Origin of the sequence: Chloracidobacterium sp., from assembly GCA_016711345.1 — a bacterium.
GTDB lineage: Bacteria > Acidobacteriota > Blastocatellia > Pyrinomonadales > Pyrinomonadaceae > OLB17.
This window is the reverse complement of record JADJTD010000001.1, coordinates 1-115,343: the sequence shown is the minus strand read 5'-3', so window position 1 is coordinate 115,343 and position 115,343 is coordinate 1. Positions and strand designations below refer to the sequence as shown.

The following is a 115,343-nucleotide window of genomic DNA, read 5'->3' as shown; positions in this document are numbered from 1 at the left end:
GGCAAATGGCGGATCGTTCACTGGCACTCAAGTGCTCCTCGCCGTGCCCCGGCTCCTGCTGCGTCTCCGACTCCTAAAGCGTAATGCAATTTTTGCTCGACACTGTATAAGGACATGTTAGAAGGGAGTCCAGAAGTTTATACGGTCAATGAGCAAAAAGGCGTCGGGTGGTGCCTATTGTGCCCGACGTCATCTTTTTCGGCCACGTGGTAATGGAACTCGAAATACTCCACATTTCGTCTTGAGTTAATAACCGTATGAATTTGGAATAGGAGGATTGAGAAATATGAAAGACATGAATCATACAGAAAGCATGAGAAACATGAAAAGCATGTACGTGAACCTAGCGATAATGGCGGTTCTGTCGTTTATCTCAATGTTTGTGTTCATGTATATGATGGTCGATTCATTCGCCAACGTATATCCAAACATAAACCAGCTTTACATGGCCGGGCTCATGACAGCTCCGATGATTGTGATCGAGATCTTTGTAATGTGGTCCATGTACAACAACAAAAAGGCCAATCTTATCATCGCTGGTGTGAGCGTCCTGCTGCTAATTCTGTTTACGGCCTTTATCAGATATCAAACGGTAGTTGGAGATAAGCAATTTCTCAAATCGATGATACCGCACCACGCCGGAGCGATCCTCATGTGTGATAACCCGAATCTTCGAGACCAGGAGGTCAAGGATCTGTGCAAATCGATAACGATCGACCAACAAAAGGAAATCGACTGGATGAAGAATAAACTCGACGAGTTGGAACGTAAATAATGAGGAGTCGATCAAGCTAATGATGACTGCAACAGTTCTGGCAAACCAAGCGGATGTATCGCTTTACACGGTTAGGCACTATACGCGCATAGGTCTACTAAAACCCGCCCGCAATACGCAAAACAACTACAAGGTCTATCAGACATCGGATGCCGTGCGTGTGCGTTTTATCAAAGCGGCCGGCAATCTGGGATTTTCGCTCGCCGAGATCGCGGATATTTTGAAAGAGGCGAAAGAAGGGAATACGCCGTGTCCGATGGTTCGGGAAATTATTGTCCGACGCATTGCGGAGAATCAACGAAAAATAAGAGAGATGCAGAAACTCCAACGGAAAATGGAGAAAGCCCTTCAGGACTGGTCAAAAATGAGGAATTCAATGCCGACGGGCGATTCAGTTTGCCATTTGATCGAGTCGGTAAGCGAGGCAGAAAAAAAGAGCTTGACCTGACCCCTGCTGACAGGTTGTAGAATATATTCTGTCGTTACTTTTTAATGACAGGAGTGATAAAAATATGTTGGAAAACAAAACAACCACGGCTGATACATTCATCGACCCAGTTTGCGGAATGCAAGTCACACCGGTAACCGCCGTTGGCACCTATAACCAGGACGGAGAAACCCATTATTTCTGTTCGACTGGCTGTCTACAGAAATTCTTATCTCCGATCAGTAGCCCAGCAAGCTGTTGCAGCGGTAATTGAGCAAGTGTGAAAAGGTTTTTTTCCCACCAGGAGGGGCTATGACAGGAACTGAGAAACAGATCGCTACGGCAGACGAATTTATTGATCCGATATGTGGAATGACGGTCGATCCAATCGCGGCAGCAGGAACTTTTAATCATGAGGACAAGACTTACTATTTTTGCTCTAAGGGCTGCTTGCAGAAATTTATTGCCCAAACACAAGGCGTACCCGCGAGCGGTCATGTCGAGATCGGACGCGAACAAAAAGAAACCGTCCCGCACGGCGACATGAAGGCGACAGCGGGCGGGGATTTTGTTGACCCGGTGTGCGGCATGACGGTCGCGCCCGAAACGTCAGCGGGAAAATACGATTTTGAAGGCGAAGCCTATTATTTCTGCTCGACGGGCTGTATGAATAAGTTCAAACAGAATCCGGCGAGCTTTCTCCACGAGAAAAAAGAAAAAATACTAGAGGCCGAGAGCCTCGGCGTTGAATATACATGCCCGATGCACCCAGAAATCGTGCAGATCGGCCCTGGAAGCTGTCCTAAATGCGGGATGGCTCTTGAACCGAAGGTGATGACCCTCGACGATGGGCCCGATCCGGAATATGTCGATATGAAGCGGAGGTTTTGGATCTCGGCCGTTCTTACACTCCCCGTTTTTGCTTTGGCGATGGGTGAGATGCTGCCGAATTATCACGAATACGTCTCACCGAAGATCGCACTATGGATCCAATTTGCTTTAGCAACACCCGTTATTCTCTGGGGCGGATTTCCTTTCTTCCAGCGTGCTTGGGCTTCCGTCAAGAATGTCAGCCCGAACATGTTCACGCTGATCGCCATCGGCACGGGGGCCGCATATCTTTTCAGTCTTTTTGCTCTGTTCCTCCCCGATTTGTTCCCGGCATCGATGAGAAATGAGCACACCGGATTGATCTCCGCATACTTCGAAGCGGCGGCCGTTATCACGACGCTTGTTCTGCTCGGACAGGTGCTGGAATTGAGGGCAAGGAGCCAAACCTCGAGCGCGATCAAGGAACTCCTCGGACTCGCACCTGAAACTGCTATCGTGGTTTTTGACGACGGAACTGAAGCCGAGATCGCACTTAAGGATGTGCAGATCGACGCTAGTTTGAGGGTTAAAGCAAACGAGAAGATTCCGACCGATGGCTCAATCTTGGAAGGCGATACTTCGGTTGATGAGTCGATGGTGACGGGTGAATCGATCCCGGTCGAAAAGACAGTCGGCGATAAAGTTATCGGCGGAACAATCAATGGCCGACGCGGCTTTGTAATGAAAGCGGAAAAGGTCGGCAGCGACACGCTGCTCGCACAAATCGTTCGAATGGTTGGCGAGGCTCAGCGTTCACGGGCTCCGATCCAGCGTCTGGTGGACGTCGTGTCGGCATATTTTGTCCCGGCGGTGATTGTCGTTGCGATTGTCGCGTTCGCCGTCTGGCTGATCTTCGGCAGTTTTGCTTACGCAATGGTAGCGGCGGTTTCGGTTTTAATTATTGCCTGCCCGTGTGCCCTGGGCTTGGCAACTCCGATGTCGATCATGGTTGGGACCGGACATGGTGCTCGGCATGGCGTGTTAGTTAAGAAGGCCGAAGCATTGGAAATTCTGGAGAAGGTGAATTCGATTGTCGTTGATAAGACCGGCACTTTGACCGAGGGCAAACCTCGGCTTCAAAAGGTTGTCGCGTTGAATGGATCTGGCGAAATCGAGATCTTGCGGTTAGCAGCCAGTCTTGAGAGATCGAGCGAGCATCCGCTTGCGGAAGCGATTATCAAAGGCGCCGAAGAGAAAGCTATCGAGCTTGCTAAGGTGGAAGATTTTGAATCCATCACAGGTAAAGGGATAACGGGATCGATCGACGGAAAAAAGGTGTTACTCGGTAATGCGAAGCTGATGACAGAAAACAATATTGATTTCCCGGCGGATGGAAAAGCCGATGAGCTTCGAGGCGAAGGGCAAACAGTAATGCTTGTAGCCGTTGACGGGAAAGCCGCGGGCCTGGTCGGCGTTGCAGACACAATTAAAGAGTCTGCGAAGGATGCGATCAGTGAATTGCATTGGCAAAAGATCGAAGTCGTCATGATGACCGGTGACAATGCTATTACGGCCGACGCCGTAGCAAAAAAGCTCGGGATCGACAAGGTCTTCGCTGACGTGTTGCCCGAACAAAAGGCGGAAAAGATCAAAGAGCTGCAGGCGAGCGGGAAAATCGTCGCTATGGCCGGCGACGGCGTGAATGATGCACCGGCACTTGCGCAAGCCCAAGTCGGGATCGCGATGGGGACCGGAACCGACGTGGCAATGGAAAGCGCTGATATTACGCTCTTAAAAGGTGATCTGCGGGGAATTCTGCGGGCGAAAAAACTGAGCGAAGCGACAATGAAGAACATCCGGCAGAACTTGTTCTTCGCATTCATTTACAACCTCGTCGGTGTTCCGATCGCGGCGGGTGTTCTGTATCCGGTTTTCGGTTTGCTACTAAGCCCAATGATCGCCAGCGCGGCAATGACCCTCAGTTCTGTGTCCGTAATAGTCAACGCGCTCCGATTGAGAAATCTAAAACTTTGAAATTGGTTCTTAACAGGACCCGTCTATGATGAATCGAAATGTCTTTGTTTTGGCTCTCCTCGCGGCTGTTCTGGTCGTTTTCGCTGTCCACTTTATGGACTTTCCAGGAAGCGTGCCGAATTTTGTGAGGGCCAGCGGAGGAGGTGTATTGCTAGAAGTTAGGCCATCCTTTTCAGAAGAAGAGATATATCAGAGCCTCGCGGGTTACGGAGAGGAAGGGCGTCAGAACTAAGCTTTTAGAAACTTGACGGTTGACCTGGTTTTACCGCTCAGCGTACTGCCATTTCTCTTGCTGTTTATGTTGAGAGCCGTCAATCGCCTCTCTCTTGGCGGTGTCATCCGAACGCTTTTACTTTTTCTGCCTTTTGTTTATGTGATTTTACCGACAGGCGTCATTTGAAATAGTTGGTTACGAATTCTAAGAAGGTCCGTGAGCAAAATATTGAAACCAGAAAATTACATTCCGGCTCTAAGTTTTGATTGGCTTACACCTTTCTACGACCCGGTTGTCCGTTTGACCACGCGTGAGGAGATTTTCAAAAGGGCTTTAGTAGAACAAACCGGGATTGAAGCTGAACATCGCGTCCTCGATCTCGCTTGCGGCACTGCGACGCTTTCTATTTTGCTGAAAGAAAAACAACCGCAGGCCCAGGTTGTCGGAATTGATGGTGATGCAAAGATCTTGGAAATCGCAAAAACGAAGGTGCGTAAGGCCCGTCTTGAGATTCAGTTCGACGAGGGCATTTCGTTTGAGTTGCCATACAAGGACGAATCGTTCAGCCGGGTTACTTCCAGCCTTTTCTTTCATCACTTAACGCGGGAAAATAAGGCGAAAACACTAAGCGAAGTAAGACGTGTGCTCAAGCCAAATGGCGAGTTTCACGTCGCGGACTGGGGACTCCCCTCTGGTTGGCTAATGCGCGGGTCGTCGTATTTGATCCAGCTTCTGGACGGTTTTGAAACGACCGCAGATAGTTTCGATGGTCTATTGCCGCAGTTGATGGCAGAGGCCGGGTTTGCTTCGATAGAAGAAACGGCTCATTTCAACAGCTTGTTCGGGACAATCAGATTGCACAAATGCAATAGGCAAGTCATCCTGGAGGATAAATGAAAACAAAGATCACCTTTTTTGCCATGGCCGTGGTTTTGACGGCCCTCTCCGTTTTTGCTCATGACCTTTTCTTAAAACCTACCAGCTATTTTGTAAAGGTTAACGAGAAAATCACGATCAGCGTTATGAACGGAACGTTTCAGAAAAGCGAAGGCGCGGTTACATTTGCGCGTTTGACCGATGTGAGCGTCATTGCACCTTCGGGCAAGCGTTCGAATCCGGTGGAGACCGATTTTACTAAAAATGAAACAACTGCCTTCCTAAATCTTGTGCCGACTGAGGCCGGGACTCAGGTAGTGGGTGTCTCTACCAGTTGGCGTGAGAACGCTCTTGCGGCAAAAGAATTCAATGAGTACCTGCCCGCCGAAGGCATTCCCGATATTTTGGAAAACCGAACACGTGACGGAGAGCTCGGTAAGGACGCACGTTACCGTTATTCGAAATATGTCAAAACGATCTTCCAGGTGGGCGATAAAACAACCGATAGTTTCAAGACCATTCTTGGGTATGCCGTCGAAATGGTGCCTCAGCAAAATCCTTATATGCTAAAGAAAGGAAGTGCGCTGGATATTTTGTGTCTCAAGGACGGCAAACCGCTCGCCGGCCAGATCGTTACAACCGGTTATGAGATAGCGGGCAGAATGCTGGGCGAAACCAGTGCCCGTACCGACAAGGACGGCATGCTCAAAGTCAAATTATCCGGCTCCGGCAAGTGGTACGCCAAGTTTATAAACATGGTAAAGATCGACGATCCGAAACTAAATTACGAATCCAAATGGGCGACCCTGACTTTTGAAATCAAGTAGAGAGGAAATCAAAATGAAAAAACAAACAATCTTTGCATCTATTTTATCGCTGTCGCTGGTCGCGTCGATCTTTGCACACGATCTGTTTCTTAAAACAGATAGCTATTTCCTGAAGCCTAACTCGAACTTTACCGTCAAGGTGATGAACGGAACGTTTCTAGCAAGCGAGGGAGCGGTTACGTTCGCCCGGCTAAACGACGTGAGCGTCGTTTCAGGTGGAAATCGTGTGCATCCGAAGGAAGCCGACATTACCAAAGACGAGACGACCGCGTTTCTGAACCTGACAACCGGAGCGGCGGGAACCTATGTCGTCGGGCTTTCAACTAAGTCCCGCGAAATCGCTCTAAAAGCGGCAGAATTCAACGAGTATCTCCGTGAAGACGGTCTACCCGACACTCTGGAAGAACGCCGCAAGACGGGAGAACTCGAAAAGGATGCAAAAGAGCGTTACGCAAAGCATGTCAAGGCGATTTTGCAGGTTGGCAAAGCTCAGACTGATGATTACAAAGCTATTCTTGGCTATCCCGTCGAACTCGTCCCTCAGCAGAATCCTTACAAGCTTAAAAAGGGTGACACGATGGAGGTCCTGTGCTTGAAGGACGGGAAGCCGCTCGCTGACCAAGTCGTTCTCGCTGGTCGCGAGGAAAGCGATAAAATCAAAACGTCACCAGAACTCAGAAGCGACGCGAAGGGCATTGTGAAGTTGAAACTGGACGGTTCAGGGAAGTGGTATGTCAAGTTTATCAACATGAGCAAACTCGACGATCCAAACCTAAACTACGAATCAAAATGGACAACGCTTACTTTTGAGATGAAATGATCAAAAAATGAAAGAAGCGAACGCCAAAATTTTGCTAGTCGATGATGATGATTCGCTGCGCCGTGTCCTTGAATTCCAGCTTTCGGAGGCCGGGCATTCTGTCGTAAGCGAGAGTGACGGCAGGGAAGCGTTGAAGTCGTATTCCGCAGAAGACTTTGACTGCGTGATAACCGATTGGCGAATGCCGAAAATAACAGGGTCGCAATTGGTTCAGCAGGCGACGGCGATCAACAGCGAAGTGCCCATCATTGTTATTACCGCGTTCGGAGATGTCGATACAGCGGTCGAAGCTATGCGCGGTGGGGCTTTTGATTTTATTACCAAGCCCTTTAACCGTCAGGAAATTCTGCTTACAGTCGAGAAAGCATTAAAATACGGCCGAGCCTTAGCGGAAAATAGACGGCTGAGACGTCAGATCCACGAAGACTTTCGGATCGAGAACGTTATCGGAACATCTGACAGGATGCTTCAAGTTTTTGATCTGGTTGAGCGGGTGTCAAAGACAAGCGTAACGGTTTTGATCGAAGGCGAGTCGGGGACCGGAAAGGAATTGATCGCGAAAGGTATACACTTTTCCGGCACGCGCAAAAGTAATCGGTTTATTGCCATCAACTGTGCCGCCATACCGGAAACACTAATCGAAGCTGAGCTATTCGGATATAAAAAGGGAGCTTTCACCGGTGCGGTTGGAGAATCGAAGGGTAAATTTGAGGAAGCTAACGGCGGCACCTTATTCCTTGATGAGATAAGCGCGATGCCTCTCCAGTCGCAAACAAGGCTTTTGAGGGTTCTACAGGAGCAGGAAGTGACACGCCTGGGCGAAAATACCCCGCGAAAGATAGATGCTCGAATAATTGCTGCCACCAACGAAAACCTGCCCGATCTTATAAAAGAAAACGCTTTCCGCGAGGATCTTTACTACCGGCTCGCGGTAGTTCCGATCACGATTCCGCCGCTGCGTGAACGCCGCGAGGATCTACCGGTCTTGACCGAACATTTTGTCACGCGATCCGCCTCGAAACATGGTATGAGGCCGCCAAAGATTGCGCGCGACGTTTTCAAGGTATTTTTCGATTACCCTTGGATGGGAAATGTTCGCGAGCTTGAGAATCTGGTCGAAAGAATGGTGGTACTTTCCGACGGCGATACTCTAACTCTCAACGACGTCCCCGAAAGCGTGAAAAACCCTTTTTCAACAAAAGGGGAGTTGTGGTTTGACCTGCCTTTCGAGCCGATAAATCTAGAAGCCCTAGAACGGGAAATTATACGTAGCTCGCTTCTCAGGCATGACGGAAATCAGTCACAAACATCAAAATATTTAGGTATTACTCGAAGCGCCCTTATATATCGGATACAGAAGTACGATTTAGACGAGTCGGGTTCCAGCATTTCGGACGACTAAATGGATACGCAGACCTTCAATATCATCTCCTCTCGAAACCGCCTGTATGTATGGATCGTCATTGCCGTGGTGATCATCCTCATTACCGTCCTTCACTTTCTTACGCCTACTGATCAGATCGTTTGGCACGAGATATATCAGCGGATCTACTACGTACCGATCATAGCTGCCGCTTTGATATTTGGTCTCAGAGGTGGGCTCGCGGCATCTCTTTTTACAACCATCATTTACTCGCCACATGTTTATTTACATTGGCAACACGGACATTTTGATTACTCTATTAACCAATATGCCGAAATCGTGATCTTCAATCTCGTTGGCGGAATAATGGGAGCTCTGGGCGACCGTTTAAGAAAGGCCAGAGAACGGGCTGAAAGAAATGCTGAGGAGAAACGAAAGGCGTACGATGAACTGCAAACAACGTTCCAACAGCTACTTCAGGCAGAGAAACTAACCTCGCTCGGAGAACTTTCTGCGGGAATCGTTCACGAGGTTCGAAACCCACTAGCGTCTATCAAAGGGGCTATAGAAATATTGGAGGATGAACTGACTGTTGACAGTCCTCGGCGTGAGTTTGTGGGACTGGCAAAAGGTGAAATAGATCGGTTAGACCGGCTAGTGGGCGAGTTTCTTCGATTCGCACGACCGACCGAACCGTCCAAGACGCCGACTGATCTTAACGAGATTGTGGACTCAATCACAGGTTTGATCGAGAATCAGGCTGCATTACAGTCCGTTGCAGTGGTTAGAGATCTCCAGAAGAATCTTCCGCTGATTCTTGTCGATGCCGAGCAGATCAAGCAGGTGTTACTAAATTTAGCAATCAATGCTCTGCAGGCCATGTCCGAGTCGAACGGTGCCGACAAGACCCTTTCGTTTACAACTTTTCAGCTAGACAATAATTTTGTTGTCGAGGTCGCCGATTCGGGTTCCGGCATTGACCCATCAAATCTCTCAAAGATCTTCGACCCGTTCTACACGACAAAGGATAAAGGGGTAGGACTTGGCCTTTCAGTTGCCCATAAAATCGCGTCCCAACACGGCGGGAAACTAATTGCCCAAAACACCTCTAGTGGAACTCTATTTTCCCTAATCCTTCCAACCACGACAATTGCGCAATGAGTGCGGCAGTTCCTACTATGCGTTGTTGAGATTAGCCTATTACAACGACGTCAATAGCCCACCCTGAATAGCGGGCGGTTAAGATTCATGCGGCTATTGATTATATGAACTAGACAGACTAGTTAAAAATTTGAGAACATCAAGTCGTGAGAATCGTGACTTACATCTTTGTAGCGTATTTGCTTTTCCTTTCGGTACAGCCGTGTAAGGACAGCCTATTGCCACGAGACAACCAAGGTCATCCGGTTCAGAAGGTCGCCCACTTAGATCCGCTTTCGCAGGATACCGACAGTGATTCGAATGATGATTGTTCGCCTTTCTGTGTTTGCTCGTGTTGCGGAAGCAACCCTGCTCAAACGATTGTCTACTCGGTGGCTGTGACCTCTCCCAAAACCGTTGAGCACGCGAGTTCTGATTTTTCTCACTATAAAGCCCCTTACGAATCTACCCGCTCCTTCTCAATTTGGCAGCCGCCAAAAGCCTAACTCAAAACACCATTCATGCGCCTTTTTTGGCTAGCGTGCGAATCTTCGCGCCTAGCGGGCTAGCGGATTGTTTTTGAGATAGGTTTATAAATGTTTAGAAAATTAATGTATGTCGTCATTGCGACGGCTGCTACTGCGTATTCGCAGGATACTACCAGTGCAAACGCAATCGGTGTCGGCTCAGCCAACATCGTTTCAAGACCGGCCGTCGCTCCGGCAGAAAGACGATTGGTTATCCCGTTTGCCGAACGCTACTACAGTCAGGCGGACGGCATGTCCCTTGCCGAGATCGTGCGGCTTGCCATCGCCAATAATGGAAATATCAAGATCGCCCAACTTGAGATCGAAAAGGCCAGAGCTCGGCTTACCCAGGCTGGGTTGCGATCGAATCCGACGCTCGAAGTTGAGCAGTCAACCGGAAGAATCGTAGGTTCGCCCGGAGATCGTCTGTTGAGTGTTGGTTTTTCTCTGCCGGTTGATGTTTACGGGCAGAGGCAAAAGCGGATCGATCTCGCACGAGCGGAGATCACATTACGCGAAGCGGAACTTATAACTCGACAGCGTGAGGTCACAGGTCAGGTTTTTAATACCTATGCCGAAGCACTTGCCTCTCTTAAAGAATTACAGGTTTTGGACGACCTTCTGGAACTGGACACACAAACGGTTCGCTTTGTACAGACTCGGGTTAACGAGGGCGAAACCGCACCGCTTGAATTGAGTCTCCTGCAAACCGAGGTCGAGCGGCTTCGGGCACGACGAGAGATTGCAGACGGCAGCATCCAAACGGCGTTGACCAAACTGAAATTCTATGCCGGAATTGCTTACGACCAGCCCCTAAAACTCATCGAGGAAATTTCCGCAGCTCAGATTCCACAACTGCCAACAACAATCGAAACAGGCATCTCGGTTGCACAAAGGTCAAGGCCCGAATTGCGAGTTGCAGAGCTCGAAGAACAACTCGCGAGTGCTGGGTTTCGGCTCGTTCGTTCACAGAGTAAGCCCGATGTCACTGCGTATACGCGTTATACGCAAGGGCGGTCGAGTATCGATCTGCCAATTGGATCATTCCCGCAGAGTACGGATCGCAGTCTTACATTTGGCGTGTCAATCGGATTGCCGGTCTTTGACAAAAAACAAGGGGCCAAAGCTGAGGCCGAAATAGCAATACGCCAAGCACAGGAGAGGCGTTTATTTGCCGACGCGATAATTCGGAACGAGGTTGTTACTGCTTTTCAACGGATCGAGGCAGCAAAACGGGCATTGCGAACGCTTGAAACGGCAGTTATTCCGCGTTCTTTAGAAAATGTCGAAACCATTCGAAAGGTATATGAGCTAGGACAAATAAAGATCACCGACCTCATTGCCGAGCAGCGAAAATTGCTCGAAGCAAATCGAGATCTAACCGAAGCACTCACCTTACGATACCGCTCGCAGGCCGAGCTTTTCATCGCTATCGGAGCCAACTTGGAGAACTAAAATATTATGTCGGAATTAAATATAAATGAGCAGAATGAGCATCATGTCGGCGACGAAGCGGAACTAGACCGTCTCGAATCGAACCTTGAGAATGGCGGAGATCGTAACCCTGAAAGCCCGGCGGCTAAAGGATCAGTCGTAGCGTGGATAATAACCGCGGCGGTAGTCGGGCTCATAGCGATCATTGGAGTTGCGTGGATCGTTAACAAAAACTCCGCCAGCGGCGATAAAGCTGCCGCCGAGGAACATAAGGAAGAGTCGGGACATTCTGAGGACGAGAAGGGCAAAGAAGTGAAACTCGATCCGGAAATGCTCGCTTCTGCGGGAATCGTTACGGAAGCCGTCACCCAGCGACCTGCAATAGCAAGATTGATGGTTACGGGTGCGGTCGAATTGAATCCCGAGACAACCGAAATGGCGACGGCACTGGTTGGCGGCAGGATCGAAAAAGTTTTCTACGGTGTTGGTGACAATGTGCAGAAGGGAGCCGTGCTTGCCGTTATCTCGAGTCCGCAACTCGCGCAAATGCACGGCAAAATGCACGAAGCTAAGACGAAGTATGAGCTGGCCCAACGAAACCTTTCACGTGTACAAAAGGCCGAGAACCGCGTCGCAGTATTGCAGGCGAAAGCTCGACTGGACGAAGCCGACGCTACTTTGAAAAGGACAAAGCGGCTGGTCGAGCTCGGAGCAGGAGCGGGAAAAGATCTAATGACAGCCGAGACAGCGCAGAGAACCGCCAAAGCGGATTACGATTTTCAATCCAATATTGCTCTAAACAAAGAATTGCAGGAAGCACAGGCTGAGGTTGAAACCGCCAGGGTTGATCTTAAACATATAGAGGACGAGTTACGCTCGCTCGGCGTTCCTGTCGAATCGAACAAACCCGACGATCATCGTAGCGATACATCGCTCGTTTCCTTAAGATCCCCACTTTCCGGTGTCGTCACCGAAAGAAAATTCAATTCCGGTGCAGGTATCGAGGCGGCAGTTCCGATCTTTTCTATTTCAAATCTCGGCACTGTTTATGTCATCGCAAATGTTCCAGAGGCGAACATGGCGAGGCTTCGGGTTGGTTCCGTTGCGGAGATCACGTCGCCTGCTATCGGCACGGTCAGCGGACGTGTTTCATACATTGATCCGCAATTAGACGAGACAACCAGAACCGGACGTGTTCGGCTTGAGGTTCCAAATGCTCAGGGCAAATTACGGGCTGGAATGTTCGCGGAGGTTGGATTCTACTCGGGAACAAATGAAGCGACAGGCGAGGAACTCGTTGTGCCTTCGGGCGCAGTACAGCGAACGGCCGACAAAACGATAGTATTTGTTCCACGAGACGATGAACCGGGAGCGTTTAAGGTCCGAGAGATCGAGGCCGGAGCCGATATCAACGGCTATACAAAAATCATCGAGGGTTTGAAACTCGGAGAAAAGGTTGTCACAAAAGGCAGCTTTACGCTAAAGACACAGCTTGAAAAGGGTGCGATGGGGGACGATCACTAACGCGCAGGACGACAAATGGAAAAAACGATCTTTCAGATAAATGGGATGGATTGCCCCTCGGAGGAGAATTTGGTGCGCGTGAAGCTCGACGGAGTGGCGGAAATCAGACATCTCGACTTCGACATTCCCAATCGGCAGTTGACGGTTTTTCATGACGGACAGCTTGATCAGATCGAGTTTCGGATAGACGAGCTTGATCTGGACAGCAAGGCAATTCGAACCGAGGAAGCGGTCGACGCTTCTTTTGTAGACGACCACCGAAGCCAGCGGAATTTGTTATGGATCGTGCTGGCGATCAATTTTGGCTTCTTCGCGATTGAAATTACTACCGGCCTTATTTCCGGCTCGATGGGACTAATCGCCGATAGCCTCGACATGCTTGCCGACGCATTCGTTTACGCCATCAGTCTTTTCGCGGTAGGTGGAACAGTTGCGAGAAAGCGGAATGTCGCAAGGCTCGCCGGATATTTCCAGATCAGCTTAGCCGTGATCGGTTTCATCGAGGTCATTCGAAGATTTATCGGTGTCGAGGAAGTCCCTGATTTCCTCACCATGATAATTGTTTCGACGCTGGCCTTGGCGGCGAATGGCTTTTGCCTCTATTTGCTTCAAAGGTCGAAAAGCAAAGAAGCCCACATGCAGGCGAGTACAATCTTTACCTCAAACGACGTGATCATCAATTTAGGCGTCATCACGGCAGGCATTTTGGTCAGCCTGTTGGGATCGAACAAGCCTGACTTGATCATCGGGACAATTGTTTTTGTTGTGGTCGTCAGGGGTGCGCTTAAGATCTTGAAGCTCGGAAGATGATTTGCAACTGACCTAAGTTGCTACAAGAATTATGATCAACGCACTTATAAGATTCTCCATTGCTCAAAAGCTGATCGTTCTTTTGCTAGTCGCGATCATGGCGGCGGCGGGAGCGTACAGCCTCATAAATTTACCGATCGATGCCGTGCCTGATGTCACCAATGTTCAGGTTCAGGTGTTGACCAATGCGCCAAGTCTTGCGCCGCTGGAGATCGAACGGCAGATCACCTTTCCGATTGAAGTTGCGATGTCGGGCATACCGGGCGTCGAAGAAATTCGTTCGGTTTCCAAGTTCGGCATATCGAACGTAACTATCGTTTTTGAAGAGTCGACCGATATCTATTTCGCACGCCAGCTAATTCTCGAACGCATGGCGACCGCTCGCGAGAATATTCCGCCTAGCATCGGTTCTCCCGAAATGGGGCCAATAGCTACCGGCTTGGGCGAGATCTACCAGTACGAAGTTCGTGCGGAACCGGGAAGCAATTATACGGCGACGGATCTCAGGACGATTCACGACTGGAATATTCGCCGACAATTGATGGGCGTTCCGGGTGTGACGGAAGTCAATTCGCACGGCGGCTACGGCAAACAGTTCGAAGTCCGACTGTCTCCCGAAAAGCTGCAATCATATGGATTGACGCTAAGAGATGTTCACGATGCGGTCATGGCAAATAATGGCACGGTCGGCGGTGGTTATATCCAGAAAGGAGCGGAGCAATATCTGTTACGAGGCGTCGGTCTTGTCGAAAAGATGGACGACATCACGAATATTGTAGTCAAAACTGGAAAAGAGGGAGTTCCGGTCTTCGTCCGCGATCTTGGAGAAGTCGTCGAAGGGCAGAGCATCAGACAGGGTGCGGTTTCAACGAATGGCGAAGGCGAGATCGTGTCAGGTATGGCGATCATGCTAAAAGGCGAGAACTCCCGAGTTGTAGCCGAAAGGGTTAAAGCAAAGATCGAAGAGATCAAGATGACCCTACCCAAGGGCGTCACCATCGAACCATTTTATGACCGAACGTCGTTAGTAAAACGTGCGATCTGGACAGTCGAAAAGAATCTGCTGGAAGGAGCGGCACTCGTGATCTTCGTTTTGTTATTGCTGCTTGGCAACTGGCGCGGTGCCTTGCTGGTTGCGACCATAATTCCACTTTCGATGCTCTTTGCGGCGATCCTGATGAGAATATTCAACGTATCGGGAAACCTGATGAGTCTCGGCGCGTTGGATTTCGGATTGATCGTTGACGGAGCGGTCGTGATGGTCGAGAACGTGGTTCGTCGCCGTGCCGAAGCTCAGCATGAAAAATCTCGCGAGCCGCCCGAACGTACGATTCTCGAAGCATGTCTCGAAGTCGCCCGACCTGTGGTTTTCGCCGTGGCGATCATCGGCATCGTTTATCTGCCGATCCTCAGTCTTCGCGGTATCGAGGGCAAGATGTTCGTTCCGATGGCTTTGACGGTGATCTTTGCTCTTCTCGGTTCGCTTATTCTTTCTCTGACATACGTTCCAGCGATGCTTGCATTGATACTCAAGGGCAATGTTTCGGAATCGGAAAGTTTTCTCATCCGTTGGGCGAAGCAGATCTACCGACCGTCACTTGCGTTTGTAATGAAGTTCCGTGCACAGGTACTCGCGATCGCGGTTACTGTGGTCGTAATTTCGGGAATTATCTTTCCGTACCTCGGCGGCGAATTTATACCGCGTCTCGATGAAGGCGATATTTTGGTCGAAGCAATAAGTTTGCCGAGCGTCTCTCTCGATCAATCAATGGTAATGACGACTGCCGTTGAAAAGTCACTTAAGGTCTACCCAGAGGTTAAGACGATAGTATCGAAGTGCGGGGCTCCGGCAGTCGCGACGGATTCGATGAGTTTGAATCAGTGCGATGTATTCGTGATGCTCAATCCGATCGATGAATGGAAGTCTGGTTGGTCCAAAGAAAAATTGATCGAGGAAATGTCTAAAAAGCTCGAAGCGGAAGTTCCAGGTGCAGCGTCTTTCGGTTTCATGCAGCCGATTGAGATGCGTGTCAACGAACTTATCGCCGGAACGCGTGGCGATGTTGCGGTAAAGCTTTTTGGCGACGATCTTCAAATACTCGCGGACAAGGGCGAAGATATCGAAAAGGTCCTGGCCGCGATAAATGGTGCAGAAGAAACAAAGGCCGAGGTAACTACCGGTTTGCCGCAATTGCAGATCAAGCCGGACCGGGCGGCGATAGCGCGATACGGGATCAATGTCGAAGATGTTAATGAACTTGTCGAAGCGATCTTTGCTGGGAAGAAGGCGGGCGAGGTCTTTGAAGGCGAGCAACGTTTTGACATTGTTCTGCGTTTGAACGAAGACGCAAGTAAGTCTGTCGAGTCAGTTCGAGGATTGATCCTAACTGCTCCGAACGGTCAGCGTGTACCGCTCGCACAGGTTGCCGATATTGCACTGGTCGAAGGAGCGGCGCAAATATCGCGTGAAGCCACTCGGCGCCGGATCGTTGTCTCCACGAATGTCCGTCAACGCGACATTGCCAGTTTCGTAACTGAGGCAAAGGAAAAGATCGGTAAGGAAGTGACACTTCCGCCCGGATATTATTTGCAATGGGGCGGAGCCTTCGAAAATCTGGAAAGGGCAACCAGTCGCTTGTTGATCGTGGTGCCGATAGCGTTGTTCCTGATCTTTGTGATGCTATTTTCGACGTTTGGTTCGGCGAAGCAAGCATTGATGATATACACCGGAATTCCGTTTGCAATCGTCGGAGGAGTAGTGGCTCTGGCTTTGCGGGGTATGCCATTCTCGATTTCTGCAGGCGTCGGCTTTATCGCACTATTTGGCGTTGCCGTTCTAAACGGTGTTGTGATGGTCAGTTTTATCAACCATCTCCGCGAAGAAGGCAAGTCCGTCCTTGACGCCGTGAAAGAAGGCTCGATGACGCGTTTGCGTCCGGTTTTGATGACGGCGTTGGTTGCCAGTCTCGGCTTTATCCCGATGGCATTGGCAACGTCTGCGGGTGCCGAAGTTCAACGTCCGCTTGCGACGGTTGTGATCGGCGGACTGATAACGTCAACGTTGTTGACACTTTTAATACTGCCAACGCTTTACGCATGGTTCGAGAAGGATGTCGAGGGCGAATTTACGGAGGAATAACAGTGAAACTGATAATCGCAATAGTGCGGCCTTTTACGGTGGAGAAGATCGTGACAGCCTTCGAGAACATCGAAGGCTTTCCCGGAATGACCTTGATAGATTCCGAAGGATTTGGCCAACGAATGCGTACCGGAGCATACGACGCACTTGATCCATTCAAGGCGAACAAACGAATTGAGATCGCGGTGAATGACCAAATGGCCGACGATATCGTTGCGGCAATCAAGAACAACGCTCACACAGGCAAAAAGGGCGACGGCATAATCATGGTCGTTCCGATTGAAGCCGCAACGTTGATTTGAGTTGGAGAAAAATGTATCTGGACCCGCCATTTCGAATACTAGCTGGAGCCGTGATCGGAACCGGGATGATTCTGCTCATCGCTTGGTTACTGCCATTTTTGACGAGGCGAGGAATCCGAACATATCCAAACGAGAAGATAGAGCGTCGATAGAGGCGTAAAGGGCGGCTAAAGGCTGAAAAAAGGCGCACGACTCGAAGGTACAGATTCTGAATTGAAAATATGGGACACGGACACACACACGAAATATCGGCGGCAGGGCGGAATAAGAAACCGCTAATGATCGTCTTTTGCCTAACGTTCTTTTATTTGATCGTCGAGGTAATTGGCGGATTTTGGACGGGCAGTTTGGCGTTGCTTGCAGATGCCGGGCATATGCTGACAGATGTTGCGGGCGTCGGTTTAGCCTTGCTCGCCATACGGTTTGCTGAAAAGCCAGCATCACCCGAACGTACCTACGGCTACTATCGCGTCGAGATCCTCGCGGCGATGACGAATGCGATCATCCTGATCTTTATTTCGATCTACATCCTTTACGAAGCATACGAACGCTTCAAAAACCCGCCCGAAGTGCAGAGTGCGGCGATGATCGGCGTCGCATCGATTGGGTTGGTGGTCAATATTGTCGGTATGGTTATTCTGCGTTCCGGCTCCAAAGAAAGCCTGAACATGAAAGGCGCTTATTATGAGGTTCTTTCAGACACGCTTACGTCTGTCGGAGTAATAATCGCCGGAATAATCATGCTCACGACCGGCTGGTATTATGCCGATCCGTTAATTTCGGCGGGAATCGGCCTGTTTATCTTGCCGCGAACGTGGGCTTTACTAAAGGATGCAGTCGCTGTCTTGCTCGAAGGTACGCCGTCTGACGTAAACATAGCCAACGTGCGAGACAAACTTTCAAAGATCGAAGGCGTTGCCGAGATTCACGACCTTCACGTATGGTCGCTTACATCGGGCGTAAATGCCTTGAGCGTCCACGCCGTGCTTGCCGAGGGAGCCGAACACGACGACGTTCTGCAACGTGTCCACGATTCATGCACGAGCGAGTTTAAGATCTCACACCTAACCGCCCAAACCGAACGCGAGGGCTTTGCGTGTCACGAGACACATATCTAATAACGAAAATGGAGCAAGAAACAGACTTCTTTCATCTTTTTACTCAACATCAGTTCATAATTTTCTTAGTTGTAAGCCTGCTGATCATTTCCTTCTTAGTAGGAATAAGCGTTTTCATCGGAAGGCATGCCGAGAGAAGGAGCAAAAAGGGAGGACAATATGAACCCCGAAAATAATCAGGTATTGTCTTACGACATTACCAACGAGCTAATTATAGCCGATTCGTTCGTTGTTAGCGGCAAGTTCAATTTGGCCTTCTATCACTTCGGACGAGCCCACGCTGTCAGTACGGCCTCACAACTCACGAATCGGTAGAATACATCTGGACTTTTCGTGACGAAACCACACCTGAAGGGCTACACGCTCTTCGGCTAATGCTTGTAGAAACAAAATATTTGACTTTTTGTTTTGTTCATCGACCCGCTGAATGGTGCATTTCAGTCTGACCACCTCGTCACCTCGCTTCATACTACCCATTGTTTTTCCAAAGTAAGTCATCGCAACTTTTCGAATTACAATAAACGGCGTCGTATTTATGTCGACCCTATAAATCTGATACATCCCTTTTTCGACTATCCGATCGCCAATTCTTATTGGCGACGAAACGTGAAATTCTCCTTCTTTGTCGATACCGATTGTTTTTTCCTTTTGGGCAAAACCTGGAATTGAGAACAAGATGACGACGGCGATGGAAACAGCAAATCCTAGAAACAATTTTACATTCATGTACCTCACCTCTTTATTGGATGAAACTACTTCTAAAATACTCGAGCTACATCCACACCAAACATTTTTATCAAAACGTAAAAATAAGCCTTCCTCTTATCTAGAGACAATACCTGTGCCACGCAGATAGTCTTGTGCGCACCGTTTGTACTTGGACCAGCACTACCGAATGCTTCGTCAGAGCCCTGAAAAAACTTTACGATGTGCGTAAAACCTCGCGCTTAGTTCCAATGCCAAATTTGTTCACCACCAAATAGTGATTGTGACCAACATCTGGTTACTTGCAATTTGTGACGTATATCACTGATCATCCAGAAAAAGTGGAGTATACTGTTTTCAATGATCACTCGGGTCTTGATTCTTTTCGTACTTTTCACCGTCGTCGGTGGCGTCGTGGCGGGGACACCCCTCCACGCGCCGAGCGGCAAGATGATGAAATGTTGCGATAAAGCCAAAAGCAAGGACAGATCACCTTCAGCCGAGGCTGCGCGCCTTTGTTGCGCGACAAACTGCTCAAATGCGGCGCCAATCTCGTTCGGCGGCTCGTTTAACTTCAGTCCTTCCACCATAACGGTCTACAAATCCATCGCCGATCAGATCGCAGCTTTGTTCCCAAATACAAAAATCGAGTCGTCTGTATCGCCTCAGTATTTGCGTAAGCCGTTGACGAGCACTTTCCAGCCCAAATACCTCCAATATAAATCGTTCCTGATCTAGTTTCGATGGTGAAGTGCGCCCTTTTTGGGGTGTATTGCGCCGTTGCGACTATTTCATTGTGGTTCTGCGAACTACTTTGTAGGCGTCGGAACTCTCAAGATATTTTCAACACAGGAGACTAAAAAATGAGAAAGACAGTTTTATTCATCTGCTTATTGACCATCATCGGGGTGGTCACCTTATTCACGTCCTGCAGTTCCGGCGCGCAGCCCACGGCCGAAAACCCGGTGCAGGGAAAAGTCATCAAAAGCGGTTCGATCAACAATTTGACGGTTTCGGTATCAAGCGACACCGGCAAAGTCAAAAACGGCGAGCAGGAACTAATGCTTGCTTTTACGGATGCTTCGGGCAAAGCGGTTGATGTGGGAGCGGCTTCGCTAAACTTCTACATGCCTGCGATGGGTTCGATGGGGGCGATGAACAACGCAGCGGCTTTGACCACAACTGGCACGCCCGGCGTTTATCGCGGCAAAGTCAAGATTGAGATGACCGGCGGATGGGAGATGCAAATCACATTCGAAGGTCCGGCGGGAAAAGGAAAAACGTCGATCCCCGTAACGGCGCAATAATGGGGACCCGGGACATGGGGCTCGGTTATATGTCCGCCGAAAATATTAAAACAAGGGTGTTGCTAAATGATTAATTGGCTTATCGACTGGTCGCTTAAGAACCGCGTTATCGTAATTGCAATTTATATTGCCCTGGCGATCGCGGGTTATTACGCGCTTGTAAAGACCCCGATTGATGCCATCCCTGACCTTTCGGACAATCAGGTCATAGTTTTTACCGACTGGGCGGGCCGTTCCCCGCGAGAGGTCGAGGACCAGGTTACTTATCCGCTTGTGACGAGTCTTCAGGGGCTGCCGGGAGTTCGGACCGTCAGGGCTAGTTCCGCCTTCAGCTTCTCGATGGTCAATATTATCTTTGAGGATAATGTCGATCTTTATTGGGCCCGGACACGAGTGCTGGAGCGCTTAAATCTCGTCACGAAACAATTGCCTCAGGGCGTAGTGCCAACGCTCGGCCCGGACGCGACCGGTCTTGGCCAGGTATTTTGGTACACGCTCGAATCGGACGAGATGAGCCTCCGCGATCTGCGCACGCTGCAAGACTGGTTCGTACGCTATCAGCTTAATTCAACGCCGGGGATCGCGGAGGTCGCGACGGTCGGCGGCTTTGTCCAGCAGTATCAGGTGGACATAGACCCGAATAAGCTCCGCGCTTACAACATGCCGTTATCCACCGTGGTCGAAGCGGTTGAAAGGTCGAATAACAATGTCGGCGGAAACGTCGTCGAACAGGGCGGCGAATGGGCCATTGTCCGCGGTATCGGGCTTGTCGAATCGGTCGCAGATGTCGAAAATATCGTCGTCGGCTCTCAGAACGGAACTCCGATCTATGTCCGAAACCTCGGCGAGGTCAAACTCGGCAACGCCTTTCGGACAGGCTCGCTTGATAAAAACGGAAAGGAAGCGGTCGGGGGCGTCGTCATCATGCGCTACGGCATTAGCGCGCTCGAAGCGATCGAGAACGTCAAGAAGAAGATCGAGGAGATCAAACCCGGTCTCCCTCCGGGCGTTCGGCTGGTTCCATTTTATGACCGCACCGATCTGATCAACCGCACGGCCAATACGCTCACGTGGGCGCTGACCGAGGAGTTCATCCTCGTAACAATCGTAAATCTGCTGTTCCTCGCTCATTTTCGTTCGACCCTGATAGTTACGATACCTCTTTTGCTTGCCGCGCTTGCCGCTTTCCTCCTGATGTATATCTTTGGGATCACGTCAAACATCATGTCGCTTGCCGGTATCGCGATCGCGGTTTCAGACCTCGTGGATGCTGGAATTGTTGTGACTGAAAATGCGTATCGGGCGATCGAGAAAGAGGGAGTGAGCTTTTCCGACAGAAAGCGTGTTTGGGAGATAGTGCTGGAAGCGACGAAGATGGTCGGACGCCCGATCGTCGCGTCTATAGCGATCATTGTGATCGCGTTTATCCCCGTCTTTGCATTAACAGGACAAGAAGGGAAGCTTTTTCATCCGCTGGCGTTTACGAAAACTTTCGCGATGATCGCGGCGGCGATAATCGCGGTCACGCTCATCCCTGTTCTGTGCGGCTATCTGCTCGGCGGGAAGCTGCGTCCCGAAGAGTGGAATCCGATCATGCGCTTTTTGCGTCGAGTGTACAAGCCACTGCTGATCACTGCGCTACGGAACCGGCTCGCGACGGTTTTGCTCGCTCTGGCGTTCTTCTCGGGCGCGATGTTTGTCGCGACTCAGATCGGCAGCGAGTTTATGCCGCCCCTGAATGAAGGCGACCTAATGTACATGCCCGTAACCGATCCCGCAATTTCACTGGACGAGGCAACCAGAATTCTGAGCAAACAAGACGAGATCCTGAAAGCCTTTCCAGAGGTTGAATGGGCGGTCGGAAAGGCCGGCCGCGCCGAAACTTCAACCGATCCCTCGCCGATAAACATGAACGAAACCATCGTTCATTTGAAGCCCGAAGATCAGTGGCGTGATGGGATGACGCGGGAGAAACTGATTGCCGAAATGGACGAAGCTACACGGCTGCCGGGCGTTACAAACATCTGGACGCAGCCGATCATCAATCGCATCGAAATGCTTGCCACCGGTATCCGCTCGCAGGTCGGCATCAAGATCTTCGGCAACAACCTCGATACTTTGGAAGAAACGGCGAGGGAAATTGCGACGGTGGTAAAAGATGTGCCCGGCGCAGCGGACGTTTATCCCGAGAGGATCGGCGGAGCGCCGTACGTCGATATTGATATTGACCGCACGGCGGCGGCCCGGTATGGAATTGACGTCGGAACAATTCAGGACGTGATCGAAAAAGGAATCGGCGAAACGAATCTGACCGTGACGATCGAAGGACGACGACGGTTTCCCATCCGAGTTCGCTACGCAACCGAGTTTCGCTCATCACCAACGGCGATCGGCCAGATCCCGATAACCTCTCCAGCTGGAGGGTCGATCCCTCTTTCGCAGCTTGCCGATATTCGCAGCCTCGAAGGGCCATCGATGATTCAAAGCGAGAACGGCCTGCTTCGCGGCACGGTTCTGCTCAACATTCGCGGCCGCGATATCGGAAGTTTCGTGGAGCAAGCTAAGGATGCTATTCGCGACAAAGTTGAGATGCCGGCGGGTTACTACATTACATGGAGCGGCCAATACGAAAATCAGGAGCGCGCCCGCCAGCGGCTGTTGATCGTGGTCCCGATCGTCCTGCTTATCATCTTTGCCACGCTCTATATTACATATCACTCCTTTCTCGAGGCGGCCCATATTCTGCTTGCCGTGCCGTTTGCCTTGACCGGCGGCTTTTACCTGCTCTGGATGCTGCAGTACAACTTTTCGGTCGCTGTGTGGGTTGGCTTTATTGCTCTTTTTGGAGCGGCTGTGCAGACGACAATTGTAATGGTCGTTTATCTTGAAGAGGCGGTAAAACGTAAATCGGACGAAGTCGGCCAGCTTGATAGGGAATCTTTGCTCGAAGCAGTCACCGAAGGTGCTCTTCTTCGACTTCGTCCTAAAGTCATGACCGTAATGACTATTGTTGTCGGGCTCTTGCCGATCATGTGGAGCACCGGCGCGGGGTCAGAAGTAATGAGGCCACTGGCGACACCGGTGTTTGGCGGCATGGTTTCGAGCCTCCTGCACGTGCTGATCGTAACGCCGGTCATTTTTTATTGGCTTAGGGTACGCGAATTGAAACGAAATGAAAATTTGTAAGATCACAGGCAGTCTCTTGATGACCGACTGGACCGCAAGCGTCCCGCTTGCAGTGCCATCGCGAGACGCCAACAAGTTTTTCACGTGTTCGAGCTCGTGGCAAGCTAGGAGGCTTGCTCTCAAGTCCGTTGTTAAATTATTCGCGTTCGGGTTTATATTTGCGCTGGCGGCGACGGCTCAGACAGTCCAGAGCGACCAGCCGGTTTCGCTCCTATATTTGAATCCGCAAGGCGGAATGACGGCTGACGCAGCCGTGGCCTTAGCTCTCGAAAACAATGGCGAAATACAAGCTTTGCGCAAGGAGGTCGACGCAGCGAGGGCATTGGTCAAACAAGCGGGTTTGCGAGCGAATCCAAAGCTGACCGCGAGCGGAGCAAAGCAGATTGGCGCCGCTGATAATAATCAAATGGCCGAGGCCATGCTGCCGCTTGAGCTTGGCGGACGTCGAGCAGCCCGAGTTGCCGTCGCACAACGAGAGTTAGAAATTCGCGAGTTTGCGCTTGAGAATCAGGAACGTCTGCTTGCGTCAGAAGTGAGACTCAAATTCGGTGAAGCTCTGGCGGCGATCACAAAGTTGGAGGTTACCGAAAAGACCTTGGCAGCGGCAAAGCAGGGTTTCGAGCTTGTTGCGGCTAGAGTTACTGAAGGAAAGATCGCACCGCTCGAACAGAATATTTTTCTTGTCGAGGTGAATCGGCTGCAATCGATCCGCGAAACCGCAGAAGGAAAGGCCGAGACGGCAATGTTCGAGCTTCGCAATATGATTGGGATGAAGCCGGAAGAACCGCTGCGTCTTCGCGGCGATTTCAATAACCTAATCGCAACGCCGCCTTCAGTCTCCGGATCAACCGATTACGCTTTGCGTGAGCGTCCCGATCTGCAAGGTGCAAGGACAATGGACCAACTGGCTGTCGCACAAATAGAAAAGGCAAAGTCTGAAGGGCGGATCGACGCAAGCGTCAAGGCGGGTTACCAGCGCATGAACACCGGCTTTATGCTCAGCGGTTTTGATGACCGCGGCCTTTTGCGGCCCATTCAGGATGTATTTCACTTTTTCACCTTTGGGGTTGAAATCGATCTTCCGCTGCTCAACCGAAATCAAGGAGCGGTCGAAGCCGCCAAATTCGAGCGAGAAGCGGCTCAGAGGCGAATTGAGTTTGGCGAACTTACTATCCGGCGCGAAGTTGCCGTGGCCTTCGCTCGATATAACCGTTCGGCGCGGTCATTGTCGATCTTTCAAAACGGCGTTCGCGATCAGGCAAATTCTAATTTGCAGGTAATTTGGCAAACCTACGAACTTGGTTCGAGAAGTTTGCTTGACTACATTGCCGAGCAACGGCGTTTTCTCGATGTCGAGAACGAATTGATCGATGCCGGACTCGAAACATACATAGCAAACATTGAGATCATGCGGGCGACCAATGCACCGGAGTTAAAAAGGAAATGACCGAAGAGAATAACGAAGAGTTCAATAAAGAAACAGAAATGGGCGAAAACTCGAAGGCAACACCGAATCGAAAGCCGCTGTATATCGCATTATCGGTCATCGGCGTTGTCCTAGTGGGAGTGTTACTTTTTTGGTATTTGGGCTCGCGTGAGGGTGGAAATGCCGTCCCGGCTCCACGGACGGTCACATTCGACGACAACAGCACCGGACAAACAACAGAAACTACGGCCGAACAAACTGTCACCATTCTGCCCGATCAGGTTGAAAAGATCGGCTTGAAGATCGAAACGGTTGGCGAAACGTTATCGAGTGAAGCAATGGATGTGGCCTCGACCGGCGTCGTCCAGTCAAATGCCTACAAAGAAACGCCGGTGATCTCACTTCTCGGTGGGGTACTCCGATCCGTTAGTGGCGAACTAGGCCAGTATGTTGGCAAAGGCCAAACGCTTGCCGTTATCTTCAGCGATGAACTTGCAGCGTCTCAATCGCGCTATCTGGCCTTGCAATCCGACGCTCAGGCCGCACGGCAAAACTACGACCGGACGGCAAAACTCGTTAAGATCAGCCCCGTGAGCAATACAGACGTTGACCAAATGTTGGCGCGGTTAAAAACCGTTCAGGCTGAGCTGGAAGAAAACCGTAAGAGACATGACCGTACGCTTAAGTTACTTGAAATAGGGGCTGTCAGCCGCGAGGAATTTGAGCAGGCCACGACAAAAGTACGAGCGTCGGAGGCGGACGTTGAAGAAGCGAAAAAAAGATTTGACCGTGCCGTCAAGGTCGCCGAGATCAATCCTGTCAGCCGAAACGAATTTGAGCAGGCCGCCGTCAAACGCCAAACGGCCGAATCCGACCTTGCGACCGCCAAGCAAAGACTCTTGTTGCTAGGTTTGTCACCGCAAAAAGTAAATTCGCTCCGCTCCCCATCGCAAATAACGTCGGAAATCGCATTGATTGCGCCTATATCAGGCACGATCACAAAGCGAGACGTAAACGCGGGTGAAGTTGTCGAGGCAAACAAGGAATTGATGCGTGTTACAAATCTCGCAAGCGTTTGGGTTATCGCTCAGGTCTTTGAAAAGGACCTTTCATCGGTTCGTGATGGAAGCGGAGCAAGCGTTACAACCGGCGCCTATCCTGACAGGCTCTTTCGCGGTCACGTAACCTACATCGACCCAAATATCAGCCCCGAAACACGCACCGCACAAGTCAGAGTCGAACTCGACAATCCGGGACAAGTCTTGAAGATCGGAATGTACGTAAACGTCGCCTTTGGCGGGGGTGGGATGGCCGAACGCACAATGCCGATGATCCCGTCGTCCGCCGTCCAAAATATGAACGACAAACAGGTTGTTTTCGTCGCCACCGACAAACCAAATGTCTTTAATGTAAAGCCGGTGCGTCTCGGCAAAGAAAACAACGGTAGGTTTGTCGTTCTCGAAGGGCTGAATGTCGGCGACAAGATCGTCACAGACGGCAGCTTCCTGCTCCGTGCTGAAATACTAAAAAAGGACCCGACACATCATTAAGGTCGGATACGCTTTGTCAGAGTACGGCCTGCTTTGCCGCACATTTAAGGAGAACATGATGATTATAGACTTGGTTTGTAAAATGGAGATTGACGAAGAAGCCGCCAGCTATTCGTTGAATTATGATGGCAAAGACTACTTTTTTTGTTCGGAAGGGTGTATGGAAGAATTCACGCGTCGCCCGCTTGATTATGTAGAATCCGTTTAGCCGCGCTAGACGTAGGAGACAATCGCGATGTGTAGATTTCTCGGCTATTTGGGAAGCGAAATTTTGCTCGCTGACCTGATTTCAAATCCAGCTAACTCACTCATTCGTCAAAGTTATAAGTCCAAAGAACGGAGCGAGCCACTAAATGGCGACGGGTTTGGCGTCGGTTGGTACTCACCAGCGATTTCCAACGAGGCTTGTGTTTTTACCAGCATAACTCCAGCCTGGAACAACCGGAACCTGTTGAATTTGGTCGAGCATATCCGATCGCCCTGTTTTTTCGCTCACATTCGCTCCGCATCGCCCGGAATGGTTGTCTCCGAAAGTAATTGTCATCCATTCCGTCAAGGGCGATTTATGTGGATGCACAACGGTACGATCGAAGGCTTTAGCTCTATAAAGCGCCGCCTGCGACACTCGCTGACTGACGAGATTTATCAGACGATTGAAGGCACCACGGATTCAGAGCACGCTTTTGCTGTTTTCTTGAACCTTCTGGGCCGACACACGGAAAAACTAGTAGCAGTGGATTTGGCGAGCGGATTGGTGAAAACCATTCGCCAACTTGAGGAATGGGCGTATGAAGCTGGAATCAAAAAGCCTTCAGTTTACAATTTTGCGGTCACTGATGGTGAGAGCCTTGTAACAGTGCGTTATGTCTCCAATCCGCAAATTGAGCCGATTTCACTCTACTTTTCAAACCGCGGAAAATACAGGTACCGTGAAGGGAAGTTTGAAATAGTTGAATCCGACAGCGAACAAAGCGGAATCATCATCGCTTCCGAGAGATTGACCGATGATCGCACGAGTTGGACTAGAGTCGCCCCAAACCACGTCGTAATTATTAATAGTGGATTGGACGTGGTGGTACAACTTCTACCCAACGTACGGGTCAGTTAAATAAATCCAACAACTGGAGAACAAGGCAGACCTGTCGTGTCAGCCTCAAATCATCAATCAGTAACAAGCTAACGTCGCGTTCATTTGCCACTGCAATATGTCGTTTGACACTGCCGACAGGGTCTTGTACTTTTATTAATATGAAATTGAAAATCGATTTCAATAAGGGTTTTTGTTTTTAGTGGCTCGTAATCTAACTGGTGTTTTATGAAGAGTATTACTGTGAGATCCGTTGCTTTTAGTTTAGCCTTATCCATTTTTGCCGTAATCGGTTATTCACAGGAGCGTAATGGCGTGGAGGGGCGAATCGTTGATAGTAACGGCGACGTAGTTGCGGGAGCAACGCTGACCGTTCGGCACCAGGATGTCCGGTTGGTTGCAAAAGCCGTAACAGACGGCGAAGGCCGGTACTCGCTTACAAATATGTCAGAGGGTAAGTATAACGTCACGATCGGTGCCATAGGTTTTGCGACACTACACAGTGAAATGACGATCCCGTCAACGCAGCTAGTCGTCTTTACCATAACACCCGGAGGCATTGCAGTGGACGTTTCCGTTACGTCAAGCTATCTCGCTGGAACCCCGGAAAGCCTTTCGGAAATTCCGGGTTCTATCGAACGGATCGATAGGCAAACACTGGAAAACAGCCGCGCGTTCAATTTCTCCGAAGTGCTTAGGAAAGTATCCGGTGTGAATGTAAGGGATGAGGAGGGGTTTGGTTTGCGGCCCAACATCGGCATTCGCGGCACCAATCCGACGCGCTCAACCAAGGTGTTGCTGCTTGAAGATGGACTTCCGTTGTCTTATGCGCCCTACGGAGATAATGCGTCTTACTACCATCCTCCGGTGGAGAGATACGAGTCGATCGAGGTTCTCAAGGGATCGGGTCAGATTGCTTATGGCCCACAAACGATCGCGGGCCTAATCAACTATCTGACACCCAATCCGCCTGATAAACCGACTTTTAATTTCAAACTAGAAGGCGGCAATAGAAGTTTTTTCAACGGCGGAGCAGGTTTTGGCGGCACGTTTGGCAAACTTGGTGCGATTTTCAATTTCAATCATAAGCAGGGTAACGGGTCGAGAGAGAACACAAGTTTTAAGTTATATGATTTTTCGAATAAATCGGTTTTGCAGTTAAACGCTCGCAACGCCCTGACTGGAAAATTTACTTTCTTTCGCGAGGATTCGAATCTAACCTACACGGGTGCGACCGAGGCGGAATTCGCCGCAGACCCCCGAGGCAACATATTTAAGAACGACTTCTTTTATGGCCGCAGGTCCGGTGTTTCGTTGCAGCACGCCGCGGTTCTGACCTCTAAAATCAATCTGACGACTAGCTTTTACTCTAACTATTTTTCACGCGACTGGTGGCGTCAGTCGTCCAATTCCAGTCAGCGTCCTAATCGTTTGAATGTCGATCCCGACTGCCTCAGCCTGGCTGCATTGAACACCACGTGCGGCAACGAAGGAAGGCTTCGCGATTATCGTACTCAGGGTATCGAGACGCGGCTGACCACAAACTTCAATTTCGGATCAGTTGCGAATGAACTTGTCGTCGGTTTTCGAATTCATGGCGAGGATCAGGAACGGATCCAGCGAAATGGCGACCTTCCAACATCGCGCGACGGCACTATTGCTGAAAACAACGAGCGTAAAGCTTTCGCTCAATCCGGATTTATTCAACATCGCTTTACATGGAACAACCTCGCATTGACGCCGGGCGTACGTTTTGAGCGCGTCGTATTTAGCCGAACGAATCGTCTCGCTAACAACGGAGCGGGGGCGACCGGTGAAACAACCGTGACCGAGATGATTCCGGGTTTCGGTATTGCCTACTCGGGTGTTAAGAACACTACGGTATTTGCCGGCGTTCATCGCGGGTTCTCCCCGCCGAGAGTAGAGGATGTCGTCACAAATTCTGGCGGCGTGATCGAGCTTGATTCAGAATTGAGTTGGAACTATGAGGTCGGAGTGCGAACTCGACCACTCAGAGGAACCGAATTGTCCGCCGCATTTTTCCGCAACGATTATCAGAATCAGATTGTCGCGGCTTCGATCGCTGGCGGGGCGGCCTTCACAAACGGCGGAGCCACACTACAGCAGGGGTTTGAATTTACGGGGCAGATCGATTCCGGCTCTGTTTTTCGTAGCCCCCATAATCTTTACCTACGAACCGCCTATACCTTTTTGCCGACGGCGGAGTTCCGTGGCATGCGCTTAAGCTCTATCACCAGTTCGGCAACACTTAGTGTGTACTGCCCGACGACCAGGCGGGTCTCGGTAACCAGTTGTTCGATCACTGAGAATCGCCTTCCGTATGCACCGCGTGTCCTTATGACGACAAGCATCGGCTATTCGCATCCCCGCGGTTTCGATGCTTTTGTGGAAAACGTTTACATCGGGCGCCAGTTCGGCGACGATTTGAACGCGGTTAACCCGAACTCGAATGGCCAGCTTGGAGCGATACCAAGCCAAACTTATTGGAACGCGACGGCAAACTATCGTGTCGAGAAATGGAGGACGACATTTTTCGTTACGGGCAAGAACTTGCTCGACCGGATATACATCGTTGACCGTACGCGTGGATTGCTGCCCTCTGGCCCGCGTCTCGTGCAAACGGGAATCAAAGTGAGTTTTTAATTTGGCAGAGGCGAAATATCCGTAGGAAACACGGCGTTTAGGTTTGAGTGTAGAAAGCTCAATCTATGCACTCCGTAGTTCGCGTTTTGCACCTGAAAAGACGCGGAAAGCGGAGCGTAAGAATAGGCAAACCAATGCGAGGGCTATGATGATGTCCGGCCAGCCCGACTGAAAGAACCAAACTGCACCGGCAGCGACAAAGACTGAGATATTCGACGCAATATCGTTACGCGAACATTCCCACACCGAACTCATATTCACATCGTCAGTCTTGTGCCGCGTAAGCAGATAAAGACATATCGAATTCCCGACAAGAGCAAGCAAACTAACAACACCCATTATTTCAAAAATAGGAACCGTCGGAACCATCAGCTTGTAGATCACCTGTCCGAGCACAACGAGAGCCGCCAGTAGGATCAAACCGCCTTTGAACAAAGCGACCTGAGCCTTAGCCTGAGACGATTTATAAACAACATAAAGGCTGAGTCCATACGTCATCGCATCGCCAAGATTGTCAAGTGAATCCGACAGCAACGCGCTCGACCCCGCATAAATGCCCGCACCGACTCCCGCCGCAAACATCACGACGTTTATCCCGAGCACGATCTTCAGCGTCGAACTCTGCTTCTCCCTCAAAGCGTCTATAGCACAATCATCTTCACAACAAGCCATAACAATTCAGAATAGGTTAATGCCCAAATGTTATCAATAAGAGCAGCGGGTTGACGGCTCAACATGGTTCCAAACATCCTCAAAGAACTGTGTCGAAGGCCGACCCTGAAGAGTCTTGGAGGACCGCAATGGCTGATACGTTCTATGAAAAATAATAGCGGATGACAGTCGCTAAGATATGGTATTATTCCTTGAAAGAATCGAAGCGAAAGGTGTTCCTTTTTGAATTGAGCACGCTACGGATGCTTTGAATTCTATCAGGTGACTTGGTTGCAGGTTGGTTGCAGCGTTCCTGATCATGGCTAATTAACGATGAATCCGTGTGGCCGTAAGCTGTTGATTCTAAGAGGTTTTGAGCAGTTTTGACAATTTATACAAACCTACCTAAATCGCTTGGGGTGCGAGAGGTCGTGAGTTCAAATCTCGCCGTCCCGACCAATAAACATGGGGCTTTCGGAGAAATCCGAAAGTCCCATTTTTCGTAGTTTCCCACAGCCACGAGAGGGCGGGTTGCTAAGCCTCCTGATTACCGCATTTACGGCCTAACACCCGTCAGAAAAAGCGCCTCCATTTTGCAACCAACTTTCTGCACCTCAACGTAGAGTAATTTTGGTGAACAGACACACCACTGCGGTGAAGAGACGAACCAAAATGGCTCTTCAGCGTTCCAAAATCGCTCTTTTACCACCGATTTCCGAGTAAATAAGCGGCTAACAATTAGCGGAATAGAATTTGCGAAAGGCTACTTAGAAGGATCCTGGTTTCCGACGCCTCGAGCCACTGATCTAACGCAAGTCTATTTCGCTAAGAATATGTCTGTTTACAAACGATACAACGGTAAGCGAGTCTCATCCTCACATCCCGACTACTCGAAAGCTCGATGGTGGATCTACAAGAGGCTAAAAGGAAAGGTCATTCATCAAAGTGTTCCGGAAGCGAAGACAAAACAAGAAGCTGAGCTAGCGGAGCGGCAGATCATTAAAGCATCGTTTGATCATAGCTACAATGTCACAGATACCACTACCACTCTTGCCTCGTTCATCGACGAGAAATATCGGCCCTATGTCCAGCAGAACAACGTCAATAAAGGAGCTAAGGAACTTTACATAAGGCTTCTACTTGGTCACTTCAAGAAGCAAACATTGTCTAGCATCAGTCCTCAGGACTGCCGAAACTGCCGAACCAAACTTCAGACTCGCCAAAACAAACGTAAGAAAGAAAGTGCACTTTCTTCGGCGTCGATCAACCGGATAATGTCAACCTTATCTAAGATCTTCAGCTTAGCCTGCGAAGAGGGAATTCTGGAGCGGAACCCGATGCAATACGTGAAGGCTCTACCGGAACCGCCCCCTCGAAGACGGCTGCTAAATCCGAAACAAAAGGAGGCCCTTTGGACGGAGTTGGAGAAGGATACGCTACTTTATCGACTGATAGTCCTCGCAGTGAATCTTCCATTACGTCGCGGACAACTTGTCGCGATCACGGAAGATGTTATCGATTTTGAAAACGAACATGTTTTTGTGATCGGTTCGAAGGGAAGACCTCCACGCCTAGTTCCGCTCAACGCGACCGCGACAAAGGTTTTGAAAGCGATGATCGATGAAAAACAGTTGCCGTTCCCCGTAAAAGATTTCCGTAAACGATGGCAAACGGCACTCCGTAACGCTGGGATAAACAAGAAAGGCGGAACGAGAGAAGAGAACTATCACTTCCACGATCTTCGCAGCTATTTCGCCAGCGAGCTAATCCGGCGAAATACGAACCCGCTTATAGTCCAGAATCTGTTTGCGCACTCTGACATGAGCATCACAACGGTCTACGCTCAAACTGATGACAAACTCTTGTTGGAGGCTGTCAAGCGGCTTGACGAAATCGATAACGGTGAGGTGCAGTAATTTTGCATTACTTCGCAAATCAGAACGGTTCATTTCCTTCGGATGAGAGTCGGACTGATAACTGATCTTTCCATGGCCGGGCATCGCGGTCGAATTATCTCGGGTTCAGAAAAGCCGGTCGGGGTCGCATCTTTTCAATTTCGACTGCTGCTCGATATTCCTCGGGTGTGTTCAAGTTTAAGAACAAGAATTCGGAGCCTTGAATATCTTTAATCTCGGAAAACCCAATTACCCGTACCTGGAGTCGTTCACGCAATCGTTGTATTCGCCATTCACGATCGGACAACATTGTTTCGACCTTGGGAAGGCACGAGTCCCGCCGGTACAGCCCACAAAGCGGCTGATTGCGTCCATCTGGCTGTTCGGCGAAGATGGCATCAATATGATTCATTTCCGAGTCTAGGCAATGCCGCAAAATGTCTACCATCCGAGTCATCAATTCGCCAGTGACAAATGGCAGGTCGCACGCGAGTACGGCTATCCACTCGGTTTTAGCGCTCACAAGCGCTGTATAAAATCCCACGATTGCTCCGCGGGCGTCTCCCATAACGGGATGATCTTGAATTATCGGAAGCGAAGTGATTGCGTCATTTGAATTGCCGACCAAATAGACTGTGTTTGCGATCGAAAACATGGCACCGGCTGCCCGATCTATGAGCGTCCTGCCTCCGAGCAACAGTGCCGCTTTATCTTGCCCCATGCGTCGGCTTTGGCCGCCTGCCAAAACAAATCCATCGATCAAACTCATTGCGTTCTAAGAAGATTCTCCGGTTCTCTCGTAACTCCTCATTGTTGGCTTGATAAATGAAAAATAATTGACCACAAGACAAATCACGGAAAATAAAGAAAGAAACACAAACCCGAGCGTATAAGATCCGGTGGCGTCCTTAACGAAGCCGAGTTCCAGTGGTGGAAAAAAACCTCCCAGCCCGCCAAACGCCCCGACAAGTCCAGTGACTGTAGCGGTTTCGTTCGGGAAATACTGAGGAACGAGCTTAAATACGGCTCCGTTCCCCAGGCCAAGTGCAGCGGCGCAACCAAGCGCTCCGATCGTGAAAGGAACGATAGAAACGGAGCTCAACAGAAGTGCAAGTACAGCGATCGCCGCGAAAACACCGAGTAGAACCTTGCCGCCTCCGATCTTGTCGGCCAAGATCCCGCCAACTGGTCGCAGGACGGTTGCTACAAGGACAAATCCCGCGGTGCGGGCCCCGGCGTCGGTCGGGGTTAAGCTAAATATTTCCCTCAAGAAGGTGGGCAGATAAAGGGCGAGAGCGACGAAACCGCCGAATGTAAGGAAATAGAATAATGACAGTATCCAGGCGTAGCCGGAGGTTCGCAGAACGCTGAGATTCTGCTTCAGTGTTTTTGGAGCGGCCGTTACAGCAGCGTCCTGAGCAGAAAAATAGAACATTAGTCCCCAGCTAAATGTGACGGCCGCAAAGATGAAGAAAACATAACGCCAGTCACCCAAGTAGATCGCGAGGACAGGTGCGGAAAATACAGCGATCGACTGTCCAATGTTGCCCATTCCGTAAATGCCAAGGGCGGTCCCCTGCTTTTCACGACTGAACCATTTTGAGGTAAAGCCGACGCCGACCGGAAAGGATGTTCCGGCGAGCCCGAGAAATAGTCCGAGGATCAGTAGTTGGGTGTAACTTTGCGAAAAGCCTATAGCGATCGCAGGTACCGCTGAAAATATGAGAAGGGCCGCAAAGATACGTCGACCGCCATATTTATCCGCCAGCATTCCGGCAAAAAGACGGCCGATCGAGCCCAGCAGGACAGGAATCGCGATCAAAAGGCTTTTTTCCTTGCCAGAAAGGCCGTATAGCTCGGTGAAGGTGGGGGCGAGTGCGGCGATAAGACCCCAGACGGCAAACGTAACGGCAAAGGCAGTTGTCGAAAAAAAAAGTGCCCGAGCTGAGCCAGGCTGAAATGTCTTGGTATCCATACGTCTTATACAAGGTTCCCGTCAAGTCTTATACCTGTGGCCACAAACCGAGCGAAATCAACGAGCTTAATGAAAAACTGGGTCGGCTCATCGAGGCGGAGAGGGTTTCCACCAAACGATTATGCTAAGTGCGATCAGCCAGCAGATACCTGAGGCAATGACGAGCGGAGCCAGTTGAGTGTACGCATGCGCAAGAGCAGCCTCTACCGCTGCCGAGAGGATCCAGAGTTGAGCCACGTTGATCATAACAAGCATCGCGAGACGGGCCTGCCAAACGGCGGCGAGTCCGCGGCTCTGCGGTCTTTGCGGCTTGACGTTAGCCTTCATTTCCACGCACCTCTCTTTTAACTGCAAAGATCTCGCCATTGATCGTCTCAAGCTCAATTCTGTCGAGAGGACGCGGCGGCGGGCCATATAATACTTCGCCGGTCTTGGAGCTAAAACCACCATTGTGACACGGGCATTCGAGACGGTCGTTTGCTTTTGAATAGTAGACCGGGCAAGACAGATGCGTGCATTTCTGCCCAAAGGCAGCGTAGTTTCCATCCGTGTCTCGTATAAGGATCGCAGTATCTTCCGTAGCCGGATACGTAAAATTCAGAGCTGTTCCCGGTTCAATGCTCATTGCTCCGTCGATCTTTGCCGGAGCGAAGGTCTTTGGCGAACGGGCATCGTAGGCAGCTTTGCCAGCGAATCCGGCTGCACCGACGAATAATGCGCTCGATGTCAAAAAGAGAAAGTTGCAAAACTCCCGCCTGGTGACCTGAGCCTCGCTGTCGCGCTCGTACGGAAACTCGGCCTGAAACGGAGCGGTCGCCGCACGGACGTTGTTTTCATCCGATATTTCATTATCTGCGGCTAGTATCTTCTTGATTGATTCTTGGTCGAAGGCTTTAGAATTCATTGCTTTTATCGGATTCCTCCACTTGAGTGTCTATCCACGATTCTTCCCTAACAGGAGCGCCATCGAGAGCTATCTGTCCTTCGAAAACGCCACACCCGTCAATGCTGACCTCGTCGGCGTCTGTCGGCAGCATCATGTAGACCTTTGTCTTGACACTCTGATTGCCAAAAACATGAGCATTGACCGGCTTAGTTCTTCGCAGCGGAACGATCTGCTCATAGGTGCCGAAGGCTAATGCACCGGTCGGGCAAACGCTGGCGCACATTGGCATCAGGCCCTCACTTGTTCGGTCGTAACACATGTCGCATTTCATCTGTAAATGCATCGCAGAGTTGTACTTCGGCACGCCAAACGGGCACGCGTTCACGCAATTGCGGCAATCGAGACATCGCGGCTTTAGCGCTGACATAACCACGCCATCTTCATTCTGTTTGATCGCGTCTGCGGGGCAGACAAGCGCACAAGTCGGTTCTTCACAATGCATGCAAATGGTCGGCATGGTAGCGGTTGTCTCGCTGCGGTCGATGTAATCGACAAAGATCATCGAGTACCCCTTATGCGTCGAACACTCGCGGCACGCTGCGACACAGGATCTGCATCCTATGCATCGCTGCGGATCGATAAACATGGTTTCGTTCATGCGCTATTTTCCTCTCTGCACTTCGTTCTGTGACGTTCCCTTTCGCACCTCGCCTAGTATCGGCAATTCTCTCGTAAGTATTTTCTCTAAACGCGCGGCACATGCCTTGAATTCCGGTATCTTTGAGGTCGGGTCGAGTGCTGCGTTGGTGATCTGATTCGCCGCGAGTTCCTCCCCCCAATGATAGGGCACAAAGATCGTGTCTGGCCTGATCGTTTTTACGACCAGAGCGGGAAAGATGCCTTCACCGCGACGCGAAACTACCTTCACACGCTCGCCGTCGTTGATCTTGTACTTCATCGCGGTTTCAGGATGCATCTCAACGAAAGGCTCCGGGCACTGCTGAACAAGAAAGCCGATACGCCGAGTCTGATTACCGGACAAATACTGGTGAACGATGCGCCCGCTGGTAAAGATCAGAGGATACTCTTCATCGGGCTTCTCGGCGGCCCCTTTATACTCGATCGCGTGAAATTTAGCCTTACCGTCGTCGTGAGCGAACCGGTCCTCGAAAAGGCGTGGCGTCCCCGTACTTTCCTCGGTCGGGCACGGCCAGAAGACGCCGTCCTGCTTGTCGATCTTTTCGTATGTGATTCCGAAATAGTCAGCCTTACCACCCTTGGAGGCGGCGCGAAGTTCGTCAAATATGGCCCGGGGGGACTCAAACTGAAAGTACTTACCGCGGCCCATCCGGACCGCGATCTCCTGCAATATCCGCCAGTCCTGGCGTGCTTCTCCCGGAGGGTCTATCGCCTTATTTATCTTTATCACACGGCCCTCACCGCTCGTAGTCGTACCTTCGTCCTCGGACCATGTCGTGCCGGGAAGTACTACATCGGCGTAACGGGCACTTTCGGACAAAAAGAAGTCGATGCAGACGTTAAATTCGAGCCCTTCGAGCGACTTCCGCACCTGATTGGTATCCGGTAGCGAGACCATCATGTTGCTGCAGATCGACAGCAAGCCTCTGATCTCGTCCTCGCGCATTTTGTTGAAAAGCTCCACGGCAGATACGCCTGCTTCAGGCAATTCTGATTCGTCAATGCCCCAAACTTCGGCTATGTATTTCCGATGTTCTGGATTTAGCATCGAGCGATAGCCGGGTAGTTGGTCGGCCTTCTGTCCATGTTCTCGGCCGCCCTGCCCGTTGCCCTGACCGGTGATCGTGCCGTAACCGCGGCCTTCCGAGCCGATCTTCCCGGTCGCAAGTGCGATATTGATATAACTCAGTACGTTCTCGGTTCCGTTCGAATGGTGCTCGATGCCGCGGGCGTGCATGATCATGCCGGTTTTTGCACGACCGTAGAGGCGAGCGGCCTGAATGATCTTTTCCGCTGGAACGCCGGAGATCTCCGAAGCGACATCGGGTGGATAATTTAATGCCGCCGCCCTGGTCGCTTCCCAGTCATTAGTGCGGCTGTCGATAAACGCCTGGTCGATCAGGTTTTCGGTGATCAGGACATTCAAGATGCCGTTGGCGACCGCGACGTCTGTACCGGGCTTGAGTTGTAAATGCAGATCGCCCTGACGAGCTGTTGGGGTCTCACGCGGATCGATGACTATCCACACACCACCGTTGTCACGCTGTTTCCAGAGAAATCCATTGAGGATGGGGAACGTCTCGGCACAATTTGCTCCGGCAATGATCAGAACTTCCGCGTGGGGAATATCGCTCCACGGGTTTGCCGCCCGGTCGATGCCGAACGCCTTGTTGTTGCCGCCTGCGGCGGATGCCATGCAAAGTCGTCCGTTGTAGTCAATGTACCTGGTCTGCAATCCAAGGCGGGCGAATTTACCTACGAGATAGGTCTTTTCGGTCGTCAGTGAAGAGCCAGAATAAACAGCGATCGAATCCTTGCCATATTTTTCCTGTAGTCCCTTAAACTTCGACACGATCAGATCGAGCGCCTCGTCCCAGCTTGCCCGCTCAAAATTGCCGTTTCGCTTTATCAGCGGGTATTCAAGCCTGTCTGGATGATGTGTCTGCAGATACGCAGTCACTCCCTTGGGACACAGCCGGCCTTCGTTGACCGGAAAATCGTAACGCGGTTCTACGCCGACAACATGATTCTTTTCAACCAGCAGATTCATGCCACACTGCATACCGCAATATGGGCAGTGGGTTGGCACTATTTTGTCGATCTTTCGTTCAGCACTCCAACCGCCGATCGGCTCATCGTGCAGATGGGGGCCAAAACGGTCAATAATGCTTGCGAGATTTTCTACTTTTGACATTGTTAATTATTCGCCGTCAGCGCGGGTGCCGTGAAAGACCTTATCCGGGCGATCCATAAGAACGGAGTATGCCAGCCCTCGCATTACCCGCTTACACCGTGGGCAATAGTCCTGCAATGTTTCGCCATTTTCCATTGTGTAGTCAAAACCAACTTTTTCGACGACGCTCTTCAGATCGCCGAGCCACATAACGGATGCGAATTCTACGCCGCACCGCCGACATTTTGCCTGCTCCATTTCTTTGGCTCGCTGCTGATAGAGTTCAACGCCGATCGACGCCGGGCGCTGGACGACATGAAACAGCTTGCCGAACGGTAGGAAGAAAAGCGTCATTATCACTATCGCTTGATGGGTCAGGGCAATGAACGAGTACATATACCCACCGAAATACGTGCTCGATGCCGTTAGCATGAGACCCGAGACACAGATCGCAATCAACAGAAGATGCGGAACAAAATCCAAAAGAAATTGCTGGACCGCAATTGCTCCGCGGTCTTTTAAGCGGCGATGGATCGCAATAGCACAGCCCGCTAGAACCATGAGGGCTGTGAAATTGAGGGCCTTGAATGTGAAAAAAGCCATTACGCTGTGGACGTCCATCGACTGCATTGGAAAGCCGAATACGTAGGCCTTGTAGCCTGTCTCGCTCTCAAGTTTGAAATGTATCCAGCCCCAAACAAGCGGGAATGTGATGGCCGCTGACAAAACACAGCCCCACATGATCAGAAAATGCATCAGCCATCTTGATTTGGCCCGTTTGAAGATAAACTTCTGGGCGAGCATGTTTATGCCAACCGTTTTTGTGGCGTCTAGTGTGTTGCGTGCAAATTTCTTTCGCTGGAAAAAAAGCTTCAACCCTCTGGAAAAATATGCACGCGTCGCCGGACGCTGGAGCCAAAGCGCATAGCGGAAAAATATTGCGCCAAACGCGACGATACTCGCGATCAGATACCCGAATAAAGCCGAATCGAAATGTTCAAGATTTCGCGAACCGACAATAACAAGTGCCGTCAGAGCCATTGATGCCCCGAGCCCGATCAAGGTCGGGTTGCGATAATTAATCGAAGTAGCTGGCTTGGTGATCTCGATGGGCATTCGTTTTTTCTATAGGGCAACCATCTGTCGTCTGCAAAATGAGTGCCAACCTAAAAGAGAATATGGTGCGTACAACTAATGAGCAATTCCTTGGGCTTAGATAGTTATCATATATTCGAAACGTTACAGGCGAAAATACCAGTGCGCGTATTTATGCGGATCGGCAGCGTGAAAACTCGCGGTCAAAGAAGATCCGGATCGATAGCGAGTAATGTAAAAATGAGTAGAAGGCCCTTCGTAAACGTGATAGATCACAGTCGAATTTCCTGTTAGTAAAAGTGTACGGAGAAAATACTTCATGTGAGTCCTCTCGTGCTCCCTTATTAAATATCAAATTCCGGCCGTTCGATTTATGATTTGGCTCATGAAATGTAACTATTGTTTTGGGAATCGCTGGGGGGGCTTCATACGTTCATGAGTCAAATATCCGACCATTTTAGTGCCGAGCTAACAGAAGGTCTCTTTGCTATTGGACGCAGACGTTCGTTCGGTGGCGGCGAGCACGTTTTTTTCGAGGGTGATCAGGCCACATTTTTACCGATCATATTGGCTGGAAAGATCAAAATGGTTCGCTATCCTGAGGCGGGTAAGGAGATCATCATTGGCACGTTTCAGGCTGGCGAGATTTTTGCAATTCCGCCGGCGATGGATGGAAAGCGATTTCCCGCAACAGCCGTCGCAATCGAGAACAGCTCGCTTCTAATGGTCCCGCGGGGTGAGTTTCTCGCCTTAATGGAGTCATCGTCGGAATTTTCGTCCCTGGTGCTTAACCGAATGTGTGGCATTCTCCGTGACCGTGCCGATACCGTTCAGATTTTGGCCACGCCATCCGCCGAGCAGCGTGTTGCGAGCATCATTTTGAGGCTTACGGGTGAAATGAATGCCGGCGAAGTTAAGAAGATCACCCATCGACGGCAAGATATAGCTGAGATGGCAGGGCTTTCGCTCGAGACCACGATCCGGACTATCCGAAAGCTCGCGGAAAAGGGATATCTGAAAATAGTTGGCGGAAGAATATTCGTCGAAACGACTGATCACCTTCGTACTCTTGTCCGTTAGGCCTTGTAAAAAGGTGATCTGGATCATATTTGGTTGAGCCGTGTCCTGCTAAGTTCCTTAGTGCAAGACTTGTGTTGAGAATTGGATCATGAAACTTCGAATTAGAGAAAACACTCTTCGTTTTCGGTTGGGCCGCTCCGAAGTCGAAACTTTTGATCAAACAGGAGCCATAGGGGACAATGTGCGGTTTGGGCTAGGAAAAAACGACTTTGGCTACGTGCTCGAAAAGACGCCCGACAGTAATTTTTCGGCCTCTTTTGCGGACGGGATAATCGTGGTTCGCGTACCTGCCTCCGATGCCAATACCTGGGCCAGTTCCGACGAGGTTAGCCTTGCCGGAACCTATCTAGCGGACGAACATACTGAAATAAGAATATTGATCGAAAAGGACTTTGTTTGTCTAAATGCCCACAACGACGAAGACCAGTCTGACCGCTATCCCCACCCCAAAGGCGACGCCGCATGCTAAGCCCAATGATACGACGATTTGGGGTTACAACAGCATTTTTCCCGGTCCGACCATAAAGGCCCGGCGATTGTCCGAATTGTGTTGTTGCTAGCGAGCTTGATTAGCTTTTGCCCGCTTTACGCGCGGTTTCGGATTTCAACCAGAGGGAAATAATCTGATCGGCTAATCGAGTATTTTTTACTGTCTGAATCTTAATAAAGTTTCGGAGACAGGGTGGAGGTTTGTCAAAAATGAAGAAAATTTTGTTTTTAACTGTAATTTTAGGGGTTGTTTTGATGATTTTTACGGTCATCGGTTTTAGTGTCAATAGTCAGGAAAGAAATATGCAAAAGTTGAATTTACAAACTAAAATCGGCGACGGCAAAGATAAAGAGGTTACGCCGCTTTTTGATGGTGAACGCCGAAAAATCGTCCAAATTACGCTACGCAATAAGGCGGTTTTAGATGCTCATAAAGCCGCCGAACCGATTACGATTCAATGTATTGCGGGCGAAGGCAAACTTATTGTCGGTCAAGAAAAAAAAGAAGTAGATCTGCAAAAGGGAGTGCTTGTTACGATTGAGCCGAATGTGGTTCACGAAATTAGGGCAACGCCGAAAGTATCAATCTTATTAACTAAATTTAAGGATAAATGAAGAAGCAAACGCCATGCGGAGAGCTGTTATAAGTTTTGGAACATGACCGAGATCATATTTCCCCCTGTAAACATCCGCGACAATTATGCTGGAGTATACATTTGGAGGATGAATTAATGATCAGTGTTCAAGGTAAGACAGTTCGCGAAATAGCACTTGAGATGCCGTTGACGACCCGCGTCTTTGAGGAATTCAAGATCGACTATTGTTGTCATGGAGACACGCCGTTCGACGACGCCTGTCGAAACGTCGGGGCGAGTCCGGAGACAGTAAAGGAGCAGATCGATGGCGTTCTGGATGGATCAACAAATAGTGATCAAGAATCGTTCTCCAAAATGGACTTGAGCGATCTCGTCGATCATATTTTGGATAAACATCACGTCTATACACGCGACGAAATGAGCCATTTGACACCGTTGATGGCCAAGGTCGCCAGCCGTCACGGTGATCACAATCCATATCTCCTTGAGTTAAAAGAGCTTTTTCAGGCACTCTGTGATGATCTGGATCCTCACATGGTGAAAGAAGAAATGGTTCTTTTCCCATACATACAAAAACTGGAGCATAGTTATTCGAATCATCTGAACGTTGCGTTTCCGCCATTCGGAACGGTTCAGCATCCGGTAAATATGATGAACATCGAGCATGAAGAAGTCGGGGAACTACTTGTTAAAATGCGTCGAGTTACGAATGACTACACTCTGCCGGCGGAGGCGTGCCCGAGTTTCACCGCCCTGTATCATCGGCTCGGGGAATTTGAGCGTGATCTGCACCAGCATATTCACCTTGAGAACAATCTGCTCTTTCCACGTGCTATCGAACTCGAACAAAAGGCTCGAGCCTAAGTTCGCTCGGAATGAACCAAAGTATGTCGACTGCCGCACCGATAACAGCACCAATTAGAGTTGTTCGAGTGCGGCAAGTCGCTCTTCCGGTCGAACACGGTGGATGGGCATTTTTGCTCGAACCCCTAATTGCCGGTCTGGCGATCGCTTATTCAACCGGAGCTCCCTGGATCGCCTGTCTTACTATCGGTGCGTTTCTCACACGGCAACCGCTAAAGGTGCTGATCGCCGACCGCTTTGGCATGCGGAACAGGGAGCGCGCGTGCCTGGCCTTTCGATTTTTGCTTTGCTACGGTGCGATATTCTCCATTGGGCTTGCTGGTACGCTCCTTTCGGTAGGCGTCCAGTCGCTACTCCCATTTATTTGGATCTTGCCGCTCGCTATTTTTCAAATATACATTGATGCCTCGAGACAAAGCCGCAAGTTAATACCCGAGTTGATGGGAGCAGTCGTTATGTCGGCTTCAATCGCGGCGATCGGACTATCGGCCAATATGCCGGTGGTAGATGCCGCCGCTCTATGGGCGATCTTTGCGTCAAGGTCAATTGCCTCTATCCTGTATGTTCGCGAGCGACTTCGTCTGGAAAAAGGTAAGCAGTATTCCCGGATGATCCCGACACTCGCCCATATCGCGGCTCTTTTTCTGGTATCAATGTTAGCTTTCTATGGCCTTAGTTCGATTTTGACGATTATGGCTATGTCGGTACTGGCTTATCGAGCTATTGCTGGCCTCTCACCGGGTCGGAGTAAAATGAAAGCGATGCAGATCGGCGTTTGGGAGATCATTTACGGCGTGATCGTCGTACTATCGGTCGTGATCGGACATTATTCCGGATTCTGATAAAAAGCTACGTAAGACGGCTCCGATCCCCAAATTTATGCACAACGTTGATATCGATCTTGTCGAGATGTCACTCGATGTCATCAAATACGCGATAGGGCGTATTTCTGATACCGATCCCAAGCTTGGCTTTCCTAAGAAGGCAGAGGAGTTGAAGGCCCTCGTTGGCGAGACGATTTCACCGAGAGGCATCGGCGGCGAGAAGGCATTCGCTCTTTTCAAGGATGTGTTGGTCAAAGCGAGTGTCCCGATCGATCATCCTCGCCATCTTGCGTTTGTCCCCGCATCTCCGACCCGCGCGGCAGTGATGTTCGACCTCGTCACCTCGGCAACCAGCGTTCATGGGGCATTCTGGCTGGAGGGAGCTGGTTGCATTTTTGCCGAGAACCAAGCGATGGAATGGCTGGTCTCATTGACTGGAATGCCCGTCGGAGCTTTTGGTGTTTTTACAAGCGGAGGCACAGAGGCAAATCTTTCCGCAATGGTCACGGCTCGCGAAAATTGGCGAGACCGCGAGGAACGCAATTCTAAAACCCGGGGCATCGTGATCGCCTCGAACGGGGCACATTCGTCGATCAAGGCGATGGCGAAAGTTATCGACGCCGATGTCCTTCTGATCGAAACGGAGAGCCGCCTCGAAGGCTCTCATCTGGCTGAAGCCTTATCGCGGATGTCAGCTAAAGATCGAGGCAGGGTGTTCGCAGTGATCGCAACGGCGGGGACGACCAATGCCGGAATAATTGACGATCTCGCGGGTATCGCAACTATATGTAAATCAGAGAGTATCTGGTTTCACGTAGATGCCGCCTACGGTGGCGGAGCATTGGCGGCGCGCTCAGTGCGGCATCTATTTAACGGGATCGAAGAAGCCGACAGTGTCACGATCGATCCCCACAAGTGGTTATTTTCACCGTACGATTGCGGTGCGATCATATACCGCGACCCGGAACTCGCAAAAAGGGCCCACGCTCAGGAGGGTTCCTACCTCGATATCTTCAGCGACGAAGGTGCACAGGGATTTAATCCGTCGGATTATCAGATACAGCTAACGCGGCGTGTGCGAGGGCTGCCGTTGTGGTTCTCCCTGGCAACGCACGGAACCGATAGATATGAAAAAGCTATCGAACGCGGGATCGAACTTGCTCAGATCGCCGGCCGGTTGATAACAGAATTTGAACACACAGAACTTGTCAGAGAACCAAGCCTATCCTGCGTATTGTACCGTCGTAAAGGATGGGAGGCCGAAGACTACCGCGCGTGGACCTACAAGAATCACAAGTCAGGGTTCGCTCTGGTCGCTCCCACCAAATGGAGAAACCCGGAAGGTCCTGAAACTGTATCGCGATTTTGTTTCATAAATCCCGACACTACCGAACAAGATATCACTGACATTCTGGCAACGATGGCCTAATCGCTCACACACACACACACACTCTCTCTCTCTCTCCGAATTCGCCGAAACCGATCAGTCGGCGAAACTGACTTCGCCGACCAATTGCGTCCCGTCACCCGCAAACCCCGTCAAGGGCACTTTTGCACAGTGTATCTCCGTCACCTTTCTAAAGTGATATCCCATTGCCGCCAGAGCGATCCCGTTTCCTAGACTGCGCGGGGAAAGTCTTACGACTCGGAATAAATACTTCCAGAATCGACGGCGTTCCCGGTCGCGTACGCCGAGTCTCAACACGATTCTGATGAAGGACCTGAGAACGCCGATGACGCTGTCTCGCTGCAATCCTGCCGAACCGTTTCTCACACGCGATAGGCAGTCCAGTGCGCGCTGATAGAATTCCTCCGAACTGTAAATGGTCCTTAAAATGGCTTTGTATCCATCGACTAGGCGTTCCCGATTCATTTTTGGAACAAAATTCAAAGAACAATCCGTATTGTTTCCGCTGCTTTCATGAATAAGCCGGCCTTCGCGCTCCAAACGCTTCCAAAGCTGCGTGTCGGGGAGGGCTGTCAAGAGCCCGACCATTGCAAGCGGAATTGCACTTTCACGGATAAAGTTGATCTGTCGGTCGAAAATATCCTGTGGATCGTTATCGAATCCAACAATAAAACCGGCCATGACCTCGATTCCATAGCTTTGGATCTTTCGAACAGACTCAAGCAGATCGCGTTTTGTGTTCTGAGATTTGTTGGCTTCTTTAAGACTTTCAGCGGCGGGTGTTTCGATGCCGACAAAGACGCGGTGAAAGCCGGCGGCTTGCATCATCTCGAGCAAAGAATCATCTTCGGCTAGATTTACGCTTGCTTCCGTCAAAAAGGAAAATGGAAAATTATGTCGCTCAGACCATTCAATAAGGTCCGGCAGGAATTTTCTAACTTCGCGTTTGTTGCCGATGAAGTTGTCATCGACGATAAACACCGTGCCGCGCCAGCCGGCGACCCGCATGGCCTCCATTTCGGCCAACATCTGTTCGCTTGACTTGGTGCGCGGCGAGCGGCCATAGATCTCGATAATGTCGCAAAACTCACATGAAAACGGACAGCCCCGGGAAAATTGGACATTCATCGAGGAGTACTGGTTTATGTCGATCAAACCGAAATCCGGCACTGGCGTGGATAGAAGGGAGGGCCGCTCGGCTGCTTGATATATGCGCTTTGGCGAGCCGCATTTCAAATCGTCGATAAACTCCGGCAAGGTGGCTTCCGCTTCACCTACGAAAACAAAATCCGCTTCCGGTACGAGATCCGAGCTCGTCGAGACATACGGGCCGCCGACTGCGACTCGCTTGCCAAGTTCTTTGCATAATTTTACAACCCGATCGAGTGATTCCCTCTGGACGATCATCGCGCTGAGAAAGACAATATCCGCCCATTGAATATCGCTCCTGGTTAGCGGCTGGACATTCATATCTACGAGACGCCGTTGCCAATTCTCGGGCAACATGGCGGAAACGGTCAGCAGTCCTAGCGGCGGAAACGCGGCCTTCTTGCCGACAAACGACAGTGCGTGGCGAAAGCTCCAGTAGGTCTCGGGGAAAACAGGATAAACAAATAATACTCTCACGATTAATCAGACCTCCCGCGGAGAGCTGAATACCGATTTAGATACAGCTCTTTTGATTTGAAAACGCCCGGCTTTTCCGTAAGCGTTTTCTCTTCGTAATTCAAATGCTATCAGCTATTTGCGGGGACAGATGTAAGAGTTGTGTAATAGGTAAGGGGAGGGAAAAACGACGAAAGAGCGCGACGAAAGACCGTTCCCCTACAACCATGTCGAACGCGACCGAAACAGTCGTAAGGTTGCGGCATTCCGTTCGAATCATATGGCCGCTCCGCCGCATTCAAATCCAGGCTCGTTCTCTTCGTCGAGCACCGGCAGAAATATTTGCTTCGATTTGTCTTTGTCCGGGCCGACGCGGTCAAAGAGCGCCGCTCCTGCGAGCTTAAGGTAATTTATCCCAGATGCGGCAAGCAACTTAGACAGCCTTTGGGCATATTTTGAAATATGATCGTCGACAAAGGTTACTGACGCCCTGGAAGTTACGTCGGCACTTTCACTATCGCCGTTTTCCAGAGCATAAAATTCTTTCAATCGCAGATACGCGACGAATCCGGTCTCGACCGCAACATGATCAGGCACCTCGCTCGTGGTCGGATTATAAGAGAACGCGTCGTAGAAGCTATTCAATTCCGCCAGCATGTAACCCGGTTGAACCCAGCCGCGATAACTGACCTCGCGACCCGGGGCCGGTCCTCCCGGCCCGAAGATGGAATGAAATAGTCCTTCACTGGCCTCTTTCTGAGCGGCTTTTGCGGCACGTTTCAGTTTCTTGTCTCTAACGGGGTTTGCGAGATCTGCGACCTGCTTTAGCCAGTCATTTGACGGACAATCGAATAGTAGGCTTATCAGCCGCCATTCTGCCGCTTCGGCGAGCAGATCTCTAGTACTGTTTTCCTGGATTTTCATAGTGGACACCTGGTTAGTGCTTTCCTCCGCGAAGTCTTACGCGGTCAAGCATTTCATGCTTCTCTTTATCGGATAGCAGTCCGTCAAGCATTGGATAAAGAAAATCGGCCTCACGCCGGTCGTGATGGCTGCAAAGGCGAAGGTAAAACGCTTCGCGATCCAAAAGCTGAAGCAGTACGCGGTCCAGCTCAGATTCGGCCGGCATTTCGCTTGTCTTTTGTTTGAATAGCTCAATGTACGAACGCATCTTGGCGTGATCGTCATAGAAGAGTTTCGGAGACCCAGCTGCAGGGAAGTCAGCCCGCTCTTCATAAACCGGCAGCAAAATGCTTTCTTCGTCCGCCATATGATTAAGAAGCGTGGACTCGTAGGCAATGAGAATGCGGAGAGCCTTTTCAAAATCAAAATGAAGCAGTGCCCGCTGGTGTTCGAAGAATAATTCGTCGATCACCTTGTGAACCTTCATTAGATCACTAATCACCGCCATAGTTTCTCCCGATCACTTCAATATCAGCGGCACCCAACCGGTCCGCATCTTTCTTGCACCCACCTCGATGTGGGAGCCTTCCCAAACCGCAAACGCGATCTGCGAGGGCGTCGCTGCTGAGAAACCGGTTGGCATCGGCCGCGAGATGACGACGGCCCAACCTTTCGGCGTTTTGACGCCTCTTCCCTTTGAGACAGCGTTCGGGGCAGGCGACAATGTGCTCGGCCCTTCAGCGACCAGGTCTTCGACCGGTTGTTCGCGGGGTCCGGAACGCTTACTTCCGAGTGCTCGTGCCGGAGCGTATCGAGCGGCGGTCTCGGCCTGAGCCTGAGGGTTATTCTCGAGCGGCTTGGCCTCGGCCGGGTAGTGGTCGATCGATGCATTTGGATATATCGCGTTGATATTATCGGCTCGTCCTTCAACGATCGCCTGCCAATCGGCACGCCAGTATGAGATCTCAACGGTCTTCCCGACCTCGCCCATTTGCGGAGCTGGAACATTTGGATCGGCCTTTGAAGGAAGCTGTACCGCACAACCGTCAATGAAATGTCTAGGCCCCGGCATGTCGCTTTGGCTCTCGTCCAGCCATTCGAGCCTGAAAGCAATTTCGCTGCCGTTGGTGATCGCCTTGACCAATACCTCAGACGTCGACGGTTCTAAAAGACGCGGCTCTACGAGATCCTGCAAGATCATTTTCGATGCGTGGAGCGAGACTGCGTCCCAGACGGCCGCATTTGGGTCAAGCGTGATCTCCTTGACCTGGGCTACATTGACCTCGGGCGTCGGGACCTGAACCTTATTGCACGAAGTCGCGAATAAAAGAGCCAAAATAGTGAGCGACGTTACGAATCGCATAAAGAACCTCCTCACGGACAATTGGTGCGCGTGATCTGATATAGCTTGTCGTAGGCCGGTCGAATGTGGACCGGTTCCTTGAACGGTACATTGACCAGCTCTTTTCCATTCTCATCCATCCCGATAGCCTTATCGCCGACACGTTTCCATTTGCGCATTATCGCCTCGGTCGAGCCGAACAGGCCTAATAAACTGGTCAGGTCCGGATCGTTCGGTGCGTTTCGGTAGATCTCGACGGCCTTATCTGTACCCGGGCCGAACATCTGACGGGTAAACGCCGTTGGAACATGGATCGGCGGAATATAGTAAACGTTTGGTTCAAGACCGAACTGAGGGAAGAGCGGCAAGGCAACTTTCTTGATATGAACCAAATAATCGATCGGGTTATCAGCCTCGGCCTTGTCTGGCGTATTGATAAATCCGGCAACACGGATCTTTCCAATGCAGTTGGCGAAACACTGTGGTGACAGCCCTTGTTCGATCTTGGGATAACAGGCGATGCATTTTTCCGATGTCGACGTCATCGGGTTGAAAAACACCTTCTTATACGGACAGCCGCGAACACATTCCTGATAGCCGCGGCAGCGGTTTTGATCGACAAGAACGATGCCGTCCTCGGGCCGCTTGTAGATCGAACCTCGAGGGCACGATGCCAAGCATCCCGGATAAGTGCAGTGATTACAGATACGGGCGAGATAGTAGAACCACGCCATTGCGTGTGGGATCTCGATGCTGGCGCCGTGCTCGATGCCACCGGCACAGTCGTCTTCGCCAACGTTCGGATAGGCGTAGTCCTCATCCTCCGGCCGCCAACCGAGAACGCGTTCGCCGGCAGGTGCTGACTCAAAAATGGTGCTTCCTTTATAAACAGATTGACCATTTTCCTCACCCCAATTTTGCCCATCGAGCAAACTCAGGAGATTAAGGTCCCAAGCAAGCGGATAGGAACCGTAAGGCTTGCTTTCGACGTTGTTCCAGAGCATATACTCCTGCCCCTTGCCCGAAGTCCACGTCGTTTTGCACGCCAGCGTGCAGGTTTGGCACGCGATACATTTATTCGTATCGAAAACGGCGGCAAATTGCTTCTGCGGCCTGCTTTCCGGATACCAATAGGACATTTCTCGTCCGAGCTGCCAGTTATTTACGCGTGCCATATGTTTGTTCTCCGTGTCGTTGGTTCGTCGATAACCTCATTGTTTTTGTTCATCAGTAATTTCGATTCTTAACCTTGCTATTGGGCATTCACCGAGTGAATGGACCTGCCAAGGTACGCTGTTCGAGCCGTGAGGCTGACCGATGCGACCGAGAGCAAAAGGACGATAATGATGAGCCATTGCGTCAGAGCTTTTTTCCGCATCAGGTTGATGAATCCGAAAAAAGCAAAAATACCGTTCGCCTCGATCACTGCAAAGGCGGGAAGTGCTGATGCCCGGTGCCCCTGAATATTTGTCCACACCTGGCCGATCAAGAGTTCAGAACCCTTTCCCGCTGCCTCACCCGTCCCGAAAACAACGAGTGTCAGAATCGCCGTCAAAATCAGGATCCCGAGGCCTATCTTTTGAGCCTTCTCACTCCGCCGTCGTGTTCCATAGATCAGAACAATTGGACCGATAACGGTTCCGGCAAACGGGAAATAGTTGAACAGTAAATGCAGTTTGGTTGCGTCCATTTTAATGTCTAACTTTCGCCCAGAATCTCACTCGAGAGATATTTCATCTTCACTCTTCTAGTCCTTGTCGTCATCGTCGTCCTTTTTGCTTTTTGTCGCCGCAGGATTTTCGTTACCAGGTCCCGCGGTGCCTGATCGAATTTCCGCGTGGCGTATCTGCCCGCCGAGATTTGCGGTCCGAGCCATAAGGCCAAACGTCACGATTGAAAGGACCATTGCCGCAGCGAAGCCAATATTTGCGAATTTCGATTTCCGGAACGACACGAAAAGTCCGATCAGTGCTATACATCCCGTAACTTCCATCCCGATCAGCGCAGGCAGCGCGGCTTCTTCGTGTTCTTCCATGAGAACCTTTGAGACGCCGGCCGATTTTTCAACCCTCTCTTCGGCTGGCTCGCCGGTCAGGAAGACTGCGATTGTCAACAATGCGAGCACGAAGAACATCGCCAAACTCGCACGTTTTAGTAAATCGCTCTTGCTGACGAAACCGAACAGAAGCAGGGCAATACCAATGATGGTCCCAATGACGGGAAAATGATTTAACAGCAAATGCACGTGTAGTAGATCCATATAATCCTCTATTTCTTGCCGATAAAATCTCCGGCGATGTAACGCTTCATTGCATCCGATTCATTTCTAGGCCGGATGCCAAGCTTGGTCGGACGCCATAGCGGTTCGTCACCTATGCCGCCGGGTTCGGCCTTGGTGATCTTGATAAACGACTCACGCGGAGCCCCCGTTGGGCAATGAATGTCGGCGGCAAAACCCTTGCCCATCTCCTGGCCGAACATACCTTTGCGAACCAGCGAATCGGTCATCCAGGTCGGTTTTAGCCAACCACGGGTTGCCGATTGATGCGAGCCGGAGCGAAACATAGCCTGATAGTTCGTCCGTGGATTCTTTGCCAGGCCGTCCTTACGCTCTTGCTGTCCCTGCTGCGAACCGGGCGTCGCGCCGTACATGTTGAACCACATACGCGTCACGCCGCGGGGCGTGCCCGGATAATACCTTGCACGGCAGAGTAGCCGGGCGAATGCATAATTCTTCTTATCCTTTTGCCATCCGCGGAACGGACGATCCTCGGGATCGGCGTCTATCCACACATAATCGCCGTCATTGACACCGAGTTCTTGAGCGTCCGAAGGATTGATATCGACGTATCCCTCGGTGACAAACGGTGAGCGTTTGTCGCGACGATATATATCGCCGAACGGGCCGAATAGCATCGCGTTCATATCCGTGTCGATCGGCGTGGTGTGCGAGCCGTGGCGGAATTTCGGCGTGTGGAATATGAACTTGTAATCGTCCTTGATCAGAGGATGGGCTGTCTGTTTGGCTTCTGCCCAAGTGTAGATGACGTTGCGGCCGCAGCGAGTTTCGCAGCTTAGGTCGTCGCGTTTGACTCCGTAGTCTTCCGGCGTTTTAGGACGCATCGCTTCGTGCGGCGCCGAGATGATTATATTTGGTTCGTAGAATGTCGAATCTACGGGTTCGCGGTGAACGGGCAGATTCTCGCCGGCGTCGATGAACTCGTCCTCTTCGCGATAAAACTCGAGCCTGCCGCTCTTTGTGTACCAAGGCGTGGCGTCGACCAATTGATCGTATCCGACATTTTTCGGCGTTGTGCGACTGTTGATGATCGCCGGTACGCCGTTTATCGCTTTTTCGTGAAGATCACTGAATTTGTAGCCTTTCGTATTTGTCGAATGGTCGAGTATCCGCTGCAGATAGACGTCGGTGCGATCTTCGCGGACAAATTTCCAATAGTCATTGAAACGCTTGTCCCCAGTCAGATCGGCGAGTTTCGACGCGACCGTCGCATAAACCTCGATATCGCCTATCGTATTGAAGATCCGAGGGATCGGAGTTTTTGGGAATACGAGCAGGAACGGGTTTGTGACCGACGCGGTCATGTCCGGATGTTTAAGTTCCGCCCAGGAATCAACGCCGAAAACGACGTCCGCCCATTCGCATGACGTCGACCACCACCACTCGTTGACTGCGATCAATTCGATCTTGGGCAGAGCGTTGACGACCATGTTGTAGTGCCATTTGACGTTACCGAGGATCGAATTTGCATTCGCGAACCAGAGTGATTTCGTCGGGCACGGCATATGGGTCTTGCCGGTCAAAAGCGCGTTGCCAACTCGGAGCGGATGATCCTCGTGATTGTAGTAGTGGGCCGATTCTGCCCTCCAATACTGCTTCGGGCGAGCGGGTTTTGTCTCGTCAAGCTCAATGTCGAATGGATCCTCGTTGATGTATTGCGGTGCTCCGTTAAAAAGAGCCGTGCGGTAGTTTCCGGCGTAGGATCCGACATTGCCGCCGATCTTGCCGACATTTCCGGTGAGGGAGGCGAGCAGGAAAACGTCGCGATCCTTGTTGTCGCTGTTAAAAAACTGGTTCGGGCCCATCCCCAAGGCAAAAAGCGTCGTCCCGGGATCTTGGGCAAAATGCCGGGCCAGTTTCTGAACGGCGGCAGCCGGGGCCCATGTTAGTTCCTCGACCGTCTGCGGCGTGAAATGTGCCGCGTACTCTTTGACGAGATCGAAGACTGGACGACACCTGACCTTGCTTCCGTCCGCCAGGGTTACCTCGACGAAGCCTTCGAGCATTGCGTCCACGGCCTTGGAATTCCTGCCGACATCGTCGCGTGTAAGCGGCTGTGCCGCATTTTTCTTAGCATCCCAGAAAACGTAATCGCCCCATTCAAGCCGGAGCTTTTCAGGCACGACATTCTGCACTGTCTGCTTGATCGGCGGAGGTGCCTTTTCACCATCCTTTACGATAAATGTCTGTTTTAGAACTGCCGGATCGCCGCCGAAAACTTCTGCTGCCTTGAGATATTTGAGCGTGTCCATCCGGACAAGGATCGGCATGTCCGTCCACTGCTGCACATATTCCCTGTCATACAGATTTTCCTGCATGATCACGTTGGCAAAGCCAAGTGCGAGAGCCGGCGTCGTTCCGGGACGGACGACAAGGACATCGTCTCCTTTCGTAGCCGTTGCCGAGTATTCACAGGCGATCACGACGACTCGCGTGCCTTTCATGCGAGCCTCGGTCAGCCAGTGCGCGTCCGGCATCTTCGTCGTGATCCAGTTCATTCCCCAGACGACAACCGTTTTTGCTTGCTCGACCGAGTTGAGATCGAATTCGACCGTCTGCTGGCCTGTGACCATCGTGTGGCCTGGAGGCAGATCGGTATGCCATGAATAATTGTCAAAGCCCTTGGGCCCCATCGCCTTGTCCGGCCCGACTCCGCGAATGTGCGAATCGAGCAATGCGATCGAATTCGCCATTCGGTACATACCGAAAACACGGGTCATGCCAAGCAGCGGCATTCCTCCGCGAAACTTCATGACCTGCGTACCCACACCCTGCGTGGCTTCGATCGTCGCTTCATCGTAATGCTGTTCCTTTAGCTTTCGCTTACCTTCATCGCCGGTGTAGGTTTCGGCGATGTTCTTCAGAGCAGCTGCCACAATTACGGCCCCTTCGTCGTGTGACATTCGCACCCATTCATCGCGAGCACGCTGGAAATATTCTTCGGGTGGACGCCCGTCGGAACCGCGAGGGAATCCGGCCTCGTACCATTTCTTGTAGCCGGCTCGGACCATCGTTCCGTTTACGCGCCGGTCGCCATAGAATCGACGTGTCAAGGCGAGTCCTTTCTGACAAACACGCGGATCCCACCGATGCGAAGTGCCGTTGCCTAATAGGTCGACGGCCTCGCCGTATTTCATTGTCGGGCCGATGCGTGTAATTACACCCTGACGGACATGCGCGTTGAGCAAACAGTTGTGGGTGTCGTTTGGAGCGCAGGTAAAGGTATAACGCGAGTCGTAGGCCCACAGATCGCGATAGACCTTTTCCCAATCACGGTTTGGATACGCGGCCAGGGGATTTGTTATTGCTTCGAGGCCCCAGGCATTTGTTGTTGATGCCACCAGCGCCCCAAATCCGGCTGCAGTGATCCTCGCCATAAATTCGCGTCTTGAGATCTCTTTTTTCATATCATTCCTCGTTTAATGCTCAACTATTTTGCGCTCAATGAACGTATATAAACCACGATCGACTCGACCTCGGCTTGGGTTAATGCTCTGCGGATCGGCGACGGATCTCCGAAACCTTGCATCACAGTCCCGCTCCTTCCCCGTGTGATCGTCCCGACCAGAAAGGTGTCCGAAACACTGGATAAAAACACTTTGTTGTTAAGCGCCGGGCCATCTGCGCCCACGCCGTTCTTTCCGTGACAGCCCGAACAATTTGAAGCAAAGAGCGTCGCTCCGAGAGCTGCGTCACCCGTCGCCCACAGCTGCGGCTTGGCATCGGGCTGTGCTTGGACGTTACCTCCGAGCCTGCGAATGTAGGCGATGACGGCTCGAACCTCATCGTCGTTGAAACCATTCACACGATCGCCCCACGCCAGCATCGGCCGTCCGGGCCGGCCATTCCGTATTGTCTGGAAGAGAAAATCATCAGAGGCGAGCTGCAGGAACTCCGGACTGGTTATCGACGGATTCGGAACAAGGCCGGGGAAACGGGTTCCTCGTCCGTCTGCCGCATGACAACTTGAACACACCGCGGTGTAAATGGTCTCGCCGTCCTTAGCAAACTCGCGCTCGCCGAAACGCATTGCCCGCACGCGGTCTTTCGGAAGATAAACGTCGGGCAAAGTGCGCCGTCTGAGCGAAAGTGTATAGAGCGTCAGCAGGTCGATCTGGCTATCAGACAAGCCAAGTGCGGGCATTTGCGAACCCGCCACCGTGGACGCAGGTGAACGGAAATGCTGGACGACCCAGTTGGTTAGAGTGTGATCGCCCGGAACCTTTGAGAAGTTAAGCTGGTTGGGATCTTTGAAACCAGAAAGCGATAGATTCACGCCTGCATCGCCGCCAAATGTTCCGACGGTGTGGCATCCGGCACAGCCGGCCGTGTTGAACTGAGCCTTTGCTTCGATCAATTTCGGTGCACCCATTTGGGTATCGAGAAAGATCTTCAGAGCCGAACGGTCTGCCTCGACTACCTCACGAAATGACGTTTTCCAGGCCGCGTCCGTCGCCTGCTGAGACTTTTGCAGGTGAGCCGCATACCATTCGGCGTTGTAGCCTTTGAGTCCGACATGGGATAGGTCGGGGCCTTCCATGCCGGTTACATTGCCGCCCGGACGCAGAGTACCGCCGCGGCCGTCGAGGCGATGACACGCGTAGCAGTCGAGCCTTTCGAACGTCTTACGGGCGTTATCGAGAGTTGGCAGATTTGGAACATTGAGCGGCGTGTGACAGGTTCCGCAGCTCGCATAGGCATACTTTGCGGGCAGCATCGGCTCGGTCCAGAAGTGAACATTCCCGTGAGCGTCGTCTTTCTCAGTTGCTTGTCCCTGTCCACCATGACAGGTCGTGCAGCCGATCTCGGTCGGGGAATGGACGACAGGCTTATGGGCTGCACCTACCTTTTGATCGGTCGTGATCTGTTCGCCGGATGCCATCCCGACATGACAAGTGACACAGCGGTCCGTGACTTTGAGTTGCGGATTCACGATCTGCCGCAGCCGCAGATCGATCGGGCCTTCCGTGGTCTTAGCGTTCCCCTGGATGCCGTGCCAGTCCTTCATGAAGTTCTCGGACACGGCTGCGGCGGCGAGGAGCAGGAAAACCCCGATACTTGAAACCATCAACAGATATTTATTCTTGTTCATAGCGTCAATGGCCTCCCCAATCTGACGGCGACCAGAAAAAGTCCCAGTTCGGGCCGCGGAAATAGGTGCCGATCATGGTCAGCACAATGAAGCCGCACAGGAAGCAGGTGAACAAAGCGAGAGCGCCGGCACGGGTTGAGTTGTACTTTCGGACAGCCCATATCGAATAAGCCGCGTAGATCGCTGTCAAGACGGTTCCGGGATTGATGAACGTGATGAAAAGCTGCGGAATATCCGGGAACCACTCGCGAAGCCAACCGAAATGTATAGCAAATGCCTCGACACCGATCGAAGCTGCAAATCCAACGACAGCCGACCATTTCACCAACTTCCATCCGCCCGGCCCGCCGAACCATTCGCCGGTTCCTTCCTTTTCACGGTCAAGAAATGGGATCAGCCCCAAGCCGATCACGCACAGCATCGGAATACCAATGCCGCCCATAAATGCCGAGAACGATACGATCTCCTGCAGCCCGAGAAAATACCATGGTGCTTTTGCCGGATTCTCAGGAACGAGCGGATTTGCGAGTTCCTTTAAGGGAGCATCAGAAACGAAAGCCAACCCGACGCAGATGAGAGTTGTCAGCATCAGCACACCAAGCTCGGCGTAGAAAAGGTGCGGCATTGACGGAACCGTGTGTTCCGGGCCGCTCCCGACGGCAGGCGTTTTGCCCTTCACGACGGCGGCTAGGTGATATGTTTTCGTCGGAGCATCCGTAAAGACTGGATAGAATTCTTTGGCTTCCTGGCCAACCAGTTCATCGGCATTCTCCGGTTTTGCGAGCCCACCATCCTTGCGTATTCGCCAGAAATGCACCGCCATCAACATAACAAGAGTCAGTGGCAAGATCATTACGTGAAGCAGATAGAATCTGATCAACGCCTCTTCGCCGACCTTGTCAGACCCAAGCAATATTTCACGCTGCAGGCCGCCGATATCTGCCCAAGCCGTGATCCCAAGTGCGTCGGTGATCTCTCGAGGACTCTGCGCGATATTGGCGCCGATCGTGATCGCCCAGTAGGCGAGTTGATCCCAAGGAAGCAGATAGCCCGTAAATGACAGGCCCAAGGTCGTGACCAGCAAGCCCCAGCCGATGAACCAGTTGAATTCCCTCGGCTTTCGGTACGAGGCGGTGTAGAACGCCCGTGCCATGTGCAGTATCACGGCGACTACCATTACATTGGCCGCCCAGCGGTGGATGTTCCGCATAAAGCGGCCGGTCGGTACGATGAAATGAATGTCCTTGATCGATTGATAGGCAACGTCCGGATACGGCTTGTAATAGAACATCAGCAGGATGCCGGTGACCAGAGTTATCAGAAATGCAGCGGTCGTCATTATGCCGAGCCCCATGGTCGTGCTCCAACGCAGGCTCCAGAGATGCGTGCGGACCGAATGAAGATGCAGGAAGACGTTGCCGAATATAAACGACGACCGCGTACGATCGGTCTTTGGCGGACCGCCGCGAAACATCGCCCGATAGACGTGATTCGGGATGCCCCGCAGATTGATCCAGAATTCGTGTAATGCTGAATAGCCTTCTGCCTTCATGATCTACACCTTTGTTCCAGTCTTTACCGTTGCTTCCTCGTCAATGGTGAGAACGCTTCCATTTTTTGAGACTTTCAGCCATGGCAGCGGTGTCGGAGCCGGCCCTTTCCTTACCGTTCCATCTTTTTGAAAGCCCGATCCGTGACAGGGACAATCAAATCCGGCCGAGCTTGTCTTCACGATGCATCCTAAATGGGTGCAAACGGTTGAGATCGCAAAGACACCATCGGCATCTCGAAAGACCGCGACGTTTCGCCCCGGGGGTACGAAGGCTTCGCCCTCCGGCAGCGTGTCAGGCAGGGCAACATTGAATTTCTTTGCCGGCGAAGCCGACACGGCTGCCTTTGGCAGCTTGAGCATCCCAAAGATCGAGAGAGCGAATGCCGCTGCCATCGATCCCAAGGCCGCAAGCCCAAGAAAATCCCGCCGGGGCATTGGTTCCGGGTCAAAACGTGATTTCTTTTCACTTGGATGTGTCGTCATACTGAACTCCAATTTGTTGAAAATGTGACTCGTTCCATCGAGATAGCATCCACCGGACAGCGGATCGCACACAGAGCACACCGAATGCAGCGATCCTCGTCTTTTAGGATCGCCGAGTTTTTGCTCAGTTCGGCATCGTTGCCGATCGATGAATCGATCATTTGTCCTATATCGGTATCAAATTCGAGATTGTCCAGCGAGATCAGCTTCAGACACTCGGTCGGACAAACATCAGCACAGCCGCCACACAGTACGCACCGACTGCCGTCAAAAACCGGAGTGACACCGCAATCCAGACAACGCGAAGCCTCGCGCATCGCTTCTTCTTTGCTGAAACCTATTTCAACCACGTTCTCGGGATGTGCGAGTCGTTCGGAGGGCTCGATGGTCGGAACTTCAACTCGGCGGATCGATTCATAGCCGCGTTCACGACGGTATCGGTCAAGAATCACATGGGTTTTAACCAGTTCATGTTCGAGTGCGTTACCGGTCAGATATTGATAAACGGAACGCGCCGCTGCCTTGCCGGACGCGACGGCGTCGATCAGCAAACGCGTTCCGTGGGCGAGATCGCCGGCGACAAAGACCCCTTGGGCAGTGGTCTGCAGCGTGGCGAGGTCAACCTTGAGCCAGTCGCCTCGCATTCTTTCCACGTCTTGTCCGCCGTCCTCCAAAAAAGAAAGGGCCGGTGCTTGGCCAACAGCCAGAAGCACGGTGTCGCAGGGAATTACCTTCTTTTCCTCATCATCGTAAAGCGGTGAGAATTTTCGATCTTCGTCGTAGACGCGGAGGCATTTTCTAAAGGCAACGCCGGTCACTCTGCCTTTTTCATCCCGAACGACCTCTGTCGGCCCCCAGCCGTTGCTGCGCTTGATGCCCTCTTCGTCGCCCTCAACGATCTCGATCGTGTCCGCAGGCATTTCTTCCGCACCTTCAAGCGAGATCAGGTGAACGTTCGCCGTCTCAGAAAGCCTCGCAGCCGTGCGTGCGGTGTCAAAAGCGATCTGGCGGACGACCGACCTCGCGACGTCATATGCGACATTTCCGCCGCCGATGACCACAATCTCACGGCCCATGTCGAGATCGTCGCCGAGTGAGACCGCCCGGAGCAGATCGACACCGCCAATCACGCCAGGTCCGTCCTCACCGGTCAAACCGAGGCCGCGTGATGATTTGGCACCGACCGCGATTATCACCGCCGCGAAATCCTCGCGGAGCTCGGCAAAAGTAATATCTTCACCGACTTTTACTCCGCAACGGATCTCGACGCCGAGTGCCTCGATGACGGCGACTTCCTTTTCGATCAGTTCACGCGGGAGTCGATATGCCGGAACGCCGACGGCCAGCATTCCCGCTGCGACAGGCTCGATCTCAAAGACGACCGGCTTGAATCCCATCAACGCCAGGTCATGCGCGGCTGAGAGTCCTGCGGGGCCGGCTCCGATGATCGCGATCTTTTCGCCATCGCCTTTTTCGAGCGAACTGCTGGTCGCGGATCTCAAAAGAGCCGCCATTTCCTCAGCATCTCCGGCGACGGGCGGGATAAAATTCCTGATCGAGTCCAATACTTCACTCGTCGGCCTCGCCTCCGGCCCGAACTGATCACATGCAAAACGCTTCAGCGCACGGATCGCGATTGGGCGGTCCTGGCCGACGAACATTCCGTCGTCATTCACTTTGGGGATTTTTCCGCGGCGGCAGGCGATCTCGCAAGGGGCTCCGCAGATGCGGCCGCAGATCGAGGCAAAAGGATTCGGACCGCGTGCTATTAAATATGCTTCTTCAAACCGCGCATCCGCGATCGCCCGAACATAACCGCGTGCGTCCGTATGAACGGGACACGCCACTTGGCAAGAGATCAGGTTTTGATGGTAGTTCGCGTCCGGGACGTGAACGTTGAGCCGCATCATAGTCTTCTGTTGTCACAAAATGAGTGAAACAGTTGGAATGCTATGCGGGTTGGAATGCTCAGAATATGACTTAAGTCATGTTTTGACGAATATTTTTAGCCGCCGATTGAGCTCATCGACCGTGAGGGATTTTTAAATGTTGAGGAACCAATCTTGTGGCCGTACTCCTTTCTCGCGACAGCAAAACGAATTAGTTCGGTTACCTCGCTTCGAGATCCGCCGCTTCTCAGCAATTCTCTTACGTCATATTCTTGGGTAGAGAATAAACATGTTCTTATCTGCCCATCGGCCGTCAGTCGAATTCGCGAACAGTCGCCGCAAAAGGCATCTGTGACGGAAGCGATCAGACCGATCTCGCCGCCTGTCCCGTCAGCAAAGCGATACCTCCACGCTGTCTCACCTTTGCGGGACGGGTTTATAAGAACTATTGGAAAGGCCGAATTTATTGCTTCCCGGATCTCAGTGGCGGGGACCAGATGTTTGTGATCCCAGATACGTCCTCTATCAAGAGGCATGAACTCGATGAATCTGACGGTTAAACTGTTTCTCCTGGCAAACCGAGCAAGGTCGACGACCTCATCGTCGTTTTGACCCCGGACGATCACAGCGTTGATCTTTATATCAGGGTATCCGGCCGAACGAGCGGCCTCTATTGAGTCGAGCACACCAGACAGTTTGTCGGAGCCCGTAATTGAGCGAAATGTGCCCGGCTTTAGGCTATCCAGCGAGAATGTCACGCGGTTTAGGCCGCTCGATCGTAAACTGTCGGCCTTACTTGCGAAGTTGCTACCATTCGTGATCATCGCGAGTTCTTGAAGGCCATAGCGTTTGAGGCTTGAGAGTTCAGCAACAAGTTGGTCGAGTCCCTTTCTTACCATAGGCTCACCGCCGGTCAGCCGTATCTTTTCAATCCCGAGAGAGACGAACACATCACAGAGAAAGTATATCTCGTCGAACGTCAACAGGGTCGTATCACTCGATGTGCAGGGGGCCGGATTGGGGTCGCAATAGAAACATCGAAAATTACAACGATCCGTCACGGATACGCGCAAATCTTTAATTTTTCGATTGAAGGAATCAAACAACATTTCCTGTTCTTCCGCCGCTGTTCTTAGTATGAGCCTACTTACGGTCTTGACTCTACTTGCGGTGCCGTTTGCCAATCTCCTTGGCCGAAGTTCTATTTCGGTTCTCGCTCGACAACATTAAAGGTCTCACTCTGCACGGCGAGAAAACATGATCTGCGTCATACTGCGGCAATCGGGTGAACGATATATTCAATTGGTGGTACTACACGCGGAAAAATTGTGAGCGACCGAGTTGATCCAGTAGAGGTATTTATATGCATATCAAGTTCTTAAAGTTCGTACTTATAGCAGCAATACCGTCCATTCTCAGCCTTACAGTCGTTGCCCAGACGCCCGGTGGCACACCGTCGGCAGATGACATGAGTGCTCGTGTAAAGCAACTGGAAAGTGAGGTCGAAACAATGCGTCGCGAAATGGCTGAGCTGAAAGCGATGCTCGGAAAGAACGCGTCAGCTAAGCCAGCCGATCCGCCGGCAAAGCCTGATACTAGGCCAGCGGATGTTGCGAAAACAGATGTAAAACAAGCTCCTCAACCGAAAAAAGATCTGGGTGTCGATGTCGGATCCGCGCGCATCACCCCATACGGGACTATCTACTTCAATGCGTTTGGCAACAGTGGCGGAACTAATAATGCGGACGTTCCGCTGTTTGCCACGCCAACGAGCAGCGGAAATGTAAGTGCAAGCGTCAGGCAAACTCGCTTGGGGGCGAAGGTCGAGGGTGCTAAGGTTGGAAACGCACGGCTCTCGGCAATTCTCGAAGCCGATTTCTTCGGTGGTTTTCCGTCGGTTGGGATCGGCGAGAACTTTGGCGTTGTCAGGTTGCGACTCGCAAACGCTAGGCTCGACTGGGAGAAAACTTCTGTAACAGTTGGACAGGACTGGATGGTTTTCGCTCCCGTTAATCCGACTTCGCTCGCGGCCGCAGCGATACCGCAGATGGCCGGAGCGGGAAATAATTGGGCGCGGCTGCCTCAGATCAAAATCGAAAGAAAGGTCACGCCGGACATAACCTGGCAAGGAGCCGTACTTGCGCCGCAGACTGGCGACTTTGCGACAAACGCCGCGTTCTTAATCCAGCCGACGACGGGAGCGGCATCGCGTGTTCCATTTCTACAAAGCCGGATCGCGTTCAGCGGGAAAAATTGGCTTGGCAGCAAAAAGTCAGGAGCGATAGGATTTTCAGGACACTACGGAAGATCGCGCGTCTTTACGGGTGCGGCCAATGTTAGAAATGACATAGATACATACGGCGTTGCTGTCGACTGGAATCTTCCGCTTACAAACCGTGTTGGTCTTTCCGGTGAAGCATTTTTTGGCGAAAACCTCGGCGGCTTTCAAGCTGGTGTCTTTCAAAGTTACAACAATGATTTTGCCTTTAGCCAGGGCGTCGCTTTGACCGCCGGTGGCGTTCGTGCGATCAGGACGCGGGGCGGATGGACTCAGATCGGTTTGACTCCGCCGACACTGAGCGATCGATTGACTTTTTATGTAACGATCGGAATTGACGACCCTGAGAATCGAGACCTAACCAGCGTCTCTCGACGCGACTGGCGTACCCGCAATCTGGCATTTGCCGGGGAGGCGATTTTTAAGTGGACTCCACAATTTTCGATCGGCCTTGAGCTTCGTCGCTTTTACACGACTTATCTATTCAGCGGAGCGCAGCATGCAAATCACGTAAACCTCGGAGCCTCGTATTCGTTCTAATAGTAGGAGTTTATGGACGGCTTTATACTCGCCGGCGGATCAAGCACACGTATTTGGGAATACAAAGCAAAACTGGTTCTTGAAGAAGTCCGGTTCATTTATCGCGCTGTTAAGGCGGTATCCGGGGGCGAGCGACAGCGGGTAGTAATTATCGGTGGCAACATCGTACGATATGAAAGATATTGCCGAACTAGCCGAGAGCCGGGTCAATATCCCTCGTACGATTTCACGTCAAACCCCTTATAATCTGGTACCGCCAACTCGACAAAAGAGGAAGAAATCAAACCCAGCCCCTGTTCCCGGAACGCTCGTTAGAGGCAAACGTAACTTCGGCCTTCTGGAGGTGAGTGAACTGCCAGCAATAAGAAACTGTAACTCCGAACGATGGATCGGCAGTAATAATGTTCAGATTGACGACAACTCCAAACGCAGATTCTCTTGGATCTGCGTTTTCCACGATTCGGTGACCTTGGCGGCTTCGGCAAAATACGGCCATTTTTCCACTGCCTTTCTGACCGAAGCAACGATTGACTCTGCGCGACCGCGTTTTAGGGGAACCGCTTCAGCGCATGCCTTAAAATCATTCATCGAAAACCCATCCCGTTTTCCGTTCATGGTCATCTGGTGACTCGATGTCCATACTCCAGACGGATTAAAGCTGTATGCCACATCAAACGCGGGGGCAAGAGACCATTTGCCCTCTTTGCCCATTAGAAAAGCGATATTCTTGACATGATCGTCCTGATTTCTCGCAATGATGTTAAATGCCATCCGGCGAAACATCTGCTCAATGGCGGATGTCGGAAGCTTAAGCTGACGCATGATGAGCATGGCTTGCTCGTAACCATATGCGCCGGCATTGTTGAAATCAAAATGAGCGAGGCCGCTCAAGGACAACATGTGCAGCTTTTCGCCGTTCTCGAGACGGTCGAATCGCTTTGTCATGAAATGCCGTCTGCCGTTTTCTTCGAGTAAGCGGCATTCGCTCATCTGTATTCCCGCCTCAAGTGCCATTAGATAATAGGCATACTCGATTGCTCCATAGCCCTGAGGATCGGCAAGTTCTTTGTCCCGATTTCCGGTGACTCCGTCGAACTTTAATAACCAATATTCAAATCCGTCGCCGGCTTTTCCTTGCCCAGACCTAACTTCATTGGTTTTCCGATTCCACGCGATCACCGCTTTCGCCCGGGCACCACCCGCGGAGGTTCCAACGCGAAGAATATCCGTGAGAGAATCTGGATCGTCAAAAGTAGTATCAAGATTGCTTCGTTGATTCAAAATGTCGGAAGCTAGTTTGACTAAGGCGTCAACCTCGATTTTACGAGAGGCCATCTCCCTTGGGCCTTTGCTCGGGAAAAACTCGAGGGCTCCCATCCCACGTGAGCCTGTGTAGCAGAGCCTTTCAACCGCATTAAAACTGTCAGCGGACCGGCCTTGCGTTGCGAGCCAAGCATCAATGAGTGCGTTGCCAAACTTATCCGGTAGCGAATCAGCCAGCAAACCCGGCAAGCCGTGAAAGGTCACTAGTGGCAACTCCGGGAATACGTATATTGATCCAGTGAGCGGCATCACAATCGGTGAGACCTCGATGCCGCTTTTCATGAACTCTGGTGTGTACTCAAAGACAGCCACATCATTGCGATCCTCAAGCGAAACAGCCCCGATGGTGCGTCCCCACAGCTTGACCTCAGCCAACGTTGTCATGAATCATCTCCCCAACTCCAGCCCGTCCCTTTCGAGCTTCGTAGTTCTTTCGAGGAGGCCCGTCGTCGTTTTTTCCCTTGAAGTTTCAGTTGAGCTATTGGGCTTGAAACAGGTTCTGGGAAAAGTACTTCTAAACGCTGCTGTAATCCTAATGAGCGCAGGAGCCGAATTAGGCTTGTAACTTGTACCGATTCGCCTGCCTCTAGCCGTTCAACGGTTCGCTTAGACAAGCCCGCTTGCTCCGCAAGATTTGCTTGGGTGAAGTTCTGATTCAATCGAATCATTGCAACACGTTCTCCGATTTCTTTAAGTATCGCTTGATCGGTCGTGTTTGTGTCGAATCTCATAATACGGCAATTATGGCGAGTAACTATGGTAATGTCAATATATATCGGCAAATATGGCGAGTAAAGTGCAACGCATCTTCAGGAGTATGATATCGTCATTAATAACGAGTTAGGACCGATTTTAGAGGCAGCTCGCCAATTTCGGCGAAGTGTAGCAAATATTCGACTATCTGGTTTCTGACTGAGATTATGTGGAAGCCGGATCGCCAACTGGAAGTGCCTTTTCTTTGGTGGTCAGGGCACGATGACCTCGAGATACTTGGCTAGTACCGATTCAAGCTCAAGTTCTCTTGCTGCTTTTGCAAGTTTTGCTTCCGTAGTTCTTCTTGTTGCAAGAGCTTCTCTGGCGGCCTTTATGGCTGTTCGTTCACCTACCTTTGTGATGAATTTAAGAGCCTCTAGTGCCGCCCTTTCGACGGTGACGATTCGATAGCCCTTTTCATCTATGATCTGTTTGTCGAGGCTTGTTTTTGTTCGAATCAGTCTATAACCATTTTCTCGGTTCTTTTCTCCGGAGGGACCATCATCCATATTTCTCCCGGAACCTGCTCGGCAAGGTTGTAATGATATAGAGCTGAAAGACCACCGATTGCTGAACCGGGCCCAAACTTTGAATATGCGATCTGGAATCCTACATCTTTATCGAGCGACGTCTTCGGATGAAGGTAGATTCCACGATCAAGACGAACGATATCCTTTGCAGCGACAAGCCTGGATATGTCTTGCTGACTAATTCCCGCAGCCTTGCCCTGAGCCAGTGTAAATACCCCAAGTTTTTTTAACTTTAGCACCTGATCCTTACCCACCATTAAAGTATTGTGGTGCAAAGTGACATTTGTCAATGAATAATGTCGCGATGCACCAATCTGAGAAAGGTTGGCAGTTCAGATAACATCGCTCAAATATATAAAAGAGCGGTAGGCGAGAGGGGCAAAAGTAGTGAAAACCGGATACCAATTTATTGGTGTGTTAATAAGCCAGAATGACTAAGGAGATGGGGTTTCGTCACATTTGTTTCCCGAAAATGTCGCAAAACACTAAACAGAAAAATTAGTGTTTATTTTCGATCAGAATGTGTTATTTTGTTGTTCTCGCCAGTGTTATTTATCGACGTTCAAATTGGGACTAATCCTGGTAACTTGGTTGCAAGATGGTTGCACTTTTCCTGACGCATATCTACTCAGAACCTGTGAGTGACACGCAAATAGCCGATTTTGATTGGTTTTGAGAGATCTTGAGAACTTATGATTGCCCCTCAGGTTGGTTGGGGTGCGAGAGGTCGTGAGTTCAAATCTCGCCGTCCCGACCAATAAACATGGGGCTTTCGAACAAATTCGAAAGCCCTTTTTTTGTGCAGATGGTTGCAGTTCTCGGTTATTCCGCGAACGGGCTTGGGACTAAACAGTTCTAAATCAATTGTTTAGAGTACCTGGTAGCCTCGAAAAAACTGCATCCATTTTGCAACCATCAGGTACTCCTTCAAAAGCGAACCAAAACTGGTTTAGAGATGCACCGATCTGGTGCGTTAGCGTTCCGATTCCCCACGTAACACCCAAAAACCCCAAAAAAAAGCGGCTGACAAGCGGAACAGAACTTGCGAATGCAGGACTGGGTTCGATTTTCTGCTTTTTCACTTTGAACTTGTTAGGGGTAGTAATGTCAGTTTTCAAAAGATTCAATGGCAAACGTATAACATCTTCACATCCGGCTTACGCGAAGGCGCGTTGGTGGATGTATAAACGCCTGAACGGAAAGGTCTTTCACCAAGCGATCCCTGAGGCCATAACGAAACAGGAAGCTGAGTTAGCCGAACGTCAGATCATTAAGACGACTTTTAATCACAACTATGGCGTCGCCGATAGCACGACCACGCTGGCGTCATTCATCGAGACGAAGTACCGGCCATATGTCGAGCAGAATAATGTCAACAAAGGTGCAAAGAACCTCTACATCCGGCTTCTCTTGGGACATTTCAAGAAGCGGCCACTGGCCAGCATAAGTCCCCAAGACTGTAGAGACTTTAGATCCAAGCTTCAGACCCGGCAAAACAAACGAAAAAGGGAAAGTGAGTTATCACCATCATCAATAAATCGAATAATGTCGACACTCTCGAAGATTTTGAGTCTCGCCTGCGAGGAGGGAATCCTAGACCGAAACCCTATGCAGTATGTGAAGGCTCTGCCAGAGCCGCCCCCTCGGAGGCGATTGCTCAATGAAAAACAAAAGCAAGATCTGTGGAACGAATTAGAGAAAGACACTCTCCTTTATAGGCTCATAGTCTTGGCAGTAAACCTTCCATTGCGTCGGGGCCAGCTAATGGCCATCACAGAGGATTTCATCGACTTTGAGAACGAACAAGTTCTCGTGATCGGCTCAAAGGGAAGGCCACCTCGTCTGGTTCCGCTAAACGCCACTGCAACGAAGGTTCTTAAAGCGATGATCGCGGACAAACAGTTACCTTTCCCTGTTAAGGACTTCCGAAAGCGTTGGTATACAGCGCTCAGAAATGCCGGCATAAATAAGAAAGACGGTACGAGAGAAGAGAACTATCACTTTCATGATCTCCGAAGCTATTTCGCGAGTGAGTTGATCCGGAGAAATACGAATCCCCTAATCGTGCAGAACCTATTCGCTCACTCGGATATGAGTATCACAACTGTATACGCTCAAACCGATGACAAGCTGTTGCTTGAGGCGGTGAAGCGGCTTGACGAACAGACCCTTGGAGATGAAAGCCAGTAAGAAACCTATGATAGGTGCGTATGGATTGGTCGTTAGTGATTAGATAGAGACTGAGTATTCTTGAACAACTTTCCTAGCGCGAACTAGTAGGCCAATCCAGGCAAGAACGGTTCTTTCTAAGGTGCGGATCAGCCGGAAAAGGTTCATGGTGTAGTAGTTCCGTTTTAGGTTCAGCGTGAATAAATAGCGATTCGGAGCAAAACACCACCATGGAGATCTTTTGGACCCTATATGCGGTTTCAATACTAAATTCGGTTCTCCCTGAGGCAGATGGGGTTGACCAATCCCGGTTTTTCATCAACTCGGTTATTTACTCTCTGCCGCTTGAGGGACTGGTTAATCAATGCTATAAAGTTTCCGAGATAAGAATGGCCCAAGCCTCGAACGACAACGAACAATTAAAGATGCTGCTGGAGGTCACGAATGCCGTGGTAGCGAAGCTGGATCTGCGCGAGTTGGTTCGCTCGGTCGCGGCCAGTCTGTGGCAAGTGGTCAGCTACGATTCGGCGGTGCTGTTCATTTACGAACCGGAGAGCCAGCGGTTAAAGGCTCATGCGCTTGAATCGACAAAGCCGGGGGAGAAGCCGGACGAGGGCTATTTTCTCGACCTAGACGGAACGGCATCTGGAAAGGCGTTCACCGAGCGGAGGACGCGGATCTACGACCGTTCGGATCTGGTCGCGTTTCCGAAGTCGATGCTGATGCGGTTTCCGCACACGCTCAACGCGCAAGCCGCTTGCTGCGTGCCTTTGATCGTGGGAGATCGGACACTGGGAGTACTGACACTTGTCAGCGACGTGAAAGGCTGCTTCGATGACGAAAAGGTCCGAATGATCGAAGCGATCGCGGCACAGATCGCTCTTGCGGTCGAGAACGCCCTCAACTATGGCCGGGCCGTAGCGGAGAAGGAACGGTTCGAGATGCTGCTCGATGTCAGCAACACTCTTTCCGCGGTGCTAGATCTAAAGGATGTACTAACGATCACCTCTTCGATTCTTCGCCAGAACATTAGGCACAAATACGCGGGGATCGGACTTTACGATCCCGAACTTAACCGATTCCGCATCCTCGCCCTGGATGACCCGAATAAGACGTTTCAGGAAGAGGGGCAATTCTTTCCCGCGGAGGATACGCCCGACGAACTCGCCATTAGGACGCGAAAGCCGGTGCTGCGCCAATGGCTGGACTTAGCCGAGTTTCCATCGCCGTTCGTTAAACTCGCTTACGAGGCCGGGTTGAGGTCCGTGTGCGTTGTACCACTGGTCTCACGCGATAAGCCCATCGGTATTCTGTCTGTAGCCAACACCATCGAAGGCGCTTTCCCGCCGGGGAGCGACGAGACCCTCCAACTCATCGCTAATCAGATCGCGGGAGCTGTGGACGGTGCGATCAAGTTCGATGAGATCGAGAAACTCAAGAATCGGCTCGCAAGCGAAAAACTTTATCTCGAAGAGGAGATCCAGAGTGAATATAACTTTGAGGAGATCGTCGGCAACAGCCCGGCGCTCAAAAAGGTCCTCCGACAGATCGAGACTGTTGCTCCAACCGATTCGTGCGTGCTCCTTTTTGGAGAGACCGGAACAGGAAAGGAACTCATCTCACGCGCGATCCACAATTTAAGCAAGCGTCGAGACAGAACTCTGGTGAAACTGAATTGTGCGGCGATACCGACTGGATTGCTCGAGAGCGAATTGTTTGGCCACGAGAAGGGAGCGTTCACGGGTGCGATCTCGATGCGGGTCGGACGGTTCGAACTCGCGAACAAGGGCACCCTGCTGCTCGATGAAATTGGTGATATTCCTCCTGAGCTGCAGCCGAAGCTGCTAAGAGTTTTGCAGGAGAGCGAGTTCGAACGGCTGGGAAGTTCGCGGACAGTTCGGTCGGATGTTCGTCTGATCGCTGCCACAAACCGAGACCTTCAGGCGATGGTCGAGGATCGGACGTTTCGCAGCGATCTTTTTTACCGTCTGAACGTGTTCCCGATCCGCATCCCTCCGCTGCGTGAACGTCCCGAAGACATTCCGTTGCTCACGGGTTACTTTACGAAGAAGCATGCCGGCCGAATGAGCAAACGGATCACGTCAATACCGCGCGAGTCGATCGACGCACTGTGTTGTTACGATTTTCCCGGCAACGTCCGCGAGCTTGAGAATTTCATCGAACGTGCCGTTATCCTGACCCGTGGCGACGAACTGCAGGTCCCGATCGCTGAACTCCGCCACTTTCAACGACCCGTTACCAACGACGCAGTTCCGGTAGATCACTCGCTCGAAGCGATCGAGCGCAACCACATCGTTGAAGTCCTCAGATCCACCGGAGGCCGCATCGCGGGAGCCGGCGGCGCGGCTCAGCTACTCGATCTTCCGGTTTCAACCCTTAGAAATCGAATGAAGAAACTCGGCATCCCGTCCAAGTGATCAAGAAACCGTATTCGGTTTTCTCTGACCACATACGGTGACCACAATCGGCTTTACTCGAAACCCCGGCCCTTTCCAGGTCCGTGTAACCTCCAATCCGTTCAACAATTAGCCATCGTCATGTGCTTTGGCATCAGCCTTGCAAAAAGCATAGGCGATGACCGTGAAGATCACACAGATCGATGCAGCAAAGGACCTGACAGTCCTCAAGATTGAAGGAAAGCTCGCGGCGAGCGATGCCGTGCTGCTGACCGAGATAGTCGAAAAGCTCACGGTGGGCGAACTATTCTCGATCGATATGTCGGGTGTTACATATATCGACCGAAAAGGCGCCGCGGTCATCCGACGCCTTGAAGAATTCGGGGCCGAACTTATCGGAGTCGATTTTTTTGTTCGCTCGGTGATTGATGCCTGCACAAATCGGTAGCGAAGGCATTTGTCGGAGGAGTTGGTTCAAACGGAATTAGTTAAGGAGAAAATATATGAGTTGGAACGAATTTATAGATTCGATGTATACGGCCCGCGGTCAGGTGATCAATCAGGTCGTGGCTGTTCTTCTGATGGTCTTTTTCGTGACGGCATTGACCATTAGCGTTGGCATTCCGGTAATGGTGATCGTCGCAACCTCGGCCCTGATCGGGTTGTTTTGCTGGCGAGCGACCAATCTTCGGCGGCCGATCACGCCGGTTACGACGGCTGTGCTGTTTCTTTGTACGACGGCAATGCTCCACACGCATATGTACGAGGAGCACGTCAGCCTGTTCGGGCCGGCGATGACGAGGGTCTTCAACGTAGCTCTTCCGGACGAGCGATTTCTGACAGTCTTTGTCTTCATTCTTCCGGTAATCTATTTCCTGACAGCCGCCGGTTTACTGCTGCGGATACCGCTGGCCGCGTTCGTCGCGTGGTTCATCTTTATAGGCCCCGGAACCGCGGAATTCACCCACTTTATCTTTCCATTGATCGAACCGTCGATCGATCCGGCTGGCACGACGACGATATCAGCGATCGTCAACGGCGTTCAGGTGGACGGCATGCGCAATCACTATTACTGGACGACAGGCGAATACTATTTCCCGGGAATGTATACTGCAGTTCTTCCCATGATCCCCGGTATCTGCAGCATCTGGTGGCTATTCAGAAATCGAAAGGCAAAGCTTGCGTGAGTCACAGACTGAGCGGTAAGGCAAAAGGGTGAAGGAATGATGAGGTCACGAATTATGAACAGAAGGAGTTTTATCGGGTTTGCCGGAGCGTCAGTTCTGGCAGTTGGGGCGGCGGCATACTCATTCAGCGACAGACATAGTCTTGACCGGGATGACATCAAAGCCGCGGATGAAAATGTTGGAATGATGTCGGATGACGAGAAAGAGATCCTTTATCTCGCCTCGCTCGCGCCTAGTGGCCACAATACACAACCTTGGTTCGTTCAGTACATCGAGCCATATCACTGGATCATCGCTAACGACAAAACCAGGTGGCTGCCGGCGGTTGACCCAACGCAGCGAGAGACGATCCTATCGATCGGCGCTTTCCTTCAGAATCTGGAGTACGCTGCGGGATCCTTCGGATACACCTGTACTTGGACTCTACTTGCAACGACCAACCAAGACGAACATCTGATGGAAGTAAAACTTAGCAAGACGGGCGGCAAGAGTAATTTTGATATAGAAAAAATCAAGACTCGGCGAACTGTCCGTTCAAACTATCGTCGTGAGTTGATCAGTAAGGAGGACCTCGATCACATTGTTGGTTCAGAGTCGGACGGGTTTCATTATTTGCCCGCCGATGGAAAAGAAAGTCAGTATGTTAACGAACAAACCATTGAGGCAAACCGCATACAGGCGTATCGTGACCCGGCGCAGGCAGAACTGGCCGATTGGATCCGGTTCTCGAATCAGGCCGCCGAGAAATATCGCGATGGGCTGACAACCGCGAGTATGGAGATCAACGGCATCCCTGGTTTCTTGGTGAGAAATTTCTACAGCAAAGATAGTGCGATGAGCAATGATTTCAGAGACCAAGGGATCGATAAGGTCAGATCGCAAGTTTCTCAGTCGGCTGGTTGGATCTTACTTACAAGCAAGGATAGTTCCGTTGCGACCCTGCTTGAGTCCGGCCGTCGCTTGCAAAGGCTTCTCCTAACGATCCGGGAACGTAATATTGCCATCCATCCAATGACTCAAATATTGGAGGAGCAATCAACCCAACAGGTTTTGAATGATTCGATCAAGATAAATGAAACCGTTCAGTTCATTTTGCGGACAGGATATTTGGATCAATATGCAAGGCCCGTTTCCTTGCGCCGCCCTGTTGGTTGGTTTTTACGGAAATGAAATGCTTTTCTGGCCATGAACAATGAGTGGCCCCTCTTAAGACTCGCCTCGGATAAAGCCATTGGTAAGTTCACATTTCATTGCTTATGAGAACAGTCATAACACGCAACCCGTTAATTAGTTTCGTATTTATTGCCTATGGATGGACGTGGATCTTTGCGGCCCTTATTGATCAAAGTATTCTTTTTCCTCTGCTCGCACTCATTGGGCCGGCTGTTGCAGCGATCATTGTTAAGCGACAGACGTCGGTAGCGGTGGAACTTAAGAATAGTTTTCGACTGTCACCTGCCCTTTTAGCCCGGTGCATTTTGGCTATCCTATTACCGTTCGCATTACTTATCCCAGTGTGGCTCTTACACACTTGGTGGTGGGGAGCTATTGACTTTAAGCTGAACCAACTTTCTCTACTGAGTTTTGTAGTTGCAGGACTCATTATAGGTGAAGAGGTTGGCTGGCGGGGATTTCTTCTGCCGTTTCTTCTTCAGCGATACTCGCCGGTCACTAGCAGCCTGATCGTCGGTATTATCTGGGCAGTCTGGCACCTCCCGAATTTCTTGATGCCGAGTTTCCCTCATTATGGATTGCCATTCTCAGCATTCGCGTTGATGACGATAGCTTTCTCGATGCTGTTTACATGTTTTCATTTAAGGACCAATGGCAGTCTGATCGTAGCCGTCATCTTTCACGCCGCACTCAATCTTTTTTCACTAGGCGGTGTAGAGCCGTCCAGAGGGTACTGGCTAAAGGCCATTGTTTACAGTGTGACAGCTCTCGTTGTTTACGGCGTCACGAGTCCGAGTTCCATGGCTCGTGGCTCACAGACTAAGGAGGTATATCTATGACGATCGATCAAATAGCGCTTACCGCGAGCGTCGTATGCGCGGGGATGTGGTCTGGCCTTCTCGGGATGCTGACCCTGGTGATGCACCCAATGCTCGCGGCCATGAACGGAGCGGAATTTGAGCGGTTCCTGAGGGCGTTCCTTCCGGTTGCGAGGAAAGCCTGGTTCAACTACGTCTGCGCGATCGGGATGGCCGTCGCACCGATCGTCGCGCTCATCAGCCTTCGGGACGATCCGAGTTCAATTTCATTTGTTCTCACCGCGATCGGCCTAACCATAGTGATCGTCGGCGTGTACGTCGTCTCAAATGTGTGGAAGGAACCGCTCTACGACGTGATGTTGACCTGGGATCCCGAAGCTATGCCGACGAACTGGGGCACAGGACGGCGGCGCTACTTTGCGATCAATTGGATCCAGGCGGCGGCGACCTGGACGGTGTTCGCGTTGTTTCTCGTGGCCCTGATCGCGGTCTGAGTCTCGACCCACGGCATAGAAACGGGAATCCGTTACCGTCAACGGCCGCTACTTGCTAGACCGGATAGGAACGCGGATCTGGTATACCTCGGGCGGGGTAATGTTGGATCTAAGTTCCGGATTGAGGTAGCGGAGATATTGGACGGTCGTTCCAACTGACTTTGCGATGAAGGCGAGATTCGTCAGCGGACGAGCCGACATTAGAGCGTATTCGAGCCGGGGGGCGGGCAGCACGCCGCCGAAGCCGTAGCGTTGCGGGGCATTCGCGATCAGTATTGTTGCCAGGATGTTAGGGACGTAGTTTCGTGTTTCCTGGGGCAGGTACGGGTAAGCGGCCCAGAAGCTGTTGACGCCGGCGCGTCTGATCGCTCGATCGACATTTCCCTCGCCCGAGTTGTATGCTGCGAGCGCCAATTCCCAGTTGCCTCGATAGCGGTTAGCAAGGAATTTGAGGTATCTGGCGGAGGCGCGAGTTGCTCTTTCGAAGCTGTTTCGTTCGTCAACGTACGCGGTCCGGCGAAGGCCGAACCGCTCACCGGTACTCGGAATGAACTGCCACAGGCCCGAGGCGGCTGCCGTTGACACCGCGGTTGGCTTCCACATACTCTCCACCTGACCGAGCCACGCGACATTCTCGGGGATGCCCTCCTCTCGGAATATCTTTCTTGCCATCAACATGAACATCCCGGAACGTTGCAGGCCCGTACGCATCGTCGCATGGCCACGGCCTTGATAGTAGTTCAAATACTGCTGAACCATTGGGTGCATCTGGAATGTAAATCCGAGCGATCTCGTCGCTGCCGTTCGTTCAAGCTGGACGTATTCGACGCGGCCCTCAGGCGTAAAGGCCGACGCGGTCTCTTCGGCCGTCAGTGACAGCCTCGACAATTCGTCCAGCGGCGAAGGCTCAAAGGGTTGACTGGAAAACCCTTGCGATATGGATCCTTCCGAACGGTCAGTTATTGTCGCTGATCCAACGCTTTGCCAGCCACATGCGTCCTCAAGATCACTTACCTCCACCCGCTTTCCGGGCGCCGGGAACTCAATTCGGTAGATCGTCTCAACAAGAGACTCATAGCACTGACTCAGCCTCGGAACAGCCCGGATGTCGACCTTTGCGGTGAGGAACACCTCGATCGATTCATCGAAAGCGATCTTTGCGTCGGTCCTCCGACCGGCGTTGATATCGGCCACTCCTTTTTCAAATTGTGCTTTTGATCTGCTGGCAATGTCCGTCAGCATGGTCAGATCACCTTCTGAACCGAGCGACTGTGCTGCTGTAGAACGGATGATGATCAACACCAACAAAATGAGAGATATCAACCCAAAATATTTATTCATGTCCGGCACCTCGGGTTCCGTTTAGGACGTTTCCAATCGTTCCAACGACCAGAGGTGACAGCTCGATGCCGTGTCCAACATCAGGCAGCACTGTGATAGATGCCAGGTCAGAGAGCAGTTCCTTTGCCCTGTTGATCGTTCGCTTCTGCGGGATCAATGCGTCGTCGCTGCCAACGATCAGGTGCGTCGCGGCGGTGAGGGCAATAACCTCTTTATCGGAAAGCCGCGTGGGGTAGTCACCGTTGAATTCGAAATCGCGAACCGAAAATTCAACATAATCGACCAGTTTGCTCCAGAGTTTTCCATTCGGTTTATCGCTAGACGTAAAGACCATTTTGGAAAGGAAACTCTCGACGTTCTGCCGAGTCGGCCGAAACACCGGAAGAAGCGTGTGGTAGAGAGAAGACGGCTTCATACTGATGTTGGACAAGCCGACCGGATTACAAAGGATCGCTTTACTGATCCTTTCCGGGGCAACGGCCGCGAGCTTGAAGATCAGGAGACCACCGAACGACGCCCCGACAACGACTCCTCGGCGGAAGCCGATTGCCTCGCATACCTCGTCAAGCCAAATTCCATACGCGTTCGATTTGAGGACCGGACAAGTTAAGGAGCTAAGCGACGGTTGTCCGACAACATCCAGTAAGTAGATGCGATGCCGGTCACCCAGAGAGTGCAGATGATCCCGAAAATCCCAGAAGATGCCGCACGTCCGGGCACCCGGAATGAAAAGGATCGGTTCCAGATCCTGCTGCTCGTGCCGGGCGGCGAGTAGTCGTGTGGTTCCGAGACGCGTCTCCACATCCAGTTCTTCATAACGCAAGGTTAGGTTTTCAGACATTTCCCGCACCCAGGTTTTGAGTCCGGCGTGTGCCGTTTCAGTTTTAAATCGTGACTGTCGCATAATTTTTTTACGCCGGTTCGGCGATTCCTCCTTCCATCGAAACAGCTTCTGTTTCGTCAAGATCTTCTTCCATTTCGTTCCACTTCACGATTTTCAGATCGAGTACGAATACCGAGTAGAGCACCGGTACGAGAACGAGTGTAATAACCGTTGCCGCAAGAAGCCCGCCGATCTGGGCGTAGCAAAGCGGCTCCCAAAGCGGGCCGCCGTGAGCCGCAAGCGGGAACAGCGCGATGACCGTGGCTCCGACCGTTATCATCACCGGCCGCAGCCGCATGATACCCGCGTCGAGTAGAGCTTCTATAAGCGGCTCACCTTCCTCATGTTTTTCTTCGATAAAGTCAAAGAGAACGATAATGTGGCTCACAATTACGCCGACCAGACTTATCATTCCGAGAAATGCCATAAACCCGAACGGCATATCCATGATCCAGAGGGCCGCCAGTGCTCCGATCATACCGAACGGTACCGCGGCAAAAACGATCAGCGGCTTAACCGCGTTTTTGAACTGAAACACAAGAGCAAGAAAGATCAGTACGATCGAGACGCCAAGCACCATCACAAGCTTCGGAAAATCCTCGGCCTGCTGCTCTTCCTCACCACCGATCTCCATTTTGTATCCGGCCGGAAGGCCTTTTTGTAATTCGTCGAGTTCGGCCCGTGCAGCAGTCATCACTTCGGAGGGCATGGTGCCAAAAGCGGGCATCGCCGAAACAGTGATCGTCCGGAACTGATTCCGTGAGCGAAGCTTCTCGTTCTGCATTGCGTACTCAGCCGTCGAGACCTGACGCAGCGGTACCTTTCGCGAGTTTTGTGATGAGTAGACGTAAAGGTTGTTCAGATCGTCGAGTCCGGCACGCTCCTCCATCCTGAGCCGAGCGACGATCGGGATCTCTTTGTCACCATCACGAAGCTTGGTCAGAAGTTGTCCACGCGTAGCGCTCGATGACGAAGTAGCAACGTCTTCATTTGTAACGCCGGTGATCGAAGCTCGATCGGCATCGGTCTGTAGACGCAGGTTAAAGCTTTCTTCGCCCCAGTCATCGCGAATTCGCTCAGTTTCTCCTGTCCGTTCGAGGATGCCTTTTGTTCTTTCGGCAAGATCCCGCAGAGTCGAGATGTCCTCACCGGTCAAACGGATCGAGACGGGAATGCCGACCGCTTTTCCAGTCTCAAGCTGGCGAACATCGATCCTCGCACCAGGAATTCGCGACGATAGAGCGGTCTGCAGAGGCTCCATTAGATGCTCGGTGTCGTGTTTGTCCTTAACCTGGATAATGATCTGCGCATAGTTGAGCTGCTGTAGTTCCGGTGACACAGACGACCAAAAACGTGGCCCACCGCCGCCAGCGAATGTCGTAAGGGATTGAAGAACGTCACGCGGCTGGCCGTCTTCGGAGTGGTGCTCGGCGTATTCAGTGATGATCTCGCGGATTATCACTTCCGCTTCGGCCGCGATCTCGTTCGTGGCGGAGAGCGGAGCGTCCTGCGGCAGCCAAACGTCAACGTACGAAAGGTACGCATTGTCTTTCGGGAAGAAGTTCGTTCTAAGCTGGCCCGCGAATACCACGCCGAAGACAAGGAATACAAGCGCGGCGACGAGCGTACGCCATCGATGTTCGATAGCCCATGTTCCAAATCGGTAATAGAAAGCTGCGAAGCCCTTTTTTTTCCGCTCTTCGATCGGTTTCTCCGACTTAAGGCGGAGCAGGTAGTAGCTCAATAGCGGGATAAACGTCATCGATACGAGGCGCGAGGCGACGAGCGAACAGGTAAGCACGATCGGCAAACTGTAGACAAAATCCCCCGTCGTTCCCGGCATCAGCAGGAACGGCAAGTACGCGACGATGTTGGTGATCGTGGCGTATAGGATCGCTGTTGCGAGCTTAGTCGGTCCAAACCACGCCGCGATTCGTGCCGGTAGGCCCGCAGCAAGATCGCGCTTGATCGCGTCACCCGCGACAACCGGATCGTCAACTAGCAGTCCGAGTGCAATGATAAGCGAGGCAATAGACACCTGCTGCAGATCGATCCCAAGCACGTACATCATTCCGAACGTCATGGCGAGGGTCAGGGGTATCGACAACGCCATTAATACAGCCGAACGCCACTCCCAAAACCCGATGAGCGCGACGATCACAACGAGGATGATCGCTTCCCAGAGGCTGGACATGAAAAGAGCGACATTTTCCTTGACCTGTAGTGGCTGGTCCGAAGTTCGGGCGAAGATCAGGTCTTCAGGAAGCTGTTTCTTCAGGGTTTCGAGAGTTGCGTCGATCTCTTCGCCGAAGTGGCCGATCTTTTCGCCCGTACGCATATCGACAGATAGGGTGATGGCCCGGCTTCGCTGCCAGTTACCATCAGCGTCACGCCAGTTGAAGTAGTTGAGGTAACGGGCAGGACTCTCGTACGTGCGTCCGATCTCAACCAGGTCACGAAGATAAACCGAATGCCCGGAGGCAGCCGGAACAAGCACTTCGCCGATCTCGTTCTCATTCTTGAATTCGCCTGACGGGTCTATCGTGACACTCTTGCCCTCGACACTTAGCGAACCTCCAGAGGATTGAATATTTCTTGACTGAAGGGCCTTACCGAGTGCTGACGGCTGCACGCCATAGGCGGCCATGCGCTCCTGGGAATAGTGGAGGTAGACTGCCTCATTTAGCAGACCCGCACGCTTGACCTTCGAGACGATCTCATTTGCCTTGAACGTCTTTTCGATCAGCTCCGTGAATTCGTCCATCTCTCGATAGCTATATTTATCACCCGCGACCTGGGTGAGTTTTGTGTTTACTTCACCCGTATCGCGGACTATGAAAGGCTGCCATGAATCGGGATGGAATTCCGCCGCCTGGAGTTTTTCAGACACGAACTGTTCAACAAGCCGAAGTATCTGCTCATCCGAGCCACCGCTCGATCCATCGATCGCGGCGAATCCGGAGCCCTCAATGACCCGCAGATCAGCCATTGTGTTTTTCTGAGCTGCGTAGTCTACGAAGGCGTCCATTGAACGTCGTATCGCATTCATGTTCACTGACTGCGGAAAGTTCAGCACGAGGGTAAATCGATCACCGCCTGAGCTTGCCGCCCTTTCTTTGTCGATCGCCGATCGTATCTGCGTCGCTCGCTGCGCAATTTCTATCCCGCTAACCTTTGGGCTCGCGACCGTTAGCATCAGTGCGGTGGTATCGCCGAAATCCTTAACGAAATTTATCGGCCCGGCTTCTTTCGGCAGATCGGTGATCGTGTCGAGCTTTAGCTTGATGTCGTCGAATTCCTTTCCTGTGTCTGTAACCTTATCGTCGAGTTCGATGTAGACGACTGAGATCCCTGTTCGTGAGATAGATTCGATCTTCGTCACACGCTTGTTCTCCGCGATCTTTGCCTCGATCTTTTTCGTTACCAACTGCTCAACTTTCTCGGCACTCGCACCCGACCATGGGATCAGAGTAACCGCAACATTTACCTGTATCTCGGGATCCTTTCGTTGCGGCATGCTGAAGTAGCCGAAGACTCCCCAAAGACAGGTTGCGATCAGCAGAACCCACGCGATCTGCCGATTCTCAATGCAGAACCGTGATAGGTTTCGCGTTTTCTCAATGGTCTCAAGTTCCTTATTTACGTGTGACATGATCACCCCTCCGATATCCCTTATGCAGATCTAGTATTTCCTCAATTGCTGATTTACAAAGTGGATCGAACATCAACGGACACCCCGAGCAAAACCCTCGGCTACGCGAGCGGCGACGGTCAACCCGCTCGCGATCAGGCCATCGCCTGAGTCAACTTCCTCGACCTCTTTGACGATCCGGTACGTGAGGTCAATCTCTTTTTCGGTCGTCCGCTCCACGAGAACAAAACCGTATTCGGTGATCCGATCGATGTGACCATTGATCACCCTTCCGTCGCGCATTGTGACCGTCACACGAGCGGGCTCGCCGGTCCCCTGTTTGAGGACCTCATTCTTGATCCTTAGTTCAGGCAGTGCATCGTGTAGATCTTGCTGGATCCGCGAGAGCACCGATTGGTTGACAACAAACAACGCAGCAAGCGTTATTAGTAGAAATTTGTGTAGTAGATTCAATTTGTCCATTTCTTCCTCCAAAGTAATTCTGATTACGTTCTGTTCCCTCCATGACGCGTCATGGAACTATCTCGACCTTCTCGCCGTCGGCCAGGTACGTGGAACCACTCGTTACCACCTTCTCGCCGTCGCCAACTCCATTTAGCACAGCGACCGTATTTCCAAACGCCTCGCCGAGCTTAATTTCTCGCGCCCGAGCCGTCGCGATGCCATCTATCTCTTGAACGACGAAAACTGCGTAACCGCTCGGATCGTTCTTTGATCGAACCACTGCGGTTAGCGGGACGACGCTGCTGGTTTCACCGACTGACTCAGAGACGATCTCAAGCGAGGCGATCATTCCGGCTTTGAGCAGGTCATCGGGATTCGGGATCGTTACTTCTATTTCGAAAACCCGGCTATTTGGGTCCGCTGACGGAGCGATCCGCGAAACGCGGCCTGAGAATTCCCTATCGGGAATTGCATCGCTAGTCAGGGTCAATAAGCGACCGCTCTTCAGTTTTTGGAGCTCTACATCCGGCACGCCGAAGACCGCCTTCACCGAAGTCATGTCCGCGATAACGAACGCCGGGGCGTTTGGCGAGACCAGTTCGCCTTCCTCAACCTTTCGTTCGAGTACCACACCGGTGAGCGGCGATCGCAGCGTTGCGTCGCCAAGTGGGATCGCCATCTGATCGACGACCGTATCGGCAGTGCGGATCCGGGCTTCGTTCAGCTCATTTTGCGTTTGAAGCGTCCGGATCTTTGACTGTGCCGTTCGCATTGAAGCCTTCGCCGATTCAACTCGGGCTTGAGCAGTGTCCATGTTGGTCTGTGCCATTTCTAAATCTTTCTTCGTCATGCTCTGAGTTTCGTACAGAGCCTTTGCACGTGCGAGATCTATCTTTGCCTGATTGAGCGCGGTTTCGGCCTCGGCGACCTGCGACCGGTTTATCGAAACAGAGGTTTCAGCTTCAGTTGTCTGAGCCGAGCTGGAGACCAGGCCTTTCTGCATTTCGCGTTTCTGCGAAACGGCCTGGGCCAACTTTGTTTCGTAATCATTGCGACGAAGTTGGGCCAAGACCTGACCACGATTAACTGTGTCGCCGGCCTGCAGCGTGTGACGCATACCGGTCATGTCGGCGGCCCGTGCGATCGATTCAACATAGCCGCCGACCTTGAATCCAACGTCGATCTGCGATTGCGGCCGGATCGTAGCCGAGTAGCGGCTGCCACTCTTTGCGGTGTGAGATTCAACCGCTTTGACCTTCACCGGTTTCGCGACCTGTTGTTCTTTGGTCTCAACCTTCTGGCAGCCGATCGACACGAGTGCTGCCGTAACGATCAATAAGTAAATGCTTTTCATTTTTCTTCTCCTAGTGCTTTTTCAAACTCCGCCTTTGCGGTCCAGAATGAGAGCAATGCGTTTTGGTACTTCGTGTTTGCATCGGTCAGCGACGCTTCGGCCCGCAGGACTTCCTTATAAAGGATGGCCTGTTGCTGATAGCGGTTAAGGGCAACGTCGAGATTTGCCGACGCGGTTTTTTGCGTCATTTGCATCAGCCGAAGCTGGTCGGCCGACTCCTGGAGCTTGCGGAAACTCGCACTGACCTCCATCAGAACCATACTTTCGGCTTCCTTCAGCGAATTTTCGGATTGAAGGATCGCCAGCTTCTTCTCCGCGTGCTCACGTTTCTTTCGGCCCCAATCGAAGACCTCCCATTCGACCGAGATACCGACCGACAAGATGTTCTTCGGTAGAAAACTCGAGACGTTAAAGGGCGAAGTGTAGCTCGCGGTCAAACTGATCGCGGGTATCTGCTCCGCCTTCTTTATCCGAGCGTCGAGATTCGATTGCTCGATACCTAGCCGAGCCTGCCGAAGTTCCGGGCGTTGATCGAGAGCACGCTTGCGAGCTACTGCTAGATCCGTTTCGGCGATCGTAAGCATTGAGTCGGCGGCAGAAACGACAAAATCGATCGTCACGTCGCGGCCCATTAAATAATTGAGTTGCTCCTTTTGTGAAGCAGCTCGGTTTAGAAGGGTGCCGCGATCGTACTCCGCCTGGGCAAGCTTTGTTCCTGTATCCATTTGCTCTGAAACGAGTGCGACACCCTGCATGACGAACTGCTCGGTAACGCGGTTTATCTCGCGATTGAGTTTTACCAGTTCATCCGCGTTTTTCAGCAGACTTTCCGTTTGAAGTATTTGAAAGTAGGCGGTCTTAACCTCGGCCGTGATCGCCTGTCGCTTCTGGCGCGTCTGCTCGCGAGACAAATCTTTGTTCACATCGAACTTTTTCAGATTCAGATTGATCCCGAACAACTGGGAGAGCGGCTGCTGAACCTGTCCCTGAACCAGTGCCGAGGGAGACATTGACGACTGGATCTCGGTCCTCGTTGCGGGTATTGGTCCGGTGCTCTGAAACGTGCCGAACTGACCTTCCTCGATCGTGAATGCCATTCTCGTCAGCGGCTGCGATATCAAAACTGAACTTTTGAATGCCGGTAACCGGCGAGTTTGGTACGCCGCCTTGGCCAGCCCGATCTTTTCGGTCTCGATCTCCGCGTTCTTCACCGATGTGTTATCTCGCAAGGCAGCTCCGATCGCTTGCTCAAGTGTCAGGCGTTCAGGTTCTTGTGCATTGATCATTAGAGGCACAACGCTGATCGCGGCGGCCATGATGATAAATGTTCTTACTCTTCTCAACATTTTCGTCTCCTCTTAGGCTCCGTATGCGGGATGCCATGTTTCGAGAATATGGATACAGCGGGTGTAATGGCATGTACCAAAAAGTACATTCGCAGGGTGTAAAGTGGATATCCCTTTTGAACCATGACGAAAACCGCGACAGTTTCGGATCTTGACTCATTGAAAGCCAGATATTTGTGATCCGCCCGCGGCGTCAAAGGGTTTCCGGATCGACAACTTTAAGTCGGATTAGCAATGACAAAACGCCATACAAGATCCCGATAATAAACAAGCAAGCTATGCATTCCATTTCGATAGTTCTCCTACAATTGCGTATAAATTGGGGCGACAGTTCGCCCGTCTCCACTGTGCGCGAGACATTGCAAAGATACGAGAGGGTGAGATGTAAAGGCTTGCCCCAAAAGTTACATTTGCAGGTGTATTTTCCGGTGAAGATCGGATCGATGGTTGCTATTTCGTACTGCCGAGGAGTAAACTACGGTTCAATAAAAATCGAAACTTAAACAGTCCGTCTCTGTGCGAAGGAGGTATCAGCGGATGTCCGGCTCTTAGCCGTTTTTCCTCGGATGATGGCGTGACTGCTGTTTTGGTGACAGGCCCAATTTATTGCTTATTCATTGGGTGAATCTTAGGTTATGACAAGATCTCAATCGGCCAAACAGATGGACGGGATCGGCCAAAGGCTCACAACGAAGCTCTACCTACCGCCTCCGCGACAAACTCTTGTCGAGCGTCCCCTGCTTCTCGAACAATTGAGTGAAGGATTAAAGGGCAGGCTGACACTGATCTCGGCACCCGCCGGATTTGGCAAAACATCGCTTGTAACAATGTGGCGTAAGCACACCGCCAGTCCACTTGCATGGTTTTCGCTTGATGCAGACGATAACGAGCCTACTCAATTTGCAGACTATTTGATCGGGGCTTTGCAGACCGTTGACGAAAGCTTGGGGCAAAGAAGCTCAGCGCTCCTGCAGGCATCCCATATTGCACCCCTAAAGGTCGTTATAACCTCACTAATTAACGAGATAAGTGAATATGAATCTGAGTTTGTTCTGGCTTTTGATGATTACCACGTCATCCACGAACACAGCATTCACGAGGCAATGACCTTCTTAATCGAACGACTGCCGCCCCACGCCCACGCTCTGATCACAACTCGAAGCGATCCACCGTTTCCGCTGTCTCGTCTTCGAGCGCGAAATGAATTGAAAGAACTACGAGCGACATCGTTGCGCTTCAGTGAAATAGAAGCCGCAACATTTTTGAATGGCGTAATGAACCTAGATTTGCTGGCCGAGGATATCAGCGCCCTCAAGGAACGAACTGAGGGTTGGATAACTGGTTTGCATCTTTCTGCACTGAGTTTGAAGGGAAGGGAGAATAAGTCGGGATTTATCAGAGAGTTTGCGGGCGATAACCGGCTAATTCTGGAATATCTGCTCGAGGAGGTCTTAAACCTGGAGTCAGAACAAGTCCAGAATTTTCTTCTGCGAACCTCTATCCTTACGCGTTTGAACGGGTCGCTCTGCGACGCACTGACACACGACGAAAGCGGGCACAAAACGCTCGAATACTTGTATCATTCAAATCTGTTTGTGGTCCCGCTGGACGATAAAGACGATTGGTTTCGGTATCACCATCTTTTTGCCGATCTTTTGCGTCTCAAACTAAAACAACAAAGGCCCGAAGAATTTGCACGGCTTCAGATCACGGCAAGTCAATGGTGTGAAGAAAGCGGTTTAGTTGAAGAGGCTATCAACTATGCCCTGGCGGCTAAGGACTGGGAACGCGCTTTGAATCTGCTTGAGCCGATCGTCATCGAAAATTCGGTTCGCAAAAATCTTCCTTTGTGGGAACAAAGGCAGGTTCAAGTTCCCGACGAAATGGTATCAAAGCGTCCAATCTTATGTCTTTGGAATGCAAGTGCTTACATATATAAGGGTAACGTAGATTTGGCCACAAAATATCTGGCTTTTGCAGAATCCGCCGCAGCCAATGACGAAGGAAACTTCGTTAAGTCCTTTGCCGCAAGCCTTCGGGCGTTGTTGGCATTCGGTTCTGGTGATCAAGCAAAACTAGAGGAATACAGCAAGAAAGCTGTTGCTGCCGCCAGCCCGAATGAGCCAATCGCATATATTGTGGCGGTTGAGGTGCAAGCGTATAGCTTTTACCGGGCAGGTGAATTGGAAGAAGTAGAAGCCTCTTTGCTCAATACAATTCCTTTAGCGAAAGAGGCTGAATCTCTGGTTCTTGAACTTTGGTCTAGAGATTTTGTCGGTATGGCTCAAATTGCAATGGGCAAATTAGCTGAGGCGGCTGAAACAGTTCGTGCAATTCTACAATATGACAAGCATGATTTTGCCCCACAAATGCTTTCTGCCTATGCAATTCTCGCCAAATTGGAATACGAATGGAACAACTTGGAGAAATCCAGAGAGTATTTGGATTTATCACTATCTATCCACCATGAGATGGGCGATAAGGTCTACTGGGTCAAGATCTTTGAAACCTTGCAGCTTCTTGCTCCCTTAGTTTGGTTTCACGCCGAAAAAAATGCGGCATTGCAAATGATCGATTTTGAAACCGAACGGCTTCAATCTTACGGCAATTTGCCTGGAGCCTCTCAAGCGAGGGCTCTAAAAGCAGGGTTGCTTTTACGACAAGGCAATCTTGAGGCAGTCCGTCGTTGGGCGGACTCGTGCAGTTTCGGTACAAATGACCAAATAACCTACCAGAGCGAGTTGCCTTACATGACATTTGCCCGATGGCTGATCGCGACAGGTAAACCCGAACAAGCACTGCCGCTTCTTTCGAGCCTACAAGAAACTGCCAGTAAGGGCTCTCGCAGGCGTACCGTCATCGAAGTTCTCATTTTGAAATCGCTTGCCCAAAAGGCCTGCGAGAATGAGGAGGAGGCGTTGGAGATTCTTCAAGAAGCTTTGCAACTTGGTGAACCGGAAAATTTTATCCGCAGTTTCGTCGATGAAGGCGAGCCACTTGCCAAACTTCTTTTACTTGCTCTCAAAAAACACGGCAAAAACTGGGAGGCGAAAAGGCCCGAAATCCTTCGGTACGTACTCAAGCTAAATGAAGCATTTGGTGTTGCCGTCCCTGTTCAGAAAACAAGGGTGGAACCCGACGGCTCAAAACGTCCATGGTGGTACCTCAATGATCCGCTAAGTGAGAGGGAATTGGAGGTCATCCAGCTGGTTTCGCAAGGTTTGTCCAATCAGGAAATTGGTAACAGACTCTTCATCTCAGCCGGAACTGTCAAACGCCATATCAGCAACATCTATCAGAAGCTCGACGTTCATAGCCGCACCCAAGCATCAGAGCGTGCGAGAAATTTCAAACTTCTGAACTTGAAAAGTTGAAGCGAGTTGTTCGTTTGGAGTTAGATCAAAAACGTCAAACTCCAAACGAACCTTGTTAGACTCCGAGGATTCTCCGTTAGCGCCTTCGTCCGCCTCCGCGAAGACCGCCTCCGCCGCCTAGATTTCCCCTCATCGAACTGAAATCCCGGGTTCGCATCTCACCCACGCTGCGGGCTTGCTGTTGGTTCTGGACCCAGCTTTTGTCGGCCGATCGCTGAACGGACTGCCAACCGCTGCCGGTGTTCTGCTGAACGCCGCTCGACGGATTGTACCGATAGACATTGCCATCCTTGCCTGCGTAGACGTTGTTGTTCGCGACTGCGACTCCGGTATTCGTGGTTGTATTATATGCGAAGGCACTTCCGCCTGCGGTAACCTGCCCGGTCGAACCATTCCGCACGCCACCTACCGCGCCGCCGCTAACCACACCGGTTTGCGGATTATATGAACCGCCTCTAGTACCCGCGGCGCTATTTCCTGTATACGCGTTGCTGACGGTACCCGCCTGACCAGCGCTGATCCGGCCGGTATTTGGGTTGTACGCGACCGCTCCTCCGCCCGTGACGGTAGTCCCGGTATAGACATTAGTGTTTGTTCCTCCGCGTGCCGCGTATCTCGTGCCGGTGACGGTGTTGGTACCGGTATAGACGCCTCCGCGACCGACGTTACCGGTGTAAGGATTTGCCCATGCGGCTCGTGTGCCTGAGTAGGCGACATTGCCCCACTGCCCGTAAACATTGGCGGCGGCGACCCCGCCCCAACCGTAAGCTCCATAGTAGCCTACGCCCGCGTAACCGACCGGGCCCCACCACGGAGCAGGATAATAGTAGCTGCTCCAGGCATAACCATACCCATATGCGAGTCCCCAGCCCGTAGAGACACCCCACGTAAACGCTGCGCCGCAACCATAGGTGTAGGGAGCGCCGTACCAGTACGTTCCGATATAAGGCGGATAGTACCAACCCGTGCCATAAACCACGACTCCGGTGGAGGAGACAACAGTGCCGTAATAGCCAGGCGTATAGCCCACATAAACGACTTCCGGGGTCGATCCGTAGATCTTGACATATGTGACGTAGTGAATAGGTGAACTTGTAGGAATTGTATAGATCACCGCTGGAATAGTGGTAGCTACGGCCCACGTGCCAGTAGGTGCGGCAGCAACAAACCAGACACCATTCTGCACGGCGTAGTAGCTCTTCGAATCTACAGCAATTACAGGCGTGGCAGTATTAACTGCGTACTGCAGAGTCGTATTCTCGATTCGCTTAAAACGCGGAGCACCATCGTATTTGACCGCCAGCGTTGCCGCTGACAATTTGATCGTTGCCGTCTGCGGAACGCTGTTGGCAATCAAGGCCTCCTTAGCCTGCGGTGTACCCGGAACCGAGGCGAGTACATTTGCTTTTAAATGAGTCGGAGGGATCTTAGCGAAATCGCGCGGCAGCTTTTCTCCCGGCACATAAACCCAGGGCCCCTTCATCGATTGGGAACTGAACCAGCGGCCCGCGATGAGAATGTAATGGTCCTGCGTATCGGTGTAAACAAAGATGTCGTTTTCAGTATTGGTGACGTACACGAGCCGCGTTCCGTCGATCGAGGCGGTTTGAGGTTCACCTTGCGTTTGGAGGAGCTCGGCTGGGCCGGTGTTAACGCGGATCTCTGGAATTCCGGCCTGCTTGGCAGAGGCACTCAAACTGGGCTTTGACCCATCGGAGCCACCGGCCGAGCCGTCAAGCAAGTCAACTTGTTTAGAGGCGACTGCCAACTCAAGCGCCTTTGTCAGATCGGTCGGGGTGTTGTTTGCGACGCGCCACGGCCCGGTAAGGCTCTCGGCCTCTAACCAGCCGTCCATCAGCCGCAAATAGAACCTGCGATTTGATGGATCCTGTAGGATAAGCACCCGTGTGTTGATCACCCGTTCAAGTTTTGTGCCCTCCACAGGACGCAGTTCAGGGCTTCCGTCGATCATGATGAGAATTGCCGGCTTGGTGCTGAAGAAAACCTGCGGCGCTTCATTCTTGACCTCGTGGCCGCGAGCGTCATTGTTAGTTTGGTTGACGGCCAGATCAGCAAGCAGTCGATCGAGAGCGATAACGTCATCCTTTTTTCTCGCGTGGGTCTGCAGGATGTTTTGGTAAGTAATGAGCTTATCGGGCGCAGCCGTTGGCAGGCTCACTTTTGCAACTTCAAAGTCATTGAGCGTCACCAACCGATTGCCCTTGTCGACCTCTGTCCGCGCGTTAAACCACAGCACTCCGTACGATAGTTGCTTCCCCTGGCCTTCGGTGACGGAGATAGCCGAACGGGCTGTGAAGCGGTTGGCGGACCACTCTTCGATCTGGGGCTGATAGATCGAAAACGCCGTGCCATCGACTGCGAACTTTCGCGGCCAGCCGCTATCGCTCGGGGAATTCTCCGTTTTGTTATTTGGTTTTGATTGACCCTGAACCGTCAGCGGCAAGGTCGTAAAAATAAGAATGCCAGTAGAAATGACAAGGTGTAGCAGAATAAATTTCATAAGTCCTCCTAACCGTGACCCGACGGGTTCACGTTTGAATTAGTGCGTGTACTCCGACAATTGAAAGATCGCGATCGAACCAAAACGAGTTTCGTCGGTTGAAAGGGCAGGGCAAATGCATGCCCTTTCAACCTCTGATCCGCGTCAAAGCTGACGATCCAACGCCGACTTTGTTCACGCGGTTCTCCTCGTATCTTTGAGGAAGCGTGCGACCAGCTTTTCGACTGACTTATTGATCTTCTTATCGACACCCTTCAATTCAACCGTGCCTGACGCCCTTCCTCGCCAAACAAGTTGCTTTGTGGTTACGTCAATAAGATCGACAATGAGCGTTCCTTCCGTATACTGGTCGACGCGAATATCTCTGCCGCCGAACCAACGCGGAGCACCATACCCATATTCTCGAAGGTCGAATTTGTTCTTGGTCGTTACATAGTAAGCAACCGCAAAATCAGGTGCCTCGGCATTTGCCGTCCTGTAGCCGCTAGCCATTAATTTTGATTCGAGCGCGGTTTTTATTCGACCGTCGTTCAGGGAATCGTGCGACAGCGGATCTTCAGGATTTCGCTGTTGTATGGCGAAATTGAATGTCTTCAATTTCATGAAATTGAACGACTTATCGAAATCCGCCTGTACCGACTGCGAATAAGACGCAGCAGCGAAAACCGACAAGATCAGACCCATTAAACTTGCTATTCTTTTTATATTCATGATTGTTCTCCTTTTTTGTTTATGTTTAACAATTAATTGTCACGACCAGGCGTCAGATCGAGGCGTCAGAACTTTGTTGTCTGGCAATTCATCCCACTATCGGCACATGACGTTCTCCCTAAAGGGATCTTTTTCCCCGCCAATATTTCCTGGCTCTATTGGCGGACCTGAGCTGACAGTTCAATAGTTTTGCCTGCCCTAAAAACCTTGATTCCGTACTTCTCGCCCGGTTTGAGCCTGCTCAACACGGCTCGGAATTCGGGACGGGTGTTCCAACCATCGACTATCGGTATGCCTGCGACCTCCAGGATGATGTCGCCGCCGAGAATCAGTTCCTCGCCCCCAATGTTCACTCGAACGGTTCCGGCTTGAAGTCCGAGATCCGAAGCGGGAGAATTATCAGCTGCCCGCATTACAAGTAGGCCTGCTGCCTGTGGAATGTTGAAGATCTTTGCCATCTCATCCACCAGGAGATAAGCGTCAATGCCGGTCCAGAACGATTTGTTATCGAACAGCAGTTTTCGAGCTACATTCGACGTTATTGCGAACCCTAGTCCCTCAAAACCGCCCGAACGAGAGAGGATGGTACTGACGATGCCTATAACTTCGCCGGCCATGTTGAACATTGGCCCGCCGGAATTGCCTTGATTGATGGCCGCATCGGTCTGGAACATCTCGATATTCGATAAGCCAGCGACCGTTTCCTTCGATTTGTGTTTTCCGCTAATGTGGCCGACGGTCAAGCTGTGACTCAGCCCATATGGAGCTCCGATAACGAACACATCGTCGCCGACCCCAGTATCGTCAGAATCTCCTAATCGGGCCGGCGTGACTGCGGGCCACTCTGTTTCCAGTTGGAGCATCGCCACATCAGCCACGGGATAGGACGCTACGACCCGTGCCGGTACGATCTTTCCATCATGAAATTCAACTGAAACCCGGTCTGCGGTCTGAACGACATGAGCCGCCGTCAGAATCTTTCCGTCATTCGATATAAGAACTCCGGAGCCGAGGCCGGGCAGGCTGACCAATCCAGTGCGGGTACCTCCCGCAACTTTCTTTTCGAGTGTCTTGATCTCAACTACCGAAGGATTGGATCTGGCAAAGAGATCTCGCAATTGCTGTGCATGTGTATGTTGTATTAAGCCGAGAATGATGCCGGCTAGAACGATTGAATAAATTAGTTTCCTCATAATAAGATTTCTTTCTATCTAAGATCTGCCTTTGACTTGCCCGAACCCGAAGGACCGGTGAACCAAAGTACTGGTACAAGATAAGAATTCAATGGGTGTAGCGTCATGTCTCGAAAGGTGCATTTTTAAGGTGTATTGATCATTTAGTGCGGGGCTTCTATACAGCGGCGACGAAGTCGATGACCGAAACGGCGTAGCTCCTGCTTGCAGAAAACGCCCAAAAACAAAATGGGAGCGGCAGTTTGTGCCGCTCCCATTTCCCTTGTTCCTATCCAGCCGTCAGATCCCGGCCCGATTTTTCGCAAAAAGTTCCATCAGTAATTTCGCAGCCCGTTTCACTTTTTCTTCCGTAAGCTTCAGATCGACGGCGTCCTGGCCAACTATCCCCGAGGCAATTCCTCGCCAGACCAGCCCATCCGTCTCGGCGTCGAAAAAATCAACGATAAGCGATCCTTGAACATAGCTCTTATCCCTGCCGCGTTCATCGTTCTTGTCTCTGGTCCCAACGAGAAAGGAGATTAGAAAATCCGGCGATATGCCCTCAGCAGCAGGACGATAGCCGCCCGCCTCCAACTCGTCGCTGAGAGCCTCTTTGATCTTCTTTTCAGTCAAAGTGTCGGTTGCCAATCTATCCAACCGTTCTCTTTTCTGCTCTTTGAAAACGAATGTTCTGAGTCTGGAAAGGTTAGCGTCCTCGTCATACGTGCTCGTTACCGTCTGTCCGAGCGCAACGCTGCCGAAAGATACCACTAAACTCAAAACACAAAATACTCTGTTGATGATGAGCCTCATAGCTACTTTTCCTCCCGTTTATGGTCAAAATTTTCTGTCGTTACGAGGATCTCTCCTTTACGATAGTCGATGACCGAACGGGCCATATATGTCGGGCCGTTGGGCAAATCTTCAAAATCGGATACTATTCGCACCGCCTTGTTCTCAAAGGTTGACAGTATCTCAACTCTCCGCTGCTTGCGTGTTGTCGCATCAACCCAGATTGTCATCGAGTCCCCGGGCTGTAGAGCATCCTTGCCCTGGATCCGAATGAGTGCTTGCTGAGGATTTCGTTCTGGTGTGAAGGTCGCATTCGCAATAAAACGCTCCATCTTGTTAGGCGGAAGTTGACTGTAAGATCTCGCAAGGCCGCCCAATCGGTCCAGGAGTGACACAAATTCCTCTTTCTTTTTCTTCGCGATCATGCCCTTCAAACCGCCGGTTGGGATTTGTTCTTGCGACCCGCTCAGTAGAGTTTGTTGTGCGGTTCCATCAATGTCGTGGCGTGTCATGAGCAATTTGACGCTCTTCGTCTCGCCGTCTTTGCGAACCTCCATTCGTGATTTCCAACTGTATTGACGCAGTTTGGTCGCATTTTCCTGTTGGTTCTTAGCAAATTTCACCTCTTGTTGGGCGAGGGCGGCCCCACACGCAGCTAACATGATCGCCATCGCCATCCAGATCCTACGATTCCTTATGAAATTCTGTACGTTCATTCTAAATATTCTCCTTATTCAATTTTGAACTTTATCGAGCTACTTCAGGCATCCCATACTTTCTTCAATTTTCTGTTAGCCCCGAACCAGCTTTTTCGCAAAGTCACTCGCAGGATAGATAATTGCCAGATGTACTCACATGTCTCGAAAGACACATTTGAAAGATGTATTTCTGCACACGGAACCTAGGTTCGAATTGTTCGGCGAAATGTCGAAAGACGATCTCAGTAAACTGTTGACATTTGGTTCTTTGTCGGCTATTTTTTTCGAATATTGAATTTTCACGCCGATCAGATCGATTTCTTTGGTCCTGGTTGTCCAATGCGGTTGAACTGGTTTCGAGATGGGCTTGAGCGGCCGCCTACGGGGTTGAGTCGCGTCCTCAAGCGGCAGAGTCTATGGACGGGTTAGGCAACACACTTACAACCAAGCTTTATATACCGCCTCTGCGGAGAACCCTCGTGGAACGTCCGTGGCTCCTCGATCAATTGAATGAGGGGTTGAAGGGCAAACTAACGTTAGTCTCAGCACCCGCAGGTTTTGGTAAGACATCGATCGTCACGATGTGGCATCAGCAGAGCGAGATCCCGCTTGCTTGGATCTCGTTGGATGCGGAGGATAACGAGCCGACGCGATTCTTGAGTTACTTAGTCGCCGGGCTGCGGGCGGTTAACGAGAATTTGGTACAGGAAACCACCAATCTTTTACAGATCGTGCCGGCTCCTCCGATAAAAGTCATTTTGACCTCGCTGATAAATGAAATAAGTGCACAGGAATTTGAGTTTGTTCTGGCTCTTGACGACTACCATCTTATCCATGAACACCAAATTCACGACGCGTTGAGTTTTTTTATTGAACGCTTGCCTCCTCATGCCCATGCGCTCATAACAACCCGCAGCGATCCGCCATTTCCGCTTTCGCGGCTAAGAGCGAGGGGCGAGCTGAAGGAGCTCCGAGCGGCAGATCTTCGATTTGGCGAAGCAGAGGTCAATACCTTCTTAAATGATGTAATGAGCCTGGATTTGCGATCTGACGACATCGCTGTCCTCATGGAACGTACCGAAGGCTGGATCACAGGATTGCAGCTTTCAGCCCTAAGTTTGCAGGGTAAAGAAGACAAATCGGAATTTATAAAAAGTTTCGCGGGCGACAATCGTTTTGTGCTGGGCTATCTGCTCGACGAGGTTCTACACCTTCAGTCCGAACAAGTGCAAAATTTTCTGCTGCTCACATCGGTGCTTGGTCGGTTTAACGTGGAACTTTGCAACACTTTGACTCTCAATGACGACGGACACGAGATAATTGAGCACCTTCACCGATCGAATTTGTTCCTGATCCCGCTGGACAACAAAAATAACTGGTTCCGTTATCACCATCTGTTTGCCGATCTTTTACGCGTCAAGCTGAAGCAGCAACGATCAGATATTGTTAAAGAGCTTCAAACCAAAGCAAGCCTGTGGTGTGAAGAAAATGACTTGCTTGAAGAGGCCATCGGCTACGCTTTGGCAACTGAGGATTGGGACAGAGCTCTGAACCTTATCGAGCCGATAGGTTATCAACTCTTCTCGGTCGCCCGGTTTGACCGGTTAAAACGCTGGGCCGATTCCATTCCAGCGAATGCGTTGAGGACGCACCCAATGGCCTGCTATTGGTTTGTGCTGCCCCTCATTTATAAAGAAGAATATGATGAGGCCGAAAGGTATTTGCAGATAATTGAAACCGCAGAAGCGGAAGATCTGAGACGCAGCCTTCTCAGCTCGGTTTGGTCGTCCCGCTGCTATATATCAATAGCCCGTGCCGATTTGGAAAAATCATTGGACTACGGTGCAAAGTCCCTCGAGCTGTTACAGCCCGAAAATACAGTTCAACACGTCATAACAAAACATGCGATCGTCGCGACGTCTCTGTTAATTGGAGACACTAGAAAGACCGAGCGACTAACCCTTGATGCTCTCCCGACATACCGGCAGCACGATCACGTTCTTTTTGAAGTTTGGGGCATGATCTTCTTGGGATATGTCCGTGCAATGCAAGGACACCTTAGGGCTGGTGCCGAAACTCTGCACGCAACGATCAAATTCATCAATGAAAAAGCTCCGAATCGCTACGAACCGCTGATCTTGCCGCACAGTTTCTTGTGTGACATCTACCGCGAACTGAATGACCTCGAAAATGCCACGATCCATTTGAACGAGGCCCTGAAGATCATTGACAAAACCGGGCGCGAAAGCGACATCGTACTCGTGCCCGATAGCCTGAAAAGTTTGGCTCTTATGTTTGAGATGAGCGGCGATCCAGCGAGGGCACAGGTGTTGATCGATAGCGGGATGAACCGTATGAAAAAATGCGGCAACGCAATTTTTGTCCGGCAGCTTGAAGCTTTGAACGCCCTTCTTTGCATTCGTCGCGGTGATGTTAATTTGGCAAACAGTTGGGGCGAGTCTTGCGGTTTGAGTCCGGAAGATCTGCCCACGTATTTGGGCGAATTGGAGTATTTGACCTTTGCCCGATGGCTGATCGCCACCGAAAAAGCCGAACAGGCCTTGCCGATACTCACACGGTTGCAAAAAGCGGCAAAAGCAGGGTCGCGCCAACGTATAGTCCTAGAAACGCTGATTCTGGAAACCGTCGTACATCGATCATGCGGAAATGAGGCGAAAGCCCTCAGCACACTGGAAGAAGCACTGATCCTGGCCGAGCCCGGAGCTTACGTGCGTAGTTTCGTTGATGAAGGCGAGTCAATATCAACCCTTCTGATCGAGTGCCTAAAGGAAAACGGCCGAAGGTGGGAGATCGAAAAGCCCGAATTGCTAAAGTACGTGATCAGACTAAATGATTCCTTTGCATCGACGGCGTCACACAAACCCCAGAAGGAAAAGGCAGTCGGCGCAGATCTGCCCTGGTGGTACGTCAACGACCCATTAAGTGAAAGGGAACTCGAAGTGATGCAGCTTGTCGCTCAGGGGCTATCGAATCACGAGATCGGCAATAAAATATTCATATCTCCCGGCACCGTCAAACGTCACCTCAGCAACATCTACCAAAAACTCGACGTACACAGCCGCGTTCAAGCGATCGAACTCGCCCGAAGATTTCAACTTATCCCGCCGTTCAGCGATTCGTAGTACGCGTTTTCGAGCCCGAAATTCCTCTTCTTCGAAATGTAACTTTTGGGACATTACAGTACACCCGCGACATATGTAGATTCAAACTGGCTACTTTAGGTACGAAGTACAGGGAGAAATGAGAAAAGTGGAATTCAACGATCAACAAATTGACAAAGGGTACTGTGAAATTCGGATCAAAGGCAAACTAGAACCGAGCTGGACGGAATGGTTCGATCTGATGTCCATTTCATCCGAAACCGATGTAACAGTCATTTCGGGTCTCGTATCAGACCAAGCAGCTCTGCAAGGGCTAATTGAGAAGATCTCATTTCTCGGAATGACAATTATCTCGATCAGCTTCAAGAAGATTGGTAACTAACTCTTCTGGGCTTCACATGGGTGGCGTGTGCTCACACTCTCTCAAGATTTCTTTCTGGCCGTGATTTACTGATGAGCAATTTTAATTCAGGAGTGAAAGTGTTTTGTGACATAGATGTCGCAAATGGAATATCACGAGACATCGATTTAGCAGACTTTTACATTTCAACGAGAGCTGTAGTGTCTACTTTTCTGACGCAAGCGGACGCTCTAGATACGCGGAGGTTGCAAGATGAATAAGATAATTTTGAGAGCAGACGCCGTCTTCGTCGGCTTGGCTGGTAGTTTCGGCGTTGCTTCAGACTTAACGTCATACCTGGCCGGCAAAGGAGTCTTTGGCAACATTTTCCATCAGAATCCTCTTGTGATCTCGTCCGTGGAAGCTCACATGTTGGGGATTACGACAGCAGTATTGTTCTGGTATTTCTCCTCGAAACTTGCGACGACTGCCGGAAATCAATTGGCGATCGCGTTTCACTTGATCTGCGGCATAAGTAATGTCGTTTGGTTCGATATTTTCTATCTCACAAACATGCCGACCCAAGGATTCGTCGTGACGATTCTCCATTTCTTTTTTGTCGCATTGAACGGGTTAGTTGTATTTAGTGGTGCAGTCCAATCTCGCGAGTTAAGTACTGGTATGAGAGGTTAACCGTGAATCTTTCGAAGTTAGTTATCTTCAACGGCCTCGTCTGCATACCGGGAGTAATCATCCCGTAGTACTTCAATCTGCAATTGTCATGCTGCGTTACGCCAGTCGGTAGGGAGTGTTGTGCCCTGGCGTAAACCTTTAACTGAAAGACGGAACCCCGCCTCAGTTGCCTTTTGCCCGATCTCATACCACGGACGTCATCTAAGTGGTCGCTGAGGCGATGAACCTGGTTCGTCGGGTGCGGGGAGTTACGATAATCCTGCAACGATAAGGAATGGGATTGGAACGCTATGCATTGTAAATTATTGATTCTACTGAAGTTACTGGAGGCGGCTATCGGAATCGAACCTTACATTCAGCAGGACAAATATTGGACCCAGTTTGCCGCTGACGTTTCCGAAGCCAATGCAAAATTGATGGCAGCCGCACAACGTCCGGTCACCGAGGCTGCGCTCACCGATCTAGCACCCGAGCCAGCCTGGAAGAATATCCCATCATGGTTCGTCTACGGCGACAAAGATAAGAACATCCCGCCCCAAACATTGGCATTCATGGCTGAACGAGCCAGATCGAAAGGTACGGTTGTGATCAAAGGCCGGTCACATGTAGCGATGATCTCAAACCCCTCCGCCGTCGCAGGATTGATCAAACGAGCGGCATCGATGGATCGGTAGTAATATTGCTCAAATTGACGACAACTCCAAACGCAGATTCTCTTGGATCTGCGTTTTCCACGATCCGGTGACTTTTGCGGTATCGGCAAAATCCGGCCATCTTTCAACTGCCTTTCTGACCTCACCAACAATTGACTCAGCGCGACCTCGTTTAAGTGAAACCGCCTCAGCGCATGCCTTAAAATCATTCATCGAAAACCCATCCCGTTTTCCGTTCATGGTCATCTGGTGACTCGATGTCCATACTCCAGACGGATTAAAGCTGTATGCCACATCAAACGCGGGGGCAAGAGACCATTTGCCCTCTTTGCCCATTAGAAAAGCGATATTCTTGACATGATCGTCCTGATTTCTCGCAAGGATGTTAAATGCCATCCGGCGAAACATCTGCTCAATGGCGAATGTCGATAGCTTAAGCTGACGCATGATGAGCATGGCTTGCTCGTAACCATATGCGCCGGCATTGTTGAAATCAAAATGAGCGAGGCCGCTCAGGGACAACATGTGCAGCTTTTCGCCGTTCTCGAGACGGTCGAATCGCTTTGTCATGAAATGCCGTCTGCCGTTTTCTTCGAGTAAGCGGCATTCGCTCATCTGTATTCCTGCCTCAAGTGCCATCAGATAGTAGGCGTATTCGATTGCTCCATAGCCCTGAGGATCGGCAAGTTCCTTGTCGCGATTTCCGGTGACGCCATCAAACTTTAATAACCAATATTCAAATCCGTCGCCGGCTTTTCCTTGCCCAGACCTAACTTCATTGGTTTTCCGATTCCACGCGATCACCGCTTTGGCCCGGGCACCACCCGCGGAGGTTCCTACGCGAAGGATATCCCTGAGAGAATCAGGATCGTCAAAAGTAGTATTAAGATTGTTTCGTTGATTCAAAACGTCGGAAGCCAGTTTAACTAAAGCGTCAACCTCGATCTTACGAGAGGCCATCTCTTTTGGACCCTTGCTCGGGAAAAACTCGAGGGCTCCCATACCACGTGAGCCCGTATAGCAGAGCCTTTCCACCGCATTAAAACTATCAGCGGACCGGCCTTGCGTCGCGAGCCAGGCATCGATGAGAGCGTTTCCAAATTTATCCGGTAATGAATCAGCCAGCAAACCGGGTAAGCCGTGAAAAGTCGGTCGTGGCAGTTCCGGGAACACATATATTGATCCAGTGAGCGGCATCACAATCGGTGAAACCTCAATGCCGCTTTTCATGAATTCTGGTGTGTACTCAAAGGCAGCCACATCATTTCGGTCCTCAAGCGAAACCGCCCCGATGGTGCTCCCCCACAGCTTGACCTCGGCCAGCGTTGTCATGACTCATCCCCCCAATTCCAAGCCTTATTCGTTGAGTTTGGAGTTCGCTTCGTCGAAGCTCGTCGCCGGTTTTTCCCTTGAAGTTTCATTTGAGCTATTGGGCTTGCGACAGGTTCCGGGAAGAGAACTTCTAAACGTTGCTGTAAGCCTAATGAGCGAAGGAGCCGAATCAGGCTTGTAATTTGAACCGATTCGCCAGCCTCTAGCCGTTCGACGGTTCGCTTCGACACCCCGGACTGCTCCGCAAGGTTGGCTTGGGTGAGATTTTGATTCAATCGAATCATTGCGACACGTTCTCCGATTTCTTTAAGAATTGCTTGATCGGTAGTGTTTGCATCGAATCTCATAATGCGTCAATTATGGCGAATAAATGGAAAAATGTCAATATAAATCGGCGAATATGGCGAGTAGAAAAGGACAGTCATTTTTTGGAATATAATATCGTCACTAATAACGACTTAGACCGAATATCGATAGCTAGTCGCCCGTCTTGGCGAAATATAGGCACGATTCAACTATCCGGTTCTGACTGGGATGCTTTGGAAACACTGATTCCGATTGGAAGACTTTTGCTTTGGTGGTCATGGCACGATGACCTCCAGATGCTTGGCCATTACCGATTCAAGTCCAAGTTCCTTTGCTGCTTTTGCAAGCTTTGCTTCCGTAGTTCTTCTTGTTGCAAGAGCCTCGCGAGCGGCTTTAAGGGCCGTTCGCTCACCTATCTTTGTGAGGAATTTTAGAGCCTCTAGTACCGCCCTTTCGACCGTGACAATTCGATAACCCGGTTCATCTACGATATGTTTGTCGAGTCTTGTTTTTGTTCGAATCAGTCTATAACCCTTTTCTCGGGTTCTTTTTTCGGCCGGAACCACTACCCATATTTCGCCCGGCACTTGTTCGGCAAGATTGTAATGATACAGAGCCGAAAGACCCCCAATTGCCGACTCGGGTCCAAACTTTGAATATGCGATCTGGAATCCGACATCGTTCTCGAGCAATGCCTTTGGATGAAGGTAGATTCCACGACCGAGACGAACGATCTCCTTTGCAGCGACAAGCCGGGATATGTCTTGCTGACTAATTCCCAGAGACTTACCCTGATCCAATGTAAAGACCCCAAGTTTTTTCAATTTTGGTAGCTGATGCTTATCCATCATTTAAAGAATGTGGTGTAAAGTGACATCTGTCAATGAACAATGTCGCGATGCACCAACATGAAAGAGGGGTGGCATTTCAGACAAAATTCCTCAAATATATAAAAAAGCGGTAGGCGAGAAGTGGGAAAAGTAATGGAAATCGAATACAAACTCGTTGGTTTGTTAATAAGCCAAAATGACTTAGGAGATGGGGTATCGTCAGATTGTTTCCCGAAAATGTCGCAAAATACTCGACAGCAAAATTGGTGTTGATTTTCGATCAAAATGTGTTATTTTGATCTTCTCGCAAGGGTTATTTATCGCCATTCTGAGTAGGAATAATCTTGGTAAGTTGGTTGCAAGATGGTTGCACTTTTGCCGACTCACATCTAAGCACAACATCTCCACGACGCTCAAACAGTCGATTTTGATTGGTTTTGAGAGCTTTTGAGAAGCGGTGATTAACCCTCAGGTTGGTTGGGGTGCGAGAGGTCGCTGGTTCAAATCCAGTCGTCCCGACCAAAATAAAACTCCCGGTTCAATTATGAACCGGGAGTTTTTCCATTTCGCTACATTTGTTAGCTTACAGCTATTCGGGTTTGACCGTGAGGTAGATCGTCTGTCCTCGACGGATTATCAGCAAGAGGACGGGTTTGCTCTCCGCTGAACCCAGTGCTGATTTAACATCTGCTACTGAATTTACCGGTTTTTGATTTAACTCAAGGATAACGTCACCGCGATCAATCCCGGCTTCGGCCGCCGGGCCGTTCGGATCGACTTCCGTCACAGCAACACCTTCGGAATCGGAATCGAGTCCGAGTTGTTTAGCGATCTGCGGCGTTACTGGTTGCAAACTTAAACCAAGTTTGCCGCTCTGATTTGCCGGTCCGGAATTATCCTCTTCGCCTTCCTGATTTGTTCCTAATTTCTTTGACTCACCATTGTCGAACTCATCCAAATTTGCTGTAAGTTCTAATTCTTTACCATCACGAACGACCGTGATTTGTATATCGGTTCCGGGCAGTGTTCCCGCGACCTTATTTCGTAGAACATTACTGGTCTCTATCTTTTCGCCATTGATAGCGATGATGATGTCACGACGTTTGATCCCGGCTTTTTCAGCTGCGCTTCCGGGTTTAACACCGCTAACGAGAATACCGCTTCTGTCTTTTAGTTCTAATGCCTGAGCAGTGTCCTCGGTAATGTCCTGAATATTTATTCCCAGCATGCCGCGTCGGACCTTGCCGTCCTTTATCAGCTGTTCCATCACAGACTTAGCCATGTTTGACGGAATCGAGAAGGCGATGCCGATGTTTCCGCCGCCTGAGCCTCCAGATAGAATTTGCGAATTTATGCCTATCAGTTCGCCGTTAAGGTTTACAAGAGCTCCGCCGGAATTGCCTTTATTTATCGGTGCATCGGTTTGCAGAAAATCTTCGTAGCTGCCGTCACTAAGACCGGTCCGACGGCCCTTTGCAGAGATGATTCCGGCAGTTACGGTCTGGCCGATTCCGAGCGGATTGCCGATCGCGAGAACGATGTCGCCAACGCGAACATTGTCGGAATTGCCAAGATTGAGAAAGGGAAGATTTGTTGCTTCTATCTTTAATACTGCGAGATCGCTAGGCTGATCGGTGCCGACGATCTTGGCCTCGTAGGTTTTGTTGTCGCTCATGGCGACAGTGATCTTATCGGAGCCTTCTACGACGTGATAGTTTGTCAGGATCGTGCCGCCCGCATCAACAACGACTCCGGAGCCGAGGCCGTGCTGTATCTGAGGACGCTGATTTTGTCTGGGCATTGGAATCTGGAATTGTTTAAAGAAATCGTCTCCGCCGGGAAACTCAGTTCTCGGCGACGCTTTTTCTTTATGATCGGCCTCGATGCGAACGACCGCGGGCGAAGTTTTCTCAACAACGTCAGCGTATGACGTCCGCATTCCTTCCACCACGACTGGTGCAGACTGGACCGGCTGTTGATTGGCAACAGGTAGTTCTTGGCCACCAGCCAAAAGATTGGTTTTGCATCCCGAAGCGAATGCAGCGGATGCGATGGATCCAATTACAAATAATTTCTTAATATTCATCGAATTATACTCCAAATAAAGAATGCCATTTTTCAATATTACGCTTTATTTTATATGCTTCAAGCAACTGTGTACTACGAATCATCTAAAAGGATTGTTCGGAAAATAAATGTACGAAAGACTGAGCAAATTTCGGTTACGTCGAGACTTTTGGCGTCTGATTGTTGAAGATGTAGGCGAGAGATTTATATACCAGCTTTGAACATAGAAATGCCGGAGCGTCGTAATTTTCAAAGTAAGAGTACTCGACGAGGTCCATGCCCACAACTCTTTTCTTTTCAGCGAGTTTGCGGATCAGGGTTAAAGTTTCGTACCAGCCTAATCCACCGGGTTCCGGCGTGCCGGTCGTGGGCATTATGCTCGGGTCGAGACCGTCAATATCGATGGTTAGATATACATTGTCGGTAAGGGAATCGACCGCTTCATCGATCCAGTCTGTTTTTCCAGCAATGTCCCGCGCCCAAAATATTCGTGTAGGCAGATCTTCTTTCAGTGAGCGAGCTTCGTCACCAGAGATCGAACGTATGCCAACCTGGACCGCTGGGATACGCAGATCTTTTACTACGCGGGCCATGATGGATGCGTGAGAGTGAGGTGTTCCGTCGTATGCGTCGCGAAGATCTGCGTGGGCGTCGATCTGCAGAACGCTCATGTTTTCGTATTTCTCGTTATGGGCTTTGATGATCGGGGCGGACACCGAATGTTCGCCGCCGATCATGCAAAGAAATTTATCTGTTTTTAGAACGTTCGTTGTGTAGTCATAAAGACCAGACATCATCTCTTCCGGCGTTTCACGCGGAGTGAATTCTGGCAGCGTGTGGATCCCGATCTTATAAACTTCCGAATCGGTTTCCTCTTCGTAGAGCTCCATATTGCGCGAGGCGTCTACTATTGCCATCGCTCCAGCTCCAGTACCTGTGCCATATGAAACTGTTCCCTCGTACGAAACGGGAAGAACCAAAACACGCGCAGAATCAAATGAGGAATATTGCTCCTCGTCGATCCCGCCAAAATTCATTGGTAATTCTTCAGATTCAGACATGTCTTTAATGATGTAATTCAAAATGCAAAATGCACAATGATAAAACCTCATTCATTGTGCATTTTGCATTGTACGTTTTGTCTTTTTAAGGTACGTCAATGTTCATATCTTTGCCCGAAAAGCTGAACGTCGGACGTTTACGGCCTTTCATAAACTTAGCGGCTGTTTGCGAAAGAGCCGTAATGATCATTGGCAATGCGATAGACGGATCACACGTTACGTTCGCGGTGGTTGCACCTCGAACCAGCTTTCCAAAAGCCGAAGTATGGCTGCCACCGAATGATGGCATACGAGCATCAAGCGTCGCGGAGTCCGTTGCGATCGAGATTGCGTATTTATGACCGCGAGGATTGGTTCGCGTAATGTAAGACGAAATTTCGGCGACATTAAGCATGTTGTGGCTTTGCGTGCTGCCGAGAGATATGAGAGCCGAGTGCCGCGTTTTATGCGCGATCTGCATCAACTCCATCGAATCCTGAGTCGTATCGAACGCGATCTGGATCTTCTTTTCAAATTTTGCCGCGCTATGCCGATCGCGATCTCGGAACCTGGAAGGTCAGGACAAAAAACGGGAATACGTGACTTAAATGCCGAAGTCAAAATACCGTCTTCGTGTGCGATCTCAGACAGTTCGCGGCCCATCAAGTGTAGGAATTCACGGATCGAATAGGAACGGCTTAGTTCAAGCTGATTGATGACGCTGCCAATCCACTCGTCTGCTTCCTGATATTCTTCGCGATTAGCGATCACGTCGCCGACTCGTCGTATGTCGGCTGCTTCCAGATCCTCGTCACTCATGTTCGGGTGGGCCTGATAATGGCTGCGTCCGAGGATCTCGTGAATGTCGTTGTACAGCACTGTGCCGGACATCACTATTACATCTACGAATCGATTCTTAATTACATATGCAATAAGACGTCTCATGCCGGATGTGATCAGATTGCCGGAACCGCAAAGATAGATCGTCGAGTTGTCGTCGAGCATATCCAACCATATACGATGTGCTTCGGCAAGCTGTTTTGCACCGAAACCCGCACCTTCCATTTTTTCGAGAAGCCCTGCTACTGAACGGTCACGATCGATAGGCACCGGACGCGTTGGAACAGACAGGAATTTCGAAGACTTTGTTTTCTTTTGAGCTACCATAATTTTCTTCTATATATATTTAATATTTCGTCGGCATAAGGAGACCTGCTGCCAACTGCTTACTTTTTCTTTCCATTCGGAGTCAGGTATGTATAACTTTCAACCTGGTCCTCGTAAAATTCTATGATCTTGCTGCCTTCACTATTTGAAAGGCGGCCTTCCTTGATCCTTTGTAAAACCGATTTGCGAAAAGTGTCGTTCAATTGGCCCGGATCAAATCTAACGGAACCAACTGCATCGCCTAGTGTCGCGCCGTAAATCACTTTTTTAATGATGTAGCCGTCCTCGCCGATAAACACGTGAGCCTCGTGCGGAACACCGAAAAGGTTGTGGTTGTTTCCCATAACCTCCTGATAGGCGCCGACGAGCATCATCGCAAGGTAATAACTTTCCCCTTTAGTAAGCTTGTGCAATTCGAGCACCGGCTTAATATCGTGCAGATCGACGAATTTATCCACTATACCGTCGGAATCACAGGTTATATCACATAGCGTAGCATATTCTGTGGGCTTTTTGTTGAGTTTATGTATCGGGATGATCGGAAATAATTGTTCAAGAGCCCAATTGTCCGGCATTGACCGAAAAACTGAGAAATTTGCAAGGTATTTTGCACACATCAAACGCCGCAATTCATCAAATTCTTCGGCAACATACTTCTTTAGCTGAGCGAATTGGTCCGCTTTTTCACAGATGTCCCAAAACAGGACCTCGCCTTTGCCCTTTGCCTCAAGCGATATGAGGCCGAGATTGAACATCGTGAAAAGTTCATCGCGGTTTTCGAGCGCGTCGTGATAATACTCGCGATAGTTCTTTCCGTTGATCGTTTCACGCAGGTCAAAAGCTCACGAACGATCTGAGGATCATCTTTCTCAAACGTCATCGCAGTATGGCTTTCGACTACCGTTTCGATCTCGTCCTGGATGTTGGTTACCAATATCGCGTGATATGCCGATAAATATCGCCCGGATTCCTGGATGATCGTCGGGTGTGCGACATTCTCATCGTCGCAGACAGTTTTGATCACATAGATCACATCGTTTGCAAACTCGCGGGCGTTGTAATTTGCTGATGATTCAAAGGATGTTCGCGAACCATCGTAATCAACCGCCATTCCGCCGCCGACGTCGAGATACTCGATCGGTATCTTCATTTTTACGATCTTGGCATAGGTGCGGGCGGCCTCTTTCATCGCGTTCTTGATACGCTTGATGTCGGTAAGCTGTGAGCCGATATGAAAGTGCAGCAGCCGAAGCATATCAATTCGTCCGGCTTCCTGCAGACGTCGAATGACCTCAAGAATTTCCGTCGTCGTCAGGCCGAACTTGGCCGCTTCGCCGCCGCTTTTTCCCATTTTCCTGAGCCTTTTGAATAAAGTTTTACACGGACTCCGATCATCGGAATATCGGCATCCGGATTTTCTTTTTTAGTTTCCTCGACGATCGCTAGCGTGTGATCGAGCTCGCTCAATTTTTCGATAACAATGACAACATTCTTGCCCGCCGAAGCTCCGGCAAAAGCAAGCTGGATAAACTCTCTGTCCTTAAAACCATTGAGGACAAGCAAGCTGTCTTTTGCCTGTTCCACGCCAAGAGCGGCGTAAAGTTCTGCCTTGGAGCCTGCCTCAAGGCCAAAGCCGTATCGAGAACCTTCGCGCAGATATTCCTCGATCACGGCACGGTTGGAATTGACTTTCATCGGGAAGACGCATAGATGGCCGCCCTCATATTCAAATTCTTTTATCGATTTGCGGAAGGCTGTTTGCAGCTTTCGTATCTGTCCGAAGATGAGTTGGGGAAAACGGAGTAGGATCGGCGTGTTGACGCCGCGTTTGCTGAGATCGTCAATGATCTCTTTTACGTCGGCGGTGAAATTTTCGTTTTCCGGCGCACGAACTATCAGGTTGCCCTTTCGATTTACACCAAAGTAATCGGCACCCCAATTATCGATGCCGTATGTTTCGATTGTTTGATCTATTACCGCGCTCAAGTTCTAATCGCTCCTCACCAACAATAAAGGAAAAGCTAATAGCTTAATAAAAATCCGCTAAAAAACAAACACCTTTCTCGGATAAACCCGGACTTTCTTTAAAAACAGCCCAAATTGGCTTTGGCATAGCCGTTGCTAATACAAAGAGACAGCAGTCCGGAATATACCGGAATATTTGAAAAACCTTGAAGTTAACTAAATCCGGTCTAAAAGATGCCGGATCTTGTCAAGGTAAAGTGCCAAAAAATGTCACATTAGTGAGATTTGAATAAAGAAATACAGAGGTTTAAGAGTAATGAAAAAATCAAGTGAGCAAGGATTTTCTTTAATTGAGCTGTTGATAGTAGTCGTGATCATCGGAATTGTAGCGGCGTTGGCAGTTCCTTTTCTTCAAAAGGCTGTGCGTGCGTCAGAAAACGGCAACACTTTTGCCTCCATGCGAACCATCTCTTCTACCCAGGTTGGCTTCTTTCAAAGAACCGGCCGGTTTGGCCGTCTTACTGAGATAAACAGTCTGCTTGGAAATGGCTTAGGCACACCATCAGGAAATGATCTTGTCCGAGGAAAGTTTCTCTTCACATTGGAGGAGACGGCGGATACGCAATTGAGGGATAGATATACGATCGTTGCTACCCGGCAGGTTACAGGTGAAGGCCAAGTTTACCAATATAGGATCACACAGTCCGGTGTGATAGAACAACTCCAGCCCTAATAATTCTTCCCTACCCATCCTCCTCCTTAAATTTCCATCCCCGGAAAGGTGGACCACCATGAATGTCTTCGAAGACCTTATTGTCGAACTGAAAGAAGAGAACCTGCTTGAAAATACGGTAATCGACGCCGCACAAAAGAAAAAGCCGCTACAGGTATTCCGGAAGCCGCAAAAGTCCCTGACAAGGACGACGGGCAGCCGGAATTTGCGGCCTTCGATGATGAGATAGCGGAGTTGGACTCCGAATTTTCAAATATCGAATCAGATATAGGCTCCGAAGCAGAGATAGTTCTCATGGAGACCGCAGAGGAATTTCAGGCTGCGGCAAAACCAAGCATGCCAAACCCAAAAGAATCCGGCACGGCAAGGAGTTTTTTAAGAAGCGTGCAGTTGCTGAAGTTTCGAGCCATCAGATGGTCGAACATATTTTGACCGGCGTCGAGCGCGAATACATGAAGATCGTCCCGAAGACCTTCGACGATTTTAATGCCAAGAAGGCTCTAAATAATTTCCTGAACATTTCCGAAAACTCAAATTCCGAACAGCATAAGGCTGCTGAATTTGCTCTGATGCAGGAGACAGAGGCGTGGGATTGGCACTGATCGAACGTGATAGTCATATATCGGTTGCAAGTATTCGTCAATATTGCGAAAATTCACGTCCGGCACTCAGTTCACAGGCGATACTGGCCCTCGCCCGATTTTATCGAAATGCTCCTTATTCGGAAACGGTGCGATCGAAGTTTGATTTTGTTATAACGCGCCTCTTTTCAAGGCCGATCAGTCAGGACAAACGGGCATGCCTTTTTGGCCGCGAGGAAATACTTAGCCATATCAACACGCTGTACAGCGACTGGTCGAGTGTGCCGCTGTATGACGCGGAACATGACGAGTCAAAGATCATGTTGACCGGTTTGAGCTTTGACGATCTTGCGAACGAAGCCGAAGGAGCAACGCTTTTGACCAGCTTATCGAAAGCGACTTTTCGGTCGGCTGCGACTCTTCAAAGAGAGTATAAACGAACTATTTTACGAGCCATCAGTAATTGCCGCTGCTATCGAAAGTAATATTCGCATCGGCAATGCCTACGTCGGCCTGATCATTCGCGAACGCCAAAAGATGGATGCGGAAAGCATTCAGATCAAGTATGGCGATTTCAACGATCCGTCTGTTTCAGATGCTGCAGGCCGATCGCTAGACCTGGTTGAACTTTTGCATGGGTTAACCGACGAGGTTATCAACGAGGAACCCGCAGCCGATGAGATCGACAACGCGATCGAACCTGAAACACATACTCCGGAACAAACAAAAGCGGAAACTAAGCCTGCGGGAGAATCGTCTTTCGTTGGCAATCTGATCGACAATGTTCGCAATGTCAATCGATGGCTGCTCGGTGTTGGTTTTGTGCTCATACTTGTTGCCGGAGGCCTATATGTGTGGTCAAGCACCATTGACGAGGAGAAGGCTTCGACGGCAGGTGTTGCAGTTGTTGATCTTGGTGATTCGATTCTGGGTGAGCACATCAAGAGCGGGAAGAGATCGCCGGCGACACATTCTACGGGTTGATGCTGCCATCATGGGATAATCTGACAAAAGAAAACGTGAAGAATATCTGCAAAAGGTATACCAACTCGGAAACGAAAAAGGCTACAAGCAGGTGAATCTGACCACCAAGGATGGCAAACCAGCTGGGTTTTGCATCCTCAACACGGATGGACGTCAAAATGCCTTAAGCTAATTTCATTCTACGATCGGAAATGGCTACGTCTCATGTGACGCGGCCATTTTTCCATTTACTATCTCCTCACATCAGAGATTTAGTTGTGAATAAGTATGAGTTTCAGGTTATCTAATCGAAATGATTTTTGGTGAATAGCTTCGGATTTAGGATTTAACTAAAAATTAAGACTAAAAAGCTTTTTATTATTACTAAAAACAAGGTTTAAGTAGATTTATGAGCAAAATCCCGTTGACCTTATCGGGTGTTCCGTATTAGAATTATCACCATTGTTCTTTAAATTGCTCTAGAGATCAAAAAGCATTCCTTAAGGAGATATCTATGTCGTCGTTTACCGTTAAGAGTGTCGTTACACCCTTTGTATTCATATTAAATTCACTGAAAGTTCTTTTCAAAGGATCTTCCTGCAAAAACTTTGGACTTCTGGCTATTATTTTTGCAATGCTGCTAAGTGTTTCAGCTTACGGTGCCAGTTCTCGTCTAGGGTTTTTAGACTCGACAGCACAGTTTTTCGGATTGCAGAGTAGTGTCGCACCGATTTTTCCGGTGCACAATCTGCGATACCTGCGAATACAATTACGATTACCACTCGCTCTGCCGGATCGGCTCGCGGGTAATACTGTAGCGGTATCGCTTCCGGTTATTAACGCGACACCGGGGCCGATCTCTATTCCGATCACAGTGGGTGATGTGACTGGATTGGAGTTATCTCATATGACCTCCAGATGGATTTCAACCCTGCGGTTTTGACGCCTGCTGTTGCACCTGTCACAACGACGGGAACACTCAGCTCTTCAATGTCTATAACGCCGAACACGTCGAATGCGGGACACATTATCATCTCGGCATTTCAGGGAGCTTCGGTGATTGGTTCGGGAACACTGCTTATCCTCAACTTCAATGTTGTGGGTACGCCGGGACAATCGAGCAATCTTGTTTTCAATGACTATACTAATCCGTCCGGCGGATTCCATCCCGGGTTTATGTTCAACGAAGGCGATCCGGTCGCAGTGCCTTCAAGCGGAAGCGTGACTATACCTGGCGGCTCGACTCCAACAAATACGGCGACAAATACTCCGACAGCGGCTAACACGGCAACGTTTACACCGACGCCGACGGACACGCCGACAGCGACATCGAGGCATCGACAGCAACGCCTACTTCGACTGCGACATTTGCGCCTTTCAAATACGGCTACGAATACGCCTTCGAACACAGCGACGAATACGCCAACAAACACTCCTGTATTTACGGCAACATCAACTAACACGCCAACAAACACTCCTGTGTTTACGGCAACGTCAACGAACACGCCGACTAATACGCCGGCAAATACGGCAACCAATACAGCGACTGGCACGGCTACTCCAACAGCAGCGGGTACGCCTAGCGGAGTGCCAGTGTCGTTGCCAAACATAAGTGCAACGCCCGGCCTCGTTATTATTCCTATAACTGTTGGAGATCTGACAGGGTTGGGAGTTATCTCGTATGACATGCAAATCTCGTTTGACCCGACAGTTATGACGCCGGCCTCACCGCCCACGGATACCGTCGGAACGCTGAGCAGTGCAATGTCGATAACCCGAACTCGGCCAATGCCGGACACCTGATCGTTTCTGCATTCCAAGGAGCGTCATTGATAGGCTCGGGAACGCTCATCAATCTTCGATTTAATGTAATTGGAACCCGGGACAGTCGACCTCTTCTTGTATTTGAGGATTACACGAATCCGACTGGCGGCTTCCATCCAGGATTCATGTTTAATGAAGGCGATCCGCAGGCCGCTTTGACAAACGGAAGCGCAACAATTCCGGGCGGAGCGACCCCGACAAATACCGCAACAAATACGCCGACAGCGGCTAACACAGCAACGTTTACGCCGACGCCGACAGAAACGGCGACTGCAACTTCAACGGCGACCAATACGCCAACTAACACACTGTGTTTACGGCGACTTCGACGAATACGCCGACAGAAACGGCTACGTCAACTAACACGCCGACAGAAACGGCTACGTCAACTAACACGCCGACTAACACTCCGGCAAATACGGCAACCAACACCGCGACGAGCACGGCAACAGCAACGTTTACCGCGACGCCCGCAGGAACTCGAGTGGAGTATTGGTGTCGTTGCCGAACGTAATTGCGACACCAGGTGTGGTGATCATCCCGATAACGGTCGGAGACCTGACAGGTTTGGGAGTGATCTCTTATGACGCAAATCTCCTTTGACCCGACAGTTGTGACGCCAGCCTCACCGCCAACGGATGTGGCCGGAACACTAAGTTCTGCGATGTCGATCACCGAACGCATCGAATCCGGGACACCTTATTATCTCTGCATTCCAGGGAGGAGCATTGATAGGGTCCGGAACACTGATAAATCTAAGGTTTAATGTGATCGGAACACCGGGACAGTCTACAAACTTGGCGTTTGGGGATTACACGAACCCAACGGGCGGCTTCCATCCTGGCTTTATGTTCAATGAAGGCGATCCGGCTGCATCAACAACGAACGGTAGTGTAACCATACCGGCCGGAACAGCTGCACCTACAGAAACGGCTACGGCAACGAACACAGCGACGCCGGCAAATACGGCAACGTTTACACCGACGCCGACAAACACAGCTACGTCAACTTCGACCGCCACGTTTACGCCAACACCGACGGCGACAAATACGGCTACAAATACGCCAACAAACACCCCTGTGTTTACGGCGACATCAACTAATACGCCAACGGCATCTGCCACGGCAACATTTACACCGACAAATACTGCGACCTCGACAAATACGCCATCGGCGACTGCCACGGCAACATTTACACCGACGGCAACAGCTACGGCGACATTTACACCGACGTTTACGCCGACTCGGACTAACACTCCGACGCCAACGTCGACCGCCACATTTACACCGACGTCCAACAGCTACGGCAACGAATACCGCGACGGCAACTGCTACATCGACACCTTCGGTAAATCCGGTGACTGTCAGCTTGCCGAACGTAAGTGGAGCAACAGGTAGTTTGATCGTGGTGCCTATTACGGCAGGTGATACAACGGGCAGAGGAATTATTTCCCCACGATATGCAGGTGACGTTCAATCCGGCGATACTTCAGCCTGCCGGTGGAACTGCCTGTACAGCTAATGCCTGTTTCGATCAGGTCGGAACGCTGAGCAGTGCGATGTCGATCACGCCAAATACCTCGAATCCGGGACACTTTATCATCTCGGCATTCCAGGCAGCGAGCCTCACCGGTTCTGGTACATTGTTGAACCTGAGGTTCAACATTGTCGGCACTGCGGGACAATCGACAACGCTTGTGTTTGAGGATTACACCAGCCCGACACCGACATTCCATCCTGGATTTGTCTGGAACGAAGGTGATCCACCGGCAGCGACGACGAATGGCAGTGTTACGGTAAGCGGAGGCACGGGAACACCTGACCTTACACCAACGTTTACTCCAACAAACACACCGACGAATACACCGACATCGACGGCTACGAACACGGCAACGAGTACGCCGACAAGCACCACGACGGGAACAGGTACTCCGACGAATACTGCGACGGCAACAAACACGGCGACTGCTACAGCCACCGCCACCGCGACCTCTACGCCTGGCGGAACTCCTGTGGTCGCATTTGCTCGACGACGTATGTCGAAGACGAACGCAGACGGCGCTTATTGCGATAAACCGTACGGGTAATCTGGCCGGTACGACCGTAGTGAACTTTGCTACGTCGAACGGCACAGCAACGGGCGGTGCTGCATGTACCATCAGGTGTTGATTACATCAGCGTTTCGCAGTCAGTGACCTTCGCTCCAGGCGAAACAACTCAGGGTGTCAACGTAGTGATATGTGGCGATACTCTGGTCGAACCGACACAAACCGTCAATCTCACTTGACCGGTGCAATGTCGGAACGCCTAGTGCGGCTGTTCTAAGCATTAACGACACGGCAAACGCATTCCGTGCAGCCGGAGCCATTTGCACAACGCTTGGTTCGCCGGCTTCACCGTATCCGTCAACCATTACGGTTGCGGGCGGACCGGTACAGATCGGAGCACTTCGTGTATCGCTTTATGATGTGGCACATCAGATACCGGATCACATGGACTTCCTGCTTGTCGGCCCGACGGGACGACAGATGATCCTGCAGGCTGATGCCGGAGGCAATCTGGAATTGGTTAACCCTGTTACTTTGACGTTCTCAGACGCTGCCGGTCAGGTACTGCCAAATTCGGGAGCCCTGACGACCGGAGTATTCGAACCAACAAGCTGGGAGGCTGGACAGCCGAACTTCGCAGCACCTGCACTTGCCGGGCCGTATAAACGAACCGGGCAGCACTGTAGGCGGAACGGACACTCAGACGTTGAATGGTAACTTCAGATTTACCAATGCTAACGGTGTCTGGAGCCTGTACATGCGTGACGATGCCGGGTTGTTCGTCTCACCTGCTAACATCACGAGGTTGTGTGAACGGCGGTTGGGGGGTATCGAATTCCTGACATCCACAGCTGCAGCTAATGCTCTGTTTCAGGACGAGTGATGACCGCTGACGGTGCCAGGCATACGCAATGCGAAGGTCGTTATTACAGGCAACTCGCTCGCAGAGCCGCGTATCGTCAACAGGTTCATTCCGGATACTTCTCGATCGAAGGCCTCGGCGGTAGGCGAAACTTAGGTTGTAACGGTGAACTCACAGCGTTACACATTCTCGACGCCTAGCCAGGTACTCAGCCTCTTTGACAATGTCTCAGTATGTTGACTTCATCGCTAATCCGCAGGAATAGTGAATCAGAAAAATTGCTTGGTTATTCTTAGCTGAGTGAATTAAGAAAAGCGGCTGTCATGAATTTTCAGGACAGCCGCTTTGTTTAAACAACGCTCCAGAGGAATGTCCGCTTAGGCCTAGCGGCCTAAAAAAAGATCTTGCCTTTGAATGCAGAATATGATATGATCTTGCATCTATGGAAACGCTCTTTTTGGCACTCTGGTGTCTAAAAGGGTTCGCGGCCTGAGTGTAAGACAACGTCTTATCATTTTTTTCAAAAGTGGTGGAATATGCTGGAAAAATGACTGTAACTGTTGAAAATAAACAAGTTCTGCGTTCCAATAAAGAGTCGAACGGGCTGGAACGGTGTGGAATGGTGGACGACTGAAAATGAGATAAAGCATTGTGCAGCAATGAGTTGCAGAGTGTCGGCGGAATTTGACGTTCCACTGATAAGCAATATTGAAACGCGACACTTGGTGAAACTTTATTGGCCGATCTACTGTATTATTTGAACAATATTATGAAAATCAGGACACTCATTCATTACGCAGTTATTGTTTTACTACTTCAATCATTTATCCTGCCGCTAATTTATTTGCGCAGGACAAGTCCCAAACCGACATATATGCGGCTATTCGCAAGGAAGCGAATGAAAACTCAGGATAATGAACACGCTTCATTATTTCAGCGACGTTTACGGGCCGCGGCTAACGGCAGCCCAAATTACACCAACGCCGCAAAATGGGCGATGCGTGAAATGCTGTCGTGGGATTTGATAACGCTGCTCTTGAGCCGTTTGAGTTCGGACATCCGGGTTGGTCATAGAGCGTATTACAGGCCTATATGATCTCCCGGTGCAGGATACACTGCATACGAAGTTCTGGCAAGTAATCCTTTGGAAAAAGGCGTTGTAGTTGTGGACGGTGTCAGTCTTGCATCCGACACTTCCGTCGGCAGAAAATCCTCAGGTTATCCAACTGCCGACGCAGGCAGAACTGACTGCGTATTTTGATAGCGCAGAGAAGCTGACGTGAACGGCAAGATCGTCCTTGTCGGCAAACCTACGTTTATAGACCAGGTCAACCGGAACTGACACCTAAGTATTTCCAAAGAACCGTATGAGATGTCGAATGGACCCGATTAAAAAACCCGGTGAATGCGGTCCCGAAACCTTTCCTTGCGGTGGAAATAATGCTCAGCCTTGCCGCCGAGGCCGAACGCTTTGAAGGGCGAGAAAGCGAGCGAACAGCTAGACAGACTTCTTCTCGAAAACAACGTCGCGGTCCGCATTAACCAATCACAGCTTGATCGCGGAGCCGTAAGAGCTTTTTAACAACCAGACTTTCGCCAGATTACGGAGGTGGTTCCCACCGTCGGGCTGCGTAACGAGGATTTCCGGCAGAATCTATCGTTTGCTTGCGCCCCACATAAGACCAAGGTGAAGCTTTGACTCGATCTCCGCAGCCGTGGCGAAATTGACGGTGTGATTTGCCGTAACGTCATCGGTGAGATCAATTGATCGGCCAAAAGACGAGGTCGTCAGCGCCCGGCGGACATCTTGATTCCCGGCACTCCGCAAGGGGAGAGAACTGACAACGCTGGTCGGCTGTGCGCCATTATGATGGAAGCGGCGCGTCCCTGGCGTTGAAAGGTGATAGCGGTAAAACCGCGAGGCATTGATCCCGTGTTGCTTGCTGGGGCGGCGAAGAGCCAGGCCTGATCGCTTCGCAGGCTTACGTCGGGTGGTACTTTACCTGCGGTGGAAAATCCGACCCCCGAATTTAACTAATTCAATGGATACTTCAATATTGACCGCACAGCGAGAGCCGAGAGTTTTTGGGCATTTTTGGCCCACCTGAGGCTACTAAGGTATTTTCGCGAAGCTTTGCCCATTTTCTGAGTCTCGGCTTTGCGGGGTGCCGCGGAGTATCAAAAAGCGTGTTGTGGACGGACAGCAAGTCGTTCAACAACGTGGACCGCCGGGACTCGGTACCCTGCAGGACCCGATCGAATACTTCGGCGTGATACGGCACACCCAACCTCGGACACTTACGGACGCACAATCGAGAGTGATGCGCAAAATCGTCGGCGATCATATTTGTTTCGGCCGCAGTCTATACGCTGGCGATGCGTGATGAGATGCCAGCGCCTTGTTTCAAAGCGGGTGAGATGCCGGCTCTTACGACGCCTTCTGCGCCAGCAACGGGGGTTGCGTCGCCGTCACCATGGGTAACGAAGTAGCAGTACTTGAATAAAACTCACGTGCGTTCTGGTGACCTTGGTGGAAATTTTCCCTGGGAGCCAGGGAAAGGACGCAGAGAAAGAGAGGAGTTTTGGACGCCGAGCTCCTAAAGGTTTTTAGCATGCTCAACCCGATTTTGGGACAGATATCATTGAGGACGCTACCGCCGCATTTCGCGACGGGCGATGCAAACTGTCGTCCGTGATGGATCATCCAATGCGGGAAACATCACCCATCGTTTTTGGGATTAGTTGTTGAGATCGTTCTCATCTTTTTCAGGAGTTTTATTTTTGTGAGTCCCAAAGCGCAGATACAGATGCGGAAGTGCCAATATTCCCGATGCAATGCCGAATAAAGTGTCTATAACAATATTCAGTTTTGCGGGCGACGCCAGCTTTCCAACGAGAGAAGGTTGGGCTATCGTCCATCGTTCCGGCACTTCCACCATTGTAGTGATTGATCAGCCGTTCACATGCTGCCTGAATATTCTTC

The 115,343-nt window shown here is 50.8% G+C and carries 107 protein-coding genes and 1 pseudogene (1 of these 108 running past the window's edge); 60 read left to right on the top strand and 48 right to left on the bottom strand.

Annotated elements, in window-relative coordinates; all coding sequences use genetic code 11:
- The 18 genes from IPL32_00540 to IPL32_00455 form a co-directional block, all read left to right on the top strand.
- On the top strand, positions 1 to 84 hold the final stretch of the coding sequence (locus IPL32_00540) for a nuclear transport factor 2 family protein (GenBank protein ID MBK8464293.1). 441 nt of this gene lie to the left of the window's left edge; the window shows 84 of its 525 coding nt (coding positions 442-525); its start codon lies off the left edge, out of view; it ends in the stop codon at positions 82 to 84.
- A gap of 202 nt (positions 85 to 286) precedes the next feature.
- Positions 287 to 775: a DUF305 domain-containing protein gene (locus IPL32_00535; GenBank protein MBK8464292.1), complete on the top strand. Its 489-nt coding sequence runs from the start codon at positions 287 to 289 to the stop codon at positions 773 to 775.
- Between the two features lie 19 nt (positions 776 to 794).
- A complete protein-coding gene (locus IPL32_00530; GenBank protein ID MBK8464291.1) occupies positions 795 to 1,223 on the top strand; it encodes a MerR family DNA-binding protein in 429 nt (142 codons plus the stop codon).
- A 64-nt stretch (positions 1,224 to 1,287) separates the two neighbouring features.
- A complete protein-coding gene (locus IPL32_00525) occupies positions 1,288 to 1,476 on the top strand; it encodes a YHS domain-containing protein (protein MBK8464290.1) in 189 nt (62 codons plus the stop codon).
- Between the two features lie 38 nt (positions 1,477 to 1,514).
- The gene (locus IPL32_00520) at positions 1,515 to 4,046 is read left to right on the top strand and encodes a heavy metal translocating P-type ATPase (protein MBK8464289.1); all 2,532 of its coding nucleotides are present in this window, start codon (positions 1,515 to 1,517) and stop codon (positions 4,044 to 4,046) included.
- A gap of 25 nt (positions 4,047 to 4,071) precedes the next feature.
- A complete protein-coding gene (locus tag IPL32_00515; GenBank protein ID MBK8464288.1) occupies positions 4,072 to 4,278 on the top strand; it encodes a hypothetical protein in 207 nt (68 codons plus the stop codon).
- Between the two features lie 207 nt (positions 4,279 to 4,485).
- The gene (locus tag IPL32_00510) at positions 4,486 to 5,157 is read left to right on the top strand and encodes a methyltransferase domain-containing protein (protein MBK8464287.1); all 672 of its coding nucleotides are present in this window, start codon (positions 4,486 to 4,488) and stop codon (positions 5,155 to 5,157) included.
- The gene (locus tag IPL32_00505; protein ID MBK8464286.1) at positions 5,154 to 5,963 is read left to right on the top strand and encodes a DUF4198 domain-containing protein; all 810 of its coding nucleotides are present in this window, start codon (positions 5,154 to 5,156) and stop codon (positions 5,961 to 5,963) included. The genes IPL32_00510 and IPL32_00505 overlap by 4 nt, the downstream gene beginning before the upstream one ends.
- Before the next feature lie 13 nt (positions 5,964 to 5,976).
- The gene (locus tag IPL32_00500) at positions 5,977 to 6,783 is read left to right on the top strand and encodes a DUF4198 domain-containing protein (protein MBK8464285.1); all 807 of its coding nucleotides are present in this window, start codon (positions 5,977 to 5,979) and stop codon (positions 6,781 to 6,783) included.
- A gap of 7 nt (positions 6,784 to 6,790) precedes the next feature.
- Entirely contained in the window at positions 6,791 to 8,185 is a 1,395-nt protein-coding gene (locus IPL32_00495) for a sigma-54-dependent Fis family transcriptional regulator (protein ID MBK8464284.1), read from the top strand.
- Positions 8,186 to 9,307 carry a hypothetical protein gene (locus tag IPL32_00490; protein ID MBK8464283.1) on the top strand — a complete coding sequence of 374 codons (1,122 nt, stop codon included), beginning with the start codon at positions 8,186 to 8,188 and terminating at the stop codon, positions 9,305 to 9,307. It begins immediately after the preceding gene.
- 575 nt (positions 9,308 to 9,882) lie between these two features.
- Positions 9,883 to 11,268 carry a TolC family protein gene (locus IPL32_00485; protein ID MBK8464282.1) on the top strand — a complete coding sequence of 462 codons (1,386 nt, stop codon included), beginning with the start codon at positions 9,883 to 9,885 and terminating at the stop codon, positions 11,266 to 11,268.
- Between the two features lie 6 nt (positions 11,269 to 11,274).
- The gene (locus IPL32_00480; GenBank protein MBK8464281.1) at positions 11,275 to 12,771 is read left to right on the top strand and encodes an efflux RND transporter periplasmic adaptor subunit; all 1,497 of its coding nucleotides are present in this window, start codon (positions 11,275 to 11,277) and stop codon (positions 12,769 to 12,771) included.
- A 15-nt stretch (positions 12,772 to 12,786) separates the two neighbouring features.
- The gene (locus IPL32_00475) at positions 12,787 to 13,581 is read left to right on the top strand and encodes a cation transporter (protein ID MBK8464280.1); all 795 of its coding nucleotides are present in this window, start codon (positions 12,787 to 12,789) and stop codon (positions 13,579 to 13,581) included.
- 31 nt (positions 13,582 to 13,612) lie between these two features.
- On the top strand, positions 13,613 to 16,720 hold the full coding sequence (locus IPL32_00470) for an efflux RND transporter permease subunit (protein ID MBK8464279.1): 3,108 nt from the start codon (positions 13,613 to 13,615) through the stop codon (positions 16,718 to 16,720).
- Positions 16,721 to 16,722: 2 nt separating this feature from the next.
- Positions 16,723 to 17,022 carry a P-II family nitrogen regulator gene (locus IPL32_00465; protein MBK8464278.1) on the top strand — a complete coding sequence of 100 codons (300 nt, stop codon included), beginning with the start codon at positions 16,723 to 16,725 and terminating at the stop codon, positions 17,020 to 17,022.
- A 221-nt stretch (positions 17,023 to 17,243) separates the two neighbouring features.
- A complete protein-coding gene (locus tag IPL32_00460; GenBank protein ID MBK8464277.1) occupies positions 17,244 to 18,140 on the top strand; it encodes a cation transporter in 897 nt (298 codons plus the stop codon).
- Positions 18,141 to 18,299: 159 nt separating this feature from the next.
- Positions 18,300 to 18,455: a hypothetical protein gene (locus IPL32_00455; protein ID MBK8464276.1), complete on the top strand. Its 156-nt coding sequence runs from the start codon at positions 18,300 to 18,302 to the stop codon at positions 18,453 to 18,455.
- Here the strand turns inward: IPL32_00455 and IPL32_00450 are convergent.
- Together IPL32_00450 and IPL32_00445 are read right to left on the bottom strand one after the other, a co-directional pair.
- Positions 18,435 to 18,866 carry a DUF2911 domain-containing protein gene (locus IPL32_00450; GenBank protein ID MBK8464275.1) on the bottom strand — a complete coding sequence of 144 codons (432 nt, stop codon included), beginning with the start codon at positions 18,864 to 18,866 and terminating at the stop codon, positions 18,435 to 18,437. The two genes, IPL32_00455 and IPL32_00450, sit on opposite strands and share 21 nt — an antisense overlap.
- Before the next feature lie 221 nt (positions 18,867 to 19,087).
- Positions 19,088 to 19,435, bottom strand: a complete 348-nt coding sequence (locus IPL32_00445) for a hypothetical protein (GenBank protein ID MBK8464274.1) — start codon at positions 19,433 to 19,435, stop codon at positions 19,088 to 19,090.
- A gap of 273 nt (positions 19,436 to 19,708) precedes the next feature.
- Between IPL32_00445 and IPL32_00440 the strand changes: the two genes are divergently transcribed.
- From IPL32_00440 to IPL32_00410, 7 genes are all read left to right on the top strand, one after another.
- The gene (locus IPL32_00440; GenBank protein MBK8464273.1) at positions 19,709 to 20,152 is read left to right on the top strand and encodes a FixH family protein; all 444 of its coding nucleotides are present in this window, start codon (positions 19,709 to 19,711) and stop codon (positions 20,150 to 20,152) included.
- Between the two features lie 66 nt (positions 20,153 to 20,218).
- Positions 20,219 to 23,338: an efflux RND transporter permease subunit gene (locus IPL32_00435; protein MBK8464272.1), complete on the top strand. Its 3,120-nt coding sequence runs from the start codon at positions 20,219 to 20,221 to the stop codon at positions 23,336 to 23,338.
- Entirely contained in the window at positions 23,325 to 24,785 is a 1,461-nt protein-coding gene (locus IPL32_00430) for a TolC family protein (protein MBK8464271.1), read from the top strand. Before IPL32_00435 ends, IPL32_00430 begins: the two co-directional genes overlap by 14 nt.
- Positions 24,782 to 26,314, top strand: coding sequence for an efflux RND transporter periplasmic adaptor subunit (locus IPL32_00425; GenBank protein MBK8464270.1), 1,533 nt, complete (start codon positions 24,782 to 24,784; stop codon positions 26,312 to 26,314). Before IPL32_00430 ends, IPL32_00425 begins: the two co-directional genes overlap by 4 nt.
- Before the next feature lie 58 nt (positions 26,315 to 26,372).
- Entirely contained in the window at positions 26,373 to 26,522 is a 150-nt protein-coding gene (locus tag IPL32_00420; GenBank protein MBK8464269.1) for a YHS domain-containing protein, read from the top strand.
- A 48-nt stretch (positions 26,523 to 26,570) separates the two neighbouring features.
- Complete coding sequence (locus IPL32_00415) at positions 26,571 to 27,422, top strand: class II glutamine amidotransferase (GenBank protein ID MBK8464268.1); 852 nt, start codon at positions 26,571 to 26,573, stop codon at positions 27,420 to 27,422.
- A gap of 207 nt (positions 27,423 to 27,629) precedes the next feature.
- The gene (locus IPL32_00410) at positions 27,630 to 30,065 is read left to right on the top strand and encodes a TonB-dependent receptor plug domain-containing protein (GenBank protein MBK8464267.1); all 2,436 of its coding nucleotides are present in this window, start codon (positions 27,630 to 27,632) and stop codon (positions 30,063 to 30,065) included.
- A gap of 63 nt (positions 30,066 to 30,128) precedes the next feature.
- On the opposite strand, the gene IPL32_00405 is transcribed toward IPL32_00410, so the two are convergent.
- Entirely contained in the window at positions 30,129 to 30,737 is a 609-nt protein-coding gene (locus tag IPL32_00405; GenBank protein MBK8464266.1) for a cation transporter, read from the bottom strand.
- Between the two features lie 812 nt (positions 30,738 to 31,549).
- On the opposite strand from IPL32_00405, the gene IPL32_00400 reads away from it, so the two are divergent.
- Entirely contained in the window at positions 31,550 to 32,632 is a 1,083-nt protein-coding gene (locus tag IPL32_00400) for a site-specific integrase (protein MBK8464265.1), read from the top strand.
- Positions 32,633 to 32,726: 94 nt separating this feature from the next.
- Here IPL32_00400 and IPL32_00395 read toward each other — a convergent pair whose 3' ends face one another.
- From IPL32_00395 to IPL32_00365, 7 genes are all read right to left on the bottom strand, one after another.
- Positions 32,727 to 33,380 (bottom strand): molybdenum cofactor guanylyltransferase, encoded by a 654-nt coding sequence (locus IPL32_00395; protein ID MBK8464264.1) that lies wholly within the window; start codon positions 33,378 to 33,380, stop codon positions 32,727 to 32,729.
- Between the two features lie 6 nt (positions 33,381 to 33,386).
- On the bottom strand, positions 33,387 to 34,586 hold the full coding sequence (locus tag IPL32_00390; GenBank protein ID MBK8464263.1) for a NarK/NasA family nitrate transporter: 1,200 nt from the start codon (positions 34,584 to 34,586) through the stop codon (positions 33,387 to 33,389).
- Positions 34,587 to 34,673: 87 nt separating this feature from the next.
- Positions 34,674 to 34,913: a hypothetical protein gene (locus IPL32_00385; protein ID MBK8464262.1), complete on the bottom strand. Its 240-nt coding sequence runs from the start codon at positions 34,911 to 34,913 to the stop codon at positions 34,674 to 34,676.
- A complete protein-coding gene (locus IPL32_00380; GenBank protein ID MBK8464261.1) occupies positions 34,903 to 35,490 on the bottom strand; it encodes a Rieske 2Fe-2S domain-containing protein in 588 nt (195 codons plus the stop codon). Before IPL32_00380 ends, IPL32_00385 begins: the two co-directional genes overlap by 11 nt.
- Positions 35,480 to 36,130, bottom strand: coding sequence for a 4Fe-4S dicluster domain-containing protein (locus tag IPL32_00375; protein ID MBK8464260.1), 651 nt, complete (start codon positions 36,128 to 36,130; stop codon positions 35,480 to 35,482). The genes IPL32_00380 and IPL32_00375 overlap by 11 nt, the downstream gene beginning before the upstream one ends.
- A 3-nt stretch (positions 36,131 to 36,133) precedes the next feature.
- The gene (gene fdhF, locus IPL32_00370) at positions 36,134 to 38,365 is read right to left on the bottom strand and encodes a formate dehydrogenase subunit alpha (GenBank protein ID MBK8464259.1); all 2,232 of its coding nucleotides are present in this window, start codon (positions 38,363 to 38,365) and stop codon (positions 36,134 to 36,136) included.
- A 6-nt stretch (positions 38,366 to 38,371) separates the two neighbouring features.
- Positions 38,372 to 39,460 carry an MFS transporter gene (locus tag IPL32_00365; protein ID MBK8464258.1) on the bottom strand — a complete coding sequence of 363 codons (1,089 nt, stop codon included), beginning with the start codon at positions 39,458 to 39,460 and terminating at the stop codon, positions 38,372 to 38,374.
- A 414-nt stretch (positions 39,461 to 39,874) separates the two neighbouring features.
- Here IPL32_00365 and IPL32_00360 point away from each other — a divergent pair, with 414 nt between their 5' ends.
- The 6 genes from IPL32_00360 (at position 39,875) to IPL32_00335 (ending at position 44,721) form a co-directional block, all read left to right on the top strand.
- Positions 39,875 to 40,519, top strand: a complete 645-nt coding sequence (locus IPL32_00360; protein MBK8464257.1) for a Crp/Fnr family transcriptional regulator — start codon at positions 39,875 to 39,877, stop codon at positions 40,517 to 40,519.
- Between the two features lie 88 nt (positions 40,520 to 40,607).
- Positions 40,608 to 40,988, top strand: a complete 381-nt coding sequence (locus IPL32_00355; protein ID MBK8464256.1) for a hypothetical protein — start codon at positions 40,608 to 40,610, stop codon at positions 40,986 to 40,988.
- A gap of 230 nt (positions 40,989 to 41,218) precedes the next feature.
- Entirely contained in the window at positions 41,219 to 41,623 is a 405-nt protein-coding gene (locus IPL32_00350) for a hypothetical protein (GenBank protein MBK8464255.1), read from the top strand.
- Between the two features lie 116 nt (positions 41,624 to 41,739).
- Positions 41,740 to 42,468 (top strand): iron-sulfur cluster repair di-iron protein, encoded by a 729-nt coding sequence (ric, locus tag IPL32_00345; GenBank protein ID MBK8464254.1) that lies wholly within the window; start codon positions 41,740 to 41,742, stop codon positions 42,466 to 42,468.
- A gap of 11 nt (positions 42,469 to 42,479) precedes the next feature.
- Positions 42,480 to 43,310 carry a YwiC-like family protein gene (locus IPL32_00340; protein ID MBK8464253.1) on the top strand — a complete coding sequence of 277 codons (831 nt, stop codon included), beginning with the start codon at positions 42,480 to 42,482 and terminating at the stop codon, positions 43,308 to 43,310.
- Between the two features lie 37 nt (positions 43,311 to 43,347).
- On the top strand, positions 43,348 to 44,721 hold the full coding sequence (locus IPL32_00335) for an aspartate aminotransferase family protein (GenBank protein ID MBK8464252.1): 1,374 nt from the start codon (positions 43,348 to 43,350) through the stop codon (positions 44,719 to 44,721).
- 54 nt (positions 44,722 to 44,775) lie between these two features.
- Here IPL32_00335 and IPL32_00330 read toward each other — a convergent pair whose 3' ends face one another.
- The 13 genes from IPL32_00330 to moaA form a co-directional block, all read right to left on the bottom strand.
- Positions 44,776 to 46,326: a DUF4070 domain-containing protein gene (locus IPL32_00330; protein MBK8464251.1), complete on the bottom strand. Its 1,551-nt coding sequence runs from the start codon at positions 46,324 to 46,326 to the stop codon at positions 44,776 to 44,778.
- A gap of 255 nt (positions 46,327 to 46,581) precedes the next feature.
- The gene (locus IPL32_00325; protein MBK8464250.1) at positions 46,582 to 47,229 is read right to left on the bottom strand and encodes a molecular chaperone TorD family protein; all 648 of its coding nucleotides are present in this window, start codon (positions 47,227 to 47,229) and stop codon (positions 46,582 to 46,584) included.
- A gap of 13 nt (positions 47,230 to 47,242) precedes the next feature.
- Complete coding sequence (locus IPL32_00320; GenBank protein MBK8464249.1) at positions 47,243 to 47,716, bottom strand: hemerythrin domain-containing protein; 474 nt, start codon at positions 47,714 to 47,716, stop codon at positions 47,243 to 47,245.
- A gap of 12 nt (positions 47,717 to 47,728) precedes the next feature.
- On the bottom strand, positions 47,729 to 48,571 hold the full coding sequence (locus IPL32_00315) for a hypothetical protein (GenBank protein MBK8464248.1): 843 nt from the start codon (positions 48,569 to 48,571) through the stop codon (positions 47,729 to 47,731).
- A gap of 11 nt (positions 48,572 to 48,582) precedes the next feature.
- On the bottom strand, positions 48,583 to 49,725 hold the full coding sequence (locus tag IPL32_00310; GenBank protein ID MBK8464247.1) for a dehydrogenase: 1,143 nt from the start codon (positions 49,723 to 49,725) through the stop codon (positions 48,583 to 48,585).
- 77 nt (positions 49,726 to 49,802) lie between these two features.
- Entirely contained in the window at positions 49,803 to 50,240 is a 438-nt protein-coding gene (locus IPL32_00305; GenBank protein MBK8464246.1) for a hypothetical protein, read from the bottom strand.
- Positions 50,241 to 50,297: 57 nt separating this feature from the next.
- Positions 50,298 to 50,810: a hypothetical protein gene (locus IPL32_00300; GenBank protein ID MBK8464245.1), complete on the bottom strand. Its 513-nt coding sequence runs from the start codon at positions 50,808 to 50,810 to the stop codon at positions 50,298 to 50,300.
- Positions 50,811 to 50,818: 8 nt separating this feature from the next.
- Entirely contained in the window at positions 50,819 to 54,256 is a 3,438-nt protein-coding gene (locus tag IPL32_00295) for a molybdopterin-dependent oxidoreductase (GenBank protein ID MBK8464244.1), read from the bottom strand.
- A gap of 23 nt (positions 54,257 to 54,279) precedes the next feature.
- Positions 54,280 to 55,941: a c-type cytochrome gene (locus IPL32_00290; protein ID MBK8464243.1), complete on the bottom strand. Its 1,662-nt coding sequence runs from the start codon at positions 55,939 to 55,941 to the stop codon at positions 54,280 to 54,282.
- Between the two features lie 4 nt (positions 55,942 to 55,945).
- On the bottom strand, positions 55,946 to 57,493 hold the full coding sequence (locus IPL32_00285) for a cytochrome b N-terminal domain-containing protein (GenBank protein ID MBK8464242.1): 1,548 nt from the start codon (positions 57,491 to 57,493) through the stop codon (positions 55,946 to 55,948).
- A gap of 3 nt (positions 57,494 to 57,496) precedes the next feature.
- Positions 57,497 to 57,976, bottom strand: coding sequence for a Rieske 2Fe-2S domain-containing protein (locus IPL32_00280; GenBank protein ID MBK8464241.1), 480 nt, complete (start codon positions 57,974 to 57,976; stop codon positions 57,497 to 57,499).
- Positions 57,973 to 59,886, bottom strand: coding sequence for an FAD-dependent oxidoreductase (locus IPL32_00275; protein MBK8464240.1), 1,914 nt, complete (start codon positions 59,884 to 59,886; stop codon positions 57,973 to 57,975). The genes IPL32_00280 and IPL32_00275 overlap by 4 nt, the downstream gene beginning before the upstream one ends.
- 95 nt (positions 59,887 to 59,981) lie before the next feature.
- Positions 59,982 to 60,974 (bottom strand): GTP 3',8-cyclase MoaA, encoded by a 993-nt coding sequence (gene moaA, locus IPL32_00270; GenBank protein MBK8464239.1) that lies wholly within the window; start codon positions 60,972 to 60,974, stop codon positions 59,982 to 59,984.
- Between the two features lie 254 nt (positions 60,975 to 61,228).
- On the opposite strand from moaA, the gene IPL32_00265 reads away from it, so the two are divergent.
- The gene (locus tag IPL32_00265; protein ID MBK8464238.1) at positions 61,229 to 62,683 is read left to right on the top strand and encodes a hypothetical protein; all 1,455 of its coding nucleotides are present in this window, start codon (positions 61,229 to 61,231) and stop codon (positions 62,681 to 62,683) included.
- Positions 62,684 to 63,088: 405 nt separating this feature from the next.
- Here IPL32_00265 and IPL32_00260 read toward each other — a convergent pair whose 3' ends face one another.
- The 4 genes from IPL32_00260 to IPL32_00245 all read right to left on the bottom strand — a co-directional run bounded on the left by IPL32_00260 (position 63,089) and on the right by IPL32_00245 (position 65,528).
- A complete protein-coding gene (locus IPL32_00260; protein MBK8464237.1) occupies positions 63,089 to 64,390 on the bottom strand; it encodes a type II toxin-antitoxin system HipA family toxin in 1,302 nt (433 codons plus the stop codon).
- On the bottom strand, positions 64,387 to 64,737 hold the full coding sequence (locus IPL32_00255; GenBank protein MBK8464236.1) for a helix-turn-helix domain-containing protein: 351 nt from the start codon (positions 64,735 to 64,737) through the stop codon (positions 64,387 to 64,389). The genes IPL32_00260 and IPL32_00255 overlap by 4 nt, the downstream gene beginning before the upstream one ends.
- Positions 64,738 to 64,971: 234 nt before the next feature.
- Complete coding sequence (locus tag IPL32_00250) at positions 64,972 to 65,268, bottom strand: hypothetical protein (GenBank protein MBK8464235.1); 297 nt, start codon at positions 65,266 to 65,268, stop codon at positions 64,972 to 64,974.
- Positions 65,217 to 65,528, bottom strand: coding sequence for a type IV toxin-antitoxin system AbiEi family antitoxin domain-containing protein (locus IPL32_00245; GenBank protein ID MBK8464234.1), 312 nt, complete (start codon positions 65,526 to 65,528; stop codon positions 65,217 to 65,219). Before IPL32_00245 ends, IPL32_00250 begins: the two co-directional genes overlap by 52 nt.
- 865 nt (positions 65,529 to 66,393) lie before the next feature.
- Between IPL32_00245 and IPL32_00240 the strand changes: the two genes are divergently transcribed.
- From IPL32_00240 to IPL32_00210, 7 genes are all read left to right on the top strand, one after another.
- A complete protein-coding gene (locus IPL32_00240; GenBank protein ID MBK8464233.1) occupies positions 66,394 to 67,479 on the top strand; it encodes a site-specific integrase in 1,086 nt (361 codons plus the stop codon).
- A gap of 209 nt (positions 67,480 to 67,688) precedes the next feature.
- Positions 67,689 to 69,896: a sigma 54-interacting transcriptional regulator gene (locus tag IPL32_00235; GenBank protein ID MBK8464232.1), complete on the top strand. Its 2,208-nt coding sequence runs from the start codon at positions 67,689 to 67,691 to the stop codon at positions 69,894 to 69,896.
- Positions 69,897 to 70,053: 157 nt separating this feature from the next.
- Complete coding sequence (locus tag IPL32_00230) at positions 70,054 to 70,323, top strand: hypothetical protein (GenBank protein MBK8464231.1); 270 nt, start codon at positions 70,054 to 70,056, stop codon at positions 70,321 to 70,323.
- Between the two features lie 82 nt (positions 70,324 to 70,405).
- Positions 70,406 to 71,062 (top strand): hypothetical protein, encoded by a 657-nt coding sequence (locus tag IPL32_00225; GenBank protein ID MBK8464230.1) that lies wholly within the window; start codon positions 70,406 to 70,408, stop codon positions 71,060 to 71,062.
- Positions 71,063 to 71,116: 54 nt separating this feature from the next.
- Positions 71,117 to 72,232, top strand: a complete 1,116-nt coding sequence (locus tag IPL32_00220) for a nitroreductase (GenBank protein MBK8464229.1) — start codon at positions 71,117 to 71,119, stop codon at positions 72,230 to 72,232.
- An 86-nt stretch (positions 72,233 to 72,318) separates the two neighbouring features.
- The gene (locus IPL32_00215) at positions 72,319 to 73,074 is read left to right on the top strand and encodes a CPBP family intramembrane metalloprotease (GenBank protein ID MBK8464228.1); all 756 of its coding nucleotides are present in this window, start codon (positions 72,319 to 72,321) and stop codon (positions 73,072 to 73,074) included.
- Between the two features lie 80 nt (positions 73,075 to 73,154).
- Entirely contained in the window at positions 73,155 to 73,547 is a 393-nt protein-coding gene (locus IPL32_00210; protein ID MBK8464227.1) for a hypothetical protein, read from the top strand.
- A gap of 48 nt (positions 73,548 to 73,595) precedes the next feature.
- Here the strand turns inward: IPL32_00210 and IPL32_00205 are convergent, their stop codons facing one another.
- From IPL32_00205 to IPL32_00180, 6 genes are all read right to left on the bottom strand, one after another.
- On the bottom strand, positions 73,596 to 74,888 hold the full coding sequence (locus tag IPL32_00205) for a lytic transglycosylase domain-containing protein (protein MBK8464226.1): 1,293 nt from the start codon (positions 74,886 to 74,888) through the stop codon (positions 73,596 to 73,598).
- Positions 74,881 to 75,792, bottom strand: a complete 912-nt coding sequence (locus IPL32_00200; protein MBK8464225.1) for an alpha/beta hydrolase — start codon at positions 75,790 to 75,792, stop codon at positions 74,881 to 74,883. The genes IPL32_00205 and IPL32_00200 overlap by 8 nt, the downstream gene beginning before the upstream one ends.
- 7 nt (positions 75,793 to 75,799) lie before the next feature.
- Positions 75,800 to 79,423 carry an efflux RND transporter permease subunit gene (locus IPL32_00195; protein ID MBK8464224.1) on the bottom strand — a complete coding sequence of 1,208 codons (3,624 nt, stop codon included), beginning with the start codon at positions 79,421 to 79,423 and terminating at the stop codon, positions 75,800 to 75,802.
- A gap of 72 nt (positions 79,424 to 79,495) precedes the next feature.
- Positions 79,496 to 79,885 (bottom strand): hypothetical protein, encoded by a 390-nt coding sequence (locus IPL32_00190; GenBank protein ID MBK8464223.1) that lies wholly within the window; start codon positions 79,883 to 79,885, stop codon positions 79,496 to 79,498.
- Positions 79,886 to 79,934: 49 nt separating this feature from the next.
- Entirely contained in the window at positions 79,935 to 81,221 is a 1,287-nt protein-coding gene (locus IPL32_00185; GenBank protein MBK8464222.1) for an efflux RND transporter periplasmic adaptor subunit, read from the bottom strand.
- On the bottom strand, positions 81,218 to 82,567 hold the full coding sequence (locus tag IPL32_00180) for a TolC family protein (protein MBK8464221.1): 1,350 nt from the start codon (positions 82,565 to 82,567) through the stop codon (positions 81,218 to 81,220). Before IPL32_00180 ends, IPL32_00185 begins: the two co-directional genes overlap by 4 nt.
- 911 nt (positions 82,568 to 83,478) lie before the next feature.
- Between IPL32_00180 and IPL32_00175 the strand changes: the two genes are divergently transcribed.
- Positions 83,479 to 85,941 (top strand): hypothetical protein, encoded by a 2,463-nt coding sequence (locus IPL32_00175; protein ID MBK8464220.1) that lies wholly within the window; start codon positions 83,479 to 83,481, stop codon positions 85,939 to 85,941.
- Positions 85,942 to 86,017: 76 nt separating this feature from the next.
- Here the strand turns inward: IPL32_00175 and IPL32_00170 are convergent, their stop codons facing one another.
- From IPL32_00170 to IPL32_00150, 5 genes are all read right to left on the bottom strand, one after another.
- Positions 86,018 to 88,462: a carbohydrate-binding family V/XII gene (locus tag IPL32_00170; protein ID MBK8464219.1), complete on the bottom strand. Its 2,445-nt coding sequence runs from the start codon at positions 88,460 to 88,462 to the stop codon at positions 86,018 to 86,020.
- A gap of 174 nt (positions 88,463 to 88,636) precedes the next feature.
- The gene (locus tag IPL32_00165; protein ID MBK8464218.1) at positions 88,637 to 89,173 is read right to left on the bottom strand and encodes a DUF4136 domain-containing protein; all 537 of its coding nucleotides are present in this window, start codon (positions 89,171 to 89,173) and stop codon (positions 88,637 to 88,639) included.
- Positions 89,174 to 89,328: 155 nt separating this feature from the next.
- Positions 89,329 to 90,366 (bottom strand): trypsin-like peptidase domain-containing protein, encoded by a 1,038-nt coding sequence (locus IPL32_00160; protein MBK8464217.1) that lies wholly within the window; start codon positions 90,364 to 90,366, stop codon positions 89,329 to 89,331.
- Positions 90,367 to 90,645: 279 nt separating this feature from the next.
- Entirely contained in the window at positions 90,646 to 91,158 is a 513-nt protein-coding gene (locus tag IPL32_00155; GenBank protein MBK8464216.1) for a DUF4136 domain-containing protein, read from the bottom strand.
- Between the two features lie 2 nt (positions 91,159 to 91,160).
- A complete protein-coding gene (locus IPL32_00150; GenBank protein ID MBK8464215.1) occupies positions 91,161 to 91,853 on the bottom strand; it encodes a hypothetical protein in 693 nt (230 codons plus the stop codon).
- 398 nt (positions 91,854 to 92,251) lie between these two features.
- Between IPL32_00150 and IPL32_00145 the strand changes: the two genes are divergently transcribed.
- The 4 genes from IPL32_00145 (at position 92,252) to IPL32_00130 (ending at position 96,664) form a co-directional block, all read left to right on the top strand.
- Complete coding sequence (locus IPL32_00145; GenBank protein ID MBK8464214.1) at positions 92,252 to 94,978, top strand: hypothetical protein; 2,727 nt, start codon at positions 92,252 to 92,254, stop codon at positions 94,976 to 94,978.
- Between the two features lie 118 nt (positions 94,979 to 95,096).
- On the top strand, positions 95,097 to 95,339 hold the full coding sequence (locus IPL32_00140) for a hypothetical protein (GenBank protein ID MBK8464213.1): 243 nt from the start codon (positions 95,097 to 95,099) through the stop codon (positions 95,337 to 95,339).
- Positions 95,340 to 95,570: 231 nt separating this feature from the next.
- Entirely contained in the window at positions 95,571 to 95,990 is a 420-nt protein-coding gene (locus tag IPL32_00135; GenBank protein MBK8464212.1) for a hypothetical protein, read from the top strand.
- Positions 95,991 to 96,280: 290 nt separating this feature from the next.
- Complete coding sequence (locus IPL32_00130) at positions 96,281 to 96,664, top strand: alpha/beta hydrolase (protein MBK8464211.1); 384 nt, start codon at positions 96,281 to 96,283, stop codon at positions 96,662 to 96,664.
- Positions 96,665 to 96,673: 9 nt separating this feature from the next.
- On the opposite strand, the gene IPL32_00125 is transcribed toward IPL32_00130, so the two are convergent.
- The 8 genes and pseudogenes from IPL32_00125 to speA all read right to left on the bottom strand — a co-directional run bounded on the left by IPL32_00125 (position 96,674) and on the right by speA (position 105,371).
- Positions 96,674 to 97,975, bottom strand: coding sequence for a type II toxin-antitoxin system HipA family toxin (locus IPL32_00125; protein MBK8464210.1), 1,302 nt, complete (start codon positions 97,973 to 97,975; stop codon positions 96,674 to 96,676).
- Positions 97,972 to 98,322, bottom strand: a complete 351-nt coding sequence (locus IPL32_00120) for a helix-turn-helix domain-containing protein (GenBank protein MBK8464209.1) — start codon at positions 98,320 to 98,322, stop codon at positions 97,972 to 97,974. Before IPL32_00120 ends, IPL32_00125 begins: the two co-directional genes overlap by 4 nt.
- A gap of 234 nt (positions 98,323 to 98,556) precedes the next feature.
- Positions 98,557 to 99,132 (bottom strand): type IV toxin-antitoxin system AbiEi family antitoxin domain-containing protein, encoded by a 576-nt coding sequence (locus IPL32_00115; protein ID MBK8464208.1) that lies wholly within the window; start codon positions 99,130 to 99,132, stop codon positions 98,557 to 98,559.
- Positions 99,133 to 99,700: 568 nt separating this feature from the next.
- The gene (locus tag IPL32_00110) at positions 99,701 to 101,197 is read right to left on the bottom strand and encodes a Do family serine endopeptidase (protein MBK8464207.1); all 1,497 of its coding nucleotides are present in this window, start codon (positions 101,195 to 101,197) and stop codon (positions 99,701 to 99,703) included.
- 136 nt (positions 101,198 to 101,333) lie between these two features.
- Positions 101,334 to 102,239: an agmatinase gene (gene speB, locus IPL32_00105; GenBank protein MBK8464206.1), complete on the bottom strand. Its 906-nt coding sequence runs from the start codon at positions 102,237 to 102,239 to the stop codon at positions 101,334 to 101,336.
- An 85-nt stretch (positions 102,240 to 102,324) separates the two neighbouring features.
- On the bottom strand, positions 102,325 to 102,708 hold the full coding sequence (locus tag IPL32_00100; protein ID MBK8464205.1) for a deoxyhypusine synthase family protein: 384 nt from the start codon (positions 102,706 to 102,708) through the stop codon (positions 102,325 to 102,327).
- Complete coding sequence (locus IPL32_00095; protein ID MBK8464204.1) at positions 102,699 to 103,385, bottom strand: deoxyhypusine synthase family protein; 687 nt, start codon at positions 103,383 to 103,385, stop codon at positions 102,699 to 102,701. The genes IPL32_00100 and IPL32_00095 overlap by 10 nt, the downstream gene beginning before the upstream one ends.
- Before the next feature lie 59 nt (positions 103,386 to 103,444).
- Positions 103,445 to 105,371 (bottom strand): annotated as a pseudogene (speA, locus tag IPL32_00090) (biosynthetic arginine decarboxylase).
- A 295-nt stretch (positions 105,372 to 105,666) separates the two neighbouring features.
- Here speA and IPL32_00085 point away from each other — a divergent pair.
- The 6 genes from IPL32_00085 to IPL32_00060 all read left to right on the top strand — a co-directional run bounded on the left by IPL32_00085 (position 105,667) and on the right by IPL32_00060 (position 109,430).
- On the top strand, positions 105,667 to 106,083 hold the full coding sequence (locus IPL32_00085) for a prepilin-type N-terminal cleavage/methylation domain-containing protein (protein MBK8464203.1): 417 nt from the start codon (positions 105,667 to 105,669) through the stop codon (positions 106,081 to 106,083).
- Between the two features lie 58 nt (positions 106,084 to 106,141).
- Positions 106,142 to 106,312 (top strand): hypothetical protein, encoded by a 171-nt coding sequence (locus tag IPL32_00080; protein ID MBK8464202.1) that lies wholly within the window; start codon positions 106,142 to 106,144, stop codon positions 106,310 to 106,312.
- A 184-nt stretch (positions 106,313 to 106,496) separates the two neighbouring features.
- On the top strand, positions 106,497 to 106,685 hold the full coding sequence (locus IPL32_00075) for a hypothetical protein (GenBank protein ID MBK8464201.1): 189 nt from the start codon (positions 106,497 to 106,499) through the stop codon (positions 106,683 to 106,685).
- Positions 106,670 to 107,149 carry a hypothetical protein gene (locus IPL32_00070; protein ID MBK8464200.1) on the top strand — a complete coding sequence of 160 codons (480 nt, stop codon included), beginning with the start codon at positions 106,670 to 106,672 and terminating at the stop codon, positions 107,147 to 107,149. Before IPL32_00075 ends, IPL32_00070 begins: the two co-directional genes overlap by 16 nt.
- Before the next feature lie 52 nt (positions 107,150 to 107,201).
- A complete protein-coding gene (locus tag IPL32_00065; protein ID MBK8464199.1) occupies positions 107,202 to 107,648 on the top strand; it encodes a hypothetical protein in 447 nt (148 codons plus the stop codon).
- Positions 107,649 to 108,545: 897 nt separating this feature from the next.
- Positions 108,546 to 109,430: a hypothetical protein gene (locus tag IPL32_00060; protein ID MBK8464198.1), complete on the top strand. Its 885-nt coding sequence runs from the start codon at positions 108,546 to 108,548 to the stop codon at positions 109,428 to 109,430.
- Between the two features lie 109 nt (positions 109,431 to 109,539).
- On the opposite strand, the gene IPL32_00055 is transcribed toward IPL32_00060, so the two are convergent.
- Entirely contained in the window at positions 109,540 to 109,758 is a 219-nt protein-coding gene (locus IPL32_00055; protein MBK8464197.1) for a hypothetical protein, read from the bottom strand.
- A 3-nt stretch (positions 109,759 to 109,761) separates the two neighbouring features.
- On the opposite strand from IPL32_00055, the gene IPL32_00050 reads away from it, so the two are divergent.
- The 9 genes from IPL32_00050 (at position 109,762) to IPL32_00010 (ending at position 114,744) form a co-directional block, all read left to right on the top strand.
- On the top strand, positions 109,762 to 109,965 hold the full coding sequence (locus tag IPL32_00050; protein ID MBK8464196.1) for a hypothetical protein: 204 nt from the start codon (positions 109,762 to 109,764) through the stop codon (positions 109,963 to 109,965).
- A 69-nt stretch (positions 109,966 to 110,034) separates the two neighbouring features.
- On the top strand, positions 110,035 to 110,217 hold the full coding sequence (locus IPL32_00045; protein ID MBK8464195.1) for a hypothetical protein: 183 nt from the start codon (positions 110,035 to 110,037) through the stop codon (positions 110,215 to 110,217).
- Position 110,218: 1 nt separating this feature from the next.
- Positions 110,219 to 110,848, top strand: a complete 630-nt coding sequence (locus IPL32_00040) for a hypothetical protein (protein ID MBK8464194.1) — start codon at positions 110,219 to 110,221, stop codon at positions 110,846 to 110,848.
- A 26-nt stretch (positions 110,849 to 110,874) separates the two neighbouring features.
- Positions 110,875 to 111,537: a hypothetical protein gene (locus IPL32_00035; GenBank protein ID MBK8464193.1), complete on the top strand. Its 663-nt coding sequence runs from the start codon at positions 110,875 to 110,877 to the stop codon at positions 111,535 to 111,537.
- Between the two features lie 26 nt (positions 111,538 to 111,563).
- Positions 111,564 to 111,737 carry a hypothetical protein gene (locus IPL32_00030; protein MBK8464192.1) on the top strand — a complete coding sequence of 58 codons (174 nt, stop codon included), beginning with the start codon at positions 111,564 to 111,566 and terminating at the stop codon, positions 111,735 to 111,737.
- Positions 111,691 to 112,215 carry a hypothetical protein gene (locus IPL32_00025; GenBank protein MBK8464191.1) on the top strand — a complete coding sequence of 175 codons (525 nt, stop codon included), beginning with the start codon at positions 111,691 to 111,693 and terminating at the stop codon, positions 112,213 to 112,215. The genes IPL32_00030 and IPL32_00025 overlap by 47 nt, the downstream gene beginning before the upstream one ends.
- Before the next feature lie 165 nt (positions 112,216 to 112,380).
- Positions 112,381 to 112,560 (top strand): hypothetical protein, encoded by a 180-nt coding sequence (locus tag IPL32_00020; protein MBK8464190.1) that lies wholly within the window; start codon positions 112,381 to 112,383, stop codon positions 112,558 to 112,560.
- Positions 112,561 to 113,129: 569 nt separating this feature from the next.
- Positions 113,130 to 113,456 (top strand): hypothetical protein, encoded by a 327-nt coding sequence (locus IPL32_00015; protein MBK8464189.1) that lies wholly within the window; start codon positions 113,130 to 113,132, stop codon positions 113,454 to 113,456.
- Positions 113,457 to 114,552: 1,096 nt separating this feature from the next.
- Positions 114,553 to 114,744, top strand: a complete 192-nt coding sequence (locus IPL32_00010; GenBank protein ID MBK8464188.1) for a hypothetical protein — start codon at positions 114,553 to 114,555, stop codon at positions 114,742 to 114,744.
- A gap of 354 nt (positions 114,745 to 115,098) precedes the next feature.
- Here IPL32_00010 and IPL32_00005 read toward each other — a convergent pair whose 3' ends face one another.
- A complete protein-coding gene (locus IPL32_00005) occupies positions 115,099 to 115,299 on the bottom strand; it encodes a hypothetical protein (protein MBK8464187.1) in 201 nt (66 codons plus the stop codon).
- Between the last annotated feature and the right edge of the window lie 44 nt (positions 115,300 to 115,343).

What these genes read in the sequence shown, in the direction of transcription:
- IPL32_00535 (MBK8464292.1), top strand. Translation starts at nt 287, where the DNA reads ATGAAAGACATGAATCATACAGAAAGCATGAGAAACATGAAAAGCATG.
- IPL32_00530 (MBK8464291.1), top strand. Translation starts at nt 795, where the DNA reads ATGATGACTGCAACAGTTCTGGCAAACCAAGCGGATGTATCGCTTTAC.
- IPL32_00525 (MBK8464290.1), top strand. Translation starts at nt 1,288, where the DNA reads ATGTTGGAAAACAAAACAACCACGGCTGATACATTCATCGACCCAGTT.
- IPL32_00520 (MBK8464289.1), top strand. Translation starts at nt 1,515, where the DNA reads ATGACAGGAACTGAGAAACAGATCGCTACGGCAGACGAATTTATTGAT.
- IPL32_00515 (MBK8464288.1), top strand. Translation starts at nt 4,072, where the DNA reads ATGATGAATCGAAATGTCTTTGTTTTGGCTCTCCTCGCGGCTGTTCTG.
- IPL32_00505 (MBK8464286.1), top strand. Translation starts at nt 5,154, where the DNA reads ATGAAAACAAAGATCACCTTTTTTGCCATGGCCGTGGTTTTGACGGCC.
- IPL32_00500 (MBK8464285.1), top strand. Translation starts at nt 5,977, where the DNA reads ATGAAAAAACAAACAATCTTTGCATCTATTTTATCGCTGTCGCTGGTC.
- IPL32_00495 (MBK8464284.1), top strand. Translation starts at nt 6,791, where the DNA reads ATGAAAGAAGCGAACGCCAAAATTTTGCTAGTCGATGATGATGATTCG.
- IPL32_00490 (MBK8464283.1), top strand. Translation starts at nt 8,186, where the DNA reads ATGGATACGCAGACCTTCAATATCATCTCCTCTCGAAACCGCCTGTAT.
- IPL32_00485 (MBK8464282.1), top strand. Translation starts at nt 9,883, where the DNA reads ATGTTTAGAAAATTAATGTATGTCGTCATTGCGACGGCTGCTACTGCG.
- IPL32_00480 (MBK8464281.1), top strand. Translation starts at nt 11,275, where the DNA reads ATGTCGGAATTAAATATAAATGAGCAGAATGAGCATCATGTCGGCGAC.
- IPL32_00475 (MBK8464280.1), top strand. Translation starts at nt 12,787, where the DNA reads ATGGAAAAAACGATCTTTCAGATAAATGGGATGGATTGCCCCTCGGAG.
- IPL32_00470 (MBK8464279.1), top strand. Translation starts at nt 13,613, where the DNA reads ATGATCAACGCACTTATAAGATTCTCCATTGCTCAAAAGCTGATCGTT.
- IPL32_00460 (MBK8464277.1), top strand. Translation starts at nt 17,244, where the DNA reads ATGGGACACGGACACACACACGAAATATCGGCGGCAGGGCGGAATAAG.
- IPL32_00455 (MBK8464276.1), top strand. Translation starts at nt 18,300, where the DNA reads ATGAACCCCGAAAATAATCAGGTATTGTCTTACGACATTACCAACGAG.
- IPL32_00450 (MBK8464275.1), bottom strand. Translation starts at nt 18,866, where the DNA reads ATGAATGTAAAATTGTTTCTAGGATTTGCTGTTTCCATCGCCGTCGTC.
- IPL32_00445 (MBK8464274.1), bottom strand. Translation starts at nt 19,435, where the DNA reads ATGGTGGAAGGACTGAAGTTAAACGAGCCGCCGAACGAGATTGGCGCC.
- IPL32_00440 (MBK8464273.1), top strand. Translation starts at nt 19,709, where the DNA reads ATGAGAAAGACAGTTTTATTCATCTGCTTATTGACCATCATCGGGGTG.
- IPL32_00435 (MBK8464272.1), top strand. Translation starts at nt 20,219, where the DNA reads ATGATTAATTGGCTTATCGACTGGTCGCTTAAGAACCGCGTTATCGTA.
- IPL32_00430 (MBK8464271.1), top strand. Translation starts at nt 23,325, where the DNA reads ATGAAAATTTGTAAGATCACAGGCAGTCTCTTGATGACCGACTGGACC.
- IPL32_00425 (MBK8464270.1), top strand. Translation starts at nt 24,782, where the DNA reads ATGACCGAAGAGAATAACGAAGAGTTCAATAAAGAAACAGAAATGGGC.
- IPL32_00420 (MBK8464269.1), top strand. Translation starts at nt 26,373, where the DNA reads ATGATTATAGACTTGGTTTGTAAAATGGAGATTGACGAAGAAGCCGCC.
- IPL32_00410 (MBK8464267.1), top strand. Translation starts at nt 27,630, where the DNA reads ATGAAGAGTATTACTGTGAGATCCGTTGCTTTTAGTTTAGCCTTATCC.
- IPL32_00405 (MBK8464266.1), bottom strand. Translation starts at nt 30,737, where the DNA reads ATGGCTTGTTGTGAAGATGATTGTGCTATAGACGCTTTGAGGGAGAAG.
- IPL32_00400 (MBK8464265.1), top strand. Translation starts at nt 31,550, where the DNA reads ATGTCTGTTTACAAACGATACAACGGTAAGCGAGTCTCATCCTCACAT.
- IPL32_00395 (MBK8464264.1), bottom strand. Translation starts at nt 33,380, where the DNA reads ATGAGTTTGATCGATGGATTTGTTTTGGCAGGCGGCCAAAGCCGACGC.
- IPL32_00390 (MBK8464263.1), bottom strand. Translation starts at nt 34,586, where the DNA reads ATGGATACCAAGACATTTCAGCCTGGCTCAGCTCGGGCACTTTTTTTT.
- IPL32_00385 (MBK8464262.1), bottom strand. Translation starts at nt 34,913, where the DNA reads ATGAAGGCTAACGTCAAGCCGCAAAGACCGCAGAGCCGCGGACTCGCC.
- IPL32_00380 (MBK8464261.1), bottom strand. Translation starts at nt 35,490, where the DNA reads ATGAATTCTAAAGCCTTCGACCAAGAATCAATCAAGAAGATACTAGCC.
- IPL32_00375 (MBK8464260.1), bottom strand. Translation starts at nt 36,130, where the DNA reads ATGAACGAAACCATGTTTATCGATCCGCAGCGATGCATAGGATGCAGA.
- fdhF (MBK8464259.1), bottom strand. Translation starts at nt 38,365, where the DNA reads ATGTCAAAAGTAGAAAATCTCGCAAGCATTATTGACCGTTTTGGCCCC.
- IPL32_00365 (MBK8464258.1), bottom strand. Translation starts at nt 39,460, where the DNA reads ATGCCCATCGAGATCACCAAGCCAGCTACTTCGATTAATTATCGCAAC.
- IPL32_00360 (MBK8464257.1), top strand. Translation starts at nt 39,875, where the DNA reads ATGAGTCAAATATCCGACCATTTTAGTGCCGAGCTAACAGAAGGTCTC.
- IPL32_00355 (MBK8464256.1), top strand. Translation starts at nt 40,608, where the DNA reads ATGAAACTTCGAATTAGAGAAAACACTCTTCGTTTTCGGTTGGGCCGC.
- IPL32_00350 (MBK8464255.1), top strand. Translation starts at nt 41,219, where the DNA reads ATGAAGAAAATTTTGTTTTTAACTGTAATTTTAGGGGTTGTTTTGATG.
- ric (MBK8464254.1), top strand. Translation starts at nt 41,740, where the DNA reads ATGATCAGTGTTCAAGGTAAGACAGTTCGCGAAATAGCACTTGAGATG.
- IPL32_00340 (MBK8464253.1), top strand. Translation starts at nt 42,480, where the DNA reads ATGAACCAAAGTATGTCGACTGCCGCACCGATAACAGCACCAATTAGA.
- IPL32_00335 (MBK8464252.1), top strand. Translation starts at nt 43,348, where the DNA reads ATGCACAACGTTGATATCGATCTTGTCGAGATGTCACTCGATGTCATC.
- IPL32_00325 (MBK8464250.1), bottom strand. Translation starts at nt 47,229, where the DNA reads ATGAAAATCCAGGAAAACAGTACTAGAGATCTGCTCGCCGAAGCGGCA.
- IPL32_00320 (MBK8464249.1), bottom strand. Translation starts at nt 47,716, where the DNA reads ATGGCGGTGATTAGTGATCTAATGAAGGTTCACAAGGTGATCGACGAA.
- IPL32_00315 (MBK8464248.1), bottom strand. Translation starts at nt 48,571, where the DNA reads ATGCGATTCGTAACGTCGCTCACTATTTTGGCTCTTTTATTCGCGACT.
- IPL32_00310 (MBK8464247.1), bottom strand. Translation starts at nt 49,725, where the DNA reads ATGGCACGCGTAAATAACTGGCAGCTCGGACGAGAAATGTCCTATTGG.
- IPL32_00305 (MBK8464246.1), bottom strand. Translation starts at nt 50,240, where the DNA reads ATGGACGCAACCAAACTGCATTTACTGTTCAACTATTTCCCGTTTGCC.
- IPL32_00300 (MBK8464245.1), bottom strand. Translation starts at nt 50,810, where the DNA reads ATGGATCTACTACACGTGCATTTGCTGTTAAATCATTTTCCCGTCATT.
- IPL32_00295 (MBK8464244.1), bottom strand. Translation starts at nt 54,256, where the DNA reads ATGAAAAAAGAGATCTCAAGACGCGAATTTATGGCGAGGATCACTGCA.
- IPL32_00290 (MBK8464243.1), bottom strand. Translation starts at nt 55,941, where the DNA reads ATGAACAAGAATAAATATCTGTTGATGGTTTCAAGTATCGGGGTTTTC.
- IPL32_00285 (MBK8464242.1), bottom strand. Translation starts at nt 57,493, where the DNA reads ATGAAGGCAGAAGGCTATTCAGCATTACACGAATTCTGGATCAATCTG.
- IPL32_00280 (MBK8464241.1), bottom strand. Translation starts at nt 57,976, where the DNA reads ATGACGACACATCCAAGTGAAAAGAAATCACGTTTTGACCCGGAACCA.
- IPL32_00275 (MBK8464240.1), bottom strand. Translation starts at nt 59,886, where the DNA reads ATGATGCGGCTCAACGTTCACGTCCCGGACGCGAACTACCATCAAAAC.
- moaA (MBK8464239.1), bottom strand. Translation starts at nt 60,974, where the DNA reads ATGTTGTTTGATTCCTTCAATCGAAAAATTAAAGATTTGCGCGTATCC.
- IPL32_00265 (MBK8464238.1), top strand. Translation starts at nt 61,229, where the DNA reads ATGCATATCAAGTTCTTAAAGTTCGTACTTATAGCAGCAATACCGTCC.
- IPL32_00260 (MBK8464237.1), bottom strand. Translation starts at nt 64,390, where the DNA reads ATGACAACGTTGGCTGAGGTCAAGCTGTGGGGACGCACCATCGGGGCT.
- IPL32_00255 (MBK8464236.1), bottom strand. Translation starts at nt 64,737, where the DNA reads ATGAGATTCGACACAAACACGACCGATCAAGCGATACTTAAAGAAATC.
- IPL32_00250 (MBK8464235.1), bottom strand. Translation starts at nt 65,268, where the DNA reads ATGGATGATGGTCCCTCCGGAGAAAAGAACCGAGAAAATGGTTATAGA.
- IPL32_00240 (MBK8464233.1), top strand. Translation starts at nt 66,394, where the DNA reads ATGTCAGTTTTCAAAAGATTCAATGGCAAACGTATAACATCTTCACAT.
- IPL32_00235 (MBK8464232.1), top strand. Translation starts at nt 67,689, where the DNA reads ATGGAGATCTTTTGGACCCTATATGCGGTTTCAATACTAAATTCGGTT.
- IPL32_00230 (MBK8464231.1), top strand. Translation starts at nt 70,054, where the DNA reads ATGACCGTGAAGATCACACAGATCGATGCAGCAAAGGACCTGACAGTC.
- IPL32_00225 (MBK8464230.1), top strand. Translation starts at nt 70,406, where the DNA reads ATGTATACGGCCCGCGGTCAGGTGATCAATCAGGTCGTGGCTGTTCTT.
- IPL32_00220 (MBK8464229.1), top strand. Translation starts at nt 71,117, where the DNA reads ATGAACAGAAGGAGTTTTATCGGGTTTGCCGGAGCGTCAGTTCTGGCA.
- IPL32_00215 (MBK8464228.1), top strand. Translation starts at nt 72,319, where the DNA reads ATGAGAACAGTCATAACACGCAACCCGTTAATTAGTTTCGTATTTATT.
- IPL32_00210 (MBK8464227.1), top strand. Translation starts at nt 73,155, where the DNA reads ATGCACCCAATGCTCGCGGCCATGAACGGAGCGGAATTTGAGCGGTTC.
- IPL32_00205 (MBK8464226.1), bottom strand. Translation starts at nt 74,888, where the DNA reads ATGAATAAATATTTTGGGTTGATATCTCTCATTTTGTTGGTGTTGATC.
- IPL32_00200 (MBK8464225.1), bottom strand. Translation starts at nt 75,792, where the DNA reads ATGCGACAGTCACGATTTAAAACTGAAACGGCACACGCCGGACTCAAA.
- IPL32_00195 (MBK8464224.1), bottom strand. Translation starts at nt 79,423, where the DNA reads ATGTCACACGTAAATAAGGAACTTGAGACCATTGAGAAAACGCGAAAC.
- IPL32_00190 (MBK8464223.1), bottom strand. Translation starts at nt 79,885, where the DNA reads ATGGACAAATTGAATCTACTACACAAATTTCTACTAATAACGCTTGCT.
- IPL32_00185 (MBK8464222.1), bottom strand. Translation starts at nt 81,221, where the DNA reads ATGAAAAGCATTTACTTATTGATCGTTACGGCAGCACTCGTGTCGATC.
- IPL32_00180 (MBK8464221.1), bottom strand. Translation starts at nt 82,567, where the DNA reads ATGTTGAGAAGAGTAAGAACATTTATCATCATGGCCGCCGCGATCAGC.
- IPL32_00170 (MBK8464219.1), bottom strand. Translation starts at nt 88,462, where the DNA reads ATGAAATTTATTCTGCTACACCTTGTCATTTCTACTGGCATTCTTATT.
- IPL32_00165 (MBK8464218.1), bottom strand. Translation starts at nt 89,173, where the DNA reads ATGAATATAAAAAGAATAGCAAGTTTAATGGGTCTGATCTTGTCGGTT.
- IPL32_00160 (MBK8464217.1), bottom strand. Translation starts at nt 90,366, where the DNA reads ATGAGGAAACTAATTTATTCAATCGTTCTAGCCGGCATCATTCTCGGC.
- IPL32_00155 (MBK8464216.1), bottom strand. Translation starts at nt 91,158, where the DNA reads ATGAGGCTCATCATCAACAGAGTATTTTGTGTTTTGAGTTTAGTGGTA.
- IPL32_00150 (MBK8464215.1), bottom strand. Translation starts at nt 91,853, where the DNA reads ATGAACGTACAGAATTTCATAAGGAATCGTAGGATCTGGATGGCGATG.
- IPL32_00145 (MBK8464214.1), top strand. Translation starts at nt 92,252, where the DNA reads ATGGACGGGTTAGGCAACACACTTACAACCAAGCTTTATATACCGCCT.
- IPL32_00140 (MBK8464213.1), top strand. Translation starts at nt 95,097, where the DNA reads ATGAGAAAAGTGGAATTCAACGATCAACAAATTGACAAAGGGTACTGT.
- IPL32_00135 (MBK8464212.1), top strand. Translation starts at nt 95,571, where the DNA reads ATGAATAAGATAATTTTGAGAGCAGACGCCGTCTTCGTCGGCTTGGCT.
- IPL32_00130 (MBK8464211.1), top strand. Translation starts at nt 96,281, where the DNA reads ATGCATTGTAAATTATTGATTCTACTGAAGTTACTGGAGGCGGCTATC.
- IPL32_00125 (MBK8464210.1), bottom strand. Translation starts at nt 97,975, where the DNA reads ATGACAACGCTGGCCGAGGTCAAGCTGTGGGGGAGCACCATCGGGGCG.
- IPL32_00120 (MBK8464209.1), bottom strand. Translation starts at nt 98,322, where the DNA reads ATGAGATTCGATGCAAACACTACCGATCAAGCAATTCTTAAAGAAATC.
- IPL32_00115 (MBK8464208.1), bottom strand. Translation starts at nt 99,132, where the DNA reads ATGATGGATAAGCATCAGCTACCAAAATTGAAAAAACTTGGGGTCTTT.
- IPL32_00110 (MBK8464207.1), bottom strand. Translation starts at nt 101,197, where the DNA reads ATGAATATTAAGAAATTATTTGTAATTGGATCCATCGCATCCGCTGCA.
- speB (MBK8464206.1), bottom strand. Translation starts at nt 102,239, where the DNA reads ATGTCTGAATCTGAAGAATTACCAATGAATTTTGGCGGGATCGACGAG.
- IPL32_00100 (MBK8464205.1), bottom strand. Translation starts at nt 102,708, where the DNA reads ATGGAGTTGATGCAGATCGCGCATAAAACGCGGCACTCGGCTCTCATA.
- IPL32_00095 (MBK8464204.1), bottom strand. Translation starts at nt 103,385, where the DNA reads ATGGTAGCTCAAAAGAAAACAAAGTCTTCGAAATTCCTGTCTGTTCCA.
- IPL32_00085 (MBK8464203.1), top strand. Translation starts at nt 105,667, where the DNA reads ATGAAAAAATCAAGTGAGCAAGGATTTTCTTTAATTGAGCTGTTGATA.
- IPL32_00080 (MBK8464202.1), top strand. Translation starts at nt 106,142, where the DNA reads ATGAATGTCTTCGAAGACCTTATTGTCGAACTGAAAGAAGAGAACCTG.
- IPL32_00075 (MBK8464201.1), top strand. Translation starts at nt 106,497, where the DNA reads ATGGTCGAACATATTTTGACCGGCGTCGAGCGCGAATACATGAAGATC.
- IPL32_00065 (MBK8464199.1), top strand. Translation starts at nt 107,202, where the DNA reads ATGGATGCGGAAAGCATTCAGATCAAGTATGGCGATTTCAACGATCCG.
- IPL32_00060 (MBK8464198.1), top strand. Translation starts at nt 108,546, where the DNA reads ATGGATTTCAACCCTGCGGTTTTGACGCCTGCTGTTGCACCTGTCACA.
- IPL32_00045 (MBK8464195.1), top strand. Translation starts at nt 110,035, where the DNA reads ATGACGCAAATCTCCTTTGACCCGACAGTTGTGACGCCAGCCTCACCG.
- IPL32_00020 (MBK8464190.1), top strand. Translation starts at nt 112,381, where the DNA reads ATGACCGCTGACGGTGCCAGGCATACGCAATGCGAAGGTCGTTATTAC.
- IPL32_00015 (MBK8464189.1), top strand. Translation starts at nt 113,130, where the DNA reads ATGAAAATCAGGACACTCATTCATTACGCAGTTATTGTTTTACTACTT.
- IPL32_00005 (MBK8464187.1), bottom strand. Translation starts at nt 115,299, where the DNA reads ATGGTGGAAGTGCCGGAACGATGGACGATAGCCCAACCTTCTCTCGTT.